The 113,357-nt window shown below is 69.7% G+C and carries 113 protein-coding genes and 2 pseudogenes (1 of these 115 running past the window's edge); 44 read left to right on the plus strand and 71 right to left on the minus strand.

What is annotated here, in order from left to right; translation table 11 throughout:
• Together ACH49X_RS01770 and ACH49X_RS01775 are read left to right on the plus strand one after the other, a co-directional pair.
• Positions 1-263 carry the 3' end of an NAD(P)/FAD-dependent oxidoreductase gene (locus ACH49X_RS01770; protein ID WP_195080152.1) on the plus strand. The gene continues 1,171 nt to the left of window position 1, outside the view, so 263 of the gene's 1,434 nt are visible here — the last part of the coding sequence; its start codon lies beyond the left edge, outside the window; it ends in the stop codon at positions 261-263.
• A 90-nt stretch (positions 264-353) separates the two neighbouring features.
• Positions 354-1,190, plus strand: coding sequence for a hypothetical protein (locus ACH49X_RS01775; protein WP_357207190.1), 837 nt, complete (start codon positions 354-356; stop codon positions 1,188-1,190).
• A gap of 193 nt (positions 1,191-1,383) precedes the next feature.
• Here ACH49X_RS01775 and ACH49X_RS01780 read toward each other — a convergent pair whose 3' ends face one another.
• The 5 genes from ACH49X_RS01780 to ACH49X_RS01800 all read right to left on the minus strand — a co-directional run bounded on the left by ACH49X_RS01780 (position 1,384) and on the right by ACH49X_RS01800 (position 4,903).
• Positions 1,384-2,064, minus strand: coding sequence for an urease accessory protein UreD (locus ACH49X_RS01780; RefSeq protein WP_195080153.1), 681 nt, complete (start codon positions 2,062-2,064; stop codon positions 1,384-1,386).
• 9 nt (positions 2,065-2,073) lie between these two features.
• Complete coding sequence (ureG, locus tag ACH49X_RS01785; RefSeq protein WP_195080154.1) at positions 2,074-2,793, minus strand: urease accessory protein UreG; 720 nt, start codon at positions 2,791-2,793, stop codon at positions 2,074-2,076.
• Between the two features lie 25 nt (positions 2,794-2,818).
• Entirely contained in the window at positions 2,819-3,478 is a 660-nt protein-coding gene (locus tag ACH49X_RS01790; protein ID WP_357207188.1) for an urease accessory UreF family protein, read from the minus strand.
• A 61-nt stretch (positions 3,479-3,539) separates the two neighbouring features.
• Positions 3,540-4,409, minus strand: a complete 870-nt coding sequence (locus ACH49X_RS01795) for an SDR family NAD(P)-dependent oxidoreductase (RefSeq protein ID WP_397068602.1) — start codon at positions 4,407-4,409, stop codon at positions 3,540-3,542.
• A gap of 50 nt (positions 4,410-4,459) precedes the next feature.
• On the minus strand, positions 4,460-4,903 hold the full coding sequence (locus ACH49X_RS01800) for a DUF4440 domain-containing protein (RefSeq protein WP_195080156.1): 444 nt from the start codon (positions 4,901-4,903) through the stop codon (positions 4,460-4,462).
• Positions 4,904-5,070: 167 nt separating this feature from the next.
• Here ACH49X_RS01800 and ACH49X_RS01805 point away from each other — a divergent pair, with 167 nt between their 5' ends.
• Positions 5,071-5,799 carry a hypothetical protein gene (locus ACH49X_RS01805; protein ID WP_195080157.1) on the plus strand — a complete coding sequence of 243 codons (729 nt, stop codon included), beginning with the start codon at positions 5,071-5,073 and terminating at the stop codon, positions 5,797-5,799.
• A 15-nt stretch (positions 5,800-5,814) separates the two neighbouring features.
• Here the strand turns inward: ACH49X_RS01805 and ACH49X_RS01810 are convergent, their stop codons facing one another.
• Positions 5,815-7,287: an MFS transporter gene (locus ACH49X_RS01810; protein ID WP_357207186.1), complete on the minus strand. Its 1,473-nt coding sequence runs from the start codon at positions 7,285-7,287 to the stop codon at positions 5,815-5,817.
• 60 nt (positions 7,288-7,347) lie between these two features.
• Between ACH49X_RS01810 and ACH49X_RS01815 the strand changes: the two genes are divergently transcribed.
• The gene (locus tag ACH49X_RS01815) at positions 7,348-8,022 is read left to right on the plus strand and encodes a TetR family transcriptional regulator (protein WP_357207184.1); all 675 of its coding nucleotides are present in this window, start codon (positions 7,348-7,350) and stop codon (positions 8,020-8,022) included.
• 57 nt (positions 8,023-8,079) lie between these two features.
• On the opposite strand, the gene ACH49X_RS01820 is transcribed toward ACH49X_RS01815, so the two are convergent.
• Positions 8,080-8,757, minus strand: coding sequence for an O-methyltransferase (locus ACH49X_RS01820; RefSeq protein WP_195080160.1), 678 nt, complete (start codon positions 8,755-8,757; stop codon positions 8,080-8,082).
• 114 nt (positions 8,758-8,871) lie between these two features.
• Here ACH49X_RS01820 and ACH49X_RS01825 point away from each other — a divergent pair, with 114 nt between their 5' ends.
• A complete protein-coding gene (locus ACH49X_RS01825; RefSeq protein WP_357207182.1) occupies positions 8,872-9,714 on the plus strand; it encodes an SGNH/GDSL hydrolase family protein in 843 nt (280 codons plus the stop codon).
• Positions 9,715-9,777: 63 nt separating this feature from the next.
• Here ACH49X_RS01825 and ACH49X_RS01830 read toward each other — a convergent pair whose 3' ends face one another.
• Both ACH49X_RS01830 and ACH49X_RS01835 read right to left on the minus strand, forming a co-directional pair.
• Positions 9,778-11,040 carry an SPFH domain-containing protein gene (locus ACH49X_RS01830; protein WP_357105613.1) on the minus strand — a complete coding sequence of 421 codons (1,263 nt, stop codon included), beginning with the start codon at positions 11,038-11,040 and terminating at the stop codon, positions 9,778-9,780.
• Positions 11,040-11,471, minus strand: a complete 432-nt coding sequence (locus ACH49X_RS01835) for an NfeD family protein (protein ID WP_195080163.1) — start codon at positions 11,469-11,471, stop codon at positions 11,040-11,042. Before ACH49X_RS01835 ends, ACH49X_RS01830 begins: the two co-directional genes overlap by 1 nt.
• A gap of 130 nt (positions 11,472-11,601) precedes the next feature.
• On the opposite strand from ACH49X_RS01835, the gene ACH49X_RS01840 reads away from it, so the two are divergent.
• The 3 genes from ACH49X_RS01840 to ACH49X_RS01850 all read left to right on the plus strand — a co-directional run bounded on the left by ACH49X_RS01840 (position 11,602) and on the right by ACH49X_RS01850 (position 14,176).
• Positions 11,602-12,426 carry a DUF3097 domain-containing protein gene (locus ACH49X_RS01840; protein ID WP_357207180.1) on the plus strand — a complete coding sequence of 275 codons (825 nt, stop codon included), beginning with the start codon at positions 11,602-11,604 and terminating at the stop codon, positions 12,424-12,426.
• Positions 12,427-12,581: 155 nt separating this feature from the next.
• Positions 12,582-13,397 carry a hypothetical protein gene (locus ACH49X_RS01845; RefSeq protein ID WP_195080165.1) on the plus strand — a complete coding sequence of 272 codons (816 nt, stop codon included), beginning with the start codon at positions 12,582-12,584 and terminating at the stop codon, positions 13,395-13,397.
• A 23-nt stretch (positions 13,398-13,420) separates the two neighbouring features.
• The gene (locus tag ACH49X_RS01850) at positions 13,421-14,176 is read left to right on the plus strand and encodes a serine protease (protein WP_357207178.1); all 756 of its coding nucleotides are present in this window, start codon (positions 13,421-13,423) and stop codon (positions 14,174-14,176) included.
• A gap of 18 nt (positions 14,177-14,194) precedes the next feature.
• On the opposite strand, the gene ACH49X_RS01855 is transcribed toward ACH49X_RS01850, so the two are convergent.
• The 10 genes from ACH49X_RS01855 to ACH49X_RS01900 all read right to left on the minus strand — a co-directional run bounded on the left by ACH49X_RS01855 (position 14,195) and on the right by ACH49X_RS01900 (position 23,825).
• On the minus strand, positions 14,195-14,614 hold the full coding sequence (locus ACH49X_RS01855; RefSeq protein WP_195080167.1) for a hypothetical protein: 420 nt from the start codon (positions 14,612-14,614) through the stop codon (positions 14,195-14,197).
• A gap of 70 nt (positions 14,615-14,684) precedes the next feature.
• Positions 14,685-15,746, minus strand: coding sequence for a ferrochelatase (locus ACH49X_RS01860; RefSeq protein WP_323123986.1), 1,062 nt, complete (start codon positions 15,744-15,746; stop codon positions 14,685-14,687).
• Positions 15,747-15,766: 20 nt separating this feature from the next.
• Positions 15,767-16,603, minus strand: coding sequence for an NADH-dependent enoyl-ACP reductase InhA (gene inhA, locus ACH49X_RS01865; RefSeq protein ID WP_195080169.1), 837 nt, complete (start codon positions 16,601-16,603; stop codon positions 15,767-15,769).
• An 81-nt stretch (positions 16,604-16,684) separates the two neighbouring features.
• Positions 16,685-17,401: a 3-oxoacyl-ACP reductase FabG1 gene (fabG1, locus tag ACH49X_RS01870; protein WP_195080170.1), complete on the minus strand. Its 717-nt coding sequence runs from the start codon at positions 17,399-17,401 to the stop codon at positions 16,685-16,687.
• 224 nt (positions 17,402-17,625) lie between these two features.
• On the minus strand, positions 17,626-17,985 hold the full coding sequence (locus ACH49X_RS01875) for a peptidase inhibitor family I36 protein (protein ID WP_195080171.1): 360 nt from the start codon (positions 17,983-17,985) through the stop codon (positions 17,626-17,628).
• A 111-nt stretch (positions 17,986-18,096) separates the two neighbouring features.
• Positions 18,097-19,098 (minus strand): VWA domain-containing protein, encoded by a 1,002-nt coding sequence (locus tag ACH49X_RS01880; protein WP_195080172.1) that lies wholly within the window; start codon positions 19,096-19,098, stop codon positions 18,097-18,099.
• Positions 19,095-20,054 carry a DUF58 domain-containing protein gene (locus ACH49X_RS01885; RefSeq protein ID WP_195080173.1) on the minus strand — a complete coding sequence of 320 codons (960 nt, stop codon included), beginning with the start codon at positions 20,052-20,054 and terminating at the stop codon, positions 19,095-19,097. The genes ACH49X_RS01880 and ACH49X_RS01885 overlap by 4 nt, the downstream gene beginning before the upstream one ends.
• 26 nt (positions 20,055-20,080) lie before the next feature.
• The gene (locus ACH49X_RS01890; RefSeq protein WP_357207176.1) at positions 20,081-21,262 is read right to left on the minus strand and encodes a MoxR family ATPase; all 1,182 of its coding nucleotides are present in this window, start codon (positions 21,260-21,262) and stop codon (positions 20,081-20,083) included.
• A 132-nt stretch (positions 21,263-21,394) separates the two neighbouring features.
• Positions 21,395-22,813 (minus strand): NlpC/P60 family protein, encoded by a 1,419-nt coding sequence (locus tag ACH49X_RS01895; RefSeq protein ID WP_397068612.1) that lies wholly within the window; start codon positions 22,811-22,813, stop codon positions 21,395-21,397.
• Between the two features lie 418 nt (positions 22,814-23,231).
• Positions 23,232-23,825, minus strand: a complete 594-nt coding sequence (locus ACH49X_RS01900) for a DUF6676 family protein (protein WP_357207172.1) — start codon at positions 23,823-23,825, stop codon at positions 23,232-23,234.
• A gap of 286 nt (positions 23,826-24,111) precedes the next feature.
• Between ACH49X_RS01900 and ACH49X_RS01905 the strand changes: the two genes are divergently transcribed.
• Together ACH49X_RS01905 and ACH49X_RS01910 are read left to right on the plus strand one after the other, a co-directional pair.
• Positions 24,112-26,931, plus strand: a complete 2,820-nt coding sequence (locus ACH49X_RS01905) for an aconitate hydratase (RefSeq protein WP_195080177.1) — start codon at positions 24,112-24,114, stop codon at positions 26,929-26,931.
• Positions 26,932-27,136: 205 nt separating this feature from the next.
• Positions 27,137-27,703, plus strand: a complete 567-nt coding sequence (locus tag ACH49X_RS01910) for a TetR/AcrR family transcriptional regulator (protein WP_067801764.1) — start codon at positions 27,137-27,139, stop codon at positions 27,701-27,703.
• A 12-nt stretch (positions 27,704-27,715) separates the two neighbouring features.
• Here ACH49X_RS01910 and ACH49X_RS01915 read toward each other — a convergent pair whose 3' ends face one another.
• Together ACH49X_RS01915 and ACH49X_RS01920 are read right to left on the minus strand one after the other, a co-directional pair.
• Positions 27,716-28,510, minus strand: coding sequence for a hypothetical protein (locus ACH49X_RS01915; protein ID WP_195080178.1), 795 nt, complete (start codon positions 28,508-28,510; stop codon positions 27,716-27,718).
• A 159-nt stretch (positions 28,511-28,669) separates the two neighbouring features.
• Positions 28,670-29,176, minus strand: coding sequence for a MarR family winged helix-turn-helix transcriptional regulator (locus tag ACH49X_RS01920; RefSeq protein WP_195080179.1), 507 nt, complete (start codon positions 29,174-29,176; stop codon positions 28,670-28,672).
• 71 nt (positions 29,177-29,247) lie between these two features.
• Here ACH49X_RS01920 and ACH49X_RS01925 point away from each other — a divergent pair, with 71 nt between their 5' ends.
• From ACH49X_RS01925 to ACH49X_RS01935, 3 genes are all read left to right on the plus strand, one after another.
• Positions 29,248-29,751 (plus strand): cupin domain-containing protein, encoded by a 504-nt coding sequence (locus ACH49X_RS01925; protein ID WP_357105590.1) that lies wholly within the window; start codon positions 29,248-29,250, stop codon positions 29,749-29,751.
• Between the two features lie 377 nt (positions 29,752-30,128).
• Entirely contained in the window at positions 30,129-30,584 is a 456-nt protein-coding gene (locus ACH49X_RS01930) for a hypothetical protein (RefSeq protein ID WP_357105587.1), read from the plus strand.
• 44 nt (positions 30,585-30,628) lie between these two features.
• The gene (locus ACH49X_RS01935; protein ID WP_357105584.1) at positions 30,629-31,558 is read left to right on the plus strand and encodes a hypothetical protein; all 930 of its coding nucleotides are present in this window, start codon (positions 30,629-30,631) and stop codon (positions 31,556-31,558) included.
• A gap of 430 nt (positions 31,559-31,988) precedes the next feature.
• On the opposite strand, the gene ACH49X_RS01940 is transcribed toward ACH49X_RS01935, so the two are convergent.
• Positions 31,989-32,219, minus strand: coding sequence for a helix-turn-helix domain-containing protein (locus tag ACH49X_RS01940; RefSeq protein WP_039798685.1), 231 nt, complete (start codon positions 32,217-32,219; stop codon positions 31,989-31,991).
• Between the two features lie 81 nt (positions 32,220-32,300).
• Positions 32,301-33,932, minus strand: coding sequence for an ABC-F family ATP-binding cassette domain-containing protein (locus ACH49X_RS01945; RefSeq protein WP_067801780.1), 1,632 nt, complete (start codon positions 33,930-33,932; stop codon positions 32,301-32,303).
• 167 nt (positions 33,933-34,099) lie between these two features.
• Between ACH49X_RS01945 and ACH49X_RS01950 the strand changes: the two genes are divergently transcribed.
• Positions 34,100-34,864 (plus strand): SDR family oxidoreductase, encoded by a 765-nt coding sequence (locus tag ACH49X_RS01950; RefSeq protein ID WP_357207170.1) that lies wholly within the window; start codon positions 34,100-34,102, stop codon positions 34,862-34,864.
• Between the two features lie 21 nt (positions 34,865-34,885).
• On the opposite strand, the gene ACH49X_RS01955 is transcribed toward ACH49X_RS01950, so the two are convergent.
• Positions 34,886-35,689 (minus strand): hypothetical protein, encoded by an 804-nt coding sequence (locus ACH49X_RS01955; protein ID WP_357207169.1) that lies wholly within the window; start codon positions 35,687-35,689, stop codon positions 34,886-34,888.
• A 106-nt stretch (positions 35,690-35,795) separates the two neighbouring features.
• Positions 35,796-38,006 carry an MMPL family transporter gene (locus tag ACH49X_RS01960; protein ID WP_357207167.1) on the minus strand — a complete coding sequence of 737 codons (2,211 nt, stop codon included), beginning with the start codon at positions 38,004-38,006 and terminating at the stop codon, positions 35,796-35,798.
• Between the two features lie 389 nt (positions 38,007-38,395).
• Between ACH49X_RS01960 and ACH49X_RS01965 the strand changes: the two genes are divergently transcribed.
• Together ACH49X_RS01965 and ACH49X_RS01970 are read left to right on the plus strand one after the other, a co-directional pair.
• Entirely contained in the window at positions 38,396-39,508 is a 1,113-nt protein-coding gene (locus ACH49X_RS01965) for a lycopene cyclase family protein (protein WP_323123983.1), read from the plus strand.
• Positions 39,505-40,473 (plus strand): Ku protein, encoded by a 969-nt coding sequence (locus tag ACH49X_RS01970; protein ID WP_195080186.1) that lies wholly within the window; start codon positions 39,505-39,507, stop codon positions 40,471-40,473. Before ACH49X_RS01965 ends, ACH49X_RS01970 begins: the two co-directional genes overlap by 4 nt.
• Positions 40,474-40,493: 20 nt before the next feature.
• On the opposite strand, the gene ACH49X_RS01975 is transcribed toward ACH49X_RS01970, so the two are convergent.
• Together ACH49X_RS01975 and ACH49X_RS01980 are read right to left on the minus strand one after the other, a co-directional pair.
• Positions 40,494-41,105, minus strand: a complete 612-nt coding sequence (locus tag ACH49X_RS01975; RefSeq protein ID WP_195080311.1) for a hypothetical protein — start codon at positions 41,103-41,105, stop codon at positions 40,494-40,496.
• A 79-nt stretch (positions 41,106-41,184) separates the two neighbouring features.
• Entirely contained in the window at positions 41,185-42,516 is a 1,332-nt protein-coding gene (locus ACH49X_RS01980; protein WP_323123982.1) for an NAD(P)/FAD-dependent oxidoreductase, read from the minus strand.
• A gap of 175 nt (positions 42,517-42,691) precedes the next feature.
• On the opposite strand from ACH49X_RS01980, the gene ACH49X_RS01985 reads away from it, so the two are divergent.
• On the plus strand, positions 42,692-42,877 hold the full coding sequence (locus ACH49X_RS01985) for a DUF2795 domain-containing protein (protein ID WP_195080187.1): 186 nt from the start codon (positions 42,692-42,694) through the stop codon (positions 42,875-42,877).
• A 26-nt stretch (positions 42,878-42,903) separates the two neighbouring features.
• Here ACH49X_RS01985 and ACH49X_RS01990 read toward each other — a convergent pair whose 3' ends face one another.
• Entirely contained in the window at positions 42,904-43,452 is a 549-nt protein-coding gene (locus tag ACH49X_RS01990; RefSeq protein WP_323123981.1) for a DUF6098 family protein, read from the minus strand.
• 291 nt (positions 43,453-43,743) lie between these two features.
• On the opposite strand from ACH49X_RS01990, the gene ACH49X_RS01995 reads away from it, so the two are divergent.
• Positions 43,744-44,328, plus strand: coding sequence for a hemerythrin domain-containing protein (locus ACH49X_RS01995; protein ID WP_195080188.1), 585 nt, complete (start codon positions 43,744-43,746; stop codon positions 44,326-44,328).
• A 103-nt stretch (positions 44,329-44,431) separates the two neighbouring features.
• Here the strand turns inward: ACH49X_RS01995 and ACH49X_RS02000 are convergent, their stop codons facing one another.
• From ACH49X_RS02000 to ACH49X_RS02045, 10 genes are all read right to left on the minus strand, one after another.
• Positions 44,432-44,860, minus strand: a complete 429-nt coding sequence (locus ACH49X_RS02000; RefSeq protein ID WP_195080189.1) for a DUF4189 domain-containing protein — start codon at positions 44,858-44,860, stop codon at positions 44,432-44,434.
• 310 nt (positions 44,861-45,170) lie between these two features.
• On the minus strand, positions 45,171-45,509 hold the full coding sequence (locus ACH49X_RS02005; RefSeq protein ID WP_084486224.1) for a metal-sulfur cluster assembly factor: 339 nt from the start codon (positions 45,507-45,509) through the stop codon (positions 45,171-45,173).
• A gap of 72 nt (positions 45,510-45,581) precedes the next feature.
• Positions 45,582-46,049, minus strand: a complete 468-nt coding sequence (sufU, locus tag ACH49X_RS02010) for a Fe-S cluster assembly sulfur transfer protein SufU (RefSeq protein WP_195080190.1) — start codon at positions 46,047-46,049, stop codon at positions 45,582-45,584.
• Between the two features lie 3 nt (positions 46,050-46,052).
• Positions 46,053-47,306 carry a cysteine desulfurase gene (locus ACH49X_RS02015; RefSeq protein ID WP_195080191.1) on the minus strand — a complete coding sequence of 418 codons (1,254 nt, stop codon included), beginning with the start codon at positions 47,304-47,306 and terminating at the stop codon, positions 46,053-46,055.
• 1 nt (position 47,307) lies between these two features.
• On the minus strand, positions 47,308-48,084 hold the full coding sequence (gene sufC / locus ACH49X_RS02020) for a Fe-S cluster assembly ATPase SufC (protein WP_195080192.1): 777 nt from the start codon (positions 48,082-48,084) through the stop codon (positions 47,308-47,310).
• Positions 48,085-48,121: 37 nt separating this feature from the next.
• Positions 48,122-49,300, minus strand: coding sequence for a Fe-S cluster assembly protein SufD (gene sufD, locus ACH49X_RS02025; protein ID WP_195080193.1), 1,179 nt, complete (start codon positions 49,298-49,300; stop codon positions 48,122-48,124).
• Positions 49,300-50,736 carry a Fe-S cluster assembly protein SufB gene (gene sufB / locus ACH49X_RS02030; protein ID WP_067801810.1) on the minus strand — a complete coding sequence of 479 codons (1,437 nt, stop codon included), beginning with the start codon at positions 50,734-50,736 and terminating at the stop codon, positions 49,300-49,302. The genes sufD and sufB overlap by 1 nt, the downstream gene beginning before the upstream one ends.
• Entirely contained in the window at positions 50,733-51,542 is an 810-nt protein-coding gene (locus tag ACH49X_RS02035) for a metalloregulator ArsR/SmtB family transcription factor (protein WP_195080195.1), read from the minus strand. The genes sufB and ACH49X_RS02035 overlap by 4 nt, the downstream gene beginning before the upstream one ends.
• A gap of 306 nt (positions 51,543-51,848) precedes the next feature.
• Entirely contained in the window at positions 51,849-52,868 is a 1,020-nt protein-coding gene (locus ACH49X_RS02040) for a zinc-binding dehydrogenase (protein WP_195080196.1), read from the minus strand.
• A 27-nt stretch (positions 52,869-52,895) separates the two neighbouring features.
• Positions 52,896-53,585: a TetR/AcrR family transcriptional regulator gene (locus ACH49X_RS02045; protein WP_195080197.1), complete on the minus strand. Its 690-nt coding sequence runs from the start codon at positions 53,583-53,585 to the stop codon at positions 52,896-52,898.
• A 143-nt stretch (positions 53,586-53,728) separates the two neighbouring features.
• Between ACH49X_RS02045 and mptB the strand changes: the two genes are divergently transcribed.
• The 6 genes from mptB (at position 53,729) to ACH49X_RS02075 (ending at position 59,524) form a co-directional block, all read left to right on the plus strand.
• The gene (mptB, locus tag ACH49X_RS02050; RefSeq protein WP_195080198.1) at positions 53,729-55,411 is read left to right on the plus strand and encodes a polyprenol phosphomannose-dependent alpha 1,6 mannosyltransferase MptB; all 1,683 of its coding nucleotides are present in this window, start codon (positions 53,729-53,731) and stop codon (positions 55,409-55,411) included.
• Positions 55,408-56,340 (plus strand): ABC transporter ATP-binding protein, encoded by a 933-nt coding sequence (locus tag ACH49X_RS02055; protein ID WP_195080199.1) that lies wholly within the window; start codon positions 55,408-55,410, stop codon positions 56,338-56,340. Before mptB ends, ACH49X_RS02055 begins: the two co-directional genes overlap by 4 nt.
• Positions 56,337-57,128 carry an ABC transporter permease gene (locus ACH49X_RS02060; protein WP_195080200.1) on the plus strand — a complete coding sequence of 264 codons (792 nt, stop codon included), beginning with the start codon at positions 56,337-56,339 and terminating at the stop codon, positions 57,126-57,128. The genes ACH49X_RS02055 and ACH49X_RS02060 overlap by 4 nt, the downstream gene beginning before the upstream one ends.
• A gap of 66 nt (positions 57,129-57,194) precedes the next feature.
• A complete protein-coding gene (locus tag ACH49X_RS02065) occupies positions 57,195-58,169 on the plus strand; it encodes a heme A synthase (protein ID WP_357207164.1) in 975 nt (324 codons plus the stop codon).
• Between the two features lie 202 nt (positions 58,170-58,371).
• A complete protein-coding gene (locus ACH49X_RS02070) occupies positions 58,372-59,259 on the plus strand; it encodes a universal stress protein (protein ID WP_357207163.1) in 888 nt (295 codons plus the stop codon).
• Positions 59,249-59,524: a hypothetical protein gene (locus ACH49X_RS02075; RefSeq protein WP_357207161.1), complete on the plus strand. Its 276-nt coding sequence runs from the start codon at positions 59,249-59,251 to the stop codon at positions 59,522-59,524. Before ACH49X_RS02070 ends, ACH49X_RS02075 begins: the two co-directional genes overlap by 11 nt.
• A gap of 86 nt (positions 59,525-59,610) precedes the next feature.
• On the opposite strand, the gene ACH49X_RS02080 is transcribed toward ACH49X_RS02075, so the two are convergent.
• The 3 genes from ACH49X_RS02080 to ACH49X_RS02090 form a co-directional block, all read right to left on the minus strand.
• Positions 59,611-61,845 (minus strand): serine/threonine-protein kinase, encoded by a 2,235-nt coding sequence (locus tag ACH49X_RS02080; RefSeq protein WP_357105555.1) that lies wholly within the window; start codon positions 61,843-61,845, stop codon positions 59,611-59,613.
• A gap of 922 nt (positions 61,846-62,767) precedes the next feature.
• Positions 62,768-62,920: a hypothetical protein gene (locus ACH49X_RS02085; protein ID WP_357207159.1), complete on the minus strand. Its 153-nt coding sequence runs from the start codon at positions 62,918-62,920 to the stop codon at positions 62,768-62,770.
• A gap of 67 nt (positions 62,921-62,987) precedes the next feature.
• Positions 62,988-63,446, minus strand: coding sequence for a DNA-directed RNA polymerase subunit beta (locus ACH49X_RS02090; protein ID WP_323123980.1), 459 nt, complete (start codon positions 63,444-63,446; stop codon positions 62,988-62,990).
• Positions 63,447-63,831: 385 nt separating this feature from the next.
• Between ACH49X_RS02090 and ACH49X_RS02095 the strand changes: the two genes are divergently transcribed.
• The 5 genes and pseudogenes from ACH49X_RS02095 (at position 63,832) to ACH49X_RS02115 (ending at position 66,200) form a co-directional block, all read left to right on the plus strand.
• Positions 63,832-63,966 carry a hypothetical protein gene (locus ACH49X_RS02095; RefSeq protein WP_323123979.1) on the plus strand — a complete coding sequence of 45 codons (135 nt, stop codon included), beginning with the start codon at positions 63,832-63,834 and terminating at the stop codon, positions 63,964-63,966.
• 36 nt (positions 63,967-64,002) lie between these two features.
• Positions 64,003-64,224, plus strand: a pseudogene (locus ACH49X_RS02100) (helix-turn-helix domain-containing protein); the annotation flags it as partial.
• 48 nt (positions 64,225-64,272) lie between these two features.
• Positions 64,273-65,235, plus strand: coding sequence for a hypothetical protein (locus tag ACH49X_RS02105; RefSeq protein ID WP_357296702.1), 963 nt, complete (start codon positions 64,273-64,275; stop codon positions 65,233-65,235).
• A gap of 139 nt (positions 65,236-65,374) precedes the next feature.
• A complete protein-coding gene (locus ACH49X_RS02110; protein ID WP_323123978.1) occupies positions 65,375-65,632 on the plus strand; it encodes a hypothetical protein in 258 nt (85 codons plus the stop codon).
• A complete protein-coding gene (locus ACH49X_RS02115) occupies positions 65,571-66,200 on the plus strand; it encodes a flavoprotein (protein ID WP_357207155.1) in 630 nt (209 codons plus the stop codon). Before ACH49X_RS02110 ends, ACH49X_RS02115 begins: the two co-directional genes overlap by 62 nt.
• 305 nt (positions 66,201-66,505) lie before the next feature.
• On the opposite strand, the gene ACH49X_RS02120 is transcribed toward ACH49X_RS02115, so the two are convergent.
• The gene (locus ACH49X_RS02120; RefSeq protein ID WP_195080208.1) at positions 66,506-67,297 is read right to left on the minus strand and encodes a transporter substrate-binding domain-containing protein; all 792 of its coding nucleotides are present in this window, start codon (positions 67,295-67,297) and stop codon (positions 66,506-66,508) included.
• 3 nt (positions 67,298-67,300) lie between these two features.
• The gene (locus ACH49X_RS02125) at positions 67,301-67,651 is read right to left on the minus strand and encodes a hypothetical protein (protein WP_195080209.1); all 351 of its coding nucleotides are present in this window, start codon (positions 67,649-67,651) and stop codon (positions 67,301-67,303) included.
• 61 nt (positions 67,652-67,712) lie between these two features.
• On the opposite strand from ACH49X_RS02125, the gene ACH49X_RS02130 reads away from it, so the two are divergent.
• Positions 67,713-68,678 (plus strand): quinone oxidoreductase, encoded by a 966-nt coding sequence (locus ACH49X_RS02130; RefSeq protein WP_195080210.1) that lies wholly within the window; start codon positions 67,713-67,715, stop codon positions 68,676-68,678.
• Positions 68,679-68,720: 42 nt separating this feature from the next.
• Here the strand turns inward: ACH49X_RS02130 and ACH49X_RS02135 are convergent, their stop codons facing one another.
• Complete coding sequence (locus ACH49X_RS02135) at positions 68,721-69,317, minus strand: TetR/AcrR family transcriptional regulator (protein WP_195080211.1); 597 nt, start codon at positions 69,315-69,317, stop codon at positions 68,721-68,723.
• Between the two features lie 90 nt (positions 69,318-69,407).
• Between ACH49X_RS02135 and ACH49X_RS02140 the strand changes: the two genes are divergently transcribed.
• The gene (locus ACH49X_RS02140; RefSeq protein ID WP_357207153.1) at positions 69,408-70,823 is read left to right on the plus strand and encodes an FAD-dependent monooxygenase; all 1,416 of its coding nucleotides are present in this window, start codon (positions 69,408-69,410) and stop codon (positions 70,821-70,823) included.
• Here ACH49X_RS02140 and ACH49X_RS02145 read toward each other — a convergent pair.
• Positions 70,816-71,805, minus strand: a complete 990-nt coding sequence (locus ACH49X_RS02145; protein ID WP_397068632.1) for a heme o synthase — start codon at positions 71,803-71,805, stop codon at positions 70,816-70,818. The two genes, ACH49X_RS02140 and ACH49X_RS02145, sit on opposite strands and share 8 nt — an antisense overlap.
• A gap of 498 nt (positions 71,806-72,303) precedes the next feature.
• On the opposite strand from ACH49X_RS02145, the gene tkt reads away from it, so the two are divergent.
• From tkt to ACH49X_RS02180, 7 genes are all read left to right on the plus strand, one after another.
• Positions 72,304-74,445: a transketolase gene (gene tkt, locus ACH49X_RS02150; RefSeq protein ID WP_357105541.1), complete on the plus strand. Its 2,142-nt coding sequence runs from the start codon at positions 72,304-72,306 to the stop codon at positions 74,443-74,445.
• Between the two features lie 6 nt (positions 74,446-74,451).
• The gene (tal, locus tag ACH49X_RS02155; RefSeq protein ID WP_357105538.1) at positions 74,452-75,588 is read left to right on the plus strand and encodes a transaldolase; all 1,137 of its coding nucleotides are present in this window, start codon (positions 74,452-74,454) and stop codon (positions 75,586-75,588) included.
• A gap of 3 nt (positions 75,589-75,591) precedes the next feature.
• Positions 75,592-77,166, plus strand: a complete 1,575-nt coding sequence (gene zwf, locus ACH49X_RS02160) for a glucose-6-phosphate dehydrogenase (RefSeq protein ID WP_195080215.1) — start codon at positions 75,592-75,594, stop codon at positions 77,164-77,166.
• Positions 77,163-78,071: a glucose-6-phosphate dehydrogenase assembly protein OpcA gene (gene opcA / locus ACH49X_RS02165; RefSeq protein WP_195080316.1), complete on the plus strand. Its 909-nt coding sequence runs from the start codon at positions 77,163-77,165 to the stop codon at positions 78,069-78,071. The genes zwf and opcA overlap by 4 nt, the downstream gene beginning before the upstream one ends.
• Positions 78,064-78,819 carry a 6-phosphogluconolactonase gene (gene pgl / locus ACH49X_RS02170; RefSeq protein WP_195080216.1) on the plus strand — a complete coding sequence of 252 codons (756 nt, stop codon included), beginning with the start codon at positions 78,064-78,066 and terminating at the stop codon, positions 78,817-78,819. Before opcA ends, pgl begins: the two co-directional genes overlap by 8 nt.
• A 106-nt stretch (positions 78,820-78,925) precedes the next feature.
• Positions 78,926-81,235 (plus strand): transketolase C-terminal domain-containing protein, encoded by a 2,310-nt coding sequence (locus tag ACH49X_RS02175; protein ID WP_357207151.1) that lies wholly within the window; start codon positions 78,926-78,928, stop codon positions 81,233-81,235.
• Positions 81,236-81,286: 51 nt separating this feature from the next.
• Complete coding sequence (locus ACH49X_RS02180) at positions 81,287-81,766, plus strand: hypothetical protein (RefSeq protein WP_195080218.1); 480 nt, start codon at positions 81,287-81,289, stop codon at positions 81,764-81,766.
• 8 nt (positions 81,767-81,774) lie between these two features.
• Here the strand turns inward: ACH49X_RS02180 and ACH49X_RS02185 are convergent, their stop codons facing one another.
• Positions 81,775-82,377 carry a hypothetical protein gene (locus tag ACH49X_RS02185; protein ID WP_195080219.1) on the minus strand — a complete coding sequence of 201 codons (603 nt, stop codon included), beginning with the start codon at positions 82,375-82,377 and terminating at the stop codon, positions 81,775-81,777.
• A 60-nt stretch (positions 82,378-82,437) separates the two neighbouring features.
• Positions 82,438-83,427, minus strand: coding sequence for an alpha/beta hydrolase (locus ACH49X_RS02190; RefSeq protein WP_357207149.1), 990 nt, complete (start codon positions 83,425-83,427; stop codon positions 82,438-82,440).
• Positions 83,428-83,481: 54 nt separating this feature from the next.
• On the opposite strand from ACH49X_RS02190, the gene ACH49X_RS02195 reads away from it, so the two are divergent.
• Positions 83,482-84,342, plus strand: coding sequence for an SDR family NAD(P)-dependent oxidoreductase (locus ACH49X_RS02195; RefSeq protein WP_195080220.1), 861 nt, complete (start codon positions 83,482-83,484; stop codon positions 84,340-84,342).
• Positions 84,343-84,351: 9 nt separating this feature from the next.
• On the opposite strand, the gene secG is transcribed toward ACH49X_RS02195, so the two are convergent.
• The 3 genes from secG to ACH49X_RS02210 are packed head-to-tail and all read right to left on the minus strand — an operon-like array spanning position 84,352 to position 87,194.
• Positions 84,352-84,585 carry a preprotein translocase subunit SecG gene (gene secG, locus ACH49X_RS02200; protein WP_039798855.1) on the minus strand — a complete coding sequence of 78 codons (234 nt, stop codon included), beginning with the start codon at positions 84,583-84,585 and terminating at the stop codon, positions 84,352-84,354.
• Between the two features lie 55 nt (positions 84,586-84,640).
• Positions 84,641-86,239, minus strand: a complete 1,599-nt coding sequence (locus ACH49X_RS02205; RefSeq protein ID WP_195080221.1) for an MFS transporter — start codon at positions 86,237-86,239, stop codon at positions 84,641-84,643.
• A 10-nt stretch (positions 86,240-86,249) separates the two neighbouring features.
• Entirely contained in the window at positions 86,250-87,194 is a 945-nt protein-coding gene (locus ACH49X_RS02210; protein WP_357207147.1) for a DMT family transporter, read from the minus strand.
• Between the two features lie 291 nt (positions 87,195-87,485).
• On the opposite strand from ACH49X_RS02210, the gene ACH49X_RS02215 reads away from it, so the two are divergent.
• Positions 87,486-88,268 (plus strand): META domain-containing protein, encoded by a 783-nt coding sequence (locus ACH49X_RS02215; protein WP_195080223.1) that lies wholly within the window; start codon positions 87,486-87,488, stop codon positions 88,266-88,268.
• Between the two features lie 9 nt (positions 88,269-88,277).
• Here ACH49X_RS02215 and ACH49X_RS02220 read toward each other — a convergent pair whose 3' ends face one another.
• From ACH49X_RS02220 to ACH49X_RS02265, 10 genes are all read right to left on the minus strand, one after another.
• Positions 88,278-88,922, minus strand: coding sequence for a DUF1579 family protein (locus ACH49X_RS02220; RefSeq protein ID WP_357207145.1), 645 nt, complete (start codon positions 88,920-88,922; stop codon positions 88,278-88,280).
• Positions 88,923-89,064: 142 nt separating this feature from the next.
• Positions 89,065-89,850 (minus strand): triose-phosphate isomerase, encoded by a 786-nt coding sequence (tpiA, locus tag ACH49X_RS02225; protein ID WP_195080225.1) that lies wholly within the window; start codon positions 89,848-89,850, stop codon positions 89,065-89,067.
• A gap of 2 nt (positions 89,851-89,852) precedes the next feature.
• Positions 89,853-91,067, minus strand: a complete 1,215-nt coding sequence (locus tag ACH49X_RS02230; RefSeq protein ID WP_195080226.1) for a phosphoglycerate kinase — start codon at positions 91,065-91,067, stop codon at positions 89,853-89,855.
• A gap of 5 nt (positions 91,068-91,072) precedes the next feature.
• Positions 91,073-92,092 carry a type I glyceraldehyde-3-phosphate dehydrogenase gene (gene gap, locus ACH49X_RS02235; RefSeq protein WP_063017743.1) on the minus strand — a complete coding sequence of 340 codons (1,020 nt, stop codon included), beginning with the start codon at positions 92,090-92,092 and terminating at the stop codon, positions 91,073-91,075.
• Positions 92,093-92,292: 200 nt separating this feature from the next.
• Complete coding sequence (gene whiA, locus ACH49X_RS02240; protein ID WP_043693711.1) at positions 92,293-93,276, minus strand: DNA-binding protein WhiA; 984 nt, start codon at positions 93,274-93,276, stop codon at positions 92,293-92,295.
• Positions 93,267-94,313, minus strand: coding sequence for a uridine diphosphate-N-acetylglucosamine-binding protein YvcK (gene yvcK / locus ACH49X_RS02245; RefSeq protein ID WP_067801940.1), 1,047 nt, complete (start codon positions 94,311-94,313; stop codon positions 93,267-93,269). The genes whiA and yvcK overlap by 10 nt, the downstream gene beginning before the upstream one ends.
• Positions 94,310-95,290 carry an RNase adapter RapZ gene (gene rapZ / locus ACH49X_RS02250; RefSeq protein ID WP_195080227.1) on the minus strand — a complete coding sequence of 327 codons (981 nt, stop codon included), beginning with the start codon at positions 95,288-95,290 and terminating at the stop codon, positions 94,310-94,312. Before rapZ ends, yvcK begins: the two co-directional genes overlap by 4 nt.
• A 111-nt stretch (positions 95,291-95,401) precedes the next feature.
• Positions 95,402-97,411, minus strand: a complete 2,010-nt coding sequence (uvrC, locus tag ACH49X_RS02255) for an excinuclease ABC subunit UvrC (RefSeq protein ID WP_195080228.1) — start codon at positions 97,409-97,411, stop codon at positions 95,402-95,404.
• A gap of 57 nt (positions 97,412-97,468) precedes the next feature.
• Positions 97,469-97,843 carry a hypothetical protein gene (locus ACH49X_RS02260; protein WP_195080229.1) on the minus strand — a complete coding sequence of 125 codons (375 nt, stop codon included), beginning with the start codon at positions 97,841-97,843 and terminating at the stop codon, positions 97,469-97,471.
• 186 nt (positions 97,844-98,029) lie between these two features.
• Entirely contained in the window at positions 98,030-98,719 is a 690-nt protein-coding gene (locus ACH49X_RS02265) for an HAD family hydrolase (protein WP_357105511.1), read from the minus strand.
• A 211-nt stretch (positions 98,720-98,930) separates the two neighbouring features.
• On the opposite strand from ACH49X_RS02265, the gene ACH49X_RS02270 reads away from it, so the two are divergent.
• A complete protein-coding gene (locus ACH49X_RS02270) occupies positions 98,931-100,823 on the plus strand; it encodes a gamma-glutamyltransferase family protein (protein ID WP_357207274.1) in 1,893 nt (630 codons plus the stop codon).
• 80 nt (positions 100,824-100,903) lie between these two features.
• On the opposite strand, the gene ACH49X_RS02275 is transcribed toward ACH49X_RS02270, so the two are convergent.
• The 5 genes from ACH49X_RS02275 to ACH49X_RS02295 form a co-directional block, all read right to left on the minus strand.
• The gene (locus ACH49X_RS02275) at positions 100,904-101,443 is read right to left on the minus strand and encodes a GNAT family N-acetyltransferase (RefSeq protein WP_195080232.1); all 540 of its coding nucleotides are present in this window, start codon (positions 101,441-101,443) and stop codon (positions 100,904-100,906) included.
• Positions 101,444-101,495: 52 nt separating this feature from the next.
• Entirely contained in the window at positions 101,496-101,987 is a 492-nt protein-coding gene (locus ACH49X_RS02280) for a PH domain-containing protein (RefSeq protein ID WP_195080233.1), read from the minus strand.
• A gap of 2 nt (positions 101,988-101,989) precedes the next feature.
• A complete protein-coding gene (ribH, locus tag ACH49X_RS02285) occupies positions 101,990-102,469 on the minus strand; it encodes a 6,7-dimethyl-8-ribityllumazine synthase (RefSeq protein ID WP_039798873.1) in 480 nt (159 codons plus the stop codon).
• A gap of 31 nt (positions 102,470-102,500) precedes the next feature.
• Positions 102,501-103,745 (minus strand): bifunctional 3,4-dihydroxy-2-butanone-4-phosphate synthase/GTP cyclohydrolase II, encoded by a 1,245-nt coding sequence (locus ACH49X_RS02290; protein WP_039798874.1) that lies wholly within the window; start codon positions 103,743-103,745, stop codon positions 102,501-102,503.
• 739 nt (positions 103,746-104,484) lie between these two features.
• Complete coding sequence (locus ACH49X_RS02295; RefSeq protein ID WP_195080234.1) at positions 104,485-105,108, minus strand: riboflavin synthase; 624 nt, start codon at positions 105,106-105,108, stop codon at positions 104,485-104,487.
• A gap of 562 nt (positions 105,109-105,670) precedes the next feature.
• On the opposite strand from ACH49X_RS02295, the gene ACH49X_RS02300 reads away from it, so the two are divergent.
• On the plus strand, positions 105,671-106,141 hold the full coding sequence (locus ACH49X_RS02300) for a hypothetical protein (RefSeq protein WP_195080235.1): 471 nt from the start codon (positions 105,671-105,673) through the stop codon (positions 106,139-106,141).
• Between the two features lie 6 nt (positions 106,142-106,147).
• On the opposite strand, the gene rpe is transcribed toward ACH49X_RS02300, so the two are convergent.
• The gene (gene rpe / locus ACH49X_RS02305) at positions 106,148-106,804 is read right to left on the minus strand and encodes a ribulose-phosphate 3-epimerase (protein ID WP_195080318.1); all 657 of its coding nucleotides are present in this window, start codon (positions 106,802-106,804) and stop codon (positions 106,148-106,150) included.
• A gap of 96 nt (positions 106,805-106,900) precedes the next feature.
• On the opposite strand from rpe, the gene ACH49X_RS02310 reads away from it, so the two are divergent.
• Complete coding sequence (locus tag ACH49X_RS02310) at positions 106,901-107,323, plus strand: anti-sigma regulatory factor (protein ID WP_195080236.1); 423 nt, start codon at positions 106,901-106,903, stop codon at positions 107,321-107,323.
• The gene (locus ACH49X_RS02315) at positions 107,323-108,189 is read left to right on the plus strand and encodes an RNA polymerase sigma factor SigF (RefSeq protein WP_195080237.1); all 867 of its coding nucleotides are present in this window, start codon (positions 107,323-107,325) and stop codon (positions 108,187-108,189) included. The genes ACH49X_RS02310 and ACH49X_RS02315 overlap by 1 nt, the downstream gene beginning before the upstream one ends.
• A 188-nt stretch (positions 108,190-108,377) precedes the next feature.
• Here ACH49X_RS02315 and ACH49X_RS02320 read toward each other — a convergent pair whose 3' ends face one another.
• From ACH49X_RS02320 to ACH49X_RS02340, 5 genes and pseudogenes are all read right to left on the minus strand, one after another.
• Entirely contained in the window at positions 108,378-110,021 is a 1,644-nt protein-coding gene (locus tag ACH49X_RS02320; RefSeq protein ID WP_195080238.1) for an RsmB/NOP family class I SAM-dependent RNA methyltransferase, read from the minus strand.
• Positions 110,018-110,941 (minus strand): methionyl-tRNA formyltransferase, encoded by a 924-nt coding sequence (fmt, locus tag ACH49X_RS02325; protein ID WP_195080239.1) that lies wholly within the window; start codon positions 110,939-110,941, stop codon positions 110,018-110,020. The genes ACH49X_RS02320 and fmt overlap by 4 nt, the downstream gene beginning before the upstream one ends.
• Positions 110,941-111,507 (minus strand): peptide deformylase, encoded by a 567-nt coding sequence (gene def / locus ACH49X_RS02330; RefSeq protein ID WP_195080240.1) that lies wholly within the window; start codon positions 111,505-111,507, stop codon positions 110,941-110,943. The genes fmt and def overlap by 1 nt, the downstream gene beginning before the upstream one ends.
• 622 nt (positions 111,508-112,129) lie before the next feature.
• A pseudogene (locus tag ACH49X_RS02335) lies at positions 112,130-112,384 on the minus strand (acetyl-CoA C-acyltransferase); the annotation flags it as partial.
• Positions 112,385-112,403: 19 nt separating this feature from the next.
• Positions 112,404-113,357 (minus strand): LacI family DNA-binding transcriptional regulator, encoded by a 954-nt coding sequence (locus tag ACH49X_RS02340; protein ID WP_323123975.1) that lies wholly within the window; start codon positions 113,355-113,357, stop codon positions 112,404-112,406.

The raw sequence follows: 113,357 nt of genomic DNA on the forward strand, positions 1-113,357 counted from the left end.
TGGCCTGGCTGGCGCTGCACCTGTACTACCTGGTCGGCTACCGCAGCCGGATCGTCACCGTGATCCAGTGGTTCGTCACCTTCCTCGGCCGCAGCCGCGGGCAGATGGCCGCCACCGAGCAGTGGGTGTTCGCCCGATTGGCCCTGGAGGCGATCAGCAACGGCGACGACGAAGACGCCGAACAACTCGCCGCCGCCCTCGGCGCGTCCACCAACAGCAGGGTCGCGGTGGACAAGGCGCACACCGACGCGAAAGCGGGCTGATCGCGCCGTCGTCGCGCGTTCGACCAATCCAGGTCGCCCAGCGGATCCGAATGTGAGGCGTCGACGTCTCCTTCGGATGAAAGGTGATCTATGGGCACAGGCAAGCACCGAGCACCCAGGCCGCACCGGGCGAAACTGGGCTCCCTGGTCGCCGTGGGGACGGTTCCTCTCGTGCTGGCGCTGGTGGGAACCGGGACGGCGAACGCCGAGCCCGATCTACCGGTTCCGGTGACCAGGACGGATTCCGAACCGGCCCAGTGGCCCGCGGCCGAGGCGCCGAACGTGCGCCCGTACGAGGGTCTGCGGATCCCCGACGACGTGCTGAGTTCGTTGCAATGGGCACGTCCACTGCCCGATCACCAGTATCTGGCTCCGCTGGTAGGGCTGCACGCGCCGGTCCCGGTGGCCCCCGTGCCGCCGATCGCGCCGCCTTCCGGCAAATTGCGCTTCGGCGACGTGCAGGTCGACGCGCCGGAGTGGCTCTACCGGGAGCAGGCGATCCAGATCAACGACACCGCCGCGATGGCCGAAGCGAATATGGCGACGTTCTTCGATTCGATCGGGATGGAGCGCACGCGATCCGACCGCGTCGCCGGTCAGACCATGGGCGCCGCCGCGATCGGCGCGGCGGCGGGCTTCGTGTTCGCCAGCCCGTTCGCCCTGTTCGGTGCGGCCGTCGGCGGCGGTCTCGCCTTGGCCATCGGTCTGCCGTTCGCGCCGATCGGCCTGGCCGCAGGCCCGATCGGGGCCGCCTACGGTGCGGCGCTGATGGCCGCCCCGCTGTCCGCCATCGGCGCGGGCATCGGCGCGGGACTCGGAGCGGTGCACGCGCTCAGCGCGCCGCCGCGGGCGCTCAGCGCACCGGAACCGGTCGCCCCGGCCCCGGCCGAGACGGCAACGGAGGCCGCGGACACGGCCGACGGCTGACCGGATGACGTTTCCGCGAGGCGAGCCGAAAGGGTGGGAACCCGACGACGCTGTCGAGCTCCCACCCTTTCTTTCTCCAAGCCTCGGTCGAATTACACCTGAATGGAACGAATCCCACATACGGCACGGGAGCGGTCCCGACAGGCCGCCCCGGATGCGAGCGCACCACGGCGGCACTTCCGATCGCCGTTGATCAGCCCTTCACCTCGGCGCGTTCCACGCCCGACACCCGCAGCACCGATCCGGTGCGGGTGAACAAACTGCCGCCCGCTGCCAGCGGCAACCGGCTCTCCCGCAAATCGGCAGTCGCCGCCGTGCATTCGTCCGGGTAGACGAGCTCGCTCTCCAAAGCACGCGGCGCGGACAGCGCGTCATCGGCCGGCGTGCCCGCGCCCAGCGCCAGCCGGTGGCGCAGTAGGGGCATGTCGTCGACGTCGGCGATCAGATCTCCTCGCCACTGCCCGCCGTCCTCGCCCGTGCGTCCGAGCTGAACGCGCTCACGCATCCGCAGCCGGGCTCCGGCATCCAGGCGGATTGTGGTGACCGTCTGGTGCCGAGCGCCGCCCGCGACGATCATCGGCTCGGGATCGAAATCCAGCACTCCCCCGCTGCCGACCTCCAGCTGCCAGCGCCCGGACGACAGCGGCGTCGCCCGGCCGGGTAGCGCCAGCGTGGCCGCGACCGAGCGCACCACCAGTTCGGCGCCCGCCGCGACCACGATCACGATGTCGAGTTCGTCGCCGCCCAGCGGCGTGGCGGCAGTGCCGATGAGGTGGACCGTGCGCGGGCCGGTGCGGCGGGCCGACAACCCGCCGCTCGCGTGGATCTCCGGAAGAACCCCTGGACGAGCGACGATGCGTAACTCGGTGCGCACCGGCGGAACTCAGTGCGCGGCGGCGGATTCGCCGGCGCCCGCCCGGTCCTGCTCGGCGACCTCGCGCAATCGCTCGCGCACCCAGGCCAGCACGGGCGTCGCCGCGGGGTCCTCGGTGAGCGAGACGAGCACCGTCGGCCGGTTCGCACGCACCCGCGCCGCGTCGCGCTCCATCACGCCCAGGTCCGCGCCGACCAGCGCAGCCAGATCCGTCTTGTTGACCACCAGCAGATCCGAGAACGTCACGCCGGGACCGCCTTTGCGCGGCACCTTGTCGCCGCCCGCCACGTCCACCACGAAGATCTGCACGTCGATCAGGCCCGAGGAGAAGGTCGCGGTCAGATTGTCGCCGCCGGATTCCACCAGGATCAGATCCAGCGGCGGATTGGCGGCGACCAGATCATCGATGGCGTCGAGGTTGGCGGTGATGTCGTCCCGGATGGCGGTGTGCGGACACCCGCCGGTCTGCACGGCGGCGATCCGCTCGTCCGGCAGGACCGCGTGCCTGCGCAGGAAGTCGGCGTCCTCTGTGGTGTAGATGTCGTTGGTCAGCACCGCCAGCGACAGCTCGTCGCGCAACTGCCTGCACAGCGCCGCCACCAGCGCGGTCTTGCCCGAACCGACCGGGCCGCCGATGCCGATGCGCAGGGCCTCCCCGGGCGTGCGGGCCCGTTTCGGCCGGTCGTGACCGTGGTCGTGCGGCTCACCGTCGATCAGATGCGGGGGCATGGCGCGGTCTCCTTCTTCCGGGGCGTCAGCTCGCGAACAGGGGCATGTCCCGCTGCCGGTGGCGCTCGGCGAGCACGTCCTGCAGCGGGTCGGACATCGCGGCCAGGCCGGTCACGGCCTCGGCGGCGACGCGGTCGCACAGGCCGGCCAGCCGGACCGTGCACGCGGCGATCGCGGCGGGATCGAGGGCCAGCAGACGCTGGGCCGCGGTGGCGGCGCCGGTGAGGGTCGTGTAGACCACCACACCGGCGATCTCCCCGGGCTGCACCGCGGCGGCCGGGCCGACCATTCCGAAGACCGTGGACAGATGCGGTGTCGTGCCGAGCGGCGACCAATCGTGTCCCGGCCACAGCTGTTTCGCCAGGCGCGCCAGACCGCGCCCCTGGGCGCGGGATGCCGCCCGCGCCGCTGGCGCGGGCGTGCGCGCATCGGCTTCCGCCTCCGCCCGCGCCGGCTCCAGTTCCCCCGCGCACACCGCCGCCGCGAGCGACGCGGCCACCAGCGCCGAGGTCAGGACGCGGCGGCGCAGATACAGCTCCACCGTCGCGACGTCGCGGACCAGGCCGGAGGCGACGGCTTCTTCCACCCCGCCGGAGTGCACGTGCCCGCCGATCGGCAGCCGCGAGTCGGCGAGCGCGAGCACCGTCGTGAGACCGGCCGGACCGATCGGAGCGGATTCGCGCATCCGTCGATCCTATGTCCCGGTGTGTCGTGCGGAAGTCGTGGTCGTTTCCCGGATGTTCCGGTCAGCGGCGGAAGGCGCGTTCCATGAAACGCTGGGCGCGGCCGCGGGTCAGGTCGGTCCACGCCTGCACGGGGGCCGACCACCACGGTGCGATTTCGCGCGGCTTCGCGGTCACCGCGTGGCAGACCAGGTCGGCTGCCTCGGCCACGGTCAGGCCGGGGACCCGGCTGAAGTCGGTTGGCGCGCTCATCCTGGTGTGCACGAGCGGCAGGTAGATCGAGGTGGCGGTGACACCGTCGCCGGACACCTCGGCCGCGACACTGCGCAACCAGACGTCGAAGGCGGATTTGGACGCTCCGTAGGCGGCCCAGCGCGGCGCGGGCGGCATGCGCACGCCCCACGTGGATACGTTGACGAGGTGGCCTCGTCCGCGGGCGCGCATGGCGGGCAGCAGCGTGAGCAGCAAGCGCACCGGACCGAGGTAGTTGACATCGATGGTGCGGGTGAAATCGTGGAAGCGGTCGTAGGACTCGTCGATCGGGCGGCGGATCGACTTGCCCGCGTTGTTGATCACCACGTCGAGGTGGCCGTGCTCGTCGAGTAGGCGGTGGCCGAGCCGTTCGACCGCGTCCATGTCCGTGAGATCGGTCGGGTAGCTGTGCGCGACGCCGCCCGCGGCGGTGATCTCCGCGGCCAGCCGCTCGAGTTCGCCGCCGGAGCGGGCGACGAGCGCGACGGTCGCGCCCGCACCGGCCAGCTTGCGCGCACTGGCCTTGCCTATGCCGTGCGATGCCCCGGTGACCAGCACGTTCTTTCCGTCGACCGCGGCGCGCAGCGCCTGTTCGCGCGGACGCGACGTGGGATACAGCAGCCGTGTCGCCACCCGTTCGGCGATCGGCCTGCCGTTGTTCGAAGCCGGGGCGTGGTCCACGACTTCGACTGTAGGCGTCGATCACCGTGCCCACCGGCGAGTTCGCCGCATCAGTGCGCGCCGGAGCGGTCCCGCACGAGTTGCGGCAGGTCCTGGCGGGTGAGGTAGGCGGAGATACTCAGCTCGCCGTCGGCGCGCCGGACCAGGAAATCGCTGTAGAGGTCGAGGGCGGGCGCGTCGCCGATGCTCATCGTCCAGTGCGCCGAACTGAGCCAGCAGTGCCCGCCGAGTGCGATGGTGGACTGGGCGGCCAGCGTCGCGCGCGCAGCGGCGAGCCCGCGGGCACGGGCGCGAGCGCCCGCGATGAATTCCGCGCGGGTGACGCACCGGCTCGTCGTGGGCGTGACCACCAGGATCTGCGGATCGAAATAGCCTGGCAGGGCATCGAAGTCGGAGGCGGCAACACTGTCGTCGTAGCGGCGGAGGAAAGTCTGGACCGCTTCGATGCCGGGTGCTGAAGCGCCATCGGCGAGGGGGATGTCATGCGAAAACATGACATTTAATATTATCACGAACGCCGTTCGATTCGTGGGAGGCGCGCCGACGCGCCACTCGAGCATTTCTACTCACGCGCCCGGCGGCGTTCGCGTGGTCGAATGTAGCCGGCGCACAGACTTTCTCACCGCGGCTTCGCCCGGTGCATTCGACGAGGGGGAACGAGGTGTCGACGCCGGACGCACAGGTCTCGATCGCACAGTGGATCGCGCGCGGGATCGCGATCGTGGTGCTGGTTCCGATCCGTCTGCTGTGGGAGGGCATTGCCTTCCTCGGTCGCGCGATCGGAGCGGCGCTCGTCTTCGTCGCACGCTACCTGCTGGTTCCGGCAGCCGAGCTGATCTGGCACTGGGTGCTGCGGCCCGCGTGGATAGTCGCGAAGGATTTCCTGTGGGGCTGGGTGGTGCAGCATCTGCTGTGGGGCTCGGTGCTCACACCGATGCTGTCGCTGCTGCTGGAATACCTGCTGCGACCGCTGCGGCGCGCGGTAGAAATTTTTCTGTGGCGCACAGTGATTCGTCCCGTGGGGGCGTGGTTGCTGCGCTGGGTCGTGTATCCGATCGCATATGCCGTCGCGTGGGTATGCCACCGCACCCTCGAGTGGCTCATCGTCTGGCCGCTGTCGCAGTTGTGGCGTTGGGTGCTGCGCCCGCTCTGGAACGCGGTGCGCGCGACCGCGCGCTACGGGTGGCGCGTGGCGACCCTCGTCGTCGGTGTGCTCGTCGTGCTGCCGTGCCGGGCGCTGTACCGCTACGTGTTGCGCCCGGTGTTCGGCGCTTCGGCCGTCGTCTGGCTCGCCTTGGTGGTGCGTCCGGTCCGCTGGGTGCACGGCGCGGTCGTCCGGCCGATGAACCGCTGGGCAGCCGAGATAGTGACCTCCGTCTTCGGCCACTGATCCCGGCCGCGCGGCTCAACTCGGACGCGGAGCGGCGAAGCGCGCGATCAGCGCCATCGCCGTGAGCACGGTCGCGCCGACGGCCACCGCGACGTGCATGCCGTCGACGAAGGATTCGCGCGCCGCCTCGACCAGCGCCGCGTTCGCGCCCGCGTGCTGAATGGTCTCGCCGAGCGTCGCCGCGTAGTCACCCCCGGACCGGAAGATCAGCGCCGCGAGCGAACCGAGCAGCGCCAGGCCGAGCGCATTGCCGAGTTCGAAGCTGGTCTCCGAGATGCCCACCGCCGACCCGGCCCGCTCCGGCGGCACCGACGACACCGAGACCTCGGACACCAGCGTGAAGGCGAGGCCGTATCCGATGCCTGCGATCGTGGAACCGGCCAGGTACCAGCCGAGTCCGTCGTGCGCGCCCACACCGAGCAGCATCAGGTTGCCCGCGGCGGAGGCGAGCAGCGCGAACACGAACGTCGCGCGGGCGCCGAAACGATGTCCGACTCGGGCGCCGCCCATCGAGCAGACGAAAACCGCGATCGCCATCGGAATGCCGAGCAGCGCCGCCGCCAGCGGCGTGCGCCCGGTCACCGACTGCAGATAGATGCTGGTGAGATAGCTGAGACCGGCCAGCGACATCATGCCGGCGAGACTGGCGCCGATGGCCACCGAGAACTGCGGCCTGGCGAACAGCCGCAGATCGAGCAGAGGGTCGCGCAGCTGTCGCTGCCTGCGCACGAACACGGTCAGGATCACCGCGCCCACCAGCGCGACGACGACCGCTTGCGCATCGATGCCCTCGGTGGCGGCGTGTTTGATCCCGTACACCACCGGCAGGATGCCGCCGATCGACAACGCGACACTCGGCAGATCCAGCGGTTCCCGCACCCCCGCTCGGTGTTCCGGCAACACGAACGGGCCGAAGGCGAGCAGCACCAGCAGCACCGGAAGATTGATGAGAAACACCGAGCCCCACCAGAAGTGGTGCAGCAGCGCGCCGCCGATGATCGGCCCGACGGCCGAGCCGCCCGCGAAGAACGCCGTCCAGATGCCGATCGCGGCGGCCCGCTCCCGCGCGTCCGGGAACAGGCTGGAGATCAGCGCCAGGCTGGACGGCAGCAAGGTCGCACCGCCGATGCCCATCAGCGCCCGCGCCGCGATCAGCACGCCGGCGGTGGGGGCGAACGCGGCGATCACCGACGCGATGCCGAAAACCGCCGCGCCGGTGAGCAAGATGTTGCGCCGACCGATCCGGTCGCCGAGATTGCCCATGGTGATCAGCAGGCCCGCGATCAGGAAGCCGTAGATATCCAGGATCCACAGTTGCTGATCGGCGGAGGGGTCCAGATCGAGGGTCAGCGTCGGCAGCGCGAGGAACAGCACCGAGATGTCCATGGACACCAGCAGCACCGGCAACAGCAGAACCGCGAGCCCCAGCCAAGCGCGTCGCGAGCCCGTCGTGGCCGGTTCGGTCCTGGCCGGCCGCACGTGTGTCATCACCGAACTTCCTCTCCATGGCGCGTACGTCGTACGCATGAGCCCGGGTACAGTGTACGCATGCTGCACCGCGCCGCCATTGTCGACACCGCGATCGAGCTCGCCGACGCCGAGGGCTTGGACGCGCTGTCCATGCGGCGCATCGCCGATCGGCTCGGCGTGGGAGCCATGTCGCTGTATCGCCACGTCGCGAACAAAGACGAATTGCTCGCGCTGATGACCGACGAAGTGGCCCGGCGCAATCCGTATCCGCCCCCCGAGGGGCAGGGGTGGAGCTGGCGCGACCGGGTCCGCATCGCCGCCGAAATCGACTGGGCCCTGTATCGGCAACATCCGTGGGTGCTGCTCACCTTCGCCACACCGCGTTACAGCTTCGGGCCGCAGAGCCTGGCGTGCCTGGCCTGGCTGGTGGAGGGGTTCCTGGAACTCGGCGTGTCCACCCGCGAGGCGACCGGCATGTCCTTCGCCGTGTGGAACTACATCTCCGGCGCGACACTGCCCGAGATCAGCGCCGAGCTGATGGCGCGCAAAGGCATGGACCCGGCGGGCGAGAACGGGTTGCGGACGCTGCTCGACGGCACGTCCCAGGGACCGGTCCCTTCCGCGCTGGCCGATCTCGCCGGCAGCGGCGTGCGGAACCTGACCCAGGAGGAACTGCTCTACGACGGCCTGGACGCGCTCTGCGACGGTTTCGAGGCCAGGGCGGCGCGGCGCGAGCGGTTGACCTCGACCTGACTTGATGTTGGAACCGGCGCTACGAAACCGGGGTGCTGGAGCCCTGGCCGAGCCGGTTCACCCGACGCTGTCGCCGTTCACGACGGCGTAGGCGAAGCCGTCCCAGCCTTTGGCGCCGACGGTCTGCACCACGGTGGCGTCCAGGCTGGGCTCGGCTTGGAGCAACTCGACGAGTTCGCGACTGGCCTGCGCGTTCGGGTCGTCGGACCGCTCGTCGGCGATCGCGCCGCCGCGCACGACGTTGTCGACAATGATCACCGAGCCCGGCCGGGTCAGCCGCAGCGCCCACAGCACGTAGTTGGAGTTGTTCACCTTGTCCGCGTCGATGAAGACCAAGTCGAACGGCTCCGGATCCTCTTCGGCGAGCACGGGCAGGCTGTCCAGCGCGGCGCCGACCCGGATCTCCACTCGGTCGCCGACGCCCGCCCGGTCCAGATTCGCCCGCGCCACCTCGGCGTGCCGGTCGGCGAACTCGAGCGTGATCACCCGCCCCTCCGGTCCCACCGCGCGGGCGAGCCAGATGGTGCTGTATCCGCCGAGCGTGCCGATCTCCAGCACCCGTCGCGCGCCCACCGTCCTGGCCAGCAGATGGAGGAACTTTCCCTGGGGCGGTGACACGTCGATCGCGGGCAGGCCCGCGTCCTTGTTCGCCGCCAGCGCCGCGTCGGAGTCGGGATCCGCCACGAGGGTCTGCACTAAGTAGCGGTCCACTTCGGCCCATCCAGGTGTCGTCATATCTGGCAGTCTGCCACCCGATTCCGCCCGCGGACGTGCCTGCCCGAGTAGCGTTCGGCACAGAGAGACGTACATGTTTCGCAGCGCGCCGACGACTGGACGGACGGAAACGACATGACGAATCTTGCGCGGGCCGTCACGGTCATCGCCTGTCTGATCGCCATGGGCGCCACCGCCCCCGCCGGGGCCGAGCCCACCGGCGGGGCCGAATACGTCGCCCTGGGCGATTCCGGGGCGGCCACCACGGGCGTGCGGAACTTCGACATCTCGGCACCGTTCCGATGCCTGCGCTCCACCGCGAACACACCGCAGCTGATCGCCCTGGACCTCGGCTTGCCGATCGACGACCGCACCTGCAACTCCGCCCGTATCGCGGACCTCGCCGCCCCGCAGCAACCGGGCATCCCACCCCAGTTCGACGCCCTCGGCCCCGCCACCAGATTGGTCACGGTGCACATCGGCGCCAATGACGCGCTGATGGCCGAGCACATCGTCGCCTGCCATGTCTACGGCCTCACCGGCGTGGGCGGGTGCGCCGGTCCGGACTGGGCCGCCGACATCGATGCGATCGCGGAGTCCTACGCCACCGCACTGCGACAGATCTCGGCCCGCGCGCCGCGGGCGCTGATCGTCGTCGACGGCTGGCCGCGCTACGTGCGCGACGGCGGCTGTCCGGCGCTGGTCGGTCTTCGCCCGTCCGACGCCGCGCCCATCCAAGCCGCCTTCGACCATCTCAACGCCGTGGTCTCCCGCGTCGCCACCGCGCACGGCGCGATCTATGTGGACACCAGCGTCGCGTCGGAGGGCCGCGACGCGTGCGCGCCCGTCGGCGTCCGCTGGATGGAGCCCGTCCTCGCCACCGAGACGCTTCTGCCCTACCACCTCAACCCGCAGGGCATGCGGGGCATCGCCGACGTGGTCGTCCCGGCGATTCGCGCCGCCGGACTGCCAGGCTGAACGATCCGGCCGCATCGACGCGACCGCCCCGGACGCGAATGGAGGCCGGGGCGGCGCGCGACACTATTTCGAGAAGTTCTCCGGCGGCTGCCACGGACGGCCGTGCGGGTCGTCCTGACGCTGGGCCGGAGGTTGCTGCGGCGGCTGCTGGGCCGGGAAAGCCTCCTGCGGAGGGATGACCGGCTGGTGCGGCGAAGGCTCGAACCCCTGCGGGGGCGGTGTCGGGGTCAGCCCCTCCACCGGCGTCCGCGCCGTCGCCTCGGCAGCCCGCACGGCGCGCTCGATGGTCGGGTCGGGCGCCGTGTCGAACCAGTCCGCGACATCCGAATCGTCCTCCGGCTTGGCTTCCGCGCCGTCGGAGGCCGGCGGCTCGTACCGGAACACGCCGTCCTCGCCTTGCGTGCCGAAGCTCTTCGCGAACCCCTCCAGCGCCTTGCCGAAGTCGCTGGGCACCAGCCACACCTTGTTGGCGTCGCCGCGCGCGACCATTGGCAACGTCTGCATGTACTGGTAGGCAAGCAATTCCGGTGTCGGCTTGCCGGATTTGATGGCGGCGAAGACCTTTTCGATCGCCTTGGCCTGGCCTTGGGCCTGCAGGTACGCGGCGGCGCGCTCACCCTGCGCCCGCAGGATGCGGCTCTGCCGTTCGCCTTCGGCGGCCAGGATCGCCGACTGCTTGGCGCCCTCGGCGGACAGGATCTGCGCCTGCTTGGAACCCTCGGCCGTCTTGATCGCCGATTCGCGCTGGCCCTCCGCGGTGAGGATCATGGCGCGCTTCTCGCGGTCGGCCTTCATCTGCTTCTCCATCGACTCCTGGATCGACGGAGGCGGATCGATGCTCTTCAGCTCGACCCGCGCCACGCGCAGCCCCCAGCGCCCGGTCGCCTCGTCCAGCACACCGCGCAGCTGGCCGTTGATCGCGTCGCGGGAGGTGAGCGTCTGCTCGAGCGTCATGCCGCCCACGACGTTGCGCAGTGTGGTGACGGTCAGTTGCTCGACGGCGGCGATGTAGTTGCTGATCTCGTACACCGCCGCCTGCGGGCTGGTCACCTGGAAATAGACCACCGTGTCGATGTGCAGGGTGAGGTTGTCCTCGGTGATCACCGGCTGCGGCGGGAACGACACCACCCGCTCCCGCAGATCCACCTTGGCGCGGACGCGATCGGCGAACGGCACGAGGAACGTGAGCTGGCCGGAGACCGTCCGCGAATACCGGCCCAACCGCTCGATCACCGCGGCCTCGGCCTGCGGCACCAGCGCGATCGACTTGAAGACCACCACCACGACCAGCAAGATGAGGACGGCGGCAACGATCAGTACAGCCATCAAGGCCCCTTCCAGACGACGGCGGTCGCGCCGTCGATCTTCATGACGTATACGGTCGTACCCGGTTCATAGACTTCGGTCGTGTCCATCGGCCGCGCGGTCCACACCTCGCCGTTCAGCTTCACCTGACCGGAATGCGCCGCGACCTGCTCGAGCACCAGCGCGGTCTTGCCGGGCAAGGCGTCCACGTTCGTCGGCGTCGGCGGTGGAGTTCCGAAGCGACGCCGGATGATCGGGCGCACGCCGAGCAGCATTACCGCCGAGATCACCGCGAAGACGACGGCGTCGGCGACGACGGAGGTGCCCGCCGCCGCGCTGACACCGGCGGTGCCCAGCGCGGCGACACCGAGCATCAGCAAGGTGAAGTCGCCGGTGAGCATCTCCGCCGCCGCGAGCAGAATGCCCGCGACCAGCCAAAAAATTGCGGCCACACGACCACTGTAGTGCGCGGATCATGATCTCGGGCGCGACCTTCGCGAGTACTGCCGAGGAATTCCGCGCGCGGACGCGCGGTGCCCCTGGTGCGCCGAAAGCCACAGCGGCGGTGCTAGCTTCAGGCAGGTGAGCGGGCGCGACAGGTACGGCGACATCTTCTCCGGACATCTTCGATCGAAGAAGCGGGCGGTGCCCGTGGTCACCGCGGAACGAGACCTGGTCGTCGAGGACGCCGCCACCGGATTCTGCGGCGCGGTGGTCGGATTCGATCGCAGCTACGACGGCGAGTTCGTGAAACTGGAGGACGCCCGCGGCACGGTGCGCCTGTTCGCGCTGCGCGAGGCCGCGTTCCTCATCGACGGCGAGCCGGTGACGCTGGTACGGCCGCGGGCCGCCCCACCGAAGACGCCGAACCGCTCCGCCTCCGGCTCCACCCGGGTCGACGGCCTGCACGCCCGGGTCGCCCGCGGCAGCCGGATCTGGGTGGAGGGCGTGCACGACGCCGCGCTGGTGGAGCGGGTGTGGGGTCACGACCTCCGGGTCGAGGGAGTGGTCGTCGAGCAGTTGGAAGGGCTGGACAACCTGGCCGCTCGGCTCGCGGACTTCCGACCCGGCCCGGGCAGGCGGGTCGGCGTGCTGGTCGACCACCTGGTGACCGGATCGAAGGAGACCCAGCTGACCACAGGGCTCGGGCCGCACGTGCTGGTCACCGGGCACCCGTTCGTCGACATCTGGCAAGCGGTGCGCCCGGCCACCCTCGGCATCGCCCGGTGGCCGCAGGTGCCCCGCGACGAGGACTGGAAGACCGGCGTCTGCTCGCGCCTGCGCTGGGGTTCCCCGCAGGACGGCTGGCGGAAGGTGTACGAGGCGGTGTCCTCCTTCCGCGATCTGGAGGCGCCGCTCATCGGCGCGGTGGAGCGGCTCATCGATTTCGTCACCGAACCGGACTAACCGCCGATCGCGGGCGTCGCGCCTGCGGTGCCGGAGAGTATCCGCCCGGGCACGTTCCTCGCGGGCGGCGTGGCCCCCGCGGTTTCCGCGCTGCTCACCGATGCCGTCGCGGATGGATGCCCACCGGTAGCGCCCACCCTTTATGCTCGATGATTATGTGCTCTCCAAGTGCGACGCTGACGGTGTGGGCGAGCTCCTGGCTGGCCGGCTGCAGTGCGCCCGACGACGTTTTGGCCGCCTTGCACGCCTGGGCGCCCAAGCACACCATCGCGGCGGGTGATCCGATCACCGGCGGTCGCACCGACCTACCCTGGTCCGCCCACGGCTACCAGCCGGGGAGCGGAGTCATGGCGCTGCTCAAAGTGATTCGCGAGACGATGGCCCAGCCCGGCGCCCAATTGCGGTTGGTGCTGCCCGTCCCCGGCGACGTCAGGGGCATCCCCGCGGGCACGGCGTTCGCCGCCGACGCGATCGAGGCGGGCGAGGGCATGCTGATCGGCGTCCCCGGCGCCGAGGGCACCGGTCTCATCCCGCACTGGGCCGAGGACGACACGCTGCAGTGGACCGTCTACAGCGCGCCCGTCCCCGCGGCGCCCGGCTCCGACATGTCCCTCGGCGAAGCCGAATACGCGATGCGCGAAGCGGTCCGCGACGCCGCCGACGCGCTGATGAAACTGCACACCACGGCGCTCGGCGCGGCCGACTCCGATCCCCGCGAGCTCATCGAAGCCGAACTGGCCGACTACTCCCGGCACGACTATCCCGAGTCGATTCCGTTGCGCGCCAGGCGCATTCTCGACACGGCCGATCATGTCGCCGCCATCCTCACGGTCGCGCAGCGTGAGCCCGCCTCCGCGCCGACCTCCGCCAGCGCGATCGGCGCGCAGGAATCGCTGCTGCGGCCGCTGTGGGACGCGATCCGCGCCGCGCGCCTGGTCGCCGTGCACGCCTCCGCGCGCGGAAGTCGCTGATCTCATGTCTCGGGCGGTCTGACATGCGCTTCCCCCGTCGTCGCCGCGCGGCCGCCCTCACCGCACTGACGGTTCTGCTCGGTCTCACCTTGCCCGCCCCCGCCTCCGCGATCGTCGGCGGCGCCGAGGCGACGACAGCGGAGTACCCGTGGCTGGCGGCCATCGGCACGCCGCTGTTCCTCACCCGCGCTTCCGGGCAGTTCTGCGGCGGCGCGCTCATCGCGCCGGACCGGGTCGTCACGACGGCGCACTGCGTGGCCCTGGCACAGACGCTGGCACAGACGCTCACCGTCACCTTCGGCCGCGACGACCTGCGCGGAAACGACGGGAAAACCGTGCGCGTCAGGGACATTCGCATTCATCCCGGCTTCCGGGCCACCGTTCTGGACATGACGACCGCCTATCACGACGACGTCGCGATCCTCACCCTGGACGAGCCGCAGCCCGGCCCGGCCATCACCGTCGCGGCGCCCGCTTCGGGCACCGCGACCATCCTGGGCTGGGGCGCGACCTCCGAGACCGACGAGGTTAACACTCGATTGCGCGCGGCGAACCTCCCCCTGGCCACCGACGGCGAGTGCGTCACCGCCTATGGTCCCGCCTTCGATCCGTCCACCATGCTCTGCGCAGGCACCCCCACCGCGGACACCGCTCAGTACGACAGCGGCGGACCGCTGCTCGTCGACGGGCATCTCGCCGGACTCACGTCCTGGGGAGTGGGCGCGGCACGCCCCGGCTTCCCCACGGTCTACACCCGCCTGAGCAGTCCGGATTTCTGAGATCCCCGTGCACGCGTCTCACCGCTGCGGCGGGTACGGCGGCTGCTGCGGCGGGTACTGGTGCTGCGGCGGGTACTGCTGATACTGCTGTTGACCCTGCGGTGGATACGGCTGCTGGTACTGGGGCGCCGGATACTGCGGCTGTTGTCCTTGGTAATTCTGCTGCGGAAGATACTGCTGAGGGTACTGCTGTTGCGGATACTGCTGCTGGGGCTGATTCGACTTGTTCCGCTTGCTCAGCCAGATCACGAGCCCGATCACCAGGGCGACGACCCCGATGCACAGCAGCAGACCGCCGATCGAGAAGCCGCCGCTGCCACTGCTACGGCCACGGCGCCTGGCCTCGGTGGCGTCGAGCGCCACGGTCCATACGGTCGCATCGGACCAGGCGTGCGGGTCGAGCACGGCGGCGTTGGTCAGCACGTCGGCATAGGTCATCGAGAGTTACCCCCCAGAGAATCGGATTCGGCGATCGGTCGCAGGCGATGCTATCCGCGACCGCTCGTCCTCAATTCCCAGTAGTGGGACGACGCGTGATCGCACAGCAGCCGACGGCACACGGCGCGCCGTCGCGCGTACAGCCGTAGCCGGGGACCGCACCGAGCCGCCGTGGTTCGGCTCCGCGCAGTTGCTCGGAGATCAACTCGACGACCAGCTTCGCGAAGCGGGGGTCACTCCCCGGCGTCGCGACCCGCGCGAAACCCATACCGAGCTCGGCGGCTTTCTGCGCGGCCTCGTTGTCCAGATCCCAGATCACTTCCAAATGATCGGAGACGAAACCCACCGGACACACGACCACGGCCTCGACCCCCTTGGCCGCGAGATCGTCCAGGTGATCGACGATGTCCGGCTCCAGCCACGGCACCTGCGGCGGACCCGAACGTGACTGCCAGACGAGGTCGTAATCGGTGAAACCGGTTGCGACGGCGCACAATCGGGCCGCGTCGGCGACCTGACGGCTGTAGAGGCGGCCGCCGTCGGCGGGCGGGCCCGCGGCCGCATCGGCCGACACCGGAATGGAATGCGCGGTGAACACCAGTCGCGCCGAGGCGCGCTGCCCGGCGGGGAGCCGATCGCGCGCCGAGCGGATGGCATCGGCGAACGTCTCGATCAGCAGAGGGTGATCGAAGTACTGGCGCAGCTTCAGCAGCTGCGGCGCGCCCGCGCCGAACGCGGCACGCGCCCTGGCGATGTCCTCGTGGTACTGCAGGCAGCCGGAGTAGCCGCCCCACGCCGAAGTCGGGAAGACCAGCGCTGAGCCGACACCGTCGGCGGCCATCCGCGCGACGGTGTCCTCCACCATGGGATGCCAGTTCCGGTTGCCGAAGTACACCGGCAACTCCAGGCCCGCGGCGGCCAGTTCGGCCTCCACCGCCGTGATGATGTCGCGATTGAGCGCGTTGATCGGCGAGACACCGCCGAAGTGCAGATAGTGCTCGGCGACCGCTTCGAGGCGTTCGCGCGGCACTCCCCTGCCCCGGGTGACGTTCTCCAGGAACGGCATGACGTCTTCGGGACGCTCCGGACCGCCGAAGGACAGCAGCAGCAGCGCGTCGGCGGTTCGAACCACGGTGTCTCCCATCCGATCGCTCAGTTGATCGCCATGTTCTCCGGGAACCAGGTGTTGTGGCTGGCTCCGCCGTCGACGTAGATGATGGAGCCGGTGGTGCCGGGCAGCCAGTCCGACAGCAGCGTCACGATCGACTTCGCCACCACCGTGGGGTCGTCGACGTCCCAGCCGATCGGCGACGCGCCGTCCCAGTAGACGTTGAGCTGGTTGAGCTTGGCGGCGTCGTCGGTCGCGGTGCCCGCGATCGCCTTGGCGGCCAGCGTCTTGATCGGGCCCGCGGCGATGAGGTTGGACCGGATCTTCTTCGCCGCGCCCACCTCGCGCGCGACGTACCGGTTCACCGACTCCAGCGCCGCCTTGGCCACGCCCATCCAGTTGTAGAACGGCATCGCGGTGCGCGGATCGAAGTCCATGCCGACGATCGAGCCGCCCTCGTTCATCACCGGCAGCACCGCGCGCGACAGCGACGCGTAGCTCCACGCCGAGATCTCGAACGCCTTGGCGGCGTCCGGGCCGGGACCGTCCAGGAACGGCCGAGCCTCGGGACCCATGAGGGTGCGCGGGGCGAACGCGATCGAGTGCAGCACTCCGTCGATCCCCTGCGGAGCCAGTTCGCGCAGCTTGTCGGCCAAGCCGGCGAGATCCTCTTCACTGGTCACGTCGAGCCCGATGGCCGGCGGGACCTCCTGGGGCAGGCGCTTGGCGATCCGGTCGATCAGTCGCAGCCGCTCCGGAATGCCGGTGATGATCACCTTCGCACCCTGCTCCTGCGCGACGGCCGCGGCGTGGAACGCGATCGACGAATCGGTGATGATGCCCGTGACCAGGATGGTCTTGCCTTCGAGCAGTCCGCCCATGAGTTCTCGGTTCTCCTGAAATTCGATTGTGAGGTTGGCTGCGGGCGGCCTGGAACCGGCCGCGCTACGCGTTCGGTGTGATCAGTGGCCCATGCCCATGCCGCCGTCGACCGGGATGACGGCGCCGGAGACGTAGGCGGAATCCTCGGAGGCCAGGAAGCTGACCACGGCCGCGATGTCCTCGGGCTGGCCGAGCCGCTGCAACGGGATGAACTTCTTGGCCATGTCGCGCATGTCCTCGGGCAGGTCCGCGGTCATGTCGGTCTCGATGAAACCCGGGGCGACCACATTCGCGGTGATCGAACGCGAACCCAGCTCGCGCGTGATCGAGCGGGCCAGACCGATCACGCCGGCCTTGGACGAGGCGTAGTTGATCTGGCCGGCCTGGCCGCTCATGCCGACCACCGAGCCGAGGAAGATCATCCGGCCCCAGCGCGCGCGCAGCATGGCGCGGTTGGCCCGCTTGGCGCACCGGAACGCACCGGTCAGATTGGCGTCGAGCACCCTGGTGAACTGCTCTTCGGTCATCCGCATGAGCAGGGTGTCGTCGGTGATGCCCGCGTTGGCCACGAGCACCTCCACCGCACCCTGGTGCGCCTCCACCTCGGCGAAGGCGGCGTCCACCGACTCGCTGTCGGTCACATCGCATTTCACACCGAACAGGCCGTCCGGCACCCCCGACCCACGATGCGTGACGGCCACCTTGTGACCGTCGGCAAGCAGACGCTGCGCGACCGCGAGTCCGATGCCGCGGTTTCCGCCGGTCACCAGGACCGACCGGGATGTGATGTTCGACATGGGGTTCAACCTACCTGGTCGAATCGGCAGGCCACGATCGGGCCGTCACGTTCGTCCGAGCGCCATCAGAGCCCGGCTTCGTTCGTGAAACGCCACAACGCCGGCGCCCGATCGGGGCCCGTTCACGCGGACCGGCCGGTGGTCCAGGAGACCACCGGCCGGTCGGCATTCGATCGATGCGCCGCCTTTCACTCACCTTCGGCGAGCGACGCGAGAGGCACTGCTCAGCAGCTGGGGCACCAAGTCACGGACAGCGCGTCGAACCCCAGATCCGCCACCTGCTTACCCGGCCCCACATAGCGGTACGGTTGTCCGCCGCCACAGTTGGAACCGGAGCTGAACAGCAACTCGACGTTCGTGTTGTTGATCACCGATCTGGTGCTCGGATCTCCCGCGGGTCCGCAGTAGTTCCGGAAGTTCTTCGTGTTGAGCGTGACCACCTTCGCCGTGCCGGAAAATCCCGCGCCGGAGTACTGACACAGACTGCCGGACGGACAGCCCGCCGCCGACGCCTCCGGCAGCGGAGCCGCGACCAAGGCCAGCGCGGCGAACGCGATAGCGGTGACGATTGCAGAAATTCGCATGATTCCGCCCCAAGGAGGGCGGCACTCCCTTACCGCCCGTCCTGGGCACGCTAACACACTTCCACGGCGACGGCTCGCGGTATTCGCCTGCGCGCCTTGGCGTTCGCAGCGCTAAGGCAAACGCTGGCGATACACCAAGCCGATCACCACTCCCGCCGCCACGACCACCAGTCCGAGCAGCAACCACGGGCGGCTGGCGTCGCCTCTGGTCAGCTCGTACCCGATCTGTTGCTCCAAGGTGTCGTAGACCTTGGTCAACTCCTGCAGTGACGACGCGGTGTAGAACTCCCCGCTGGACAGCCGCGCTATCTCGCGCATGGCGTCGTCGTCCACCTCGACGCGCACCTGATCCTTGCTGCCGTCCTCCCGGGGGATCTCGACGACGCCCCAGCGGGTGCCGAAGGAGATGGTCGAGATCGGGACGTTCTTGCTCTTGGCCAGCCGGGCGGCGACGTACTCGTGCCGGGGGTTGTCGACGTCCTTGAAATCCGGAACGGTCTGCTTTCCGTCGGACATCAGCACGATCCTGGCGGGCGGCGGCTCCTGGGCTCCGCCGAGCACCGTGGCGAGCGTCTCGATCGCCTGCAGCGCGGTGAGAATGCCCTCCCCGGTGGCCGTGCGCTCGGCCAGCCGCACATTGTCGATCGCGGCCTTGACCGATTCGTGGTTCGTCGTGGGCGAGACCATCACCGAGGCGGTGCCGGCGAAGGTGACGAAGCCGATGTTCACGCCCTCGGGCAGTCCGTCGACGAACTCCTTGCCCGCTTTCTTGGCGACCTGGATGCGGCTCGGGGCCACGTCGGTCGCCTCCATCGACAGCGACACGTCCATCACCAGCATGACGGTCGCGCGGTTGCGCGGGACCTTCTTGACCGCGGTCGGCCCGGCGGCGGCGACGGTGAGGAACGCCAGGCCGACCAGCAGCAGCGCGACGGCCACGTGCCGGAACGGGCCCGGCCGCGACGGAGCGACCTTCTCCAGCAGCTCCATGTTGGTGAACTGCAGCATGTGCTTGCGCCGGTTGCGCTGCACCAGGACGTAGCCGAGCGCGATCAACGCGATGACGACGAGGAATCCGAGCCAGATCTGCGCGGTGAAATGCGAAATACTCACTGACGTGGCACCCGCCCGGTCGGGGCGCCCAGACTGTGGCGCCGGGTGGACACGAACCGGACCACGTCGGCGATCCAGTCCCGATCGGTTCGCAGGGTGAGCACCGGAGCGCCACAGCTGCGCAGGGCCTGTTCGACCTGCTCACGGTGGCGCTGCGCGGCAGCCGCGAAATCGGCGCGCAGGGTGGGGGTCACGCTGAACTCGCGGGTGCGCCCGGTCTCCGGGTCGTGCAGCACGACGTCGCCGATGTCGGGCAACGCCAGGTCGCGAGGGTCGAGCACCTCGACCGCGAGCAGATCGTGCCTGGCCGAGATCGCGCGCAACGAACGCTGCCAATCGATGTCACCCAGGAAATCGCTGATGATCACCGCCAGTCCGCGCTTGCGCTGCGGGCGGCGCAACGATTCGATGCCGCCGCGCAGGTCGCCGCGCACACCGTCGCGGGCATGCGGGGTGGTCGCGATGCTGCGCAGCAGCGACTGCGCGTGGACGCGCCCGCCGCGCGCCGGGATGCGGGTCAACCGTTCGCCGGTGGCGACGACCGCCCCGATCCGGTTGCCGCCGCCACTGGTCAGATGGGTGATGGCGGCCGCGGCGGCGATGGCGAGGTCACGCTTCTGGCAGGCTGCGGTGCCGAAGTCCAGGCTGGCCGACAGATCGACCACCATCCAGGTCTCCAGCTCGCGGTCGGCGATCATCTGCCGCACGTGCGGATGGGTGGTGCGGGCGGTGACCGACCAATCCATCTGGCGCACGTCGTCACCCGGCTGGTAGGCGCGCGCCTCACCCGGCTCGGAGCCGGGGCCGGGGATGAGCCCGAGGTGATCGCCGTGCAGCACGCCGTCGAGCCTGCGGCGCACGGTGAGTTCGAGGGTCTTGAGCGCGACCGTGAGCCTGGGGTCGGTCAACTCCCCCGCGTGGAAGGACGGCGGTGCGTGGGACGGCGACGTCGGCACTGGCGCGACCCGATCCGATGCCGAGGTCACTTCGGCGGAACGGTGCCCGCGGGCTGCGACTGCTGCCCGTTGGGCGGCTGGGGCACGGCCTGCTGCGGCGACGGCGGCTGGGGCGCCTGCTGCGGGCCGCCCTGCGGCGGCGCGGCGGGCACGCCGGGCGCGACCGCCTGCGGGGCGACCTGCGGCAGGCCGACGGTCTGCAGGACGCGCTTGATGACGTCTTCCGGGCTGATCTCGTCGGCGAGCGCGTCATAGGACAGCACCAGGCGATGGCGCAGCACGTCCGGGATCACCTCGACGACGTCCTGCGGCACCACGTAGTCGCGGCCGCGGATCAGCGCGACCGCGCGGGCGGCGGCGATGATGCCGAGGCTGGCGCGCGGCGAGGCGCCGTAGGAGATCCAGCTGGCCACGTCCTGCATGCCGAAATCGGCCGGCTTGCGGGTCGCCGCGATCACGCGGACCACGTAGTCGACCAGGGCGTGGTGCACGAAGGTGTTGGCCGCGACCTTCTGCAGGCGGATCAGATCCTCCGGCTGCAGGATCCGGCTCGCCTCCGGCGGCGTGACGCCCATCCGGTAGATGATCTCGCGCTCTTCCTCCACGGAGGGGTAGTCGACGACGACCTTGAACAGGAAGCGGTCGCGCTGCGCCTCCGGCAGCGGGTACACGCCCTCGCTCTCGATCGGGTTCTGCGTCGCCATGACCAGGAACGGATCCGGCATCGGGTAGGTCTTGCCGCCGATCGACACGTGCCGCTCGGCCATCACCTCGAGCAACGCCGACTGCACCTTGGCCGGCGCGCGGTTGATCTCGTCGGCGAGCACGAAGTTGGCGACGACCGGGCCGAGCTCGGTGTCGAACTCCTCGCGGCCCTGCCGGTAGATACGGGTACCGATGAGGTCGGTCGGCACCAGGTCGGGCGTGAACTGCACGCGGGCGAACGAGCCGCCGACCACCTTGGCGAAGGTCTCCACGGCAAGGGTCTTGGCGATGCCGGGCACACCTTCGAGCAGGACGTGTCCACGTGCGAGCACGCCCACGAGCAGTCGCTCGACCAGGCGATCCTGGCCCACGATCACCCGCTTGACCTCGTAGATCGCCTTCTCCAGGGTCTGGACGTCACGCTCGAGGGTGCTGGGCGTGGAGACCGGCGCATCCTTCGCCGAGTTCGCTCCGCTCACACCGTCCGTCGAAGTCACCAACATCCCCGCTTTCGCCTTGGTCCTGTGCGTGCTGCCACAACTATTCCAGGTAATCACCGCCTGTGCCGCAACCGGACCCGACAGAATGGGAATTCCGCGGTGCCACGGCCGGGCCGAGCACCCGGAATGTCCGGATCAAGAGACGATGCGCACCGCGAACGGCATGATGCCGCCCTCGCGGACGGGGGACACCTTCACCACGTCGCCGGACTCCGGCGCCTCCACCATCTTCCCGTCGCCGAGATACAGCGCCACGTGCTGACTGCCGTTCGGCCCCCAGAACAGCATGTCGCCGCGCTCGCGATCGCCGACCGGCACGCGGGTGCCCGCGTTGTACTGGTAGCCGCTGTAGTGCGGCAGCGATACCCCGATGCCGGCGAACGCGTAGACCATCAGCCCGGAGCAGTCGAAGCCGACTTTGTCGAAGTCCCCGTAACTGTCGGCGACGCCGCCGTCCCGGATGCCTCGCGTCGGCCCGTCCTCGTCGCCGCCACCCCAGGCGTAGGTGACGCCGAGCTGGGACATGGCGCGATCGACCACGATCTCGATCGCCGACGAACCGCCGACATCGGGTGATTTCGGTCGAGGCGCGCTCCGCCGCGGCGGCGGGGAATCGTCCAGTTGGGTGTGCGGGCGCTTGCCCGCGCCGAGTTCGGCCGCGCGATCCTGGGCTGCCCGGTCGGCGGCCGCGCGGGCGGCGGCTGCCGCGGCGGCGGCCCGGACCGCGGCCTCCTCGGCTCTGCGCAACGCGTCCCAGGCGAGGAAGGCCTCGCGCTGATCCTGCAGGCCCGCCACGTTCCGCCGCGCCTGATCCAGGCGGCCCTGCGCGTCCTGGCGCTGCCGCAGCAGGTCGTCGCGCTGGGCGGTCTGCCGGTCGAGTTCGGCCTTGGCGGCGGCGACCGCGTGCTCGGCGTCGGCCTTGCGCGCGGCGGCGACCGCGGCGGCCGCGTCGGCGTCCGACTTCGCCCGCCGCGCGGTGGAGTTCTTGTTGCCTTGGTCGATCTGCGCGCGCCGCAGGCTGTCCAGCACCTGCTGGCGGTTCTTCGACACCAGCGCGAGGAGCTGGGCCCGGTCCAGGGCGACCGCGGGGGTGGCCGCGGCGAGGTAGGTGACCATCGAGTCCGAGCCAGGGTTGGTATAGACCTGCGTGGCGAACTGATCGAAGTTGTGCCGCGCCTGGCCCACCTTCGCCGCGGCGTCGGCCAAGGCGATCTGGGTGTCCACCACCACGGCCGCGGCCGCGTCGGCGGCGTCGCGCGCGTCCTGCAGGTCGACCAGAGCCTTGTTCACGTCCTCCCGGCGCTGCGCGACGGCGTCGTCGAGTTCCCCCAGCTGGTGATCGACCGCGGCGACCTGGTTGATCAGGGAGCCGACCTCGGCGACCCCGGCGTCGACCTGCGCTCCGGCCTGCGCGATCTGGCCGTCGCTGGGATTTGGCGGAGGAGGCGGGACAGCCACTACCGGCCCAGCCGTGACCGCTACAGCCACCGAGATCAGCAAACCAACAGCGACCGATAGTCGGCGCCGAGCAATCAGCCCGCCGTCGTTGCGCATCACACCTCCAAGGGACCGGATACCGGCAATCCTCAAGGCATCAGGCGAACCACGCCGCACTTTGGTCGACAGATGGCCTCTGAAGACACATATTCCCCATCAGGGACGAATCGAACCGTATGACACTTACGTCACTCTCGCCCCCATTTCCTTCATTGCCCGAAATTTGCCAAACTTTGAACTATCTTTCGTAGGCAAAACCAGACCAACCGCTCGGAAAAGTAGCGCTGCGGATGCTGACGCCCCGCTCAACCCCCATATATGACCTCGGGGGTCTTCGCATCCAGCGAAGGCCACAGACCGCTCGGACAGTCGCGTCAGGAAATCCGCCCGGCGATGAACGACACGCCGTTCCGGCGCGCGAGACCTCGAAAACCGACCGGGCCGAGCCCCCGGGCACAGTCGGCGCCGCGTGGCGCTAGTGGGCGCGAGCCTCCGGCGAGCGTTGTTCGGCGGCTCCCCGATCGCTCGCCACCCGCTCCGGCTCCGCGTCGTTCGTCTCCCGCCGCGCCTTGACCCAGTACAGTCCGGCGATGACCGCCACCGTCCCGGCCAGCAGCACGCAGGTGATCGCGGTCCAGGACATCGACTCCGGGGTCTCCAAGCGACTGGCGAAGATGCTCGCGGCTTCCCCGCTCTTGCCCTGCGTGCCCTTGGCGGCGTCCTCGGCCCACTCCAGCCGCACGCGGCTGATCGTGTCGCTGTAGGTGCCCACCCAGTCGTCGCTGAGGACGACCACGGTGCCGTGCTGCGTCTTGCCTACTTCGGTGGCCAGGTCCCGTAGGCTCGAGTCGTGTCCTGGATTGCCGGGGACGACCACGATGCTCAGCGGGACTCCGTGCGATCGCGCCTCCGCGGCGATGGCGGCCAGTTCGGTCTTGTCCTTACCCGTCAGCGTCGCTACGTGATCGTCGGCCAGATCGGCGGTGAGCTTGCGCACGGTGTCGGTGGTGACATTGGGCGGCAATTCGGCGGCCATAGGGGTGAAAACCGAGTTGAGCGGGGCGGTCATCTTCCATCCGGTCTGTCGAGCCGCATCGGCAACCGAAGCGACGGGCATCCAACACTGCAGGGCGAGCAAGATCCCCCTTGCTGGCTCGAATGCACAGTACGCGACGGAGTGTCGCATCCCGCGCGCACGGCACGCCGAACCGCCCCCAGGTGTTTCACAGGACAAGCGTACTGTTAAGGTCGTAGCCGCGAGGAACCGGCGCTCGAGCGGCGCCGGAGCACCTCCGAAGACTCGGCCGCCGGCACAGCCCCGCCGGTGGCCGCCCTCACAGACGAGTGGAGCTGACGTGACGACAAGTATCGATACTTTCGGCGCCAAGGGCACCCTCGAGGTGGGAAGCAACTCCTACGAGATCTTCCGCCTCTCCGCCGTGCCCGGCACCGAGAAACTCCCCTACGCACTGAAGGTCCTCGCGGAGAACCTCCTCCGCACCGAGGACGGCGCCAACATCACCGCCGATCACATCCGCGCCATCGCGAACTGGGATCCGACGGCGCAGCCGAACACCGAGATCCAGTTCACGCCCGCCCGCGTCATCATGCAGGACTTCACCGGCGTGCCGTGCATCGTCGACCTCGCCACCATGCGCGAGGCCGTGGCCACCCTCGGCGGCGACCCGGACAAGGTGAACCCGCTCGCGCCCGCCGAGATGGTCATCGACCACTCCGTCATCATCGACGTCTTCGGCCGCGCCGACGCTTTCGAGCGCAACGTCGACATCGAATACCAGCGCAACGGTGAGCGCTACCAGTTCCTGCGCTGGGGCCAGACCGCGTTCGACGACTTCAAGGTCGTTCCGCCGAGCACCGGCATCGTGCACCAGGTCAACATCGAGCACCTGGCCCGCGTCGTCATGGTCCGCAACGGCCAGGCCTACCCCGACACCTGCGTCGGCACCGACTCGCACACCACCATGGTCAACGGCCTCGGCGTCCTCGGCTGGGGCGTCGGCGGCATCGAGGCCGAGGCGGCCATGCTCGGCCAGCCCGTCTCGATGCTGATCCCGCGCGTCGTCGGCTTCAAGCTGACCGGTGAGATCCAGCCGGGCGTGACCGCCACCGACGTGGTGCTCACCGTCACCGACATGCTGCGCAAGCACGGCGTGGTCGGCAAGTTCGTCGAGTTCTACGGCAAGGGCGTCGCCGAGGTGCCGCTGGCCAACCGCGCCACCCTGGGCAACATGAGCCCCGAATTCGGCTCCACCGCGGCGATCTTCCCGATCGACGACGTGACCGTCGACTACCTGCGCCTGACCGGCCGCTCCGACGAGCAGGTCGCGCTGGTCGAGGCGTACGCCAAGGAGCAGGGCCTCTGGCACGATCCCGACACCGAGCCCGCCTACTCCGAGTACCTCGAGCTGGATCTGAGCACCGTGGTGCCGTCCATCGCGGGCCCGAAGCGCCCGCAGGACCGCATTCTGCTGTCGGAGTCGAAGATCGCCTTCCGCAAGGACATCCACAACTACACCAACGACGCGGAGAGCGGCCCCGCCGCCGACACCCCGCACAGCAAGCTGGACGAGGCCGTCGAGGAGTCCTTCCCGGCCAGCGACCCGGCTGTGCTGTCCTTCGCCGACGACGGCGCCGAGTCGGTTGCGTCGGCCGCCAACGGCGCCGAGGGCCGTCCGTCCAAGCCGGTGCGGGTGCGCAGCGAGGAGTACGGCGACTTCGTGCTCGACCACGGCGCCGTCGTGGTCGCCTCGATCACCTCCTGCACCAACACCTCCAACCCGTCGGTCATGCTCGGCGCCGCCCTGCTGGCCCGTAACGCGGTGGAGAAGGGCCTGACCCGCAAGCCGTGGGTGAAGACCTCCATGGCGCCGGGCTCGCAGGTCGTCAACGGCTACTACGAGAAGGCCGGCCTGTGGCCGTACCTGGACAAGCTGGGCTTCAACCTGGTCGCGTTCGGTTGCGCCACCTGCATCGGCAACACCGGCCCGCTGCCGGAGGAGATCTCCAAGGCGGTCAACGACAACGATCTCACCGTCACCGCGGTGCTGTCGGGCAACCGTAACTTCGAAGGCCGCATCTCCCCCGACGTGAAGATGAACTACCTGGCCTCCCCGCCGCTGGTCATCGCGTACGCGCTCGCGGGAACCATGGACTTCGACTTCGAGAACGACCCGCTGGGCAAGGACACGGAGGGCAACGACGTCTTCCTGAAGGACATCTGGCCCTCGCCGCAGGAGATCCAGGACACCATCGACCGGGTCATCAGCCGCGACATGTTCCTCGAGGACTACAAGGACGTGTTCCGGGGCGACGAGCGCTGGCGCAGCCTGCCCACCCCGGAGGGCAAGACCTTCGAGTGGGACGCCGAGTCGACCTACGTGCGCAAGCCCCCGTACTTCGACGGCATGCCGCAGACGCCGGAGCCGGTCACCGACATCAAGGGCGCCAGGGTGCTGGCGCTGCTGGGCGACTCGGTCACCACCGACCACATCTCCCCGGCGGGCAACATCAAGCCGGGCACCCCGGCCGCGCAGTACCTGGAGGCCAACGGCGTCGAGCGCAAGGACTACAACTCCTACGGCTCGCGGCGCGGCAACCACGAGGTGATGATCCGCGGCACCTTCGCCAACATCCGGCTGCGCAACCAGTTGCTCGACGACGTCTCGGGCGGTTACACCCGCGACTTCACCCAGCCCGGTGGTCCGCAGGCGTTCATCTACGACGCCTCGCAGAACTACCAGGCCGCGGGCATCCCGCTGGTCGTGCTCGGCGGCAAGGAGTACGGTTCTGGCTCCTCGCGCGACTGGGCCGCCAAGGGCACCAGCCTGCTGGGCGTGAAGGCGGTCATCACCGAGTCGTTCGAGCGCATCCACCGCTCCAACCTCATCGGCATGGGCGTCATCCCGCTGCAGTTCCCGGCGGGCGAGTCGGCCGCGTCGCTGAAGCTGGACGGCACCGAGACCTTCGACATCGAGGGCATCACCCAGCTGAACGAGGGTGTCACCCCCAAGACCCTGAAGGTCACCGCCACCAAGGAGAACGGTGACAAGATCACCTTCGACGCGGTGGTTCGCATCGACACCCCCGGTGAGGCCGACTACTACCGCAACGGCGGCATCCTGCAGTACGTGCTGCGCAATATGATCCGGGCCTGATTGCTCCGCCTTCGGCGGCGCGTGTTCGTAGGACTCGCTCCCGGAGGAGTCGCGATCGCGCGGGCGGCGACGGCTCCATGAGCGCCAGTGCTCCGGATCCGTTGTCGCCGTCGCTCGGATCACGCTCGCCTCGCTCGTACTGTGAGAACCCCCGCATCGGTGGACCGCCGATGCGGGGGTCCGTGTTTCCCCGCTGGAGGATTCCGTGCCCAAGGTCAGTGACGATCACCTCGCCGCCCGACGCAGCCAGATCCTCGACGGAGCGCGCCGCTGCTTCGCCGAGTACGGCTACGACGGCGCCACCGTGCGTCGGCTCGAGGAGGAGATCGGGCTGTCCAGGGGCGCCATCTTCCACCACTTCCGCGACAAGGACGCGCTGTTCTTCGCCCTCGCCCAGGAGGACGCCGAACGCATGGCCGATGTCGCGGCCAATCAGGGCATCGTGCAGGTGATGCGCGACATGCTCGCCCACCCCGAGCAGTTCAACTGGCTCGGAACGCGTTTGGAGATCGCGCGGCGGCTGCGCACCGATCCCGAGTTCCGGGCCGGATGGACCCAGCGTTCGGCCGAACTCACCGCCGCGACCCTGGCCCGCCTGGAACGCCGCAAGGCCGCGGGCGCGCTGCGCGACGACGTGCCGACCGACGTGCTGCTCGGCTACCTCGACCTCGTGCTCGACGGTTTGATCGCCCGCATCGCCTCCGGCCACACCAACGAGAACCTGTCCGCTGTCCTGGATCTGGTCGAAGCCTCCGTCCGCCGCAAGCAGTGACGGCGGCTCCGGCTAGTACGTCGCGTTGAGGTACTCCGCGGCGTGGGTGGTCCACAGGACGTTCGTGCCCGGCATGTTTCGTCCGGAATAGAGCACGTGCTGGCCGTCGGGCCACGGCGTCAGATAGCCGACGACACCGCGCACGGCGGTCGTGTAGCGCCCGAGGTTCGCGATCGGGTCGCGCAGCAGGATTTCGAGCAGTTCGGCGAAGATCAGCGGCGCGACATCGCCGATCCGGGCGCCTTCCACGAAGGAGAACGGCGAGATGCCCACGTCGATGATGCGCAACGGCGAATCCGCCGGGGACGCGGTGATGATGTCGCCCGGGTTGGCGTACTCACGGACGTCGACCGAGGCCGGCCACGCTCCGCGCTGCCCGTGCAGGCCGAACGTATTCGCCGGGCAGAGGTTCGCGACCGACTGCCCGGCTCGGCGCAGCGGATTGGCGATGTTCACCACGAAGGCGATCTCCAGCGGCGAGCCGTCGGTGTTCTGGTACTTTCCCGACCGCACGCCCTCCAGGATCCGGCTGGCGCAGATGCCGCCGAGCGAATAGCTCAGCAGGCCGCAGACATTCGGCGAGTCCTGGATCGCCCGCACGCCTGCGGCGATGCCGAGCCGCACCGACGTCTCCAGCGAAGAACCCCAGACCTCCGGCACGGGGCCGACGGAAGCGGGCCAATCCGGTTCGAAGCAGCTGAACTTGCCGGTGTCGAGTAGTTTGGCGACCTCGTGCAGCATGCCCGCGGGCGTTCCGTCGGAGTTGCGCGGCTCCCCGGTGCCGCGGAGAGTGATGATGTCGATCATCGTGGCCTCCTTGCCCACCGCACCGACCCCTTCGGCACGGAATCTCAAGGTAGAGCAGGGACGCCGTCTCGGCACGAGTATCGGGCTACCTCATCGCGGCACGAGTTCTCGCATGTAGAGCGCGATTCGACGAGCCGAAGGGTGCGTGAGCTACCGCGGCTACGCGTCCGGCTCCATGCTGCTGAGCAGGATGCGCGCGAGCCGGTCCAGTTCCTGTCGTTCCCCCGCGGTGAGCACCGACAGCATCCGCGTCTCGTTGGCGGTGTGCTCGGTGACCACGGTGTCGACCAGTTCCCGCCCCGCGTCGGTGAGCCCGACGCGCACCGCCCTGCGGTCCTGCGGGTCCGCGACGCGCCGCACCAGTCCCGCCGACTCGAGCCGGTCCAGCCGTCCGGTCATGCCCGCCCGCGACAGCATCAGCGTGTCGGCGAGCACCGACGGATTCAGCTCGAACGGCGCGCCCGAACGGCGTAGCGCGGCAAGCACGTCGAACTCGCCGCGCTGCAGGCCGTGCTTGCCGAACACCGCCTCGATCTCCCGCTGAGCCACCAGCAACAGCCTGCCCAGACGTCCGGCCACGGCCATCGCCTCCAGATCGAGGTCGGGTCGTTCCCGCTTCCACTGCGCCACGATCGCGTCCACGGCGTCCGTTTTCCGCTCGGTCATGGACAGGATCTTATTCGCCAGGATATAGTTCGGTGGCGAATTATCAATCACCGAATCAATTGGAGGCTCCGATGACCATTCCCGCCCCGCGCAAGGACGCCGCGATCCGTCAGCCACAGGACGCGGAGACCCTGCGCACCACGTCGGTCACCATGCGCCTGCTGATCGACGCCGAGGAGGCGGGCGGCGGGCTGAGCACGCTGGAGGTGGCGATGGATCGCGGAGCGGACGGCGCGGCGCCGCACTATCACACGCTTTCCGACGAGCTGTTCTATGTCGCGGAAGGCGAACTGGAACTGCTCGCCGGTGACCGCATCGTCACCGTCGGCGCGGGCGGTTCGATCGTGGTCCCGAAATTCATGCCGCACGCCTTCGGCGCCGCACCGGACAGCACCGCGCGAATCCTCATCGCGCTCACGCCCGGTGTGCAGCGCTTCGAGTACTTCCGGCTGCTGGAACGAATCGCCGCGGGCGAATCCCCGATGACCGATCTGGCCGCCGCGCAGGACGAGTTCGACAATCACTTCGTGGACGCCCCCGCTTGGTGGGCGCAGCGCAACGCGCACCGGAACTGAACTCGGCGCGCGATTCCCGCTCGCCCGCAGCCGATTTCGAGCGAGTCGGGCCCAACATAAGGCGGCGCTGACACGACGCGCGCCCATGCGGTGGCCACGCGCCGGGTGCGCCGATGGGGACGAAAGCACAGATGCACAGCCGCCAATACCGGGCTATGAGCAGCGTCGGCGCATCACCGGAGATCAGCTGTGCGGTTGCTCTGTAAGTATTTCCACGCTACCGGAAAACTTTCGGAACTCGGCCGGTATAGATCGGAATTCCGTTTGCCACGGGCCGCGAAATATCGCGATCCGAGCCGATCGCAGCACATATCGCGATATGATCGCTCACACGCTTGGGGGTCGTGGCAAATCGTGAGCAGATCGGAGAAACGGCTATGACCGACGCAATCCACCTTCCTGGGACGACGCCGAAGGCCGACCGCGTTCCTCCGCTCCAGGGCCTGCTGGTCGCGGAATCGGACCGGCAGATCAGCGTGCGCGTCGCCGAGGGAACGTGGACCTTCAGTCGGTCCGATGTGCTGCGGGTGGTCGATTCCGCCGCGCCGCACGCCGATCAGGACGGGCGTCCGGTGCTGGTGGACATTCGGGCGGGCGCCACCGCCGATTTCACTCGCAGGCTGCGGATCGACCTGGTCGATCGGCCGATGACCATCCCGGAGTCGCCGTCGAAGGCCCTCGGCGACGAGCAGTTGCGTCAGCTCACCGAAACCTGGGCCGACCGCCTGCAACTCGTCGACTGCCCGAGTGCGGGCGGGGCGACGTTCACCTACTGCCAGACCAAGTCGATGAACGGCAGCGACGACGGCATCAACTGCGACAGCCTCGACTGAGCGGCAGGCGGATGACCGCACGCCTGCGCGGTTCGGTCCTGATCGTGTCCGAATCCGATGATCTACACGCCACCGCGATGGCGGCGACGCTGCGAGAACATCACGGGCTCGCTCCGATCCACCTCGACCTTCGCGATTTCCCCCGGGAGTCCGGCAGCTTCCGGCTGGACCGCCTCGGCACCACACGCTCGCTGTCGCACCTGATCGGCCTCGACGACGTGCGGTCGGTGTGGTGGCGGCGCCCGCACCACGCGCAGGTGCCCGCGGGGGTCCGCGCCTCGGACAATGATTTTCGCCAGGCCGAGTGCGACGGATTCATCCAGGGGCTGCTGTGGTCCATCCCCGCCTTCTGGGTCAACGACCCGGGCGCCGACCGCACCGCGGCACGCAAGATCGTCCAGCTGGAGACGGCGCTGCGGGCCGGGTTCGCGGTGCCGGAGACGTTGATCACCAACGATCCCGAGGAGGCGCGCAGCTTCGTCGAATCCAGGCCGGGCCCGGTGGTTTACAAGCGCACCGGCACCAGCAGGGCGGAATTCGCCGAGACCAGGATCATCGGCAGGGACGATTTCGGCAGGCTTGCCGCGATCCGTTCGGCGCCGACCACCTTCCAGGACTACGTCGACGCCACCTGCGATCTGCGCGTGGTCTGGGTGGACGGGGTCGAATGGACCGTGCGCATCGACTCGCAGGCCGGCGTCGGCAAGGTCGACTCCCGCCTGGACACGTCGGTCGACTTCACACGCGATCACCTGCCCGCGTCGGTGAGCAAGTCACTGGCCACGCTGATGGGCGCGCTCGGATTGTCCTTCGGCGTGCTCGACATTCGGCTCGGGCGCGACGGCGAGTACTACTTCCTCGAGGTCAACCCGCAGGGCCAGTTCGCCTACTTGGAGATCAAGACCGGGCTGCCGATCTTCCGCAGCCTGGCCAACCTGCTGGTGGACGGCGACGGCACGGTCGAGGGCTACTGAGCCCGGCCTCAGGGCGGCGGCGCGACCGAGGACCGGAACGCCGCGCCGCGGCGCACAGTGGCGGACTGCGCATCCGACCGCACCGGGACAGCAGCCGCCGAACCTCCGTCGACGGACGGGATTCACCGCCTGCGAAGACCCATGAGTTCGCCGAGAGCATTCCATCGGTCCGCGACCTCGGCGGGCAACTGCGCGCCGATCCGTCCGGCCCGACAGCACCCGGTTCGGCGCGACGACCAGCGGCGACGAGGTGCCCGGATTGCGTTGCGGCGTGGCTCGATCGGCCGGTGGACGTGCGCCCGGCAACCCGGGCATCGACGCCGCCGTGCGGCTCGGCGAGGTAGGTGTCCGGTGCACGGCCGTCGACGTCGATCCGGTCGAGCGCTCGCCCGGGCGGCCGCGTAGCCGCCCGGCGTCACACCGTTACGCGCTATTGGCTCTTGCGGCGATTGGCTCCGCCCCGGCTGCGGAGCTGCACGTGTGACTCCACCAGCACGTTGTGGATGAAGCCGTAGGAGCGGCCGGTGGACCGCGCCAGTGACCGGATGCTCGCACCCGCCTCGTATTGCTTCTTCAGCTGGGTTTGTAGGCGGTCGCGTGACTTCCCGGTGACGCGTGTGCCCTTACCCAATGTGGCCTTGCTTTGTGGCCTGTCGCTCATGGCTTCCTCCGAGTCGCCGAGCAGCGTCTTTCCAGGCTAAGCACTCAGCAGGCCGTGATCAACGGGTACCTGTGATGAATCTCACGCGAGCTGAATAAGTTCCAGGTATTCGGCCGACCAATGGTCTTCCGTCCCGTCCGGGAGCAAGATCACGCGTTCCGGAGACAACGCCTCCGCTGCGCCCGGATCGTGCGTCACCAGCACCACCGCGCCCGCATAGGTGCGCAGGGCGTCGAGCACCTGTTCCCGCGACACCGGGTCCAGATTGTTCGTCGGCTCGTCCAGCAGCAACACGTTCGCCGCCGAGGAGACCAGTCCGGCCAGCGCGAGCCGGGTCTTCTCACCGCCCGACAGCGTGCCCGCGGGCTGGTCGAGCTGCGGACCGGAGAACATGAACGCGCCAAGCAGGCCGCGCAGATCCTGCTCACCCGCGTCCGGCGCGGCGTGGCGGATGTTCTCCCACACGGTGGCGTTGTCGTCGAGGGTGTCGTGCTCCTGGGCGAAGTAGCCGATCTTCAGACCGTGCCCGGGCACCAGACCGCCCGCCGTCGGCTGCTCGACTCCGGCCAGCAGACGCAGCAGCGTCGTCTTGCCCGCGCCGTTGAGCCCGAGCACCACCACCCGGCTACCGCGGTCGATCGCGAGGTCGACGCCGGTGAAGATCTCCAGCGAGCCGTAGACCTTGGTCAGGTTCTCCGCCATCAGCGGCGTCTTGCCGCAGGCCGCCGGCTCGGGGAACTTGATCCGGGCGACCTTGTCGGCGACGCGCACGTCGTCGAGTTCGGCCAGCAGGCGATCGGCGCGCTTGGCCATGTTCTGTGCCGCAGTGGCTTTCGTGGCCTTGGCGCCGAGCTTGGCCGCTTGGGCGCGCAGCGCGCTCGCCTTCTTCTCGGCGTTCGCGCGTTCCCTGCGCCTGCGCTGCTCGTCGGTGGCGCGCGCGTCCAGGTACTTCTTCCAGCCCATGTTGTAGACGTCGGCCTCGCCGCGCACCGCGTCCAGGAACCACACCTTGTTCACCACGTCGGCGAGCAGATCCACGTCGTGGCTGATGACGATCAGACCGCCGTCGTGGTTCTGCAGGAAACCACGCAGCCAGGTGATGGAGTCGGCGTCGAGGTGGTTGGTCGGCTCGTCCAGCAGCAGGATGGTGTCGGAGCGCCCGCCGCTGCCGTCGGAAGCGGCGAACAGGATGCGCGCCAACTCGATTCGGCGCCGCTGACCACCGGAGAGCGTGCGCAACGGCTGGCCGAGCACCCGGTCGGGCAGGCCGAGGCTGTGGCAGATGCGCGCGGCCTCGCTCTCGGCGACGTAACCGCCCAGCGCCGAGAAACGTTCTTCGAGGCGGCCGTACTTGCGCACCGCCTTCTCCCGCTCCTTGTCGTCGGCGACCTCGGCCATCAGCGCCTGCTGCTTCTCCATCTCCCGGATCAGCGTGTCCAGGCCGCGCGCGGACAGCACCCGGTCGCGAGCCAGCACGTCCAGGTTGCCCTCGCGCGGATCCTGCGGCAGATAGCCGATGTCGCTGGAGCGCAGGATCTTGCCCGCGTACGGCTCGCCCTCGCCGGCGAGGATGCGCAACGTGGTGGTCTTCCCCGCGCCGTTGCGCCCGACCAACCCGATCCGGTCGCCCGCCTGCACCCGCAGCGCCGGTCCGGGAGCGGACAGCAGGGTGCGGACTCCGGCCCGGACCTCCAGGTCGGTCGCGGTGATCACAAACTTCTCCTCGGGGGATCGTGGTGCTGGACGCGTGCTCGATTGTGCGAGCCGACGCGCACGAGAACCACCGATTTTACCCGGGACGGCGACCGCGCCCGCATACCAGCACCCGCATGTGACGGCGGTAACGGCCGACGCGATCGCCTGCGCTACCGTGCGATGCCATGAGTACCGATCTATTGGGCAAGAGCGCTCTGGTCACGGGGGCCAGCCGTGGCATCGGCAAGGCGGTCGCGGCGGAGTTGCTCGGCCGCGGCGCGAACGTGCTGATCACCGCGCGGAAGAAGGATCCGCTGGAGGAAGCCGCCGCGGAGCTGCGCGAGCTGGGCCAGCAGGGGCAGGTCGTCGCCTTGGCGGGCAACTCGGGCGTCGCCGAGGATCGGGCCGCCGCGGTCGAGCGCGCGGTCGCGGAGTTCGGTTCGCTGGACGTCCTGATCAACAACACCGGCATCAACCCGGTCTTCGGCTCACTGATGGACGCCGACCTCGACGCCGTGCGCAAGATCTTCGACGTGAACGTGGTCGCGGCCCTCGGCTACATCCAGGAGGCGTACAAGGCGTGGATGCGCGACCACGGCGGCGCCGTGGTCAACGTGGCCAGCGTCGCGGGCATCCGCTCGACCGGCGTGATCGCCGCCTACGGCGCGTCCAAGTCCGCGCTGATCCATCTCACCGGCGAGCTCGCCTGGCAGCTCGGTCCGAAGATCCGGGTGAACGCGGTGGCGCCCGGCGTGATCAAGACGAAGTTCGCCGACGCGCTGTACTCGGCCGACGAGGAGCGCGCGGCGAGCGTGTACCCGATGAAGCGGCTGGGCAGCCCGGAGGACGTGGCGCGCCTGATCGGATTCCTGGTCTCCGACGAGGCGGCGTGGATCACCGGCGAGACGGTCCGGGTGGACGGCGGGCTGCTGTCCACGGGCGGGATCTGACCGCACACGAGGTCGCCTGCGCTAGCGGAACGCCAGCGCGCCGAGCGTGTCGGCGTGCCGGTAGCGCAGGTATTTCTCGACGGTGGCGGCATCGACCGCGGCGGTGGCCGTTGCCAGCGTCACCACCACGAATTCCTTCTCGGTGCCGTCCTTCCACTTGCCGTTGGCGTAACCCTTGATGTAGCTACCGGGGCGCAGCCTCAGGTCCGCGTCGGTGAACCGGTCCTTCGCCGCGGCGGCCCGGCCCTTGTCGGCCATGCCCAGCACGAACTGGGTGAGCATGAGCGCGCCGCCCTCGGCTCGATACACCAGCTCCGCCGCGTAGACGCAGCCGAGATCGGTGAGCTTGCCCGCCGCCTCGACGGGATGGCAGTCGGCGTGGTCGCGGCCGTCGACCCACTCGGCGTGCAGTTCCACGCGGTCGAACCGGAAGTCCCAGTCCTTGGCGTATTCGGTGTAACTCAACCTGCCCGGCGCAGGGCGCGCACCACGCGAGGAAGGGCTCGCGGGTCGCGTGCTGGTGACGCCGCCGGCGCGCGTGGTCGCTTCGGCGGACGTGACCGCCGCTTGCGCGTGCCCCTGCTCGCGGGGCGACAGCGCCACGCCGACACCGACCGCGACCAGCACCGCGACGACGGCGACCACCAGTGCGACGATCAGGCCCGTGGGGGACCTGGGCGGCGGCGGCAGCGGCGGCGCCTCCCACGCCTGCATCGGATACGCGCTCGGCGGGGACATGGTTCCCCAATCCGGCGCGTACCGCGCTTCCTCCGGTTTTCCGTGCGCCGGGCCACCGCCGAAGCCGGAGCCGGACGGATAGGTCATCGCGGTCGCCCTCCCACCTCTCCCAGCAGCCGTCCCACCCCGTGTGGGCCTCCCCGAAGCCGCCCGAGCGACCCTACCCGATCGAGCCTTCTCGGGCGCCGCGAGATCAGAGCCGGACCGGCTGACGCCAGTCCTCGCGCCCGGCGACCGCCGTGGCGGCAGGAGCCTCTTCGATCCCGAACCGCTCGTGCAGCCTGCGCAGCGGTCCGGGCGCGTACCAGTTCCAGTGGCCGAGCAACTCCATCGCCGCGGGCAGCAGGAAACCGCGCACCAGGGTCGCGTCCACCAGCACGGCGAGTGGAAGCCCGATGCCGAACGCCTTCATGAAGGTGATGTCCGAGGCGAGGAAGCCGAGGAAGACCAGCGAGATCAGCACGGCGGCTGCGGTGACGATCCGGCCGATCCGCTCCAGCCCGGAAGTCACGGCCAGCGCGTTCGACTTGGTGCGCCGGTACTCCTCGCGGATGCGGGCCAGCAGGAACACCTGGTAGTCCATGGCGAGCCCGAACGCGACGCCGAACAGCATGACCGGGACGGTCGGCGGGAGGTCACCGGTGACCGTGAAGCCGAGCAGCCCGGACAGGTGCCCGTCCTGGAAGATCCACACCAGCGCGCCGAAGGTCGCGGTGAGGCTCAGGAAGCTGAGCACGACGGCCAGCAGCGGCAGCACGACGCTCCCGGTGAGCAGGAACAGGACCACCACCATGATCAGCACGACGAACGCCAGCGCGTAGGGCAGCGCCGAGACGACCGAGCCGATCGCGTCCGCGTTGGCCGCCGCCACGCCGCCGACCAGCACCGGTGAGGCGGCGGGCGTCGCACGCACGTCGTCGGCGATCCGGTCGAGCACCGTGGGGTCGGTGGTGTCGGGGACCACCGTCAGGTAGGCGGCGTTCGCGGCGCGGAAACGGTCGTTCGCCGCGGTGGGCGGGGCGAGCAGACCGCCGTGGCTGTAGCTGCCGGTGGCGGTGTCGACCCGGCGGACGTCATCGATCTCCGACAGTTCCCTGGCGTAGGCGTCCAATCCGGCCGCGCTGTAGGCGCTTTCGGGCAGCACCGCGAACAGCCCGTTCTGTTCGGTGGCGGCGAAGTCACGCTGGATGGTCTCGGTGACCTGGCGGTTGTTCATCGACTCCGGCAGCGACCGCTCGTCGGGGAAGCCGAGTTTCACACCGAGGAACGGCGCGCCCAGCACGAGCAGCAGGGCGGTCACCGCCAGGCCGATCGGCACCGGCCGCATCATCACGAACCGCGCCAGACGGTGCCAGGCGCCCTCACCGGGCGCGGGACGGGCCGCGCGCAGGAACCACCACAACTGACCGTTGTCGATCTTGGTGCCGAGCAGGAACAGGATCGCGGGCAGCACGGTCAGCGACACCGTCGCGGCGATCACCGCGACGGCCAGACCGGCGTATCCCATCGACCGCACGGCCAGCAGCGGGAAGAACAGCAGGCCCGACAGCGCGACGGCGACGGTGACGGCGGAGAACAGGACGGTCCGGCCCGCCGAGCGCATGGTCGCGGTGACCGCGGCGGCGGGCTGCCGACCGGCGACCAGTTCGTCACGGTAGCGGCTGATGATGAGCAGGCTGTAGTCGATCGCCAGGCCGAGGCCGAGCAGGGTGGCTACGTTGGTCGCGGTGGCCGCCAGATCGGTGACGCTCGCGATCAGCCACAGCGCGCCCATGGTGATCATCACCGTGATCATGGCGACCACCAGCGGCAGGCTGGCCGCGACCAGACCGCCGAACACCAGCAACAGCGCGATCAGCGTGATCGGGAACGCGATGGACTCGCCGAGCACGACGTCTTTCTCGCTCTGCTGCACGGTTTCGTGCAGCAGCATCGCGTAGCCGCCGACCCGCACCTCCAGCGGGCCGTGGGACCCGCCGAACCGGTCGGCGAGATCGCCGACCCGCTTGTCGACCTCCGCCTCCTCGCCGAGGATGCTGGCCACGATCAGGCCCTTGGTGCCGTCGGTGCTGCGCAGCGCGGGCGATTTGTCGGTCCAGTACGACGTCACGCCCGCGACGCCGGATTCCGACTTCAGCTCGGCGACCAGATTCGTCGCCGCGGTGGCCGCGGCGTCGTCGTCCACCGACCGGCGAGTCTGCACCAGCAGCACGAAATTCGGGGTGGCCTGGCCGAAGGTGTCGCGCAGCACCGCGGTCGCCCGGCTCGATTCGCTGTCGGGGTCGATGTACCCGCCGCCCTGCACTTTGTCGAACAGCGTCGCGCTCAGTGTGCCCATCGCCAGCGCGAGGACCGCGAACACGGCCAGGATCCACCGGCTGCGCCGCCTGGTCAGTTCGAACACTGCGTCTACCCCTAACTCGTTCCGGTCGTGCCGCTTTCGCGCTCGGGCTCCAGCGGTCGCCGGTCGGCAACCTGCCCGGCGCGCCATCCGCGGCGCGCCGGTGCGCCGACACCCGACACCCGACACCGGAGCCGGATGCGTGCGCCAGCGCCCCGGCATCCTAGCAACGCGGGACAAACTCCGGTGAGCCCGAACACATTCCGTCGGCGCGCCGAGTGCGGACGCCCGCCTGCGCGCGACTCCACTTCCGGCTGGGGAACCCGGCGACCCGGCCGGTCCTGCGGGCAGGATCGGATTCGATGCCGTGGCTGCGCGACGGTCCAGCGAACAGATGAGAGGCTCGAACCCATGCATCGCAACGCGCTCCCACGGCTCCGGGCGAACGCGGCGTGAAGCCGGACCTGGTCGTCTGCGGTCTCGGCCCGGCCGGACGCGCGCTCGCCCACCGCGCCGTGCTGCGCGGGCTCACGGTCATCGCGGTCGATCCCGCGCCGGAGCGCCGGTGGACGGCCACCTACGCGATGTGGGCCGACGAACTGCCGGGTTGGCTGCCGCCTCAGGTCGTCGGGGCGACGGTTTCCCGGCCGATGGCCTGGGGAACGCGCGCGCACCGATTGGATCGCCCGTACGTCGTGCTGGACACCGCACGATTGCAGACCTCGCTGCACCTGGGCGATGCGAACGTGGTCTCCGATCGCGCGATCCAGGTCGGCCCCGGCCACGTGACGTTGGCATCCGGCACGAAGATCACCGGTGGCCGGGTGATCGACGCGCGCGGGCTCACCCGCTCACCCGCCCGTGCCGAGCAGACCGCCTACGGCGTCATCGTGGACGTGCGGCGCTGCGCCGGGCTCGACCCGCTGTTCATGGACTGGCGTCCGGACAACGGCGCCGCCCCCGGCGACCCGCCCTCGTTCCTCTACGCCGTTCCGCTGGACGGCGAGCGGATGCTGCTCGAGGAGACCTGCCTGGCGGGCCGCCCAGCGTTGACGGGTGCGCACCTGCGCACCCGCTTGCGAGCGCGGCTGCACGCCAGGAACGTCCCGCTCGCCGGTGACGAGCCCGTGGAGCACGTTCGCTTTCCGGTGCAGGGCGGCCGTCCTGGGCCGCGCAGGTTCGGGGCGGCGGGCGGGTTCCTGCATCCGGCGACCGGGTACAGCGTCGGCGCCGCGCTGGCTGCCGCCGACGCCGTGGCCGCGGGCCAGGACGTGTGGCCCGCCACGGCACGCATCGTCCATCGGTTGCGCGGCGCCGGGCTGCGCGCGCTGCTGGCGTTGCCGCCGGGCGATCTCCCGCTGTTCTTCGACACGTTCTTCGCGCTGCCCCCGGACGCGCAACGCGCGTATCTGTCGGGACGCACCGACCTCGCGGGCACGGTGACGGCGATGAGCGCGCTGTTCGCGGCGCTGCCCGGACCGCTGCGCCGCCGTGTCGCGGCCGCGACACTCGGTGTCGCGGTTCCCTCGCGAGGTCGGCGGGCTTCGGCCATGATGGGAGGATGAGATCGATCTGGAAGGGCTCGATCGCATTCGGGCTGGTGAACGTTCCGGTGAAGGTGTACACCGCCACCGAGGACCACGACATCCGGTTCCATCAGGTGCACGCCAAGGATGGAGGCCGGATCAAATACGACCGCGTCTGCACCGTGTGCGGCGAATCGGTCCAGTTCACCGAGATCGACAAGGCCTACGAGTCGCCGGACGGCGACAAAGTGGTGCTCAGCGACGAGGACTTCGCGAAACTTCCCGTAGCGGAGAAACACGAGATCCCGGTGCTCCAGTTCGTGCCGTCGGAGCAGATCGACCCGATCCTGTTCGAGAAGAGCTACTACCTGGAGCCGGACTCCAGCACGCCCAAGGCCTACGTCCTGCTGGCCAGGACGCTGGAGAAGATCGAACGCACCGCCCTGGTGTACTTCACGCTGCGGCAGAAGACCAGGCTGGCCGCACTGCGGGTGCGCGAGGGCATTCTGGTGGTCCAGACGCTGCTGTGGCCGGACGAGGTCCGCTCGGTGGAGTTCGAATCCCTCGACGGTGTCGCCGAGCCACGGCCGCAGGAGATCAAGATGGCCGAGACGCTCGTCGAGGCCATGTCCGACGACTTCGATCCGGAACAGTTCACCGACGAGTACCAGATCGAACTCAAACGCGTGCTCGACGAGGCGATCGCCAGCGGCACCGGCAAAGTGCCCGAACAGCCGGAACTCGCGCCCAGCGGGATGGATGCCGAGGTGGTCGATCTGGTCGCCGCACTGCAGCGCAGCCTGGAGGCCAGTGGCCGCCGGACCGCGGGCGGCGACGGGGGCGAGCCGAAGAAGACCGCGAAGAAGGCCGCGGCCAAGAGCGCTGCGAGCAAGAGCGCAGCCGCCAAGAGCAGCGTGTCGAAGACCGGTGCGGCCAAGAGCGCGGCGAAGAAGACGCCCGCGAAGAAGGCGGCCAAGAAGGCGCCGGCTCGCAAGGGCGCCTGATCGCGCTCGATGCGCCGGAATCAGTCCCGCGCCGCGCGCCGCCTGCCCTCTTCGAAGAACTCCAGCAGGGCTGCGACGGTGTGCACCGCGGTGCGGGGCCGCAGCGCGCCGAACGGCGCGTTCCAGAAGTCGCCGCCGCGCGGAGTCCACGGCCCGATGTAGGCGTAGGGCCCGGGATGGGCGTCGTCCCCGGGCGAAACGCCGTAGTTCACCTCGTCGACGGTGCTCGCCAGATCGAAATGCTCCGGCCACAGCACGGGCGTCGTACCGGGCGCCAGACAGCGCAACGCCTTGTCCCCCAGGGCGAACCAGTCCTCGATCAACCCGGCCGCCGAGGGATCCACTTCGATCACCGCATCCGGATCCACTCCGATGGTGCCGGAGTAGACGTCCTTCGGCGCCACCGGTTCGAAGCCCGCGGCCTCGGCGACCTCCCGATAGGTCCCCGCCAGCCGGGTCTTCCCTTCCGGCCAGACCAGTTCGTCCCCGGCAACCGACACCGGCCACCGCACGCCACCGAAACCTCCCGGCACGACTCCCAGCCGGATGGTGCCGAACTCCCGGTACTGCGGCCCGGCGATCAACAATTCGGCGGCCGCGTGCAATCCGACTCGCGAGCGCCGATACGTCATCTCGTCCACCCACGCATCATCTCCGCTGCCGATGCTCCTGCGCACAGGTTCGGCGGCAGAGCTGCCGCGGGTGCTCGGGTCAGCCCGACCGGGCGGGGATGCCCTCACTGGAGCCGAAGCTCGCTTCCTCGCCGCTGACGAGTCCCAGCAGCGCGAGCGGCCGTGGCGTCACCGCGATGGTCAGGTAGGAGACCGTGATCGCCCAGCGGTTCACCGCTCTCGGCACGGCGAAGGTGTGGTAGGCGCGCGTCACCGCCTTGGCGGGCAGGCCGGACAGGCGGATGCCCAGGGGATTGGCGACCGCGAAGCGTGGCCCGAGGTCGACGACCAGCCCCATGTCGCGGTGCTTGTAGTCGGCGGCCGCGCCGATGCCGAGACTCGCCGCGACGTTCCTGGCGAGCGTCTTGCCCTGCCGCATGGCGTGCTGCGCCGTGGGCGGGGTGATCCGGCCCGGCTTGGTGAGGTCGGGCACCGCGGCCGCGTCGCCGCCCGCGAAGACGTCCGGATGGCCGGGCACGGTCAGTTTCGCGTCGACGACCAGGCGGCCCTTCTCCAGCGGCAGGCCGAGCGTGCCGAGCACCGGTGCGCCGGTCACACCCGTGACCCACGCGACGGTGTGGGTCGGCACCACGGTGCCGTCGGTGAGCACGACCGAATTCTCGTCGAGCTTCGTCAGCGAGGTCTCCAGCCGGATCTCGATGCCGCGTTTGCGCAGCACCTTCAGCACCTTGTCGCTGAGCCGCTCCCCCACTTCCGGCATCACCCGTGGCGCCATGTCGAGCAGGAGGAAACGCACTTCCGCGGGATCGAATCCGCGCCGCGCGGCGTAGGCGTCGGCGAGGGCGCGCAGCTGCGCGACGAGTTCGGTCCCCGCGTAGGAGGCCCCCACGACCACCACCGTGCGCCGCGCCCGGCGTACCTCCGGGTCCGGCTCGTCGTCGGCGAGTTCGAGCTGCCGGAGCAGTTGCTCGCGCAGGTACAGCGCCTCGGCGACGGTCTTGAGCCCGCGAGCGTGCTCGGCCAGGCCGGGTATGTCGAACAACCGGGTGACCGACCCGGGGGTGAGCACCAGCCGATCCCAGGACAACTCCCGCGGCGGGTAATGCTCACCGGAAACCGTGATCGTCTTGTTCCGCAGATCGACCGACCGAGCGTTCGCGACCACCAACCGCACCCGCGGCAGCGAATCGGCCAGCGAAATGGCGACGAATCGTGGGTCGATCAGGCCACCGGCCACATCCGGCAGCAGCGGCGTATAGAGCATGTAGTCGTTGGGCGTCACGAGCACGATTTCCACGTCCCGGTCCGCCTTGGCCACGATGCGGCAGAGCTTCTGGGCGCAGGTGAATCCCGCGAACCCGCTACCGACGATCACGACCCTTTCCGGGCGCGCGGTGTTCCCCTCCGGCACGGATACCTCCTCGGTGTCGACTCCCGGACGCGATTCCCGCCCTCGCACATCCGAAACCGCACCCTGGCCGCCGGAGTCTGCGCGCCGCGACCGGCCCGTGGTTTGGCATGCCGAGGGAGTGGTAGTGCGTCGGTGTCCGCTGCTCGAATCGACGATTTCGCGAAAGGAGCACAGCATGGGCCAGGTGAACCCCATTCAGGTGCAGAAGTACCTGTCCGGCATCGACTATCCGTGCGACCGCGACGGCATTGTCACCAAAGCCCGGGACAACGGCGCCGACAAGGACATCCTCAACGCGCTCGAGGCGATCCCCGACCGGACCTACGACGGTCCCAACGCGGTCAGCCAAGCCGTCTCCTGAACGGCCGCGACCACGGGCCGGACCGCTCAGGCCGTATCGGACCCGTGGTCGCTTCCGGTGGAATCGCGGCCGACATGGAAGCGCCGGTGATACCACTGGGCTGCTTCGGCGAGGACGCCGGAGGTCAGACGAGCCAGCGGCCGGATGTCGGTCAGCAGAGGTTCGTGATCGGGTCCGAATCCGGCGACCCGGCCGGTCAGCAGCCAGGCGTAGCGGTCGTGTTCCGCCCCCAGATCCGCGTATTGGTGGATGCGGCGGGCGATCCAGTCCACCGCGGCGCGCGTCCACCATTCCTCGGGTTCTATCGTGCTGACCGACAGGCCCGGCATCTCGTGATCGGCCTCGTAGTCGCGGCTGCCTCCGGCCTGTCGATCGTGTTCGGGGCCGCGCGAGTAACGCAGGTACACGGTCTCCTCGGTGCGCTCGATGAACTCGGTGACCTCCGACAGCCGCCGCAGGATCGGCAGTTCGTCCGCACCGAGTCGCCGCCCGTGCGCCGCCGTGCCGGCATGGCGCGCGTCGGGCGATCGTCGCCGTTCGTTCGCGTCCACGGTCTCGGATTTCGCGCCACTCATGCGGTCCGGATGCCCCGCTCCCACGCGCTGTAACAGTGGATCGGCCGGGATCTCGCGCCGGACCTGGCCACGTCCCGCCCTGGGGTAGCCACGGGGATGCTCCGCGCGGTTCGCGCGGTCGCGTTTTCCCAGCGTTCGAACGATCGCGTGGCGGGTGTATGAACCCGGCGCGACCGGGTAGGCGACTGGTGTACGAAGTTCGTCCCTGTACTCGGCGAGGGCCGAAGCCGCTGGTCGGCACGCTGTCGGCGGCGGTCGCCACCCAGCCCGGCACTCAGAAGGAGGAACGCTGTGGACGCATTGACATTTCTGCGCACCGACCACGAAGGCGTACTCGGCATGCTCGAGTCCCTCGAACGTGGCCGCGGCGGCGGCGAGGCGGAGGTCCGCGCGCGCGGTGATCTGGTGACCACGCTGGTGATCGCGGAATCGCAGCACGAGGCGATCGAGGAGCAGTTCTTCTGGCCCGAGGTCCGCCGCACGATACCGGACGGCGACCAGCTCGCCGATCGGGCGATCGACCAGGAGGACGGGGCCAAGAAGTTGCTCCAGCAGTTGAAGAACTCCCAGGCGGGCAGCCCCGAGTTCGAGCGAGCGCTGACGGAGTTCATCCCGGCGGCGCGCGCCCACATCGAGTTCGAGCAGTCCGAGGTCTGGCCCGCGTTCCGGGAGGCGATACCGGCGGAGACGTCGAACGAACTGGGGCGCAAGATGGCCGCGGCCAAGGCCATGGCGCCGACCAGGCCGCATCCCGGCACGCCGTCGACCCCCGGCTACCTGAAGAGCGTGGGCATGGTCGCCGCGGTCGTGGACAAGATCCGCGACATGCTCACCGGCAGGCGCTCGCACTATCCGCCGACCGCGCCACCGGCCTGACCGTCCCGGACCACCGGGCGGGCTGGCGACGCAACCGCTCATTTCCGGAATCGGGCTTCCAGTTCGGCGAGCCGGCTGGCCCGAAAGGTGCTGCGCCGCTGAGCTATCCGGCGCCCGACGTGCAGGCCGTCAGCCGGACCTGCCCCGGCCGGGGGATGGCGCTGCCGAGATCGGGGAACGGCGGAGCGCTGGGGCCGAGGGTATCGATGGCCCGGCGTTCGGCTTCGGCACGGGTGGCGCCCCACGCCGATCCGTGCCTGCCGTCGGCGCCGCGCGCGACGGACCCGCAGGCGTTCCAGAACTGCACGACCGTCCGGCAGTCGGGGGCGCCGCAGTGGGCGCGCGCCGCGGAGTCGGCGGCGGCGGCGCTCGTGTAGTCCACCGCCGAGGTGACAACGCCCGTGCTGGACGAAAGCGCCAGCGCGCCATAGTAGGTCGCCGCCCCCGCCTCACCCGCGGGAGCGCCGACGATCGCGCAGGTGGCGGCGGAGACCGCCGCAAGCCCGAGTGCGGCCTTGTGCGGCACCGACATCTGATGATCCTCCCCGTTCCGACCGATTCGAAGCTCAGATCATGGTCCGGCCCGTGCCGCTTTGTCGAAGTGCGGACTTCCCACTATCGGCGGGTGCGCCACATCGAATCCGGCGCGACGGTTCGCTTCCGAGCATCCGTCCTCGGCGAGCGCGGAGCATCGGCCGTGCGCCAGGGCTGGACCAGAGCGGTGCAGAAGCGTCACCGACTGTCGCCCCGACCGCACTGCCGGGAATGCCCGCGGCGGATACGACTCAGCCGCCGGGCACCTTGTTCCAGGCGCTACCGGCGGCTGCTCTCCGTTTCGGCTATTACACCGTGAAGCCGAGGGCGCGCAGCTGCTCGCGGCCGTCCTCGGTGATCTTGTCCGGACCCCACGGCGGCATCCACACCCAGTTGATCTTCAGGTCCTCCACCAGGCCGCTGCGCACCAGCGCGTTGCGGGACTGGTCCTCGATGACGTCGGTCAGCGGGCAGGCCGCCGAGGTCAGCGTCATGTCGAGGACCGCGATGTTGTCCTCCTCGACGCGCAACCCGTAGACCAAGCCGAGATCGACGACGTTGATGCCGAGTTCCGGGTCGACGACGTCACGCATCGCCTCTTCGATGTCCTCGAGCAGCTTGATGTCCTCGGCGGACAGCTCGGGCACGTCGGCGGCCGGTTCGGCCTGCTCGGTGGTCGGTGTGTCGGTCATGACGCCTTCCCGTTTCCCTCGGACGGTTCAGTTCTCTTCCGCGGCGGGCGCGGGCTGCTCGGGGCCGATCCGCAGGACCGCGTCCTTGAACGCCATCCACCCGAGCAGCGCGCACTTCACTCGCGCTGGGTACTTCGAGACTCCCGCCAAGGCGACGCCGTCGCCGATCACGTCCTCGTCGCCCTCGATGGTGCCGCGGCTGGAGATCATCTCGCTGTAGGAGTCCACCACCTTCAGCGCCTGCTGCACCGGGAGCCCGATCACCTGGTCGGTGAGGATGGAGGTGGCGGCCTGGCTGATCGAGCAGCCCTGCCCGTCGTAGGAGACGTCGGTGACGTCACCGTTGCCGTCGAGCTGCACGCGCAGGGTCACCTCGTCGCCGCAGGTCGGGTTGACGTGGTGCACCTCGGCCCCGAACGGCTCGCGCAGGCCCCGATTGTGCGGATGCTTGTAGTGGTCCAGGATCACTTCCTGGTACATCTGCTCCATGCGCATGACTTATGCAACTCCGAAGAAGCTCTGAGCCTTCCGCACCGCGGCGACCAGCGCGTCCACCTCGGCGAGAGTGTTGTAGACCGCGAACGACGCCCGCGCGGTGGCGGCGACGCCGAAACGCCGGTGCAGCGGCCACGCGCAGTGGTGGCCCACCCGGATGGCGACGCCCTCGTCGTCCAGGATCTGCCCGACGTCGTGGGCGTGGATGCCGTCCACCACGAACGCCACCGCGCCGCCGCGATCGATGTTCTCGGTGGGCCCGATGATGCGCACGCCGTCGATCCCGGCCAGCCCTTCCAGCGCCGCGCCGACCAGCGTGTGCTCGTGCGCCGCGACCGCGTCCATGCCGATCTCTTCCAGATACCGCACGGCCGCGCCCAATCCGATCACCTGCGAGGTCATCGGCACACCGGCCTCGAAGCGCTGCGGCGGCGGGGCGTAGGTGCTGTGGTCCATGAAGACCGTCTCGATCATCGACCCGCCGGTGATGAACGGCGGCAGCTCCTCCAGCAGCGAGCGGCGGCCGAAAAGCACGCCGACGCCGGAGGGACCGAGCATCTTGTGCCCGGAGAACGCGGCGAAATCGACGCCGAGCGCACGGAAGTCGACCGGCATGTGCGGCACCGACTGGCAGGCGTCGAGCACGACCAGCGCGCCCACCGCCTTCGCCCGGCGGACCAGTTCCTCGACCGGGGCCACGGCGCCGGTGACGTTGGACTGGTGGGTGAACGCGACCACCTTGGTGGCGGGCGACAGTTCCAGCGAGTCCAGGTCGATCCGGCCGTCGTCGGTCACGCCGTACCACTTCAGCGTGGCGCCGGTGCGGCGCGCCAGCTCCTGCCATGGCACCAGATTCGCGTGGTGTTCCAGCTCGGTGATGACGATCTCGTCGCCGGGGCCCACGTGGTGCGGGAACCGGTCGTCGGCGAACGCGTAGGTCACCAGGTTCAGCGACTCGGTGGCGTTCTTGGTGAACACGATCTCGCCCGCGTCCACCCCGACGAACCGCGCGATGTCGGCCCGCGCGCCCTCGTAGGCGTCGGTCGCCTCTTCGGCAAGCTGGTGCGCGCCGCGGTGCACCGCGGAGTTGCTGGTGATCAGGAAGTCGCGTTCGGCTTCGAGCACCTCGATCGGCCGCTGCGCGGTCGCGCCGGAGTCCAGGTACACCAACGGTTTCCCGTCCCGGACCGTGCGGTTCAGGATCGGGAAGTCGGCCCGGATGCGGGCGACGTCGAGGGTGCGGACCGTAGCGGTCATATCAGGCTCCAGCGGTAGCGGACTGGGTGAAACGAACGTAGCCGTTGGCGTCGAGTTCCTCGGCCAGCTCGGGGCCGCCCTCGGCGACGATCCGTCCACCGACGAAGACGTGCACGAACTCCGGCTGGATGTAGCGCAGGATGCGGGTGTAGTGCGTGATCAGCAGGACGCCGCCGTTCTCACGCTCCTTGTAGCGGTTGACGCCCTCGGAGACGATGCGCAGCGCGTCCACGTCCAGACCGGAGTCGGTCTCGTCGAGGATGGCGATCTTCGGCTTGAGCAGGCCCAGCTGGAGGATCTCGTGGCGCTTCTTCTCACCGCCGGAGAAGCCCTCGTTCACGCTGCGCTCGGCGAAGGCGGCGTCGATCTCCAGCTCGCTCATCGACTCCTTCACCTCCTTGACCCAGTGCCGCAGCTTGGGGGCCTCGCCGCGCACGGCGGTGGCGGCGGTGCGCAGGAAGTTCGACATCGAGACGCCGGGAACCTCGACCGGGTACTGCATGGCGAGGAACAGACCCGCACGGGCGCGCTCGTCCACCGACATCGCCAGCACGTCCTCGCCGTCGAGCGTGATCGAGCCGGAGGTCACCGTGTACTTGGGGTGACCGGCGATCGCGTAGGACAGCGTCGACTTGCCGGAGCCGTTCGGGCCCATGATGGCGTGCGTCTCACCGGATCGCACCGTGAGGTTCACGCCCTTGAGGATCTTGATGGGCTCGGCGGTCTCATCGGGGTTGGCGACCTCGACGTGCAGGTCCTTGATTTCCAGGGTGGTCATCGAATTCGGATTCCTTTGCCAGGTATGGGGTCGTTGATCAGGCGCCGATGGCGGCGAGTTCGGCCTCGATGGCCGCCTCCAGCCGCTCCCGGACCTCGGGCACCGCGATCTTCTGGATGATCTCGTGGAAGAAACCGCGCACCACCAGGCGGCGGGCGGCGTCCTCGGGGATGCCGCGGGCGCGCAGGTAGAACAGTTGCTCGTCGTCGAAGCGGCCGGTCGCGGAGGCGTGTCCGGCGCCGACGATCTCGCCGGTCTCGATCTCCAGGTTCGGCACCGAGTCCGCCCGCGCGCCGTCGGTGAGCACCAGGTTGCGGTTGACCTCGAAGGTGTCGGTGCCCTCGGCGGCGGCGCGGATGAGCACGTCGCCGACCCACACGGTGCGGGCGTCGCCCTTGGGCGAGTGCGGGTCGCCTTGCAGCGCGCCCTTGTACAGCACGTTCGACTTGCAGTTCGGCACCGCGTGGTCGACCAGCAGGCGCTGCTCGAAATGCTGTCCCGCGTCGGCGAAGTAGAGGCCGAGCAGTTCGGCGTCGCCGCCGGGGCCGTCGTAGCGGACGTTGCCGGTGAGGCGCACCAGGTCGCCGCCCAGGGTGACCGAAGTGTGCCGCAGGGTGGCGTCGCGGCCGAGCTTGGCGTGGTGCGCGGTGGCGTGCACCGCGTCGTCGGCCCAGTCCTGCACGGCGACGACGGTGAGCTTGGCCGAATCGCCGAGCACGAATTCCACGTTCTCGGCGTAGGTTCCGCTGCCGCGCTGGTCGATGACCACGGTGGCCTTGGCGAAGGCTTCCAGGCGGATCTGCAGGTGGCCGTAGGCGGTCCTGCCCTCGCCGGGGCCGGTGATCGTGACGGTCACCGGCTCGGCGACCTCGACCTCCTTGCCCACCGAAACGACGGTGGCCTGCTCAAAGCCGGAGTACGCCTGCGCGGCGACGCGATCGGACGGCACGCCGCCCTGGCCGAGCCGCGCGTCGGAGCGGTCGACGGTCTCGACCGTGACGCCCTCGGACGCGTCGACCTCGACGGTCGCGCTGCCGTCGCGCACAGCGGTGCCGTCCTGCAGCCCGCGCAGGCGGCGCAGCGGGGTGAACCGCCACGCCTCGTCCTTGGCTGAGGGCACCTCGAAGGCGTTCACGTCGAACGACGTGAAGACCTCACCCTTGTTGATCGCGGGGGTACGAGCCTCGGCGGCTTCGGCGATGTTCTCCACGGCCATCAGCCGACGGCTCCTTCCATCTGCAGTTCGATCAGGCGGTTGAGTTCGAGCGCGTATTCCATCGGCAGTTCCTTGGCGATCGGCTCGACGAAGCCGCGCACCACCATGGCCATCGCCTCGTCCTCGGTGAGGCCGCGGCTCATCAGGTAGAACAGCTGGTCTTCGGAGACCTTCGACACGGTCGCCTCGTGCCCCATGGTCACGTCGTCCTCGCGGATGTCCACGTAGGGGTAGGTGTCGGAGCGGCTGATCGTGTCGACCAGCAGCGCGTCGCACTTCACCGTCGACTTCGAGCCGTGCGCGCCCTTGTTCACCTGCACCAGGCCGCGGTAGGAGGCCCGGCCGCCGCCGCGCGCCACCGACTTCGACACGATGGTCGAGGAGGTGTGCGGCGCGAGGTGCAGCATCTTGGCGCCGGTGTCCTGGTGCTGGCCCTCGCCGGCGAACGCCACCGACAGCACTTCACCCTTGGCGTACTCGCCGGTCATCCAGACCGCCGGGTACTTCATGGTGACCTTGGAACCGATGTTGCCGTCGATCCACTCCATGGTCGCGCCCGCCTCGGCCTTGGCCCGCTTGGTGACCAGGTTGTAGACGTTGTTCGACCAGTTCTGGATGGTGGTGTAGCGGCAGCGGCCGCCCTTCTTCACGATGATCTCCACCACCGCGGAGTGCAGCGAGTCCGACTTGTAGATCGGCGCGGTGCAGCCCTCGACGTAGTGCACGTAGGCGCCCTCGTCGACGATGATCAGGGTCCGCTCGAACTGGCCCATGTTCTCGGTGTTGATCCGGAAGTAGGCCTGCAGCGGGATGTCGACGTGCACGCCCGGCGGCACGTAGATGAACGACCCGCCCGACCACACGGCGGTGTTCAGCGCGGAGAACTTGTTGTCGCCCGCGGGGATCACCGAGCCGAAGTACTGCTGGAAGATCTCCGGGTGCTCCTTGAGGCCGGTGTCGGTGTCGAGGAAGATCACGCCCTGGGCCTCCAGGTCCTCGCGGATCTGGTGGTAGACGACCTCGGACTCGTACTGCGCGGCGACACCGGCGACCAGCCGCTGCTTCTCCGCCTCGGGGATGCCCAGCTTGTCGTAGGTGTTCTTGATGTCCTCGGGCAGCTCGTCCCAGGACGCGGCCTGCTTCTCGGTCGAGCGCACGAAGTACTTGATGTTGTCGAAGTCGATGCCGTCGAGGTTGGAGCCCCAGATCGGCATGGGCTTGCGATCGAAGATGCGCAGGGCCTTCAGCCGCTGTTCGAGCATCCATTCCGGCTCGTTCTTCTTCGCCGAGATGTCGCGGACAACCGCCTCGGACAGACCTCGTTGCGCGCTGGCGCCGGCCACATCCGAATCGGCCCAGCCGTAACCGTATTTGCCCAGTGAGGCGATGGCCTCTTCCTGGGTGAGCGGTTGCACCTGGTCGGTGGTCGTCGTCATTCGGCACTCCTTCCGGAGTCGTTCGTTCGTACCGCTGCGGGCTGTGCAGCGGTTGGTGCTGAAGTTCCGGTCCGTTCGGCGGGCAGGACCAGCAGCGGCACGTGCGTAGTGCACGCGCAGTCGCCGTTGGCGATCGTGGCCAGCCGCTGCACGTGGGTGCCGAGCAGCTCCCGGAACGCCTCGAGCTCCGCCGCGCACAGCTGCGGGAACTCCTCGGCGACGTGCGCCACGGGGCAGTGGTGCTGGCAGATCTGCACGCCCGCGCCCACCTTGCGGGTGGTGGCGGCGAACCCGGCGTCGGTGAACGCCTCGGCGATCTCCTCGGCCTTGGCCGCGGTCTGTTCCGTGGTGTGCTCACCGACCGGTTCGATCCCGGCCACGATAGTGCGTGCTCGTTTGCGGGCGAACTCGGTGATGGCTTGTTCGCCGCCGATCTCCCCGAGCTGCCGTATGGCGGCTCCGGCCAGATCGTCGTAGGCGTGGCCGAGTTTGCCGCGTCCGGCCGCGGTGAGCTGGTATTGCTTGGCCGGGCGGCCCCGGCCCTTCTGCTGCCATGGCGCCGATCGGCTGGCGCGCGCCTGACCGGAGTCGATCAGGGCGTCCAAGTGCCTGCGCACGCCCGCCGGGGCCAGGCCGAGCCGGTTCCCGATGGCGGTGGCGGTGATCGGTCCTTCCTCCAGCAGCAGCTGGACGATGGCCGCTCGGGTGTGCCCTTCGCCGCCGACCGTCGCGGGCGCAGCAACCGACCCGGCGTCGGCCTTGCGACCGGCTCCTTCGTCGTTCCTCCGCAAACCCACGGTTTTCACAACATCAGTGTGGCGGAATTCGTTCCCGAAATCTAATAAGGGTGCCCTGAGTCAACGGCTCGGCCGACCTGCGCCGATACCGGCACAGCGCAACCACGCCCACCGGCGTTCCGGACAGCTGTCCACCCGGCAGGACCCGGGTCGCGGCCCGGGTTTCCCGGCTGACCTGCGCAGAGGAACGCCGATCGGAGCTGGTCGAGCCGAGTCCTGGGCAGCCGGAAGGGGTGGGCAAGGTGCACACGGTCCGCTCACCGCGACCGGTCTCGGGCGCCGCGAATACCCGCAGTGCGATTCGTCACAGGCGTTTCAGCGCACGGCGACCAGTTTCATCGGCGTCTCCAGCAGCGCGTCCACCGCCTCGTCCCACGCTGCCGTCACCGTCGTGACCAGGGACGGATCGAAACGACCCGCCGCGACCAGATCGAGCACCTCGGGAATGACCGGGCGCACGTGCGCGCGGCCGGTGTGGAAGGTGCAGCAGCGGGTGTACATGTCCAGGATCGGCAGGGCGACGTCCTGCGATTGCACGCTGACGCTCGTGCACCAGCCGTCGTACGCCGCCGCATCGATCGCCGCGCGCAGCGCCTTCGCCCCGCCCGCCGCCTCCACCACTATCGGGAACCGTCCGACCCGCGCGTCACGCGGGCCTTCGGTCGCCTCCGCGCCGAGCGAGCGGGCGATCTCCAGCCGCTGGACCGAGTCGTCGAGATAGACCACGCGGGCCGAGCCGAGGGCGGCCGCGAGCCCGGCGGCGTACAGGCCGATCGACGGCGCGGCGGGGCCGCCGATCACCAGCACTTCGGCGGCCGGATCGGCGGCCAGCTGCGGGCCCACCGAGCGGTAGGCGTCGGGGATGTTGTCGCTGGCGCTGGCCACCGCGACCGGGTCGACACCGGACGGCAGGCGCACCAGCATGGCGTCGGCATGCGGCACCAGCGCGAGGTCGGCCCACAACCCGCCCCAGTCCAGCCCGCCCATGGCGCCGAGACCGAAACTCGACAACCGCGGATGGCTCGTGCAGTTCCCGGTCCGCCCGCGCAGGCAGGCCCGGCACGCGCCGCACGAGATCTGGAACGGCACCACGACCAAGTCGCCCACCGCGACCTCGCGTACCTCCGGCCCCACCTCGACCACTTCAGCGACGCCCTCGTGCCCGAACGGATACGGCCCCGGCAGCGGGAACGCGCCGCGCAGGACGGCCGGATCGATGTCGCAGGTGGCCAGCGCGACCGGCCGCACGAGCGCCTGGCCGGGCCCGCTCAGGACGGGGTCGGGGTGTTCTTCCCAGCGCATCGCACCGGGGCCGGTCAGCATCAGACGCTTCATCGTCCGAGTGTCGCTAGAACGTTCTTTCTAGTCAACGGTTTCCGCCGCATCGTGTTGCTGCGCTGGGATTTCCGGAAATTTTCCGGATGAGGGCGCCGCCCCGGCCTGGGTGTCGACGGCACCGTCCCGCGCCGCGACAGCGCCGATCCCCGCCGCCGCGAAGGTCGTCCGGATCAGCCGCTCCATGGACTTCGCCACCGTGCGCAAGGGTGCGTCCGATTGGCGGATCCGGGCCAGGATGGTGGCGCCCTCGTAGGCGGCGACCACCGTGGCGGCCAGTTCGGCCGCGTCTTCCCCGCCGAGGCCGAGTTCGGCGAGCAGACCGGCGAACGCCTGCTCCATCGTGTCGAAGGCGCGCACGCACGCCGAGCGCACCGCCGCCACATCGCTGCCGCCGTCCAGCGCAGGCGTGCCGACCGGACATCCGTCGGTCCACTGCGAGTCCGCGAGCTTGCCTGCCATGAATTCGAACAGCGTGGCCAAGGTGGCGAACACGTCGGTCGGCGCCTGCCGGATCATCCGGCCGGTCAGCACGCCGGTCCCGGTGATCGCCGCGACCGCGATCTCCTCCTTGCCGCCGGGAAAATGGTGGTAGATCGAGCCGTACGGCAGTTCGGCCGCCTCGCTCAAAGCCTTCAGACCGAACCCGTGATACCCGTGCCGCGCCAGCAGCCCGGAGGCGGCCACCTCGATCCGCCGCCTGGACTCCGAAACCATGCGTCGATTGTGCCGCCTGAGCCGGGCGGGTCCGGGCGAAACGACCGGGTCCGTTCGCAGTGCGGGATGCGCCGCGCGAGAGTCCCTGGCACCCAGACCCGCCGTCACCGTCGTCGGCGCGCAGTGCAACTAGGCTTCGTTGCGTGGCGGTACTGGACGGCGCGCGGCGCAGGACACTGGCGTTCGGGCGCCGGGCACTCGGACTCGACGTGCCCGCGGCCGATCACACGATCGCGGTGCTGCACCGCGACGAGTCGGAAGTCCCCGGTCTCGATCGCAAAGAGCTGGCGCAGCTCGACCGGATCCGCCTGATGGGCGCGACCGGCACGGTGCTGATGGCGATCAGCGCGCTGGGCATCGGCGCGCAGCCGGTGCACCAGAACCCCACGTCCGGCGTGCGCGTGCTCGGCATCTTCGCTCGTGCCCACACCGGCTCGCTGGCCATGTGCATGACCGGCACCGTCGTGGTCGTCCTGGCCTGGCTGCTGCTGGGCCGGTTCGCGGTGGGCGGCATCGGCGGCTCCCCCGTCCACCGGCTGACCCGCTCGCAGCTCGATCGCACGCTGCTGCTGTGGCTGATCCCGCTCAGCGTCGCTCCCCCGCTGTTCAGCAACGACGTCTATTCCTATCTGGCGCAGAGCGAGATCGCCGCGCGCGGCATCGACCCCTACGAGGAAGGCCCGGTCGCCGGGCTCGGGATCGACAACGTTCTCACCAACAACGTCCCGACCATCTGGCGCGACACTCCCGCGCCTTACGGTCCGCTGTTCCTCTGGATCGGCCGTGGCATCGCCGAGCTCACCGGCGACAACATCATCGCGGGCGTGTGGGTGCACCGCATCCTCGCGCTCGGCGGCGTGGCATTGATCGTCTGGGCGCTGCCCCGGCTGTCGGTGCGCTGCGGCGTCGCGCCGGTGAGCGCGCTGTGGCTCGGCGCGGCCAACCCGCTGGTGCTGTTCCACCTGGTCGGCGGCGTGCACAACGACGCGCTCATGCTCGGCCTGATGCTCGCGGGCCTGGAGTTCTGCCTGCGGGCCATCGAGGACACCCACCCGTTCGACGGCCGCGCCTACGCGTGGCTGATCGGCGGCGCGATCATCATCACGCTGTCGTCGTCGATCAAGTTCACCTCGATCATCGCGCTCGGTTTCGTCGGCATGGCGCTGGCCCGCAGGTGGGGGGCGTCGCTGCGCACGGTCGCCGTCGCCGCCGCCATGCTCGGCGCGATAGCCATCGGCACAACGCTTTTCATCAGCTCGGTGAGCGGCCTCGGCTTCGGCTGGATCTACACGCTCAACACCGCGAGCGTGGTGCGCAGCTGGATGTCGCTGCCGACGGTGCTGGGCATCATCACCGGATTCGGCGGCGTGCTGCTCGGGCTCGGCGATCACACCACCGCGCTGCTGAGCATCACCCGCCCGATCGCCGCGCTGGTCGCGGCCTTCTTCACGGTGCGCATGCTGGTCGCCACCGGCACCGGGCGGCTGCATCCGGTGGGCGCGCTCGGCGTGGCGCTGGGCGCGATCGTGCTGCTGTTCCCGGTGGTGCAGCCGTGGTATCTGCTGTGGGCGATCGTGCCGATGGCGGCGTGGGCGACGCGGCCGGTGTTCCGCGTTCCGGCGGTGGCGTTCTCGGCGATCGTGAGCGTGATCCTGATGCCGCGCGGCGCCGATCTGGAAGTGTTCCAGATCGTGGGCGCCGCGATCGCCACCGTGATCGTCGGAGTGCTGTTCATCGTGATCACGCGCAATTCTCTGCCGTGGCGCGGACAGACGGGGGTGTCGGCTCCGTCACAGGTGCCCACCTCCTACGGTGTGAGATCGTGAACGCACCCTCCGGACCCGCCGTCAGCGTGGACGGCGTCGTCAAGCGTTACGGCGACACCACGGCCGTGGACGGCCTGACCTTCGAGGTGGAACCGGCGCGGGTGCTCGCGCTGCTCGGCCCCAACGGCGCGGGCAAGACCACGACGGTGGAGATGTGCGAGGGATTCGCCGCGCCGGACGCGGGCACGGTGCGCGTGCTCGGCCTCGATCCCATCGCCGATTCCGAACGGCTGCGGCCCCGCATCGGCGTCATGCTGCAAGGCGGGGGCGCGTATCCCGGTGCGCGTGCGGGCGAGATGCTCGACCTGGTGGCCGCGTACTCGGCGGAACCGCTCGACCCCGACTGGCTGCTGCGCACCCTCGGCCTCCAGGACAACCGCCGCACCCCCTACCGCCGCCTCTCCGGCGGCCAGCAGCAGCGACTCGCCCTGGCCTGCGCGCTGGTGGGCAAGCCGGAGATCGTGTTCCTCGACGAGCCCACCGCGGGGCTGGACGCCCAGGCCCGGTTGATCGTGTGGGAGCTGATCGACGCGCTGCGCCGCGACGGGGTGACCGTGGTGCTGACCACGCACATGATGGACGAGGCCGAACAACTCGCCGACCAGCTGGTGATCATCGACCACGGCCGTATCGTCGCCTCCGGCACCCCGGCGGAGGTCACCGCGCACGGCGCGGCCGGGCAGCTGCGCTTCTGCGCGCCGCCGAAACTGAACCTGGAACTGCTGGCCAACGCCCTGCCCGAAGGGTTCGCGCCCCGGGAGACCACCCCGGGCACCTATCTGGTGGAAGGCGAGATCAATCCGCAAGTGCTCGCGACCGTCACCGCGTGGTGCGCGCGCATGAACGTGCTGGCCACCGACATCCGGATCGACCAGCGCCGCCTCGAGGACGTCTTCCTCGACCTGACCGGACGGGACCTGCGCGGATGAGCGAGCACGACCGGACCGCCAACCGCTTCGCGCCGGGCACCTTCGCCCCCGCCCCGCGCCCGAGCGGCCGCGCCGCGATGCTGCTCGCGCAGACCAGGCTCGAGCTGATCCTGTTGCTGCGCAACGGCGAACAACTCCTGCTGACCATGTTCATCCCGATCACCCTGCTGGTCGGCCTGAGCCTGCTGCCGTTCGGCGACCTCGGCACGCACCGGGTGGACAAGATCGTGCCCGCGGTGATGATGGTGGCGGTCATGTCCACCGCGTTCACCGGTCAGGCCATCGCGGTCGGCTTCGACCGGCGCTACGGCGCGCTCAAGCGCCTCGGCGCGACGGCGCTGCCGCGCTGGGGCGTCATCGCGGGCAAGAGCGCGGCCGTGCTCATCGTGGTCGTGCTGCAAGCGGTGCTGCTCGGTCTCATCGGCTTCGCGCTGGGCTGGCGGCCCGAACCCCTCGGCCTGCTGCTGGGCGCGGCGGTGATCGCGCTCGGCACCGCGACGTTCGCGGCCATGGGCCTGCTGCTGGGCGGCACACTCAAAGCCGAAGTGGTGCTCGCGCTGGCGAACATCCTGTGGTTCGTCATGCTCGGCGTCGCCAGCATCGTGTTCGCCTCCGAGGACCTGCCCACGGCGGTGAGCGTGCCGGCCCGCCTGGTGCCGTCGGGGGCGCTGGCGGAAGCGCTGGAAAGCGCGATGCACACCAGCGTCGACTGGTTCGGGATCATCGTGCTCGCGGTCTGGGGCGCGGTGGCGGGCGTCGCGGCCACTCGCCTCTTCCGCTTCCACTGAGCCGCAACGACGAAATGTAGTAGACCGGGTGCGGCGGCCGGATCGGGCCCGGCTACCATTTTCGACGTGCTGTATCGCGCGTTCTTGCGACTCGTCGACAAGCTGCCGCTGCCCTCGTCGCGAGTGCAGCGCCTGATCGCGCTCGCGGTCATCCTCTCCCAGGCGGGCATCTCGGTGACCGGCGCCGTCGTGCGGGTCACCGCGTCCGGTCTCGGCTGCCCCACCTGGCCGCAGTGCTTCCCCGGCAGCTTCACGCCGGTCGCGGTGTCGGAGGTCCCGGCGATCCATCAGGCGGTGGAGTTCTCCAACCGGCTGCTCACGTTCGTGGTCACGCTGTGTGCGGCCGCGATCGTGCTGGCCGTGACTCGCGCGCGCCGCCGCCGCGAGGTGCTGGTGTACGCGTGGCTGATGCCGGGCGGCACCGTCGTGCAGGCGATCATCGGCGGCATCACGGTGCGCACCGGGCTGCTGTGGTGGACCGTCTCGACGCACCTGCTGGCGTCCATGGTGATGGTGTGGCTCGCGGTGGTGCTGTACGCGAAGATCGGCGAACCCGACGACGGTATCGACACCGTGCAGGCTCCCGCGCCGCTGCGCTGGCTCACCGCGCTGGCCGGTGTCGCGCTCGCCGCCGTCCTGATCGCGGGCACGTTGGTGACCGCCGCAGGACCGCACGCGGGCGACAAGAGCATCGAACGCCCCGTGGAGCGGTTGCAGGTCGAGATCGTCACCTTGGTGCATCTGCACTCCCAGCTGCTGGTCGGCTACCTCGCACTGCTGATCGGCCTGGCCTTCGGCCTGTTCGCGGTCGGCATCGCACCCGCCGTGCGCACCCGCTTGTTCGTGCTGCTCGGCCTGGTGTGCGCGCAAGGGCTGGTCGGCGTCGTGCAGTACTTCACCGACGTGCCCGCGACGCTGGTCGTCGTGCATGTCGGCGGTGCCGCGGCGTGCACCGCCGCCACCGCCGCGCTGTGGGCATCGCTGCGCACCCGGGAACGAGTGGCCGCGCCGAAGCCCGACCCGGCGACCCGAGCCGCCTGACCCGCACCGGCCCGGCACAGGCGGCCGGGCCATCGGCGCGACGGTCCTGCGGGCGATCGCCCGGTTCGCTCGGTGGCTCCGGCTTCCACCGCCCGGTGAAGGTCTTAGGTCCCCATCATCGGGGGCCACCGACCCCGGTGCCGCCGCTGGTGTCGCTGCGAAGGTGAGAGCCGACCCTGTCGCAGCGGCCATCGGAGATGAAATGAGCACACCAGCCGACCGTCGGTCGATCATCGTCGGAATCGACGGCAGCCCGACCGCTGTGGGCGCAGCGCGCTGGGCCGGAGCCATCGCGAGCCGGCAGCACGCCGCAGTGGTGTTGCTGAGTGTCGTTCCGGCGCCGGATTACCAGCTGACGTCCTACTCCCGGGCCGAGGCCGATCTGCTGCTACCCGAACTCCGAGCGGTGGCGAAGCAGAAGGTCGAGCAGGCGAGCGCGGCCGTGCGCGCCGAGCAGCCGGAGCTGGAGATCCGCCAGGTCGTGGAGGACGGCAAGCCCGCACGCGAGCTGATCGCGCACAGCGGGGACGCGCGCATGGTCGTCGTCGCGGCCAAATCCCGAGACCGGCTCTCCACGCTGCTGCTCGGCTCCACCGCGCTCACGGTCGCGAAGAAGGCGGCCTGCCCGGTGACCGTGTGGCGCGGGAGGCTCGACCAGCCGCGGCCGGACACGCGACCGGTGCTCGTCGGCGTGGACGGCAGCCCGGGTGGGTCCGCCGCCGTCGGCGAGGCGTTCGAACTGGCGTCCGCGCTGGGCGTCGAAGTGACCGCCTTGCACGCGTGGAACGACCCGGACCTGCTGCAATGGACCCCGGTGCCCGACACGTGGAGCGCGCTGGCCCAGCAAGAGGAGCAGCTGCTGTCCGAGCGGCTGGCCGGATGGTGCGAGAAGTACCCGGACGTCACCGTCACCAAAGTGGTCGAAAAAGCCACGCCCGCCCAGGCACTGCTCGAGCATGCCGAAAAGGCGCAGCTGGTGGTCACCGGCAGTCGTGGGCAGAACCGCCTGACCGGACTCCTGCTCGGCTCGACGAGCCAGAACCTGCTGCATCATGCGGCGAGCCCGGTGGTGATCTGCCGTGGACAGTAGGACAGCGGACGCCGGCGACGGGCCATTGCTCCGCACGCCGCTGGTCGAAGGCCACGACGTGCGCCTCGCGCCCCTCGGACCGGTCGCGGAGGTCCTGGGCTTGACGATGGTGGTAGCCGTGCTCGCCGCCTTGTCGAGGATTCCCGCGTGGACGTCGGATTACGGCGTCATGGTGATCGCCGCCGTCATCCTCTATCTCGCGGTCGCGACCGGGCTGGTGCGCTGGGGCGGCGAGCACCGGCGCGATCGGCGCCGCGACACCTGAATCTCGCCACTGAGCCCGCTCGCGGGATCGGTCGCTCGTCGGGCGCCCCGGCGCATGCCTCTCTTGGTCGCGGGACGGGGCGCAGATCAGCGCACGCTCTCCGGAGCCCTCCCGACCACCCGCTGAAGCGCCCGCAAGTCCGCGTCGAGCGTCCGGAACAGCCAGTACACGGCGACGAACGCGAGTCCGCCGACCGCGCACAAGCCCAGCACCGAATCGCGCACCAGCGGAAGTTCCTCGGGTTCCAGCAGGCTGAAACCGGCCAGCACGCCGACCAGCGGCACCGACGCCGTGACCGCGAGATAAACCGTGGTTCTGCGGCGCAACGTGCGGATGACGCCGGAGTCGTGCGCCGTCGTGCGGCTGTAGCGCAGATAGACCGGATAGACACACCGCACGATGTAGAACGTCGACAGGAAGAACGTGTAGGCGACGGAGATCACCGCCGCCATCAGAACGGTCGTCGCCGCGTGGACCACCAGCCGCGCCGGGAGGTCGGTGAGCCACAGGCACAGGAACACTCCGGTCACCGTGGCCGTGATCCCGGTCTGGAAGGTGTTCAACGCACACATGTCTCCCCAGAACAGGGTTCGCGACCGCACCCGCGCGAGCAGTGCGTCGTCGTAGCGTCTGCCCGCGCGTAAGCCGCGCGGAACCGCCAGTAGATCACGCGACATCAACGCGTAGATGACGATGGACAGCGGCCCCGCGACCAGCACGAAGACGAACACGCCCATGTTGAGCTGCCAGTTCGTGTGATCGGGCAGGCGCTCTCTGATCAGTTCCTGCACGTGCACCGCCATATAGATCGTCGCCAGGCCGACGCCGACCAGCGAGGACAACCACAGGACGGGAGTGGGCCTGCGCGCGAGCCGGGCGCGCCAGCTGCCGGGGGCCGGATAGACGAGATCGCGGGCGCGCTGCTCCAGGCACAGGTCCAGTTGCTGCGCCAGTTCGGAGCCGGACGAGTAGCGGTCCGCGCGGTCGGGCGACAGGCACTTCAGCAGCACGCGGCGCAACGCCATCGGGCAATCCGGCGGCAGCTGCGACAGGAACGCCGGATCGACGGGTTTGCGCCGCAGTTCGATCATGCGCGCCAGCGACGTCTGCGAATCGCCCGCCGAGGTCTCGTCCGCGAAGGGACGTCGTCCGGTGAGCAACTCCCACAGCATGACGGCCAGCGCGAAGATGTCGCTTCGCGTGTCCAGGTCCGCGGCGGTCACGGGCAGGTCGGGATGGCAGGCTTCGAGCTGCTCGGGCGACATGTACGCCAGCGATCCGCCGAAGTACGCCAGGGGGCTGGTGCCCCGGACGCGTTTGCTGAAGCTGACGTTGAAGTCGGCCAGCTTCGGAATCCCCTCCGCGCTCAGCAGCACGTTCGCGGGTTTGATGTCGCGATGCAGCACCCCTCGCTCGGACGCGTGCTGCAGCGCGTCCGCGAGCCTGCGCCCCAGCCACACCACCGTCTCCGGCCAGGTCAGGCCCGCGATCCGGAGCCGGACCGCCGATTCCGTCGGCCGCACCTCGCCTTTGTCGGCGAGCACCTGGTCGATGGCGTCGAGCAGCAGTTGCCCGCCGCGCCGCTCCTGCGGCGCTGTGCGCGACAAACGCAGCACGTCGAGCAGTGTTCCGCCGGGCAGGTACTGCATGTAGAGCAGCTTCAGCTCGCCGTCGGCGATGAGTCGCTGGTCGAAGATGCGCACGATGTATTCGTGGTCGAGCTGGGCGAGCGTCTGCGGCTCGTTGCCGTGGTTGTGCGAGATCTTGACCGCCACCAGCCGCTGCATCGACTGCTGCCGCGCGAGGTACACCTGAGCGAAGGCGCCGACCCCGATGCGCATCAGAAGGTCGAAATCGTCGACTCGATCGCCGACGTCGATGGCCTCCAGCGCGACCTGGGCGCTGGGACGAGCGATCATCGTGCTGCGGTAGTCGCTGGTGATCCGGTCGAGATCCGGATCGGCCGCCGTCGCGGTGGCGGTACCGTCCGAATCGGCGGCGTCGCCGTGGCCGCCACGGCGTATGGCATGGAATTCCTCGTAGACCAGATCGGCCGGGAACGGAGCGCTGCGCAGCTCGGGGAATTCCGCGCGGTAGTCGATCAGCCGTTTGGGGAAGTGGTAGCGAAGCCAGCGGAACTCGAGGTCCACCTTGATCAATTCGATCAGCATCGTGTGCCGATCGGCCGGTTCGCGGGGCAGATAGGAGGACAGATCGGGCGGGAATCCCGACGCCCAAGCCTCGGAGAATCGCGCCACGGCGGCGGCGAGCGCCGCACGGGTCCGTTCCGCCGAATCGGCGAGATCGATCGGTTCGCGCATCGGTAGCTCGGAGTCAGCCGTTGCGGGTCAGCCGGCGGCTACACACGATGCGTCCTTGCCTCGCAGGTGTTCCACATCAGCTCCTTGACGTCGAATTACCCTGCTCAAGGGTATCGCTCCGCGCGCGGGTGTCGCGGCATCAGCGCAAACGCCTCCCGATGGATTGCTCAGCGGACGCTCGCGCCCGGCGTCCCGCGCTCGACTCGGGTTCGGTCGCCGTCCGCTCGTCCGAACTGCCGGGAATGGCAGCGCCGAGGCCGTGCTCGAGACCACTGGTATCCCGCTCATCCGGCTGGAACGGGCAGCGAAAACTCCCATGAGTAGAACGCGCGCCGCACCACCTAGTACACCGCCCGCACGTCGCACGGCACCGGGTATGCCCGGCAAACCTCGACTTCGGAGGGGCGGCGGGGCCAGCGCTCGACATGGAGACCACGATCCGTCTGCGAGTACACCCGGGCGGTCGACGGAAGACCGGCCGACAGTGCGGACGCCGGGCAGCGCCGAGAACACCGGAAGCACCGCGCCCGTCGGCCCAGTGAGCGTATCGCTGAGAAACAGCGCGACAGGGATGGCGAGACCACCCAGAAGCTCGGACAGGGCGACAGATCGGACGCCAGGCAGCGCCCCGAGAACGCCGGAAGCACCGCGAGCACGCCCGCCGCCCCCGTTGGCCCAGTGAACGTAGCGCTGAGAAACAGCCCAACCGGGACCGCCCATAAGCAGGGTGACGCGACGAGTTGGGCCAGGACGGGAACCGGACGCGGACCGCCGGACCTGCGTCAGCGCCTTCCCATCCTGGCCCAGCCGAGCGGCACGACGATGCGGCCGGGTTCCGGTTGCACGGGCAGCGCGACTTCCCGTCAAGCCCGTCTCGGCGCTCGGAGACGCGGCCGCGTCCACTCCCCGGCTGACCCACTGCTCACGGGTCGAGGAACAACCGCTCGTTCGGCAGGCGGGGCAGGCCCGTCGGATCGTCCGGGAGCACCGTGGCCGCGTCCGCATAGTGGCGGGAGCGCCACTCCTGGACGAAAAGTGCGGCAGCGCTCGCACAGGCCGCGAAGTTCAGGCGCACGTCGTGGAATTGGACCGAGACATGGACATCGGGCTCTTCCGGCGCGGCGACCGCTGCTGCGGCCCGGTCACCACCGGCGTCCCGCGCGTACCCGGATCGCCGCGACGACGACCGAACCCGACGGCCGGAACGTATCGCGCGGCGGTTCGACCCACACGCGGAAGCACGGCGACCGGTCGGCGGGCGACGGCAGGGCGATCTGCGCACCGCGGCGCGCGACCGACACGTCCAGCCGGAACAGCTCGGCGAACAAGGCGACTTCGTCGGGCAGGTCCGGCCGTACCAGATAGGTCCAGCGCTTCGAGCGAGGATGCGAGATGATCGGCCCGAGCGCGGACCGCCGGAGCTGCAACAGCGCCTTCACCTCCTGGCCGAGCCGAGCGGGCATGGTGATCGCGCCGACTCGGCCCGCGGGCACGATGATGCGGCCGAGTTCCGGTTGCACGGCCGCCGGGAGCCCGCACTGCCGGTAGAAACGGCACCGGCTGGCCGGGGTGTCGGCCGCCGGATCGCACAGGTCGCTCACCGCGTGCCCTCCCGCCCCGCCGCGCCGGGATCACCGACGCGGCGCGAGGCCGTCGCGCGCCGATCGTGTCCGCGCAGCGATCGCGACGGCATCACGTCGAGGCGCGGTCGGTTGCTATCGGCGACTCGCGGACGACGACGGCGAAGGCGATGCGCATGGCGCTGGACGACTCGCGCCCGGAAACCGTTGCGAGACAGTTGATCCGGTAGGGATAGCGTGGAGCCGGGCGCGGACGCCGACACCGCGCGAATCGCACCGAGCTCATTTCGATCACCGATCGCCACCGTCGCGATCGCGTCACCGTGCCGCTTCACGAACGTGTCGTTCCACGCGAAATCGACTGCCACTCCCCGCATCACGTTTGCCTTCCCCTGCTCATCGCGTTGTGAGCACCCGCGCCTGGAGCGCGACCGTTGTCGCGCGCACCGACGTGCCCGTCCCGAAGGCGAGTGCTCGCGACAGCTTGGCGGGCTGCCGGACCGGCGTTGTCCCGGTGCGGGACACCTGGCGGCGCGTCTAGCATGGGGTTTCGATCAGCATCCGGCGAGGAGAGCCGATGAGCGAGGGTCAGGGGAACGACGAGGGCCGGTACATCGGCCGACAGGTGCGTGCCATTCGCGCGCGCCGTGGGATCTCGCAGCAAGTGCTGGCCGATCGAGTCGGCGTAAGCCGGGGCGCGATCGCCAAATACGAGAACGGTGAGCGCCCCATCGATTCGCGGCGGACCCTGCACGCCCTCGCCCAAGCGCTCGGCGTCGCGGTCGGTGATCTGACCGGCGATCAGGACGACCGGTTCGACCCGTCGTCGGCCGGGTTCCACGCCGCGGTGCCCGCCATCGAAACCGCGCTCTGGACCCGGGGGGATACCACTCCGACTGCACCACCCCGCAGCCTCACCGAACTCGCGGCGACAGCACGTCATGCTGCGCATCTGCGACGCGCGTGCGACTACGCGGCACTCGGTCCGCTGTTGCCTGCTCTACTCACCGACTGCTATCGACACGCTCGTGATGCGACCGGAGCCGATCGCGATACTGCGTGGGACGTGCTCGCCGCGGCGTCGTACACGACAGCCGCGTCCTTGAAGGCCAGAGGGTACTCGGCGTTGGCTTGGACAGCAGCACAAGAGATCGAGCACGCAACCGCGAACATCGGTGGCACTTCGGGTTCGGCTACGGCAGCCTTCACTCGAAGCCAGATCCTGCTGTCCCGCCCCGGCTCATTGACTGCCGCGCTCGACGGCGCGACGAACGCTGCCGAGCGCCTCGGCCCGGAGGTGCGAAGCCGTGGCGAGATCGAAACCTATGGCATGCTGCACTTGCAGGCCGCGCTCGTTACCGCAGCGCTCGGCGGCGACCCTGAGGACCACCTGAACGAAGCGAGCCAGCAAGTCACCCGGCTCGACGAGGTTCCCCCGGAAACCGCGACTCTCCGAAATCCGACGTTCGATGCCGCGAACGTGATCCTCTGGCGCATGTCAGCGGCAATGGAGAAACGCGAACCAGGCCAAGTCCTCGAACTCGCCCCCACCCTCGACCCGCAGACCATCCTCGCCGAAGGCCGCCGAGCCCAGTACTTCGTCGAGATCGGCCGCGCCCACGCCCTGCGCCGCGACTACCGCAACTCCCTGCACGCCCTCCTGCGCGCCGAACACATCGCACCCCAGCAAGTGCGCGGCATGACCCACGTCCGCGAACTCGTCGGCCACATGATGCGCACGGCCCACCGCAACCTCACCACCGGCGACCTCGGCCGCCTCGCCAAACGCATCGGCGCGGTCCCCTCCTGACACACCTGCGACTCCGGGCAACATATCCGTTGCGCCACAGTAGATTGCAAGACTTGCGCATCCGGCTTCGGCGGACCGGCGGCGGGCGACGAGGGACAGCGGAACTGCGTGACGCTGGAAGCCGAAGAACGGCACCGGCGTGATCGAACCGGACGACGACGCCGCCAACACCCTCGTCCGGTTCCACTTGTCGAATGCTCGCGGCGATCTGAACATCACCAAGATTGCCGAGGGCCTGCCGGTCGATGTCGAGATCGAATCGGCTCCTCGAGGGAAATTCGCCTGCCGCGCCGTATCGGTCCATCGAAGAGATCGGCCGAGTACCGAGAACGCCGGTGGCGGTGCTCGACGGGACTCGACCGGGCTCGAGCCGCCCTCCGGCGGCGTGGCACCATGAAAACGTGGACGCCAACGGAAATCCCGTGCTGTACGCCCTCGTCACCGGTTCGCCCCCCGCACGCGATGTCGGCAAGTTGATCGCCCTGGCACAGGCCGACGGCTGGGAGGTGTGTGTGATCGCCTCGCCGTCGGGAACCGGGTTCATCGACGTCGACGCGCTCCGAGCGCAGACCGGTTATCCCGTGCGCAGCCAGTACAAGGAACCCGGCACGCCGGATGTGCTGCCACCCGCCGACGGCATCATCGTCGCACCGCTCACCGGCAATTCGATCGCGAAATGGGCTGCGGGGATCTCGGATACGCTTCTGCTCGGTCTGCTGGTCGAAGGGCTCGGCAAGGGCCTGCCGATCGTCGGTGTGCCGTACTCGAACCGCGCGCAGATCAGCTTTCCGGCGATCCAGGAGGGGATACGCAAACTGTCCGAGTGGGGCGTCACCATCGTGATCGGCGAGGGCGAGCCGCACGAGCGGGGCACCGGGGAGGCGCGCCTGCCCCTCTTCCCGTGGCAGGCGGCCTGGAAAGCGCTTCTCGAGCATCCACGCCGGGACGGGACCGCTCCGAGCTGACCACCGGTTTCGGCGTCGCTCGCCACCGTCCGCCCGTTTCGCCGCCCAGCATCGCGCATGGCCTGGATGGCCGGCCCGAGCTACTTACCATCGCAGCCACCCTCCCCGCATGCCGCCCCTCGCGCACTGCCGAGCGACAACCACGCCTGACCGTCGGCATTGTCCACCCCGCCCGGACGCGCACCAGCCCGCTCCGTTGCCTGCACTCGGGCGCGCTTCCCCGACGGCGTGGCGGCTCGCTCGGAACACCTCGGCCGGCTCCAGCTCGGAGGGCAGCGTCGCCTCGGGATAGTCAGCGCACGAACTCAGCCCACGGGGGCGTTCGGCCCGATCCACTGGTCGAACAGCCGATCCACGGCCCCCGTCGCGAGCTGAGTGGTCAAGTACGCGTCCAGCAAGGCCGCCAGGACAGGATCGTCCTTGCGCACCAACAGCACTTTCCCGAACGAGTCGAACGGCGCTTCGGGATGCAGCACTTGCAGATCCGGATGCTGACGGACGCGGTAGCGGCCCTCGACCGAATCGGTGACGAACACGTCGGCGCGGCCCTGCTCGATCTCGCCGAAAATCGTCAGATTGTCCGGCCACAAGGTGAGTTGCGCGTCGGGGAAGTGCTTGCGCGCGAAATCCTCGTTCGTCCCACCGCGATTGGCGATCACGCGAACGCCGGGACGGTTGATCTCCGCGACGGTCGAGTACGCCGCGCCGTTCGCGCGATGGGTGATCGGGGCCTTGCCGTCGGTGCCGTAGGTGATCGAGAAGTCCGCGAACGCGCGCCGCGACGGCAGGTCGGAGATGCCCCCGACCGCGAGGTCGCAGTCCCGTTCGGCGAAGTCGGTTTTCAGCGTCGCCCAGGTGACGGGCACGAACTCGATCGGACGGCCGAGCAGCGCGGCGAAACCGCGCGCGAGATCGACGTCCACCCCGCGGTGCTCCCCCGCGTCGTCCCTGAGCGAGTACGGCGGGTAATCGCCGGGCGTGCAGGCGCGCAACGCGTTCGGGGCCTGCGCGGCCGCCGGAATCGCCACGGCGGCAAGCACCGTCCACCCGGCGATCAGCACCGCGCCGATCCGGCCGGGCAGCGTCAGGCTACGCAACGATCACTTCTCGTTGCGCGCCTTGGGGAAACGGGCCTGCTTGGCGACCCAGCCCGCCATCTTGGCCCAGTGGCCCTTGCGCGGGGTGACGATCGAGGTGAGCTCACGATCCCATTCGTCGGCCTCGGTGAGACCGTCGATCGTGGCGACCAGCTCCTTGGCCGTCTCCAGGTCCGGGACCACCCGGTCACCGAGCACACCGTCGGCGCCGACCAGGGTGACACGCACACCCGCGCGACCGATCGGCTGGAGCACGGCCGTGGCGGAACGTCCGTGATCGGCGACGAACCCCTTGACGGACTCGACGAGGGCGCCCGACAGCTTCTGCGGCGCCGTGGCGGTTTCAGCACTCATGGCACGCAGTTTACCGACCGGTAGGCAGCGCGCCCGCCGCTCGGGTGTAGAACTGGATCTCATGCACGCCATTCAGGTTTCCGAACACGGTGGTCCCGAGGTCCTGAAGTACGTGGAGGTGCCCGATCCGCGGATCGCGCCGGATCAGCTCCTGGTCGACACGCAGGCGATCGGCATCAACTTCATCGATACCTACATCCGCACCGGGCGCTATCCGCAGGCGGTCCCCTACATCCCCGGCTCGGAAGGCACCGGCGTCGTCACCGAGGTCGGCTCGCAGGTCACCGAGTTCGCGGTCGGCGACCGGGTGGCCTGGGCCGCAGCGCCGGGCAGCTACGCCCCGAAGGTGGCGGTGCCCGCCGCCGTCGCCATCCGGGTGCCGGACGGCGTCGATCCTCCCGTCGCCGCGTCGGCCCTCTTGCAGGGCATGACCGCGCACTATCTGATCGAGTCCATCTACCGGCCCGAGCGCGGGGAGGCGGTGCTCGTGCACGCGGGCGCGGGCGGTGTCGGGCTGATCCTGACCCAACTGCTCACCGCCCGCGGCGTCCGGGTGATCACGACGGTGTCCTCCGACGAGAAGGAGACGCTGTCGCGCGCGGCGGGAGCCGACGAGGTGCTGCGCTACGGCGACGGACTCGCCGACCAGGTGCGCGAACTCACCGACGGCGTCGGCGTGGCGGCGGTCTACGACGGCGTCGGCGCGGCGACCTTCGAGTCCAGCCTCGCCGCGCTGCGCGTGCGCGGCATGCTCGCCCTCTTCGGGGGCGCGAGCGGTCCGGTGCCGCCGTTCGACCTGCAACGCCTCAGCGCCGGCGGGTCGTTGTTCGTCACCCGCCCGACGCTGGCGCACTACACCAGGGACCGCGCCGAGCTCACCTGGCGCGCGGGCGACGTGCTCGACGCCATCGCCAAGGGCACGCTCAACATCCGAATCGGCGCGACCTATCCGCTCGCCGACGCCGAGCGGGCCCACCGCGACCTGGAAGGCCGCAAGACCACGGGTTCCATCGTCCTGCTGCCGTGAGCCGACGGCGGCGGGCGATCCGGCGGATCGTCCACCGCCGGATCAGTAGTCGCGTCCGGTGAGACCGCGATAGACGAAACGGGTCAGGCCCTCGACGGCCTGCTCGTCGGTCAGTTCGACGTTCCCTTCCTCCACCGCCGCCAGCAGGCTCTGCGTGAGCAGGAACATCATCGCCAGGCTGGCATCCGGGGTGCTCGGCAGCCGCAGTCCCCGGTCGGCGAATCCCTCCACGTGGTCGGCGATGTCCGCGCGCTGCCGGCTGCCGAATCGCGCGACCATCCGCGCGAATTCCTCGTTGACCAGCGCCGCCTGGTTCACCGCTCGCAGCACGGGCGCGTGCTCTCGCGCGAAGGTCCAGTACCCGGCGATGTGATAGCGCACCGCGTCGGGGTCGCTGAAATCCGGGTTGTGACCGGGACCTTCCGCGCGCTCGTCCCCCGCCGCCGCCAAATCGTTCAGCAGCGCCTGCAGCAGTTCTTCCTTGCTCGCGAAGTGGTTGTAGAACGACCCGGCCGCCCGTCCTGCGGCGCTCGTGATGTCGGTGATCTTGGTGTTCAGGTAGCCGCGCTCGGCGAACAACCGCAACGCCGCGGCCTTCAACGCCTGCTCGGTTTCGGCCGACTTCTCTCTGCGACTCATCGACACCCACCTCACCTCCTTGACAACGCAACGTACCAAGCATGACACTGAATCGGCATTCACTGAATTTTGATTCATCAGGAGTACGCCATGACACAGCTCGTCCTCGTCGTGGGCGCCGGACCCACCGGCCTCACCCTCGCCCTCGATCTCGCGCGCCGGGACATCCCCGTCCGGATCGTGGACAAGGCGGCCACGTTCTTCGCCGGCTCCCGGGGCGACGGCATCCAGCCGCGCACCCTCGAAGTGTTCGACGACCTGGGGGTGCTGGACGCGGTGCTGGCGGCCGGAATGCCGACGCCGGTGATGCGCGTGCATCTGGGCGGCGAGTTCGTCACCGAACGCCGGATGAGCGAGCCCGTCGAGCCGACGCCCGCCGTCCCCTACCCGAACCTGTGGGTGCTCGGCCAGTCCCGCACCGAGGCCGTCCTGCGCGAGCGGCTGGCCGAGTTCGGCGTGCGGGTGGAACTCGCGACCGCGCTCACCGGCTTCACGCAGGACGACCACGGCGTCACCGCGACGCTGGAACGCGACGGCAGGCGGGAGACCGTGCGCGCCGCCTATCTGATCGGCGCGGACGGCGGCAAGAGCACCGTCCGCAGGACACTCGGCATCGCGTTCGAGGGCAGCACCGACGAATCGCTGCGCATGCTGCTCGGCGACGTGCGCGCCGACGCGCTCGACCACGAGTTCGGCTACTGGTTCGCCGACGCGGACGAGCCCATGCGGGGCATCGCGTTGTCGCCGCTGCCCGGTGGACGTCAGTTCCAGTTCGCCGCCCCCTTGACCGGCGAGGCCGAACCGAGCCTCGAACTGCTGCAGGAGTACGTGGACCGCTACTGCGGGCGCGACGACGTCACCCTCACCGACCTGACCTGGGTGACCGTGTGGCGTCCGAACATCCGCCTGGCGCGGCGTTTCCGCGACGGCCGGGTGTTCCTGGCCGGCGACGCCGCGCACGCGCATCCGCCCACCGGCGGCCAGGGCATGAACACCGGCATCCAGGACGCCTACAACCTCGGCTGGAAGCTGGCCGCCGCGCTCGCCGGCGACGACACGCTGCTGGACAGCTACGAGGCCGAGCGCAGGACCGTGGCCGCCGGGGTGCTCGGGCTCAGCTCCGAACTGCTGGACAAACTGGTCGAGGGCGAGCAGGACGCGATGGAACGGGGACCGGAGACCCAGCAGTTGAACATCAGCTACCGCGACCCGGCCGAGCGCGCCGCGCTGGCAGTCGGCGATCGCGCGCCGGACGCACCGGTGAAGGACGAGGCCGGGCGGCCCGTCCGCTTGTTCGACCTGTTCCGGGGGCCGCACGCCACGGTGCTGTCCTTCGGGGCGCAAGCGGAGGCAGGGCCGCACGCGTACGCGGTGGTGCGCCCTGGGCAGCAGGTGGCGGGACCGCACGTGGTGGACGTCGACGGGCACGCCCACGCGGCCTACGCCGCGACCGAGGGCACCCGGGTGCTCGTGCGGCCGGACGGCTACCTCGGCGCGCTCAGCTGAAGAAGCTGCCGACGGTGTCCCAGCCGAGCACCGAGTCCACGGCGAGGCCGCAGAACACCACGGCCAGGTAGTTGTTCGACTGGAGGAACAGCCGTAGCGGCTTCACCGACTCGCCGCGCCGCACGCCCGCGTACAGCTGGTGGGCCATGAGCAGGAACCACGCTCCGGCCACCAGCGCAACAGCCGCGTAGATCACGCCGGTGGCGGGGACCAAGGCGAGCGTGGTGAGCACGGTCAGCCAGGTGTAGACGACGATCTGCTTGGTGACGGTCCGCTCGGTGGCGACCACCGGCAGCATCGGCACGCCCGCCGCGCGGTAGTCCTCCTTGTAGCGCATCGCCAGCGCCCAGGTGTGCGGCGGGGTCCAGAAGAAGATGACGCCGAACAGCGCGATCGCGGGCCAGCCGATGCCGCCGGTCACCGCCGACCAGCCCACCAGCGCCGGCATGCAGCCCGCCGCGCCGCCCCACACCACGTTCTGCGAGGTGCGGCGCTTGAGGCCGAGCGTGTAGACGAAGACGTAGAACAGGATCGTTGCGACGACGAGCACGCCGCTGAGCAGGTTCGCCTGCCACCACAGCCAGGCGAACGAGCCGACGCCGAGCGCTACGCCGAACACGAAGGCGTTGCGGGTGGGCACCGCCTCCCTGGCCAGCGGCCGCTTGGCGGTGCGCTTCATGACCTTGTCAATATCGGCGTCGGCGACGCAGTTGAGCGTGTTCGCGCTCGCCGCGCCCATCCAGCCGCCGAACAGGGTCGCCAGGATCAGCCGGATGTCGATGGTGCCGCGGTCGGCCAGCAGCATGGTCGGGATCGTGGCGACGAGCAGCAGCTCGATGACCCTGGGCTTGGTGAGCGCGATATAGGCCAGCACCCGCCGCATCAGCCGGGACGGTAGGCCGGGACCAGTGAACCGGTCGGCCAGCGCCGTCGCGGAGGAGCCGTGCGCACCATCGCCACCCGGCTGTTGCCCAATCCGCACTGTCTCTCCTCGCACGCTGTGCATCGCATCCGGCATCGACCAGCAGTGCACTCCTCCCGATGGTTACGGGTGTGCCCGCGCCGGACTTCCGTCCGCCCCGGCGCCCCCTCCGACCGGTGCGGCGCGACTACTACTACAAAGGATGGTAGACCCCCGCCGCGCTCCCCCCTCCCGTCGCCCCCGCACTACACCGCCGCAACACGACGCCCCCACGCACCACTCCGACCTTCCCCGCCTCCCCGGTCCAGGGCGCTCCGGAACTCACGAGTGGCACATGCTGGAGGCAATCACGAGTACGCCTCTCCGTCATGTGCCGCGCACGCGCGAACATGCAGCGAAACCCGGCCCGGGAAACCAACACAGGGTTAATGGTGTGCCGGTCAGTGGGCACATCTAGGGTAGGTGGGTATACCCGGTCAGCACGCCGTAGCTGCCGCGCGAACTTCGCCGCTAGAAACCCACCGCCGTCGACGAACCAATGTCAGGAGAACCTCGGTCGTGTCGATCACAGACGACATCCGCGCCCTCACTCAGCCGAACCACCCGGACGACTGGACGGATCTGGACACCAAGGCTGTCGACACCATCCGGGTTCTGGCCGCCGAGGCGGTGCAGAACGCCGGAAACGGCCATCCCGGCACCGCGATGAGCCTGGCGCCGCTGGCGTACACGCTCTACCAGCGCACCATGCGCATCGATCCGAGCGATCCGAGCTGGGTCGGCCGCGACCGGTTCGTGCTGTCGGCCGGTCACTCCAGCCTGACGCAGTACATCCAGCTGTACCTGGCGGGTTACGGCCTGGAACTGGACGACCTGAAGAACCTGCGCAAGTGGGGCTCGCTCACCCCTGGCCACCCCGAGTTCCGGCACACCGACGGCGTCGAGATCACCACCGGCCCGCTCGGCCAGGGCCTGGCCTCGTCGGTCGGCATGGCGATGGCGGCGCGTCGCGAGCGCGGCTTGTTCGATCCCGCCGCCGCGCCGGGCACCAGCCCGTTCGACCACTTCATCTACGTCATCGCCTCCGACGGCGACCTCGAGGAGGGCGTCACCTCCGAGGCGTCGTCCCTCGCCGGCACTCAGCAGCTGGGCAATCTCGTCGTGATCTACGACGACAACAAGATCTCCATCGAGGACGACACCACCATCGCGTTCACCGAGGACGTCGCCAAGCGCTACGAGGCATACGGCTGGCACGTGCAGGTGGTCGAGGGCGGTGAAGACGTCGTCGCCATCGAGGCCGCGCTGGAAGCGGCCAAGGCCGAGACCGGCAAGCCCTCGATCATCGTGCTGCGCACCATCATCGGCTACCCCGCCCCCAGCAAGATGAACACCGGCACCGCCCACGGCGCCGCCCTGGGCGCGGACGAGGTCGCCGCCACCAAGAAGATCCTCGGCTTCGACCCGGACAAGAGCTTCGACGTGGACCCGGCCGTCATCGAGCACACCCGCAAAGCCATCGAGCGCGGCCGCGCGGCGCACGAGCAGTGGCAGCAGTCCTTCGACGCGTGGGCCGCGGCCAACCCGGAGAACAAGGCGCTGTTCGACCGCCTGTTCGCGCGGCGGCTGCCGGAGAACTGGACCGCGAATCTGCCCAGCTACGAACCGGACCCGAAGGGCATGGCCACGCGCAAGGCGTCCGGCAAGGTGCTCGCCGCGCTGGCGCCGGTGCTGCCGGAGCTGTGGGGCGGTTCGGCCGACCTGGCCGAGTCCAACAACACCACCATGCCCGACCAGCGCAGCTTCGGGCCGGAGTCGATCTCCACCGGCATGTGGAAGGCCGATCCGTACGGCCGCACCCTGCACTTCGGCGTCCGCGAGCACGCCATGGGCGCGATCCTCAACGGCATCGCGCTGCACGGCCCGACCCGTCCGTACGGCGGCACCTTCCTGGTGTTCAGCGACTACATGCGCCCCTCGGTGCGCTTGGCCGCGCTGATGCGGGTGCCCGCGATCTACGTCTGGACCCACGACTCCATCGGTCTGGGCGAGGACGGCCCCACCCACCAGCCGATCGAGCAGCTGGCCGCGCTGCGCGCCATCCCGGGCCTGAACGTGGTCCGCCCCGGCGACGCCAACGAGACCACCTACGCCTGGCGCACCATCCTCGAGCGCGACAGCAGCGAGCACAGCTCGCACTTCTCGGTGTCCGAGCCGCCGCACCAGGACGGCCCGTCCGCCTTGGCGCTGACCCGCCAGGATCTGCCGATTCTCGAGGGCACCAGCTACGAGGGCGTGTCCAAGGGCGGTTACATCCTGGCCGAGGCGTCCACGGGCACACCGCAAGTGATCCTGATCGCCACCGGATCGGAGCTGCAGCTCGCGGTCGCCGCCCGCACTACGCTGGAGGAGCAGGGCATCGCCACCCGCGTGGTGTCGATGCCGTGCGTGGAGTGGTTCGACGCGCAGGACAAGGCTTACCGGGACGAAGTGCTTCCGCCCGCGATCGCCGCGCGCGTCGTCGTCGAAGCCGGTATCGCGATGCCGTGGCACCGGTTCGCCGGTGACGCGGGCGAGATCGTGTCGATCGAGCACTTCGGCGCCTCCGCCGACTACAAGACCCTGTTCCGCGAATTCGGCTTCACTCCGGAAGCCGTCGTTGCCGCCGCGCAGCGCACGCTCGAGAACGTGAAGGGATAAGCGCTCATGGCTCAGAACGAGAATCTCGCCGCCCTCTCGGCGGCGGGAGTGTCCGTATGGCTCGACGATCTGTCCAGGGACCGGATCAGCTCCGGCAACCTGCTCGAACTGATCGAGACCAGGTCCGTCGTGGGGGTGACCACCAACCCCACGATCTTCCAGGGTGCGCTCAGCCAGGGGCACGCCTACGACGGCCAGCTGAAAGACCTTGCCGCGCAGGGCGCCGACGCCGACGCCGCGATCCGCACCATCACCACCGATGACGTCCGCGCGGCCTGCGACGTGTTCGCTCCGGTCTTCGAGGCGACCGGCGGCGTGGACGGCCGGGTGTCCATCGAGGTCGACCCGCGCCTGGCGTTCGACGCCGACAAGACCGTCGCGCAGGCGGTCGAACTGTGGAAGATCGTCGACCGGCCCAACCTGTTCATCAAGATCCCGGCCACCGAGGAGGGCCTGCCCGCGATCACGGCCGTGATCGCCGAGGGCATCAGCGTGAACGTCACGCTGATCTTCTCGGTGCAGCGCTACCGCGCGGTGATGGGCGCCTACCTGGAAGGCGTGAAGAAGGCCAAGGTCGCCGGGCACGACCCGGCCAAGATCCATTCCGTCGCCTCGTTCTTCGTCTCCCGCGTCGACACCGAGATCGACAAGCGGCTCGAGGCGATCGGCACCGAGGAGGCGCTCACGCTGCGCGGCAAGGCGGGCATCGCCAACGCCCGTCTGGCCTACGCCGAGTACCAGGACGTGTTCGACGGCGGCAAGCACACCTCCACGTACCAGACCCTGGCCGCGTCGGGCGCGAATCGGCAGCGGCCGTTGTGGGCGTCGACCGGCGTGAAGAACCCGGAGTACCCGGACACGATGTACGTCACCGAGCTGGTCGCCGGGAACACGGTGAACACGCTGCCGGAGAAGACGCTGCAGGCCGTCGCCGATCACGGCGTGATCAGTGGCGACACGGTCAGCGGCAAGGCGGAGGAGGCCAAGGAGGTCTTCGATCGGCTCGCCGCGGTGGGTGTCGACCTCGACGACGTGTTCGCGGTGCTCGAGCGCGAGGGCGTGGACAAGTTCGAGAAGTCCTGGGAGGAGCTGCTTTCGGCCACCGCCGACGAGCTGAAGTCGGCGTCGACCGGGAACGGCTGATCGATGGCCGGGACAGCGGCCGAGGATCGGCCCGACGCGGCCGAATGGCACAACCCGCTGCGGGACAAACGGGACAAACGGCTTCCGCGCATCGCAGGACCGTGCAGCATGGTCATCTTCGGCGTCACGGGTGACCTGTCTCGGAAGAAGCTGATGCCGGCCATCTACGACCTGGCGAACCGGGGGCTGCTGCCCCCGGCCTTCGGCTTGGTCGGCTTCGCGCGCCGCGACTACGCGGACGAGGACTTCGCCCAAGTGGTGCTGGAGGCGGTCAAGGCGCACGCGCGGACCCCCTTTCGCCAGGAGGTCTGGGATCAGCTTCTGGAGGGCATCCGGTTCGTCCAGGGCACCTTCGACGACGACGCGGCCTTCGACCGGCTCACCGACACCCTGACCACGCTGGACAAGGAACGCGGCACCGGCGGCAATCACGCGTTCTATCTGTCGATTCCGCCGAACATGTTCCCGCTCGTGCTCGACAAGCTCTGCGCTCACGGTCTGGCCCAGACCACCGGGCCCGACGCCGCGCGCAAGCCCTGGCGGCGGGTGGTGATCGAGAAGCCGTTCGGGCACGACCTGAAGAGCGCGCAGGAACTCAACGCGCTGGTCAACGGGGTGTTTCCGGAAGAGCGGGTGTTCCGCATCGACCACTACCTCGGCAAGGAGACGGTGCAGAACATCCTCGCGCTGCGCTTCGCCAACCAGCAGTACGAGCCGATCTGGAACGCCAACTTCGTCGACCACGTGCAGATCACCATGGCCGAGGACATCGGCCTCGGCGGACGCGCTGGCTACTACGACGGCATCGGGGCCGCGCGGGACGTGATCCAGAACCACCTGCTGCAACTGCTTGCCCTCACCGCCATGGAGGAGCCGATCAGCTTCGAGCCCAAGCAATTGCAGACCGAGAAGATCAAGGTGCTCTCCGCGACCAGGCTCATCGAACCGCTGGACGAGACCACCGCGCGCGGCCAGTACACCGAGGGCTGGCAGGGCAGCGAGCACGTGGTCGGCCTGTTGGAGGAAGAAGGCTTCGACCCGAACTCCAAGACCGAGACCTATGCCGCGATCCGGCTGGAGATCGACACCCGCCGCTGGGCCGGTGTGCCGTTCTTCCTGCGCACCGGCAAACGGCTCGGCCGCAGGGTCACCGAGATCGCGGTGATCTTCAAGCGGGCCCCGCACCTGCCGTTCGACCAGACCATGACCGAGGAACTCGGCCAGAACGCGCTGGTCATCCGGGTGCAGCCGGACGAGGGCATCACGACGCGGTTCGGCTCCAAGGTGCCGGGCTCCAGCATGGAGGTACGCGACGTCAATATGGACTTCAGCTACGGCGAGGCGTTCACCGAGTCCTCGCCGGAGGCCTACGAACGCCTGATCCTCGACGTGCTGCTCGGGGTGCCGTCGCTGTTCCCGGTGAACGCGGAGGTCGAATTGTCCTGGCGCATCCTGGATCCGGTGCTCGACCACTGGGCCGCGGCGGGAAGGCCGGAGCCGTACGAGGCGGGCACCTGGGGCCCGTCGTCCGCGGACGAGATGATCGCCCGTACCGGGCGGGAATGGCGGCGCCCGTGATCGTCGACATGCCCGACACCAAGACCGGCGAGGTCACCAAGCGCATCGTGAAGTTGCGCGAGAGCAACGGCGTGATCACCATGGGCCGCGTGCTCACGCTGGTGGTGTGCACGCTCGACAGCTCCGAGGCCGAGCACGCGATCGAGGCGGCGAACGAGGCCAGCCGCGAGCACCCCTGCCGCGTGGTGGTGCTCGCGCGCGGCGACCGGGAGGCGCCCACCAGGCTGGACGCGCAGATCCGCGTGGGCGGCGACGCGGGCGCGGCCGAGGTCATCGTGCTGCGGCTGCAAGGCGAACTGGTCAGCCACGAAAGCAGCGTCGTCACGCCGTTCCTGCTGCCGGACACTCCGGTGGTCGCCTGGTGGCCGCGCGGAGCGCCGGAGTTCCCGTCCAAGGATTCGGTGGGGCGCCTGGCGGGCCGCCGCATCACCGACGCCACCTTCGCGGCCGATCCTCAGGCGACGATCAAGAGACGACTGCAGTCCTATGCCAGCGGCGACACCGATCTGGCGTGGAGCCGGATCACCTACTGGCGTGCCCTGCTGGCGGCGGCCATGGACGAGCCGCCGTTCGAACCGGTGGACTCGGTGACGGTGTCCGGGCTGCGCGACGAGCCTGCCCTGGACATGCTGGCCGGCTGGCTGGCCGCCCGGCTGGACTGCCCCGTGCGCAGGCGAACCGGCCCGCTGCGGGTGGAGCTGCATCGGCCCACCGTCTCCATCGCGATCGAACGACCGCAGACCGGCCGCACCGCCACGCTGACCCGCACCGGCGAACCGGTGCAGCGCATCGCGCTGGCGCGCAGGGAGACTCGCGACTGCCTCGCCGAGGATCTGCGCAGGCTGGACGCGGACGAGATCTACGCCGAGGCGCTGGCCGGAATCGAAAGGGTGATCTATGAGTGAGCACACCGATTCGCCGTTCCCCAGCGACACCGTCGAGGTGCATCTCGACACCGAGTCGCTGGTGGCCGCCGCAGCGGCCCGGTTCGTCTCGGTGGTCGTCGCCGCACAGGCCGAGCGCGGTTCGGCGTCGGTGGTGCTGACCGGCGGCGGCACCGGCATCGCCCTGCTCGAGCAGGTGCGCAAGGCGCCGGGCGACATCGACTGGTCCCGGGTCGAGGTGTTCTGGGGCGACGAGCGTTTCGTGCCCGCGAACGATCCCGAGCGCAACGACCTGCAAGCCAGGCAGGCGCTGCTCGACCACGTGCCGTTGGATCCGGCGCGCGTGCACCCGGTGGCCGTGTCCGACGGCGAGTACCCCGATCCGGTGGAAGCCGCCGCCGAGTACTCCGCGACGGTGCACGCCCACCTCGCCGAACACGGCGCGTTCGACCTGCACCTGCTCGGCATGGGCGGCGAGGGGCACGTGAATTCGCTGTTCCCGGATACCGACGCGGTGCGGGAAGCGCACGAACTCGTCGTCGCCGTCACGAATTCGCCGAAGCCGCCGCCGGTGCGGGTGACGTTGACCCTGCCCGCGGTGCGCCGCAGCAGGCACGTCGTGCTGGTGGTCGGCGGCGCGGCGAAGGCCGAGGCAGTGGCCGCGGCCATCGGCGGCGCGGACCCGGTGGAGGTGCCTGCGGCAGGTGCGACGGGCATCGACTCCACCACGTGGCTGCTCGATCAGGAGGCCGCGTCCGCCCTGCGCTGAGTTACTGTCCGTCATCTCGTAAATCCGCCTGTCCTCACCCTCGGTTTTCGTAAGAACACCGTCAGATATCCCGGACGAACGGCGGAGTTTACGAGATGATCGGTCGGTGACCGATCAGGCAGTCGAGCTGGACGAGCGGTTCCGGGCCTCCGTCGCCGCACTCGCGCCGCGCCCCGGCCGCGCGGCGCATCAGCCGATCGCACCCGGCGGCGCGATCACCGGCGCGGCATGCCTCGAGTTGTTCGAAGCGCAGGCGACGAGCAGGCATCTCGATTTCGCGGCACGCCGCCTCGGCGGCGCCCGGCAGGGCTACTACAGCATCGGATCGTCCGGCCACGAGGGCAACGCCGCTCTCGCGGCCGCACTGCGGGTCACCGATCCCGCCCTGCTGCACTACCGATCGGGGGCGTTCTTCGTGCACCGGGCCCGGCGCGTGCCAGGGCTCGATCCCATCCGCGACGTCCTGCTCGGGGTGGTGGCCGCGGCGGCGGACCCGATTTCCGGTGGGCGGCACAAGGTGTTCGGCAGCGCCGACGCCAACGTCATCCCGCAGACCTCGACCATCGCCTCCCACCTCCCGCGCGCCGTCGGGCTGGCGTTCGCGATCGATCGCGCGGCCCGGCTCGATGTCCCGTGTCCCTGGCCCGCCGACGCGGTGGTGGTGTGCAGTTTCGGCGACGCGTCGGCCAATCACTCCACCGCGGCCGGCGCGATCAACGCCGCGATCCACACGGCCCGCCAAGGGATCGCCATGCCGATCCTGTTCGTCTGCGAGGACAACGGCATCGGGATCAGCGTTCCCACCCCACCGGAGTGGATTCGGCAGGCCTACGGCAGCCGCCCCGGCCTGGCGTGGTTCGCCGCGGACGGTTGCGCCGCCGTCGACGCGCTGACCACCGCCGACACCGCGGCGCGGTGGGTGCGGGACCGGCGCGCGCCCGCGTTCCTGCACCTGCGGACCGTGCGCCTGCTCGGCCACGCGGGATCCGACGTCGAAACCGCCTACCGCCGTCCCGCCGAGATCGCCGCCGACCTCGCCCGCGATCCGGTCCTGGCCACCGCGCGACTGCTGATCGAGTCCGGCGTGGCCACACCGGCCGACGTGTTGGACCGGTATGCCGCCATCGGCCGCCGCGTCGCCACGGCCGCCGAACGCGTCTCGGCCGAACCGAAACTCGCCTCGGCGGCGGCCGTGATCGCCCCGATCGCGCGCGCCCGCCCTGCGCTGGTGCGCGCCGACGCGCTCCGAACCGGCCCGCTGCCGCACAACGATCGCGAACACCCCCCGGACGCGAACGCCGGCCCCGGTGCGCCACGCCGGAACGGCGCTGAGCGCACCGAGCAGATGACCATCGCGCAGGCGATCAACGACACCCTCGCGAGCATGCTGGCACGCGATCGCGACGTGCTCGTCTTCGGGGAGGATGTCGGCCGCAAGGGCGGTGTGTACGGCGTGACCAAAGGTCTGCAGAAGACGTTCGGCGCGCGCCGGGTGTTCGACACCCTGCTGGACGAGCAGAGCGTCCTCGGCACCGCGTTGGGCTCGGCGCTGGCCGGGTTCGTGCCGATTCCGGAGATCCAGTACCTCGCCTACCTGCACAACGCCGCCGACCAGATCCGCGGCGAGGCGGCCACGCTGTCGTTCTTCTCCGACGGCCGCTACCGCAATCCCATGGTGGTGCGGATCGCCGGATACGCCTACCAGAAAGGCTTCGGCGGCCATTTCCACAACGACAACTCGGTGGCCGCGCTGCGTGATATCCCCGGCGTCGTGCTGGCCTCCCCCGCCCGCGCCGACGACGCCGCGGCGATGCTGCGCACGTGCGTGTCGGCGGCCCGCGTGGACGGCAGAGTGTGCCTGTATCTCGAGCCGATCGCGCTGTATCACACGCGTGACCTGCACCGTCCCGGCGACGACGAGTGGCTGGCGCGCCCGTCCGCCGCCGGGTACGCCGAGATCGGCCGGGCCCGCGTCTACGGTGACGGCGCCGATCTGACCCTGGTCGGCTTCGCCAACGGTGTGCCGATGAGCCTGCGCGCAGCGCGGCGTCTGGCTCGGCACGGTATTCACGCACGGGTACTCGACCTGCGCTGGCTCGCTCCGCTGCCGGTGGACGATCTGCTGCGCCACGCGCGCGCGACCGGGCGGGTCCTCGTCGCGGACGAGACCCGCCGCAGCGGAGGCGTGGCCGAGGCCGTGTGCGCCGCGCTGATCGATGCCGGTTTCACCGGCCGTTCGGCGCGCGTGACCAGCGAGGACAGTTTCGTGCCTCTGGGTCCGGCCGCCGCGACGGTGCTCCTCGACGAGGATCGGATCGAAGCCGCGGCCCTGCGTCTGCTGGGCGAGGCGACCACCGCGCGAACGCGGCGCGCCGAAGCCCGGCATTCCGCGAAACTCGATTCGGCCGGGGAATAGTGGAAATAAATACAGTGAGAACACGGTGACCAGCAGCGGAAAGGACTCGCGATGACCACGATGTCCATGCTCGGCGAGGTACGGCCGGAGCACGAGCACACGGCCGACGGCGACCTGGTGCTTCTGCACTATCTGCGGTCGTTCCACAAGCCCGTGCTGGAGGTGTGGTCGGCGGCCACCGAGCGCGGCCAGCTCGCCCGCTGGCTCGGCGCGGTCTCCGGCGGCAACGGCAACCTGACCATCGACCTGTTCGACGGTCCCGTGTCGGGCCCGGTCGCGGTGCGCGTCGACCACTGCCAGGCGCCGCACGAATTGGTCGTGCACATCGACGGCTGCCTGCTCGAAGTCCGGATGACCCAGGTCGGCGTGGTCACCACCGTGGAACTGACCCGCCGCCACGTCTGCCCCGCCGACGCGGGCGCCATCGGCCCGCGCTGGCAGTACCTGCTCGACCGTCTCACCGCCTACCTCGACTACCAACCGCTGCCGCGCTGGTCGGACTATCCGAAGCTGGCCGAGGAATACCGCTAGGCCCGCGGTCAGTAGAAGAACCCGGCGACACCCCAGCCGGGACGCGCCTGCGCCTCCCGGATCCACGCGACGCAGGACTCGATGGCGGCGAGCACCTCGTGGTCGACCTCCTCGCGTTGCGGTGGCGTGGTCGACTCCCATTGCACCAGCGCTTCCGCGCACTGCTCGGGCGTCCACTCGCCGTAGCCGGGCAATTCGTCGGGCTGCGGCAGCGAAGGCGGCAGCGAGTGGTACATGAACGATCGGACGCCGACCGCTTTGATGCCGAGCGTGGCCAGACCGTCGTCGACGTGGTCGAGCCAGCGGCCGCGGAACGCCGAGAAGTAGCGATTGTCCACGAAGCGGCCGTAGAACTGGCAGATCGTCTGGAAGGCGTAGCCGTACTGGAAACCGTAGGCGGGGTCGAACGGGCCGCCGTCGATGACGGCGCGCACCGCCTCGTAGCGGGTGGGCGCGCCGGCCGCGATCTCCTCGGCGAACCAGTCGTCGTCATGGGTGAGCTGGGCTTTGAACCGGCCGCCGATCATCCGCCGGAGCTTGTCGTCCCGGGACCCGATGGCGCCCTTGATCCGGTCCAGCTCGACGACGTAGATGCTCAGGCCATAACTCATTCACCGAACAATAGCGGTGCCCACCGACACCGAACGCGGCTGAGCCCGTGGAGGATTCGCTCAGGCCGAAAGCACGGCCGGATGCTCGGCCAGATGGGCCAGATGAGCGGTGAGCAACGCGTTCACCTGCTCGGTCCGCTCCAACTGGACGAGATGGCCGGCGTCGGCGATCTGGGTCACCGCGCGCAGGTCTGCGACGTGCGCGCGCATGGTGGCCAGCGGATCGCGGCCGCTGAAACCTTCCATGTCGGGATCCCGGTCGCCGTACAGGAAGTAGGCGGGCACAGTGACTTTCGCGTCCGCGTAGTCGGCGGTGAGTTCCCAGTTGCGGTCGAGGTTGCGGTACCAGTTCAATCCGCCGGTGAACCCGGTGCGCTCGAAATCCGCTGTCAGCGTGTCCAGTTCGTCCGCGCCGAGCCATCGCCACGGCAGCGCGGGGGCCTGCGGCAGCACGTCGAGGTAGCCGGTGCCCTCGGCGGGGAAACGCCAGGTGTCGAGGTAGTGGTAGTCGGCGCTGAGCGCGTGGTACACGCGGGCGAGGAACTCTCCCGGCCGCGCGCCCAGTTCCGCGTCCGCCACGCCGGGGGTCTGAAAGTAATGCAGGTGCAGGAAATGCCGAGCCGCCGCCTTGGCCCACAGCTGCGACGGCATGCGCGGCGGACGCGGCGCGAACGGATTGTTCAGGACGACGACCCCGCGCACCCGTTCCGGCGCGCGCAAAGCCAGATCCCACACCAGGGCCGCGCCGAAGTCCAAGCCGACGAACACCGCTCGCTCCGCGCCGATGTCGTCGAGCAGGGCGAGCAGATCACCGCAGACCGCGCGATTGGTGTACGCCTCCGGGTCGGCCGGGACATCGGTGCGTCCGTAACCGCGCAGGTCCGGCGCGATGGCGCGGTACCCGGCCGCCGCCACCGCGGGCAGCTGACGGTGCCAGATGTACCAGGTGTGCGGGAAGCCGTGGCAGAAGACCACCGGTTGCCCGGTTCCCTGCTCGGCGACGTGCATCCGGACCCCGCCGGTCGTCACGAACCGATGCGTCAGCTCCACACGGACCTCCAAAAGCTAGAACACGTTATCGTTTCACGGTAGTGTTCCGGTTTCGTGAGCGGAATACCCGAAAGGCTCGAAGGCAAGGTCGCGGTGGTCACCGGCGCCAGCCGCGGCATCGGCAAGGGCATCGCGCTGGAGCTGGGCGCGGCGGGTGCCACGGTGCTCGTCACCGGCCGCTCGGCGGCACAGGGACGACTCCCAGGCACCGTACACGCCACGGCCGCGGAAATCGATGCCGCGGGCGGAACCGGCATCCCGTTCGTGTGCGATCACCGCGACGACGACGCGGTGGAGCGGCTGTTCGAGCTGATCCGCACCGAACACGGCAGACTCGACGTGCTGGTCAACAACGTCTACAACTCCCCCGCCGCGGCCCGCTGGCTGGGCAAGCCGTTCTGGGAGGTCCCGCCGGCAGCCTGGGACGAGTCGTTCGACGTGGGCGTGCGATCCCATTACGTGGCAAGCTACTTCGCCGCGCCGCTGCTGATCGAGTCCGGCGGGCTGATCGTCAACATCTCGTCGCCGGGCGCGCGCCGGTACATGCACAACGCGGTGTACGGCGTCGCGAAATCCGCCGTGGACCGGCTCACCGCCGACATGGCGCAGAATCTCGCCGGCACCGAGGTCACCGTGGTCTCGCTCTGGCCTGGCATCGTGAATACCGAACTGCTGCAACTGGTTCCGGCCGACGCCGAGGGCAGGCGGCTGGTCACGCTGCCCGGCGAGGGCACCTTCGACCTCGGCGACGCGCAGACGCCGCGATTCACCGGCCGCGCCGTCGTCGCGCTCGCCACCGACGCGGGCCGACGCTCCCGCACCGGACTTCCCTGGCCGGTGGCCGACCTCGCCGAGTACTACGGGTTCACCGACATCGACGGGCGCGTCCATCGCCTCGACCAGCGGGCGCGGTGACCGCGGGAATCAGGCGAACTTGATCTCCAGGCCGATGCCGAGGATGGCGATCAGCCAGATGACGCCGGTGAAGATGGTGACGCGGTCGAGGTTCTTCTCCACGACGGTGGACCCGGACAGGCTGGACTGCACGCCGCCGCCGAACAGGCTGGACAGACCTCCACCCTTGGCGCGGTGCAGCAGCACCAGCAGCACCAGCAGCACACTGGTGATGATCAGGAGGATATCCAGGAACATCCGCATGCCGGACAGTGTATGCGGTCGGTGCGACGGCACCGAATCAGGCACTCGGCCGACCCTAGCGCCGGTCGACGGCGACCAGATGGGTTACCTGCTCCCCTTCGGCGGCGCTGAACTTCGCGACGGCCTCTTCGCGCAGCTGGTCCTGGGCGGTGAGCCGAACCTGGTGCTGGTGCATGTGCTCGGCCCAGGAGCGCACGACGAACGCCTCGACATAGCGATCGATCACCCCGACGTCGCGATACAGGCGCCATTCCATCGCCCCGGTGCGCTGCCTGGATCGCCCGACGAAGGCCATGGCGGCGAGGAATTCCTCGACGCACCCCTCCGGGACGTCGTAGTTGCGCAGGATCAGCACCGGACCGTCGTCGGGATCGGGTTCGACCACCAGCTGGGGTTCCGGCCAGAACGCCGACGGGGTGAGATCGAGCAGTTCGGGATCGTTGCGGATGGGCAGCCACACCGTGCTCACCGCGCAGAACGCCAGCAGCGCCGCGGCCCACAGCAGCGCGGGCACCGTACCGATCGCGTCGGCGACCAGACCCCAGACCAGTGAGCCGATCGCCTGCCCGCCCATGAAGACCAGCAGGTACACCGACAGTCCCCGGGCACGCACCCAGGACGGCAGCAGCAACTGCATGGTCGAGTTCATGGTGGACATCGCCAGCAGCCAGGCCAGCCCCGCGAACACCAGCAGCACGAGCACCACCGGCACGACGCGCAGCAGCGCGCTGCCCGCCGTCGCCAGTCCGAACAGGATCGCGGCGACGGTCAACCGCTGCGTGGGGGTCAGCCACGCGCGCAACCGCGACAACCCCGCCGCGCCGAGCACCGCGCCGATGCCGAGCGCGCCCAGCATCAGACCGTACCCGGACGAGGACAACGCGAGCTGATCCCGCGCGACCACCGGCAGCAGCGCCCACACCGCGCTGGCGGGCGCGATGAACAGGATCGAGCGCAACAGCACCCGGCGAATGGCGGGCGCAGCCCGGATGAACCGCGTGCCCGCCTGCAAAGCCGCCAGCGGGCGCTCGGTGGGCAGCCGCCGATCGGTCGCGGGGCGGCGCCACACCGTCAGCACCGCGACGATGCCGACGAACGACACCGCGTTCAGCGCGAACACCAGCGTCGGCCCCGACAGCGACACCAGCACCCCGGCCAGCGCGGGACCCACCGCCCTTCCGATGTTGATGTTCATGCTGCCCAGCGCCGACGCCGCCGGGATCTGCTCGCGCGGGACCAGTTCCGGCTGGATGGCCTGCCAGGCGGGCGCGGTCAGCGCTTGGCCGCAGCCGAGCAGGAACAACAAGGTGAGCAGCACCGCGGGCGTGGTGTGCCCGGTGGCGGTCGAGACCGCAAGGATCATGGCCAGCACCGCCATCGTGGACTGCGCGCCGAGCAGCAGCCTGCGCCGATCCAGCAGGTCGGCGAGCACGCCGGACGGGATGGACAGCAGCATCACCGGCAGCGTGATCGCGGTCTGCACGAACGACACCAGCGCCGCCGCGTTGGGCTGATCGACCATGATCCATTGCGCGCCGACGGTTTGCATCCACGTGCCGAGGTTCGACACCAATTGCGCCACCCACAGCGCCCGGTAGACCGGAGAACGCAGCGGCGCCCAGGTGGAAATCGGCGTCGTCGCGGCAGTGGTCACCCGCCGGAGTTTAGTCGCGGGACGAACACCGGCTCGACGCCGTGTCCTGCGCGGGCGCCGCCGGTCGCGACTGCCTCGTCGCGAGCAGCACCGCCAGGATGAGCAGGGCGGCGCCGGCCAGCCCCGGCGCGGTGAGGCGCTCGCCCAGGACCACCGCCGCCAGCACCGCTCCCGTGAGCGGCTCGAGCAGGGCGAGCACCGCGGCGAGCCCGGGACCGGCCGCGGCGAGCCCACGGAAGTACAGGGTGTAGGCCACGGCGGTCGGCGCCAGCCCCAGCAGCAGCGCCAACGCGACGCCGTGCGGCGTCGGGTCGAACGCGACACCGCTCGCCGCCGCGAGCGGAGCCAGCAGCACAGCGCCTCCGGTGAACCCCAGGCCCGTGATGGTCATCGCGTCGAGGCCGGGGACGGGCGTGGCGTTGATCACGGTGACCGTCGCGAACGCCGCCGCTGCCGTCGAGGCGAGCACCGCGCCCGCCAGCAACCCGCCTGCCCCCGGGTGGCCGGCCGGGACGCCGACCAGCAGAGCCAGGCCGCAGAGGGCGATGCCGATGGTTACCGCCCGTAGCCTGTCCACCGCACGTCTTCCGGTGCAATGCTCCAGCGCGGCGACGATCACCGGCGACATGCCGATCGTGATCAACGTGGCGAGGCTCACCGACGAGGTCGTCACGGCGGCGAAATAGGCCGCCTGGAACACCGCCGCGAGCACGGCCACCGCGCCGATCCGCCGCCACGCCAGCGGGTCGCGCGGCCACGGCCGCCGCGTACTCATCAGCAGCGCCACCAGCAGCAACCCGCCGACGGCGAGCCGGCAGGTCGCCACCGCGACCGGTGACAACCCGGTGGCCCGGTGCAACAGCGTGCCGAGCAGACCTCCGGTACCCCAGAGGATTCCGGCGCCGACGAGGTGGACCAGCCCCGAACGGCCGGTCGAGAACACAGATGAGGACATCGAGATTCGCGCTCCTGCGACGAGAGGGGTAGGGGGTCGCGGAAGCGAGGTGCGCAGTGATGCCGAAAAGGGCGCGCTCACCGCTGGGTGGCGCGCTGGATACCTACACCTCGCTCAGGAGGCGGGCGGCGGGGTGATGGGGAAGCACCGGTGCACGGCACAGATATTAGTACGAGGCGCGGCGAGTCATCCCATGCATTCCGGTTTCCGCCCAGGTGCGGTTGCCTCCCGCGAAGCCGCCGCGATCGCCGAAATCCTGGTGGGACGGCACGACATCGGTAGCATCGCCGCATGGTGGCACACTCGGCGCGACTGGGACCCGTCGTCCTGCTCGCCCTCTGCGCGATCACCGGGTGCTCGGGCGGCGAACCGAAGCGGGGCGCCGACGAATCGACTCCGGCGGACCGCACCTTCATCTCGACCGATGTCCAGGGCACGCCGATTCCCGGCGGCGGACCGCTGACGCTGGGCTTCACCGACAGCCGCGTCGCCGCGGACGCGGGCTGCAACAAATTCACGGGCGCGGTTTCCTTCGATGAGCACGTCCTGCACGTCTCCGGTCTGGCCACCACCCTCATGGCCTGCGAGGACGAGCGGCGCGGCGCCGACGAATGGCTCAGCGGGCTGTTGAATTCCGAGCCGAGCTGGCGGCTCGACGACGCGCGGCTGATGCTGCACAGCCCCGACCGCACCGTGACCTTGCTCGACAAGAAGGTCGCCCGGCCGGACAAACCGGTCAAGGGCACGCCGTGGCTGATCGGCGCGCTCATCACCGACAACAGCCAGATCCGCTCACGGGCCCTCGACGAGGCGCAGCCCACGCTCGTCATCGCCGAGGACGGCGGTGTCTCCGGCAACGCCGGATGCAACCGCATGACCGGCAGCGCCGAGGTGTCCGGTACCGGGATCACTTTCCGGATCGCCACCACGAAGATGATGTGCTCGCCGGAGGTGATGGAAGTCGAACAGGCCGTGCTGAAAGCCCTCGACGGCAAGACCACCGCCGCCGTGGACGCCGACACGCTGACCTTGCGCAACGACAACGGCGCAGGCCTGGTCCTGCACGCGCAGTGAGCGCGCCCGCTACTTCCTCCGTGTGAGCACCACGCGATCGGCGACCCGCTCCGCCTCACCGGGCGGCGCGAAGTAGATCTCCATGACCACCCGATCGGCCGCTTCCGGGCGGATCACCGTGCGCATCGGAATGGTCTTGCCCACGAACTGCGGGCCGAGCACACCGGGATCGGTGAATTCACCGGCCATGACGATATCGGGATCGCCGCCGCTGTTCTTGGCACCCTTGTAACTCATCGTCATCGGCGTGACGCTGTCCACGGTCGTCCACTCGTAGCGGTTGTCCGTCGGTGCGAATCCGAGCAGACCGAGCCGGTAGTACGGTCTGTCCGCGAAGGTGCCCTCCGCTTGCTCCCGCAGGAAGTTGCCGCCGGTCTCGGCGATCCATTCCCACCGCGAGACGATCTCGCTCCTGATCGGATTCTCCGCCGTGCCACCCGCGATGTAGGTCGATTTCTCGCCCTTCCACTCCCCCACGAGCTGGTTCAGCCTGCGGTGCCCGGCGTCCTGCTGCTGCGGCGGCTGCGCCGCCGCGGTGGCGGACGCCGTGTCGTGGTGAGCGTGCTCGTCATGCGTGGTGTCTCCGGAACAACCGGCGAGGGTGGCCAGCGCGACGAACGCGACCGGAAGTGCGGCGTACAGCTTGCGTGGCATCACGGAAATCCTTGTCCGACCGGCGATTCGAGCCGCGTCATCATCGCACGACCGGACCGCTCCGGCGGTTCACCGCTGGGAAACGCGCGACAGCCCGGCACCGCGGGAGCAGCGATACCGGGCTGTCGAGTAGTGCCCGGGGTCAGGGCAGCGGGCCGCCCGCGGCGATGGCGGACAGAGTGGCGAACTCGTCACCCTTGAGCGAAGCGCCGCCGACCAGTGCGCCATCGATATCGGTCTGCGCGACCAGTTCTCCGACGTTCTTGGCGTTCACCGACCCGCCGTAGAGCACGCGGACACCCGCCGCGACCTCCGGCGAGGCGAGCTTCTCCAGTTCCCCGCGAATCGCGCCGCAGACCTCCTGCGCGTCGGCGGGGGTGGCGACCTTGCCGGTGCCGATCGCCCACACCGGCTCGTAGGCGATGACGATCTTCGAGATCTCCTCCGCCGTCAGGCCCTTCAGCGAACCGCGCAGTTGCTCGAGGTTGTACTCGACGTGCGTGCCCGCCTCGCGGATGTTCAAGCCTTCGCCGATGCACACGATCGGGGTGATCCCGTGCTTGAGCGCCTGCTTGGCCTTGGCCAGCACGGTCGCGTCGTCCTCGTTGTGGTACTGCCGCCGCTCGGAGTGCCCGACCACGGCGAAGGTGCAGCCCAGCTTGGCGAGCATGCTCGCGCTGATCTCGCCGGTGTAGGCGCCCGACTCGTGCACCGAGACGTCCTGGCCGCCGTAGGTGAGCAGCAGCTTGTCGCCTTCGACCAGCGTTTGCACGCTGCGGATGTCGACGAACGGCGGGATCACCGCCACGTCCACCTTGTCGAAGTACTTCTCCGGCAGCGCGAATGCGATCTTCTGCACCAGAGCGATGGCCTCGAGATGATTGAGGTTCATCTTCCAGTTGCCCGCGATGAGCGGTTTGCGTGCCATGCTCAGTCCTCCAACACCGCGATGCCGGGCAGTTCCTTGCCCTCCAGGTACTCCAGCGACGCGCCGCCGCCGGTGGAGATGTGCGAGAAGCCGTCCTCCGGCAGGCCGAGCGCACGCACGGCCGCAGCCGAGTCGCCGCCGCCGACCACGGTGAACGCGCCCTTGCCGGTGGCCGTCACGATCGCCTCGGCCACCCCGCGGGTGCCGGCGGCGAACTTCTCGAACTCGAACACGCCCATCGGCCCGTTCCAGAACACGGTCCGCGCCTCGGTCAGCAGCACCGAGAAGCGGTCCACCGAATCCGGGCCGATGTCCAGGCCCAGCCAGCCGTCCGGGATCTCGTGCGCCGGAACCACTTTCGACTCCGCGTCGGCGGCGAACTTGTCGGCCACCACGATGTCGCGCGGCAGATGGATGACGTCGGCGTACTGCTCGAGCAGCCGCTTGCAGGTGTCGACCATCTCCTCCTGCAACAGCGAGGCGCCCACCGAAAGGCCCTGTGCGGCAAGGAAGGTGAAGCACATGCCGCCGCCGATCACCAGCGTGTCGACCTTCGGCGCGAGCGCCTCGATGACCGCGAGCTTGTCGGAGACCTTGGAACCGCCGAGCACGACCGCGTACGGCCGGTCCGGATTCTCGGTGAGCTTGGCCAGCACGTCCACCTCGGCCGCGACCAGCGTGCCCGCGTAGTGCGGCAGCGCCTGCGCGACGTCGTACACCGACGCCTGCTTGCGGTGCACCACGCCGAACCCGTCGGAGACGAACGCGCCGTCGTCGCCGACCAGCTCGACCAGCGCCGCGGCCAGCTTGGCCCGGTCGGCGTCGTCCTTGCTGGTCTCGCGCGGGTCGAAGCGGATGTTCTCCAGCAGCAGCACGTCGCCGTCGGTGAGGCCCTCCGACCGCGCCAGCGCGTCCTGGCCCACCACGTCACCGGCGAGCTGCACGTTGCGGCCCAGCTCCTCGGCGAGCCTGGCGGCCACCGGCGCCAGCGACAGCTTCGGGTCGGGTCCGCCCTTCGGCCTGCCGAGGTGCGCGGTGACGACGACCTTGGCGCCCGCCTCGGCGAGCGCCTTGATGGTCGGCGCGGAGGCGATGATGCGGCCGGGATCGGTGATCTGTCCCTGGTCGTCGAGGGGCACGTTCAGGTCGGAGCGCACCAGCACGCCCCGGCCCTCGACCCCCTCGCCGAGCAGGTCCGCGAGTGTCTTGACAGCCATGCGCGTCAGAGCGACTTGCCGACGAGGCCGATGAGATCGGCGAGACGGTTGGAGTAGCCCCACTCGTTGTCGTACCAGGAGACGACCTTGACCTGGTCGTCGATCACCTTGGTCAGCGGCGCGTCGTAGATCGACGAGGCCGGGTCGGTGACGATGTCGCTGGAGACGATCGGGTCGGTGTTGTACTTCAGGATGCCCTTCAGCGGACCCTCGGCGGCGGCCTTGTAGGCGGCGTTGATCTCCTCGATCGAGGCCGACTTGCGCAGGGTGGCGGTCAGGTCGGTGACCGAGCCCGTCGGGACCGGAACGCGCAGCGCGTAGCCGTCGAGCTTGCCCTGCAGCTCGGGCAGCACCAGGCCGATGGCCTTGGCGGCGCCGGTGCCGGTGGGCACGATGTTCAGCGCGGCGGCGCGGGCGCGGCGCAGGTCGCTGTGCGGGCCGTCCTGCAGGTTCTGGTCCTGGGTGTAGGCGTGGATGGTGGTCATCAGGCCGCGCTCGATGCCGAACTCGTCGTTGAGCACCTTGGCCAGCGGGCCGAGGCAGTTGGTGGTGCACGAGGCGTTGGAGATGATGTTCTGGCTGCCGTCGTACTTGTCGTCGTTGACACCCATGACGATGGTGATGTCCTCGCCCTTGGCCGGCGCGGAGATGATCACCTTCTTGGCGCCCGCCGCCAGGTGGCCCTTGGCCTTGGTGGCGTCGGTGAAGATGCCGGTGGACTCGACGACCACGTCGACGCCCAGGTCGCCCCAGGGCAGCGCGGCGGGGCCCTCCTTGATGGCCAGCGCCTTGATCCGCTGGTCGCCCACCACGATGGTGTCGTCGCCGTCGAGGGAGACGTCCTGGGGCAGCCTGCCCAGGATCGAGTCGTACTTGAGCAGGGTCGCGAGGGTCGCGTTGTCGGTGAGGTCGTTGACCGCGACGATCTCGATGTCGGTGGTGCCGAGCGCCTTCTGCGCCTCCACCGCCCGGAAGAAGTTACGTCCGATACGACCGAAGCCGTTGATGCCTACCCGGACAGTCACGTTATCGCTCCTCAACTTTCCAGCGGATCATTCCGATGTCCACTCACACTAACGTCCTGCCGTGACCTCGCCGACACGCACCTGGCTTTCACACGGCCCGCGATGCCTGGTCAGACGCCCGACCAGCACGAGCGGCAGAGGGGCGGAAACACGCGATCCCCGCGACCGGGGGCGGCGCGGGGATCGCGGAAAACGCGTGCTCAGGCTTCGTCGAGCAGTTCGGCCGTGACGGCCGATTCGGTGTCGGGCACGCCCAGCTCCTTGGCGCGCCGGTCGGCCATCGACAGCAGCCGCCGGATACGGCCGGCGACAGCGTCTTTCGTCATCGGCGGGTCGGCGAGCTGGCCCAGTTCTTCCAGCGACGCCTGCCGGTGCTGCACCCGCAGCCGGCCCGCCGCGGCGAGATGATCGGGCACGTCGTCGCTGAGGATCTCCAGCGCGCGTTCCACCCGCGCCGCCGCCGCGACCGCCGCCCGCGCCGAGCGGCGCAGATTGGCGTCGTCGAAGTTGGCCAGCCGATTCGCGGTCGCGCGCACCTCGCGGCGCAGCCTGCGTTCCTCCCACACCATCCTGGTGCCGTGCGCGCCCATCCTGGTCAGCAGCGCGCCGATCGCCTCACCGTCGCGCACCACCACGCGATCGGTGCCGCGTACCTCCCGTGCCTTGGCCGTGATGCCGAGCCGCCGGGCCGCGCCGACCAGCGCCAGCGCCGCCTCTGGACCGGGGCAGCTGACCTCGAGCGCCGAGGAACGTCCGGGTTCGGTGAGCGAGCCGTGGGCGAGAAACGCACCGCGCCAAGCGGCTTCGGCGTCGGCGATGCTGCCGCCGACCACCTGCGCGGGCAGACCGCGCACCGGGCGGCCGCGGACGTCGAGCAGACCGGTCTGCCGGGCCAGCGCCTCGCCCTCCTTGGAGACGCGCACCACGTACCGGGAGGTCTTGCGCAGTCCGCCCGCGCCGAGCACGTGCACGTCGGAGCCGTAGCCGTAGAGCTCGAAGATCTCCCGGCGCAGCCTGCGCGCGATGGACCCCATGTCCACCTCGGCCTCGACGATCACCCGGCCGCCGACGATGTGCAGGCCGCCCGCGAAACGCAGCAGAGCGGACAGTTCCGCCTTGCGGGAACTCACCTGCGACACCGTGAGCCTGCTCAGCTCGTCTTTCACATCGGCTGTCATCGCCACGGGACGCGCTCCTTTCCACCCAACCCGGAACGCACATCCTGACCCATGTGCCGTCCCTCGACTCGAAGCCCTGCCATTTGCGGCCGAGGTTGCCGGATCAGTTGATCCAGTGCGGCGGCAAGTTTTCCGGGGTGATGCCGGTCCGTTCCCGCTTCGGCGACATCGGAGAAGGTTACTCGCGCCCGCAACTGCTCGGCAGCCCTGGCCACATGTTCCCGCTCGCGGCCCTCCGGCACGCAGCCGGAGTCGACCAGCACCTCATCGACGACGAATTCCGGTGCGTGCTGGGACAATACATGCAAATGCCGTTCGGCGGAGAACCCCGCGGTCTCCCCCGGCTCCGCGGCGAGATTGAGCACGAGGACTTTCCGCGCCCTGGTGTACACCAGGGCCTCCCGTAGCTCCGGGACGAGGACGTGCGGAATCACGCTGGTGAACCACGATCCCGGACCGAGCACCACGACATCGGCGTGTTCGATCGCCGAGGTCGCCTCCGGGCTGGCCGGTGGATCGGACGGAATCAGCCGCACCCGCCGCACCTTACCCGGCGTCGTGGCGATGGCAACTTGGCCGCGAATGCAGCGACTGACCCGAGGATCGGCCTCGAGCCCGGACACATCCGCCTCGATGTCCAGCGCGATCGGCGACATGGGCAGCACCCGGCCGGTGATGCGCAACATGCGGGCGACTTCGTCGAGCGCGGCCACCGGGTCGCCGAGCACCTCGGTGAGCCCGGCCAGGATCAGATTGCCCACGGAGTGCCCGGCCAGCGCGCCGGTGCCGCCGAAGCGATGCTGCACGGTCCGCGTCCAGACGCCGTCGGCGTCCTCGGCCAGCGCGGCCAGGGCCATCCGCAGATCACCCGGCGGCAGCACCCCCAGCTCGGCGCGCAGCCGCCCCGATGAGCCCCCGTCGTCGGCGACGGTGACCACCGCGCAGATCTTCCTGGTCAGCCGCCGCACCGCGGTCAGCGTCGCGTACAGCCCGTGTCCGCCACCCAGCGCGACGATGCTGGGATTGGATTCCCAACCGGTCATTCTCGCCCCAGATCTCGATGCACGACCCGGACCACGTCGGCGGACTCCTCCGCCGCGCCGGTGACCTCGCTCATCAACTCGCCCAGTGCCTCGGCAATCGCGACGCTCCGGTGCTTGCCTCCGGTGCAGCCCACTGCGACCGTCATGTATCGCTTCCCCTCTTGGCGGTAACCGTTCGTGGTCAGCTCGACCAGGTGGTGGCAGGTGCGCAGGTAATCCTCCGCACCGGGACGCGACAGCACGTACTCGCTGACCACCGTCTCCTGACCGGTATGTTCCCGCAACTCCGGTATCCAATGCGGATTGGGTAGAAAACGGACATCTAACACCATGTCCGCGTCCAGCGGAACCCCGTACTTGAAGCCGAACGACTGCACGGTGAGCTGCAACGCGGTGGGCGCGCCGCCGCCGTAGGCCTCTTCCATCTTGCGGTGCAGCTGATGGATGGACAGCTCGGTGGTGTCGATCACCAGATCGGCGGCGGCCTTCACGGCCGAAAGGCGCACTCGCTCGGCGGCGATGCCCGCCGACAGCGTGCCGTCCTTGCTCTCGCTCTGCAGCGGATGCCTGCGCCGCGCGAAACCGAAACGGCGGATCAGCACGTCGTCGGAGGCCTCGAGGAAAAGGACTCTGGTGCGCACGCCGAGAGCCCGCAGTTGCTCGGTGACCACCGACAGGTCGCCGGTGAAGAACCGGCTGCGCACGTCCATGACCAATGCGAGACGGCGGATCGGCGGCTTCGCCGAAGCGCCCAGTTCCACCATCCGCCCGAACAGCTCGGGAGGCAGGTTGTCGGCCACGTACCAGCCGAGATCTTCGAGCACGCGGGCGGCGGTGCCTCGGCCCGCGCCCGAGAGCCCGGTCACGATCACGACCTCGACCTGTGGGTTCGCCCCGCCGACGGCGCTGGACGAGGCCGCTCGTCCCGCGCTCGTCGGCGGGCTGCCCGCACTGCTGTTCGATTCGACGCGTGTCATGTCCTACCGGATCCGTCTCTGGGGTGCCTTCCGATCATCGCGCACCGGCTTCGGTATCGGCCGCAGACACAACGTACGCGAAACCGAAACTTCCGGTGCACTGTCGACTGACTATTCGGACTCGAGCGCCGCAAGGACCGCTTTCGCGGTCGCCAACCCGATGCCGGGCACCTCGGTGATCTCCTCGACCGTGGCCTGCTTGAGCTTGGCCACCGACCCGAAATGGGTGACCAGCGCGGTCCGGCGCGCCGTGCCGAGCCCGGGGACCGAGTCCAGCGCCGAGGCGGTCATCCGGCGGGAGCGTTTGCTGCGATGGAACGTGATGGCGAAGCGGTGCGCCTCGTCCCGGACCCGTTGCAGCAGATACAGCGCCTCGCTGGTGCGCGGCAGGATCACCGGATCGCTCTCGCCGGGCACCCAGACCTCCTCCAGGCGTTTGGCCAGTCCGATCACCGCGACATCGGTGATGCCCAGCTCGTCGAGCACCTCGGCGGCCGCCGCGACCTGGGGCGCGCCGCCGTCGACGACGAACAGGTTGGGCGGGTAGGAGAACTTGCGCGGACGCCCGGTGCGGGGATCGATGCCGGGGCGGGAGGTGAGGTCGAGCGCGTCCTCGTCGCCTCCGGTCGCGGCGAGATCCTCGTGCTCCATCAGGTCGCGCTCGCGGCGCAGCTTGAGGAAGCGGCGGCGGGTCACCTCGGCGATGCTGCCGACGTCGTCGGAGCGGCCTTCGCCCGCCGCTTCCCGGATCGTGTAGTGGCGGTACTCGGACTTGCGGGCCAGACCGTCCTCGAAGACCACCAGCGAGGCGACCACATCGGTCCCCTGCACGTGGCTCACGTCGACGCACTCGATGCGCAGCGGCGCGGTGTCCAGCTCCAAGGCGTCCTGGATCTCCTGCAGCGCTTGCGATCTCGAGGTCAGATCGCCCGCGCGCTTGAGCTTGTGCTGGGCCAGCGCCTCCATCGCGTTGCGCTGCACGGTCTCGGCCAGCGCCTTCTTGTCCCCGCGCTGGGGCACGCGCAGCTTCACCGCCGAACCACGCAGGTCCGACAGCCACTGCTGGACCTGCTCGACATCGGCGGGCAGCTCGGGCACGAGCACCTCGCGGGGCACCACGGCGGCGGGCTGCTCGTCGGCGGCCTGCTCGGCCACCGCGACCTGCTCGCCGTAGAACTGGGTGAGGAACTGCTCGACCAGCGCGGCGAGCTCCCCGCCCGCCTCCGGGACGTCGACCGCGTCACCCGACTTGTCGACCACCCAGCCGCGCTGGCCGCGCACCCGGCCGTCGCGCACATGGAAGACCTGCACCGCCACTTCCAGTTCGTCGGCGGCGAAGGCGATGACGTCGGCGTCGGTGCCCGTGCCGAGCACCACCGCCTGCTTCTCCAGCGCGCGGCGCAGCGCTTGGACGTCGTCACGCAGCCGGGCGGCGAGTTCGAAGTCCAGGTCTTCGGCGGCATCGTGCATCCGGCGCTCCAGCTCACGGACCAAGCGATCGGTGCGGCCCGCGAGGAAATCGCAGAAGTCCTCGACGATCGCGCGATGCTCCTCGGCGCTCACCCGCCCGACGCACGGGGCCGAGCACTTGTCGATGTAGCCGAGCAGGCACGGACGCCCGATCTGGCTATGCCGCCGGAAGACTCCGTTGGAGCAGGTGCGCGCGGGAAACACCCGCAGCAGCAGATCCAGCGTCTCGCGGATGGCCCACGCGTGCGCGAAGGGGCCGAAATAGCGGACGCCTTTGCGCCGTGCGCCGCGGTAGACGAACAGCCGCGGGTATTCCTCGTTCAGGGTGACCGCGAGCACCGGATAGGACTTGTCGTCGCGGTAGCGGACGTTGAAGCGGGGGTCGAACTCCTTGATCCAGTTGTATTCCAGCTGCAACGCCTCCACCTCGGTGGAGACGACCGTCCACTCCACGCTGGCGGCCGTGGTGACCATCTGCCTCGTGCGTGGATGCAGCCCGGCGACGTCGGCGAAATACGAATTGAGCCTGCTGCGCAGGCTCTTGGCCTTGCCGACGTAGATGACCTGCCGATGGGCGTCGCGGAATTTGTAGACGCCTGGTTCGACGGGGATCGTGCCCGGCGCGGGCCGGTACGTCGCTGGATCTGCCACCCATCCAGGGTATAGACCGGGACCGACAGCCCGGCCGACGGCGGCTCCCGGCGGAGTTCAGCGCACGGGGACGCCGAACCACGCCTTGGCTTCCTGGCGGCACAGCAGGTGCACGACGGCCGCCGATGTGGCCAGCGAGTACCCCGCGGCGACGAGGCCGACGACGGGCGGGACGGTCGCGAGGTCCCTGACCGCCCAGCACCCGACCACCGCCTGCAGCAGTGCCAGCGCGAGCGTCAGCCTGCGCACGGCGGGCGCGCCCTCGGCGAATCCGAGCACGAGCAGGCCCAGCGCCCACGCGACGCAGAACTGGGTGGATGCCGTCGCGGCCGCGTCGCCGCCGCGAGTCAGATTCATCAGCACGGGATACGCGAGTCCGAATCCCGCCATCCCGGCGACGGCTTCCCGCACGTCCCTAACCGCGTCTGGCATGGCCGTTTCCACGCCGACGGAGGGCTCCTCACCGGAGAACGCCAAGCTCACAGCCGTACCCCCGTTGGTAGGCGAACCGTCCGGCGCACCTGCGAACACGCCGGAATCGCACCGTAACACGGTGACGTCCGGCACAACTCGGACTTCGGCGAATGAACCCGATCGATCCCGCCGGGGCCGAGCGGGTTACGCCACCAGACCGTGCCGGCGCAGCGCGGTCAGCAGCGCGTCCGGGCGCTCGGCGGTGGGCAGGGCCTCGACCAGAGCGAATCGGCTGCCCAGCGCCTCGGCCCCGCCGTCGGCCTCGGCGCTGTCGCCGATCATCAAAGCGGCTTCCGCGGGCACACCCAGTTCCCCCAGCGCGGAACGGAAGATCTCCGGAGCGGGTTTCATGGCGCCGACCTCGTAGGAGAGAGTGAACGCGCCGACCAGCCGATCCCAGCCGCGCGCCGCGAACGAGGGCCGGATGTCGAACGGGATGTTGCTCACCACCGCGACCGGAATCCCCTGTGCGGCAAGCAGATCGAGAACGGCAGCGCTGTCGGGGTAGGGCGTCCACTCCAGCGGGTCCAGCAGCCGGGCGTACAGTCGTTCGGCGTCCTCGTCGGTGGGCACTCCCGACGCGCGCAGCACCTTCATCATCACCTTGCGATGCAGCGCCGGGTCCAGGTCGCGGTGGTCCCAGGCGTACTGCGTCTCCTCGTCGAACTCGACGACCTGGTGGACCGGCGCGGTCATCCGCCGCATGATCTCGGCCTTCTCGTCCACGTCGAACGCCTGCCCGTCCGGGCGGGTCAGCTCCGCGTACCAGGACTCGTCGGCCTCCAAGCGGAACAGGGTCCCGGAGAAGTCGAACAGCACCGCCTCGATCGCCACTCGGCCAGCCTACCGGCAGCGCGCGCGGCACCGGCGGGTCCGCACACCCCTTCCCGGTCCTCCCCGATTCGACACACGCTGCGGCCAGGGCGATTTCGCCGGTGGGAAGGAAACCGGCGCGGCCGTCGGTAGCGGGCGTTAGAGTCCCGGCATGGGGCGCAAGCGAGGAACTCGGGTCGCCGCGGCGGCGGCGTTCGCACTAACCGTCGGCATGGCCACCGCCTGTTCGTCCGGCGAAGACCAGGCGGGCGGCGTCTGCGAGACGGTGCCGAACGGCACGCCGGTGACGGCTTCCGCGGCCGGGCCCGCGGGCAGCGGCACCAAAGATCTCAGCACCAACCCGGAAATAGCGTCCGGCTATCGTTCGAACATGACGCCGGTGCGCACGCACACTTTCGCGGTGTCCACGGCGAACCCGGTGTCGACCAAGGCCGCATGCGAGGTCCTGCGCGACGGCGGCACCGCGGCCGACGCGCTGGTAGCGGCCCAGACGGTGCTGGGTCTGGTCGAGCCGCAGGCGTCCGGGATCGGCGGCGGCGCGTTCCTGGTCTACTACGACGCGAACACCAAGACCGTGGACGCCTACGACGGCCGGGAGACGGCCCCTGCCGCCGCCACCGAGAACTATCTGCGCTGGATCAGCGACACCGATCGCACCGAACCCAAGCCGAGCACCCGGGCCAGCGGCCGCTCCATCGGCGTGCCCGGCGTGCTGCGGATGCTCGAACTGGCGCATCGCGATCACGGCAAGACCGCGTGGCGCGAGCTGTTCGACCCGGCCATCGGACTGGCCGATCAGGGTTTCCGGATCAGCCCCCGCCTCGCGGGGCAGATCGCGGAGTCGGCCAAGGACCTCGCCGCGGACGAAGACGCAAAGGCCTATTTCCTCAACCCCGACGGCAGCCCGAAGACCGCCGACACCGTACTGGCCAACCCGGCGATGGCGAAGACGCTCGGCGCCGTCGCCACCGAGGGCGCGCAGGCCTTCTACACCGGCGCCATCGCCCAGGACATCGTCGCGGCCGCGGGGCGGTCCTCCGGCGGGCGCACTCCCGGCCTGATCACCACCCAGGATCTGGCCGGTTACCAGGCGAAGAAGCGCACCGCCCTGTGCACCGGCTACCGCGAGCACGAACTCTGCGGCATGCCGAACCCCTCCTCGGGCGGCATCACCGTCGCCGCGACCTTGGGCATCCTGGAGAACTTCGACCTGGCCGCCCTGCGGCCCGACGGCATCGACCGCAACGGCGGCAAACCCGATGCCCAGGCGGTGCATCTGATCTCGGAGGCCGAGCGCCTCGCCTACGCCGATCGCAACAAGTACGTGGCCGATCCGGATTTCGTGCCGCTGCCGGGCAATTCGGCGCAAACCCTGCTCAATCGCGACTATCTGCGGCAGCGCGCCGGGCTGATCGATCCGAACCGCAGCATGGGCACCGCGCAGCCGGGTGACTTCGGCCCCGTGCCGCTCGGCGTCGGACCGCAACCGCCCGAGCACGGCACCAGCCACATCTCGGTGGTCGACAAGTACGGCAACGCCGCGGCGATGACCACCACCGTGGAGTCGGCGTTCGGTTCGTTCCACCTGGTCGACGGCTTCGTGCTGAACAATCAGCTCACCGACTTCAACGCCGATCCGCTGGGGGCCGACGGCGTGCCGGTGGCCAACCGGGTGCAGCCGGGCAAGCGCCCGCGCAGCTCCATGAGCCCGACGCTGATCTTCGGGAAGGCGCCCGACGGCTCGCGCGGCGCGCTCACGCATGTCGCGGGCTCGCCCGGCGGTTCGGTGATCATCCAGTTCGTGGTGAAGACGCTGGTCAACATGTTCGACTGGGGTCTGGATCCGCAACAGGCGGTCTCCGCGGTCGCCTTCGGCGCCGGCAACACTCCGTCCACCGGCATCGGCGGCGAACACCCCGCGATCGACGCCACCGACAACGGCGACCACGACCCCCTGGTGCTGCGGCTGCGTCAGCTCGGCCATCAGGTCTCGGTGGCGCCACAGACCAGCGGCCTCAGCGCCCTGAAACGCGACGGCGCCGACGGTTGGATCGGCGGCGCGGATCCACGGCGAGAGGGCGCGGTCCTCGGCGATACCCGGTGATCGAACGGGCGGGCGCGGTCCGGTGAGCGCCCGCCCTGTCCCGGCGGTGGCACGTCGGGCAATCGCCGAGCCCACCGGGACTATCTCCTCCGGACCATCGGATACACGACCGGACCCCGGCCGATCGGCAGCTCGCCTTGCGGCTCGAACCCGAATCGCGCGTAGAACGGCACCGTGCCGCGGGTGTTCGAGATCAGGAAGCAGTCCTGCTCGGCCGCCGCCAATCGCCGTTCGAGCAGCGCTGTCGCCAGTCCCCGGCCCTGCGCACCGGGCATCGTCCCGATGGCGGCCAGGTACAGATGCGGCGTCCGCGGCCGTGCGTGCTCCATTCGCCGCCCCGCGGCCAGCGCCCGAGCCGTGCCCGGCCCCAGTGCCCGCAGCAAGGTCAACGGCTTCGCCGTCGGTGACACCACGTGCGCCGGTTCCCACAACGCCACACACGCGAGGGTGCCCTCCGCATCGTGCGCGAGATCGACCAGGCCGTTCCTTCGGCGCGACGCGATACGCGATTCCCAGAACAGCGGCAACGCTTTTCGCCGCCGCGGCTTCCTCGGCCAGAAGTAGGTCATCAGTGGATCGTCGGCGAAAGCCGCCGCGAGAACGGACGCACCTGGCTCCATGACCGCGAGGCTAGACGACCACGCGGACCCGCGCGAACCGGGCAGCGCCCGCTCACTTCCTCCCGGAATACTTCGCGCCGAGTTCGCGCAGCCGAGCCATCGCCCGCGCCGCGTGCTCCTTGTCGTTCGAGCGGATCGCCAGCAGCGGGACGTAGTCGTCGTCGACCAACTCCAAGCGCGCCCAGGACTTCCGATCAGGGAAGGAAACGCCTCGGATGTAGTCCCAAGGGAACTCGTTGTCGCCCAGGATGTTTCGCACCGACACGCCCCGCGGACCGACGCGCAAGCGCGGCCTGGTCAGCAACAGCACCGCCGCGGCGCCGAGCACGCCGATCCCGATCATCGCGATCTGATCGGCCACCCGGAAGTTCACGCCGGTGGACCCGCTGCGCAGCCAGATACCGCCCACCGTGAACGCGGCCGCCACCAGCACCGCCGCGATCCACGCCGTCCGCACCGCGCGCCGGGGCCGCACCTCGAAGTCCCACTCGGACGCGTCGTCGGCCGCGACCGCGTTCCTCCGGAAGATACGGACGACCGGCATCGCTACGCGGACTGTCGCAGGGCGCGCAGCGTCAGCGCGGCGTCCAGCGCCGCGGCGGCCGCCTGCTCGCCCTTGTTCTCATGGGAGTCCGGCAGCCCGGCCCGGTCCAGCGCCTGCCGCTCGTTGTTGGTGGTGAGCACCCCGTTCGCGACCGGCGTGCCCTCATCCAGCGAAACCCGGGTGAGCCCCGCGGTCACCGCGTCGCAGACGTACTCGAAATGCGGCGTGTCACCCCGGATCACCACACCGAGGGCCACCACCGCGTCGTGCGACTTGGCCAGCTCCTGGGCCACCACCGGCAGCTCCATCGCGCCCGCGCAGCGCACCACCGTGATCTGCTGGACGCCCGCGTCCTTGGCCACCCGCTCGGCGTTCGCCAGCAAGGTGTCGCAGATCTGGGTGTGCCAGCGCGAGGCGACGATGCCCAAGGAGAGGTCCTTGGCATCCGCCAGCGCGAAAGTCGGTACCCCGGTACCGCTCATCGATGTCCGCCTTTCGGAGTCGGTTCGCAGTTCAGTGCGCGGTCTCGCCGAGGTCGAGCTCGTCGAGTCCGATCAGGTCATGGCCCATGCGGTCGCGCTTGGTGCGCAGGTAGCGCAGGTTCTCCGCGTTCGCGCGCAGCGGCATCGGCACACGCTCGGTGATCCGCAGGCCGTAGCCGTCCAGGCCGACCCGCTTGGCCGGGTTGTTGGTGAGCAACCGCATCGACCGGATGCCCAGGTCCACCAGGATCTGCGCGCCGGTGCCGTAATCGCGGGCATCGGCGGGCAGGCCGAGCTCCAGATTCGCGTCCACCGTGTCGTGGCCGGAGTCCTGCAGCTGGTAGGCCTGCAACTTGTGCATCAGGCCGATCCCGCGGCCTTCGTGACCGCGCATGTACAGCACCACGCCGCGCCCCTCGGCCGCGACCATCTCCAGCGCGGCATCCAGCTGCGGACCGCAGTCGCAGCGCAACGACCCGAACACGTCACCGGTCAGGCACTCCGAGTGCACGCGGACCAGGATGTCGTCACCGTCGCTGATGTCGCCGCGCACCAGCGCGACGTGCTCGACCTCGTCGTAGATGCTCTGATAGCCGACGGCCATGAACTCGCCGTGCGCGGTGGGGATGCGCGCCTCGGCCACCCGCACCACATGCTTCTCGTGCCTGCGCCGCCACGCGATCATGTCCGCGATCGAGATCAGCGCGAGCTCGTGCTCGTCGGCGAAGACGCGCAACTCCTCGGTGCGGGCCATGTGGCCCTCGTCCTTCTGGCTGACGATCTCGCAGATCACGCCCGCCGGGCGCAAACCAGCCATACGCGCCAGATCCACGGCGGCCTCGGTGTGACCGGGCCTGCGCAGCACGCCACCGTCCTTGGCGCGCAACGGCACCACGTGACCGGGCCGGGTGAAGTCGTCGGCCTTCGCGTCGGCGTCGGCCAGCAGCCGCATCGTCGTGGCGCGGTCGGCGCCGGAGATGCCGGTCGTGACGCCCTCGCGCGCGTCCACCGAGACGGTGTAGGCGGTGCCGTGCTTGTCCTGGTTCATCGCGTACATCGGCGGCAGGCCGAGCCGATCGCAGTCGTCGCCGGTGAGCGGCACACAGATGTAACCGGAGGTGTAGCGGATCATGAAGGCGACCAGTTCCGGGGTGGCCTTCTCCGCCGCGAAGATGAGGTCGCCCTCGTTCTCGCGGTCCTCGTCGTCGACGACGACGACCGCCTTACCGGCGGCGATGTCGGCGACTGCGCGCTCGATGCTGTCGAACCTGGTCACGTCTGCTGTGCTCCATCTCGAAATAGGTGCCTCACCACAGTACTGGGTTGAATTTGCAGCGCCTGCGGCGCTGCGTGTTCGCGGCTGTGTTGGTCTTGCCAGCGCCTGCGGCGCTGGGTGTTCGCGGCCCTCTTGTGGCTCGCGTCCGAGCGGCCGCCGCTGGCGACTTCGTCGCGGACGCGGCGGCCACTCGGACGCGAGCCGGGCCGCGAACGGCGGATGCTCGGTCTCGCTGCGCTCGAAAGACGGGGTGAGGTTCATCTGGTTGCGCAAGGTCAGCAGCAGCGCATCCGCATGTCGGCCACTTCCTGACGGGCTGTCGGTCGGCGACCCCGCGCCCGCTATGCCGCGCATGCCGGCATCTCGGGCACGCCCCGGTCGACGGGCGACACGGGTTTCGTCTCGCTTCGCCCGAAAGACGGAGTGCGGATCCAGGCGCGCGAGATCGGGGCCGCCGCACCCGAGTGAAGTGCCCGCGGGGCTGGCACGGCCCGCGGTTGCGCAGTGCTACCGAACTGACGGCGCTGAGCAATGATCACCGGCCCCCCGCGTTCGCCGCAGGGCGACGCGGCGCGGCGGAGTGATCGCCTATGCTGAGCGGCGCGACGGGGGAGGCGGGTTGCCCGCTGCGGCCCGCGCATGCCTATCGCACAACATAGGCCTACCCCGCGCGGAGGTCCGGTGAACGCCGACGCACACCCCTCGTCCCGCGTGGGCGGGAACAAGCGGGCGGCCACGGTCAGCCGCGCTGCTGGAGGCGTTCGACGTACTTGGCGATGACGTCGACTTCCAGGTTGACGGTGGTGCCGACCGTGGCGAAGCCGAGGTTGGTCAGCGAGAGGGTGGTGGGGATGAGGGAGACCTCGAACCAGTCCCTGCTGCCGGTCTCGGCCGGCTCGTCGGAGACGCCGAGGCCGGAGACGGTGAGCGAGATGCCGTCCACCGTGATCGAACCCTTCTCCACGACGTAGCGGGCGATGTTCTCGGGCAGCGAGATCCGTACCACGTCCCAGTTGTCCGACGGCGTACGCGAGAGCACGGTGCCGGTGCCGTCGACGTGACCTTGGACCAGGTGGCCGCCGAGCCTGCTGTTCAGTGCGGCGGCGCGCTCGAGATTCACCTTGGCGCCGACGTCCAGCTTGCCGATGCTGGAGCGGTTGAGGGTCTCCGCCATGACATCGACGGTGAAGGAGTCGCCGCCGACCACCTCGACGACGGTCAGGCACACGCCGTTCACGGCGATCGAATCACCATGCCCGGCATCGGAGGTCACCAACTCGCCCTTGATCGTCAGCCGCGCGGCGTCGGTCAGCTGCTCGCTGGCGACGATCTCGCCGAGTTCCTCGACGATGCCTGTGAACATGTGCTGTGACTCCTGTCGCGTCGTTGTCTTCCGGTTGCGCAAACAGCGCGAGACCCGGCCGCTATTCCCGCGCCTCCCCAGCCTAGTGACGCGGCGTGGCCGTAGACAGCCGCGTTCCGGGCTCGGCGAGGGACGCACCCTACGCGGGAACCGACCGCGGGGCGGGCCGAGACAGGCGGAACCGGCCGGTCCCATCGAAAATGGAACAAAAGCTGTCCACACGCGCCGCGATCGACGGGCTCGCCGGGTATCGATTTCCCTTGGAAGCCATTAGGCATACCACGTGAATTGATTAACCCCTCGGGGTGTGATTGCCGATTCGTACCCGATACCCGAACGAAACACGGTTATAACGCAGAATCCGCGCTCGGACGGCGCAGGAAGCGATATCGTTACGCGGCCGACTTCTCGCGTTCAACTTTCCCGGCAACGCAGTCCGATGAGACGTTCTACCAGGGAACATGCCGGACGAACGGGGAAGCCTGCCACACGATGTTCACTCCTCGAGAAAACCGGAGAACACAGTGGAAGAAAGCAGGTCGAGCACAGCCGGGGGCGCGGTGTGACCACATTTCTCGATTCGACGCCGGAAATTCGCTGCTCACGGTATCGGCGCGAATTCCAGCTGCCCGCATCGATGGATCCCGGTTCGCACCGCATTCTCCTGCAGATCGGCGTCGACTACGGCGCGGTCACCATGCCCGCCGAACTCGGCGAGCAAGTGCTGCGGCAACTCCTCCAGGACGGAATCGCCGGGCCCGTCGTCGACCATCCGCGTGCCAAGCACTGGACCTTTCTCACCGGCCCCGCCGGACGCGACGACGTCAGCCCGGCGGTCTCGGCCGAATTGTTCCGCCTCTACGCTGCCGTGGCCTGCACGGGCAGCCAGGTGGTGCTGCCCTCACCGGACGACGAGCGCACCGGGTATCGGGTGTGGATCCGGTCACCGGAGGCCGGGGCCCGCCGCCCGCCGATCAACGCGGTGATCGAGACGATCCGCGCGGTCGCCGCGCGCCGGACGCGGACCGGCTAGCTCCGTTCAGCGAGCCCACGCCGAGGCCGCCTGATCGCGCAGCTTCTGCACGGTGGCCCCAGGGTCCGCGGTGCTGTAGACCGCGGACCCGGCGACGAAGCAGTCCACACCCGCTTCCGCGGCCGCCTCGATGGTGTCGGCGTTGATGCCGCCGTCGATCTCGACCAGCAGCCGCAGCTCACCGGCATCGACGAGGTTCCGCACGATGCGCGCCTTCTGCAGCACCTCGGGGATGAAGGACTGACCGCCGAAGCCGGGTTCGACGCTCATCACCAGCAGCGTGTCGAATTCGCGCAGGATCTCCAGGTACGGCTCGATCGGCGTGCCCGGCTTCACCGAGAGCCCCGCCTTGGCGCCCGCGGCACGGATGTCGCGAGCCACCGCGATCGGATCGTCGGTCGCCTCCGCGTGGAAGGTCACGTTGTGCGCGCCCGCCTCGGCGTACGGCGGCGCCCAGCGGCCCGGATTCTCGATCATCAGGTGGCAGTCCAAGGGGATCTCGGTGGCCTTCAGCAGGCTCTCCACCACCGGGAGGCCGAGCGTGAGATTCGGCACGAAGTGCGCGTCCATCACGTCCACGTGCAGCCAGTCGGCGCCTGCGACGGCCTGCGCTTCGTCCGCGAGATGCGCGAAGTCCGCGGACAGGATGGAGGGAGCGATCATCGGAGCGGCCGGACGCGGGTGAATCGGGTTGGACACAACGCCGGAGTCTAACGGTACCCAGGGTTGTCCAGCGCGGGAGTGGGTAGCCTGCATAGGGTGATCAATATTTCGGCGGAACAGGGGCTCTACAGCACCCCGGTGGAGATTCGGGTGGCGGCGTCGGTGACACAACTGCCCATCGTGCGTGGGCTCGCCGAAACTCTCGTCCTACTCAGCGATTTCACGCTGGACGAGGTGGCCGACATCCGGCTCGCCGTCGACGAGGTCTGCTCGACCCTGATCGCGGTCGCGGCCCCGGATACCAGCCTGAACTGCCGTTTCACCGTCGGCGACACCGAGTTGCTGGTCCGGGTCGACGGGCTGGCGGAGAAGCCGGGCCTGCCCGACCAGCGCAGCTTCGGCTGGCATGTGCTACGCACCCTCACCGACGCGGTGGAGGCAACCCAGGATTCGTTCGACCCGACGGTCTCCGGATATCCGACGACGGTCGAGTTCCGTCGGGTCCGGGGGAAGGCGTAGTGGCGGACGAAGACACCGTGTACGACTCCCAGCGCGACGACGACGCCGACACGCTGACCACCGAGGACGACGCCCTGGATGCCACGGAGACCCTGGAAGCCGCGGGCACGGTTCCCGGGTACGACGACGTCGGATTGCTCTTCGAGCAGCTCGCGACCAGTGAGGCGGGCACAGCGCGGCACAGCGCGCTGCGCGCGGAACTGATCAGCCGCTGCATTCCGCTCGCCGACCACATCGCCCGCAAGTTCAGCGGGCGCGGGGAACCCTTCGACGACCTCACCCAGGTCGCGCGGGTCGGGTTGGTGCACGCGGTGGATCGTTTCGACGTCGGGCGCGGCTCCAACTTCCTGTCTTTCGCGGTGCCGACCATCATGGGCGAGGTCCGGCGCTATTTCCGCGACAACACCTGGGCGATGCGGGTGCCGCGGCGGGTCAAGGAGACGCACCTACGCATCGGCGCGGCGATCGACAGTCTCTCCCAGACGCTCGGCCGCTCGCCGACGGCGAAGGAGATCGCCGCGGAGCTGGACGTCGACCCCGACGAGGTGACCCAGGCGGTCATCGCGGGCAACGCCTACCAGCCGAGTTCGATCGACGCGGCCACGCTCGGCCGCGACACCGACGCCTCGCTCCTGGATACCCTCGGCGAGGAGGAGTCCCAGTTCGATCGGGTCGAGGAATACGTCGCGATCCGTCCGCTGCTGGCGGGGTTGCCGGAGCGGGAGCGGCGCATCCTCACCATGCGGTTCTTCGAATCGATGACCCAGACCCAGATCGCCCAGCAGATGGGGATCTCCCAGATGCACGTCTCGCGCATCCTCGCCAAAACCCTTGCCCGCTTGCGGGAGCAATCCAGCCGGGAATAACCGCTTCGAGCGGGCGGCGCGTTCGCGCACCTTCGCCGGAGCGGTGAGCCACCACGCGTCCACGTGGACCGGCCACTTCCGGTAGGGCGCTCGGCATCGCGACCACTTCCTGCCAGGTCATCGTCATGCGTCCGAGTGTGCGTCGAAGGCAGGCGCACGACTCGGACGCAAGGAACATCGCGAACCGCTCAGCGCGGTTTACGCAACGCGGCGAGGAACATGGCGTCGGTACCGTGCCGGTGCGGCCACAGCTGTGCCCCCGGTCCGTCCCCGATGTCGGTGACGCCGGGCAGCAGTTCCCGGGTGTCGAGTTGCTCGGCGCCGAGGCGGCGCACGGCGTCGGCGACGACGGACACCGTCTCGGGCAGGTGCGGCGAGCACGTCGAATACAGCACCACTCCGCCCGGGCGCACCAGTTCCCATGCGGCGGCGAGCAATTCGCGCTGCAGCACCACGAGTTCGCGGACGTCCGCCGGAGTGCGCCGCCAACGCGCCTCGGGTCTGCGGCGCAGCGCCCCGAGGCCCGTGCACGGGGCGTCGACGAGGATGCGGTCGTAGCCGGGGGTCAGCCCGCTGGCGCGGCCGTCGGCGACATGGACGTCCACCGGCAGGTCGTGCACGGCCTTGCGCACCAGTTCCGCGCGGTGGGCGGCCGGCTCGACGGCGTCCACCCGGAACCCGTCGATCGCGGCGATCGCGCCGAGCAGCGCGGCCTTGCCGCCCGGTCCGGCGCACAGATCGAGCCAGCGACCGGTGTCCGGGCCGTCGAGCGCGGCGTTGAGCAGCGCCAGCGCCACCAACTGGCTGCCTTCGTCCTGCACCGCCGCCATGCCCTCACGGACCGGCTCCAGCTTGCCCGGATCGCCGCCCTCCAAGTAGACCGCGTACGGCGACCAGCGGCCTTCCTCACCGCCGGTCACCAGCGCGAGTTCCTCCGCGGTGATGTCGCCGGGGCGGGCCACCAAGTGCACCAGCGGGCGGGCGTCGTCGGCGGCGAGCACATCGCGCAGTTCCGTCGCTCGCTCGCCGAGCGCGTCGGCGAAGGCTTGCGCGATCCAGACCGGATGGGCGTATTCGAACGCCAACCGGCCGACGGGATCGGCGGGCGCGAGCGCGTCGACCCACTGCTCGGGGGTCTTCTCCCCCGCGCGCCGGAGCACGGCATTGACGAAACCCGCCTTGCCCGCGCCGAATTCGGCGCGCGTCAGCGCGACGGAGGTGTCCACGGCGGCGTGCGCGCCGATGCGAGTGCGCAACAACTGGTAGACGCCCAGCCGCAGCACGTCCAGCAGAGGTCCGTCGATCTCCTCGATCGGCCGGCCCGCGCCTTCGGCGATCACCGCGTCCAGCAGTCCCAGCGACCGGCACGCGCCGTAGGCGAGTTCGGTGGCCAGTGCGGCGTCTCGACCCGACAATCCCCGTTCGCGCAGCAGGGCGGGCAGAACGAGGTTGGCGTAGGCGTCGCGCTCCCGGACCGCCCGCAGCACATCCCTGGCGACCGTTCGCGGCGGATCGGCGGATTCGCCACGGTGCGGTCGTCCGGCGGCCTTGGCCCCTTGGCGCGGCCCGGTTCGACCGCCGGTGGAACGGTCCGATCGACCCGCCGCGGGGCGTCGGCCGGTGGAACCGCGCCGTTCGTCACGATCGCGGCCGCCCGGCTCGGCGCGTCCGCCGCCGGAACGCCTGCCTGCCGCCTGTGACCGGCCCGCACCGTCGCGATCCTGCTGCTTGCCGCCCTGCGCACGCGCCCGGCCCGCCTCGCCGGAACTATGGCGTTCGTCGTGCCGCCGGTCGCGCGCGTTGCCGTCGCCGGACCGATCGCCGCGGGTCATTCGACCACCGCGCCGGGCTGCAGGCGGGCGCCGCGCGCCCAGTCGAGCGCGGCCATCACCCGCTTACCCTGCGGCTGAACCTGATCGAGCCGCACCGCGGTGGTCGCGGTGCCGACGAACACACCGGACTTGCGGACCTCGATCACCCGCTCCGGCAACTCCTCTTCGACCAACTCGACCGGCCCCAGCTTCAGCCGCGTGCCGCCGACCTCGGTCCACGCCCCGGGCGCGGGGGTGACCGCGCGGATGCGCCTGCTGATGGCCAGCGCGGGCTGATCCCAGCGCACATGCCCGGCTTCGACACCGACCTTGGGCGCGTACGAGACGCCGTCGGTGGACTGCGGAATCGCCTGCAAGGTGCCGTCCTCCACCCCGTCGAGGGTCGCTTCCAGCAGCCGGGAGCCGCTGTCGGCCAACCGCTGCAGGAGGCTGCCCGCCGTGTCGGTGACGGCGATCTTCTCGGTCACCATGCCGAAGACCGGACCGGTGTCCAGCCCGGCCTCGATCCGGAAGGTGGAGGCGCCGGTGATCTCGTCACCGGCATCGATGGCCGCCTGCACCGGCGCCGCGCCGCGCCAGGCGGGCAACAGCGAGAAATGCAGGTTGATCCAACCGAAGCGCGGGATGTCGAGCACCTGCTGGGGAAGCAGCGCGCCGTAGGCGACGACGGGACAGCAGTCCGGCGCCAATTCGGCCAGCCGCGTGACGAATTCCGGCTCCGAGGGCCGCCGCGGGGTGAGGACCGGGATGCCGTGTTCGTCGGCCAACCGGCCGACCGGCGACCTGGTCACCTTCCGGCCGCGCCCCGCGACCGCGTCCGGCCGCGTCACCACGGCAATCACCTCGTGCCGAGCCGATTCCAGCAGCCGCCGCAGCGACGGAACCGCCGGTTCCGGGGTTCCCGCGAAAACGACGCGCATCAGCGGCCCGCTCCGAACGGGTTGGGCCGGCCCGCGCCGCTCATGGAGCGGGACGGACGCACCGTCACTCCCGCCCCGAACCAATCCGATTCGCGGATCACCCGCATCGCCTCCTTGCGCTGGGCCGGGTCGAGACGGTCGATGAACAGCACCCCGTCGAGATGATCGGTCTCGTGTTGCACGCACCGCGCCAGCAACCCTTCGGCCTCGAAGGCGACCGGCGCCCCGTCGACGTCCACACCGGAGGCCCGCACCCGCAGAGCGCGCCGCGTGTCGTAGCGCACACCGGGAATCGACAGGCAGCCCTCCGGCCCGACCTGCTCCTCGTCGCCGAGGACCTCCCACTGCGGGTTGACCAGGTGCCCCGCCGCCTCACCCGTGTCGTAGACGAAAACGCGCAGCCCGACCCCGATCTGCGGCGCGGCCATCCCGACACCGCCGTCGTCGTGCATCGTCTCGGTCAGATCGGTCACCAGCTGCCGCAGATCACGGTCGAACGCGGTGACCTCCGCGGCGCGGGCACGCAGAATGGGGTCGCCGAACAGGCGAACGGGCTGGATGGTCACGACTGACTCCCGGAAGCGGACGAATACGGTCGCCCCATTCTAGTGAGACGACCGGAAATCCCCGATTCGCCAGCCGGAAGCTGATACAACTCCTATGCGGTCCGGGCGGGGTGTCGATCCCTCCGCCCGGCCGCCCGGAAAAGCCCTGGTCAGCGGCATCACAATGAAATCGAGCGCGGGTTGCCGATGACGCGTCACCCGGGCGGCCCGCCGCGACGTGAGGATTGGAAAGCCACCGCGGCGGGCGGACGAAGGCCCCCACTGCCCGGGAGCCGCTCGTCCACCGATACTATTTCGTGCTAGTCGCGTGCACGTCCTCACGCGAACTTCCAAAAGGAGTCGGCGACCTGCCGCGGCGACAGCGGGACATCGCTTCGCCTTTCGTTGTCCCCGAGCGCTGCCCAGTGGTAGAACGCGCGACTCGTGGAAGATCCGTCGTCGCCGGAACCGACTTCCAGGACCGTGTGTGGGATTCGATTTCCGAACTTGCCTTGCCATCGGCCCTTCCAAGGACCGGCTCATGCAACGCTGGCCAGGCCGCCGCCAGCCGGACCGGCCGCTTCCGCTCAGTGGGACAGTCATTGCCGGGAGTCCGTCGCTCGCGGCCACGACAATCGATCGACACGCACATGGTCTCCAGACCGAACTGCTTGTCGTGGGTCTGCAGGTTGTCGATCAGCGTGGTGGTGATGCGGGCGCCGGTCATGCCGAACGGGTGGCCCAGGGCGATCGCGCCGCCGGAAACGTTCAGCTTGTCCTCATCGATCTTCAGCTCCCGCGCCGAGCCGAGTACCTGCACCGCGAACGCTTCGTTGATCTCGACCAGGTCGATGTCGTCGATGGTCTTGCCCGCCAGCGCCAGCGCCGCTTGCGAAGCCGATGCGATACCTCGTAACTCAGGTCGACTCGCGGCGTACGACGTCGAAGTCAGGGGTGACCGGGCTCGGAGGCTTCTCGAGGTGGCCCACCCCGTAGAGCGCGAGGTCGGCTACATACCGAGCGAGTGCCCCTATCCCCATCCGCACCGTCGACAGCGCTGGAACGAACGCCCGCCCGAAGTCGGAATCGTCGTGACCGATCACAGCCAGCGGCGCCGGCACCCCGATTTCGGCGCGCAACGCGGCACCGACGACCAGAGCCGCGGTTAGATCGTTGTAGGCGACCACCCCGGTGACGCCGGCATCCCGCCAGTGCCGTACCGCCTCGGCCGCGGTTCCGTCATCGAGCCCCGCCGAGCGCACATCCAAAGACTCCAGCCCCAAGGCTGACGCTGTCCGCTGCGCCATATCTCGACGAAGGGCTGCCAGGTCGGCCAGTCGGGGGTCGTCCGGCATCGCGTAGGCGAGCCTGCGGTGACCGCGCGAATGCAAATGCCGTACTTGTTGTTCGGCGCCTGGCGCTACGAGGGGCGAATCGGAGACCGACTGCGTGAGAACGATCTTCGCTCCACTGGCCTTCGCCGACAGGGTGTCGGCATCGCTGAGGTCGTCCAGGCCGAGGATGACTTCAGGCCGCAGCGTCTCCCAAAGCGGCTTCGCCCGGTCATCGATGCGACGCGTATAGGTGACCAAGGTATAACCCGCCTGATCGAGGCGGAAGGACACGTCATCGAGGAATTCCGCCCAGCCGGCCTCCATCGGCCATGCCGGAAGCAGCATCATCACCAGGCGGGTACTGCCGCGGCGCAGAGCCTGCGCGGCAGGATTGGGACGGTATCCGAGCCGCTCGGCCTCCGCGAGCACTCGTTGCCTTGTCTTGTCCGGAATCGTCTGACCAGGCGTGTTGTTCAGCACGAATCCGACGGTGGCACGCGAAAGGCCGAGAGATCTGGCCACGTCGGCAGCCGTCAC

This window comes from Nocardia sp. NPDC019323 (genome assembly GCF_044389845.1).
In the GTDB taxonomy this organism is placed as follows: domain Bacteria; phylum Actinomycetota; class Actinomycetes; order Mycobacteriales; family Mycobacteriaceae; genus Nocardia; species Nocardia implantans.

Coding starts and splice junctions, on each gene's coding strand:
- ACH49X_RS01955 (WP_357207169.1), bottom strand. CDS start 35,689: ATGACCTATCCGTCCGGCTCCGGCTTCGGCGGTGGCCCGGCGCACGGA.
- ACH49X_RS01775 (WP_357207190.1), top strand. CDS start 354: ATGGGCACAGGCAAGCACCGAGCACCCAGGCCGCACCGGGCGAAACTG.
- ACH49X_RS02220 (WP_357207145.1), bottom strand. CDS start 88,922: ATGCCACGCAAGCTGTACGCCGCACTTCCGGTCGCGTTCGTCGCGCTG.
- ACH49X_RS01940 (WP_039798685.1), bottom strand. CDS start 32,219: ATGAGCGACAGGCCACAAAGCAAGGCCACATTGGGTAAGGGCACACGC.
- ACH49X_RS02130 (WP_195080210.1), top strand. CDS start 67,713: ATGCACGCCATTCAGGTTTCCGAACACGGTGGTCCCGAGGTCCTGAAG.
- fmt (WP_195080239.1), bottom strand. CDS start 110,941: ATGCGCGTCGTTTTCGCGGGAACCCCGGAACCGGCGGTTCCGTCGCTG.
- ACH49X_RS01855 (WP_195080167.1), bottom strand. CDS start 14,614: ATGACCTATGCCGACGTGCTGACCAACGCCGCCGTGCTCGACCCGCAC.
- ACH49X_RS02000 (WP_195080189.1), bottom strand. CDS start 44,860: ATGTCGGTGCCGCACAAGGCCGCACTCGGGCTTGCGGCGGTCTCCGCC.
- ACH49X_RS01930 (WP_357105587.1), top strand. CDS start 30,129: ATGACCGACGCAATCCACCTTCCTGGGACGACGCCGAAGGCCGACCGC.
- ACH49X_RS02135 (WP_195080211.1), bottom strand. CDS start 69,317: ATGAGTCGCAGAGAGAAGTCGGCCGAAACCGAGCAGGCGTTGAAGGCC.
- ACH49X_RS02015 (WP_195080191.1), bottom strand. CDS start 47,306: ATGACCGCTACGGTCCGCACCCTCGACGTCGCCCGCATCCGGGCCGAC.
- sufD (WP_195080193.1), bottom strand. CDS start 49,300: ATGGCCGTGGAGAACATCGCCGAAGCCGCCGAGGCTCGTACCCCCGCG.
- inhA (WP_195080169.1), bottom strand. CDS start 16,603: ATGGGCGGACTGCTCGAAGGCAAGACCATCCTGGTCACGGGCATCATC.
- ACH49X_RS02080 (WP_357105555.1), bottom strand. CDS start 61,845: ATGCGCGAACCGATCGATCTCGCCGATTCGGCGGAACGGACCCGTGCG.
- ACH49X_RS02275 (WP_195080232.1), bottom strand. CDS start 101,443: ATGGAGCCAGGTGCGTCCGTTCTCGCGGCGGCTTTCGCCGACGATCCA.
- ACH49X_RS02125 (WP_195080209.1), bottom strand. CDS start 67,651: ATGAGTGCTGAAACCGCCACGGCGCCGCAGAAGCTGTCGGGCGCCCTC.
- ACH49X_RS02180 (WP_195080218.1), top strand. CDS start 81,287: ATGACCACGATGTCCATGCTCGGCGAGGTACGGCCGGAGCACGAGCAC.
- ACH49X_RS02320 (WP_195080238.1), bottom strand. CDS start 110,021: ATGACCCGCGGCGATCGGTCCGGCGACGGCAACGCGCGCGACCGGCGG.
- ACH49X_RS01900 (WP_357207172.1), bottom strand. CDS start 23,825: ATGACCGCCCCGCTCAACTCGGTTTTCACCCCTATGGCCGCCGAATTG.
- ACH49X_RS01985 (WP_195080187.1), top strand. CDS start 42,692: ATGGGCCAGGTGAACCCCATTCAGGTGCAGAAGTACCTGTCCGGCATC.
- ACH49X_RS01790 (WP_357207188.1), bottom strand. CDS start 3,478: ATGCGCGAATCCGCTCCGATCGGTCCGGCCGGTCTCACGACGGTGCTC.
- ACH49X_RS01815 (WP_357207184.1), top strand. CDS start 7,348: ATGCTGCACCGCGCCGCCATTGTCGACACCGCGATCGAGCTCGCCGAC.
- ACH49X_RS01850 (WP_357207178.1), top strand. CDS start 13,421: ATGCGCTTCCCCCGTCGTCGCCGCGCGGCCGCCCTCACCGCACTGACG.
- ACH49X_RS02210 (WP_357207147.1), bottom strand. CDS start 87,194: ATGTCCTCATCTGTGTTCTCGACCGGCCGTTCGGGGCTGGTCCACCTC.
- ACH49X_RS01925 (WP_357105590.1), top strand. CDS start 29,248: ATGACCATTCCCGCCCCGCGCAAGGACGCCGCGATCCGTCAGCCACAG.
- ACH49X_RS02045 (WP_195080197.1), bottom strand. CDS start 53,585: ATGGTTTCGGAGTCCAGGCGGCGGATCGAGGTGGCCGCCTCCGGGCTG.
- ACH49X_RS02185 (WP_195080219.1), bottom strand. CDS start 82,377: ATGAGTTATGGCCTGAGCATCTACGTCGTCGAGCTGGACCGGATCAAG.
- ACH49X_RS01825 (WP_357207182.1), top strand. CDS start 8,872: ATGACGAATCTTGCGCGGGCCGTCACGGTCATCGCCTGTCTGATCGCC.
- ACH49X_RS01845 (WP_195080165.1), top strand. CDS start 12,582: ATGTGCTCTCCAAGTGCGACGCTGACGGTGTGGGCGAGCTCCTGGCTG.
- ACH49X_RS02040 (WP_195080196.1), bottom strand. CDS start 52,868: ATGAAGCGTCTGATGCTGACCGGCCCCGGTGCGATGCGCTGGGAAGAA.
- ACH49X_RS01820 (WP_195080160.1), bottom strand. CDS start 8,757: ATGACGACACCTGGATGGGCCGAAGTGGACCGCTACTTAGTGCAGACC.
- ACH49X_RS02280 (WP_195080233.1), bottom strand. CDS start 101,987: ATGCCGGTCGTCCGTATCTTCCGGAGGAACGCGGTCGCGGCCGACGAC.
- ACH49X_RS01915 (WP_195080178.1), bottom strand. CDS start 28,510: ATGATCGACATCATCACTCTCCGCGGCACCGGGGAGCCGCGCAACTCC.
- ACH49X_RS02060 (WP_195080200.1), top strand. CDS start 56,337: ATGAGCGAGCACGACCGGACCGCCAACCGCTTCGCGCCGGGCACCTTC.
- zwf (WP_195080215.1), top strand. CDS start 75,592: ATGGCCGGGACAGCGGCCGAGGATCGGCCCGACGCGGCCGAATGGCAC.
- rpe (WP_195080318.1), bottom strand. CDS start 106,804: ATGATCGCTCCCTCCATCCTGTCCGCGGACTTCGCGCATCTCGCGGAC.
- ACH49X_RS01830 (WP_357105613.1), bottom strand. CDS start 11,040: ATGGCTGTACTGATCGTTGCCGCCGTCCTCATCTTGCTGGTCGTGGTG.
- ACH49X_RS01800 (WP_195080156.1), bottom strand. CDS start 4,903: ATGTTTTCGCATGACATCCCCCTCGCCGATGGCGCTTCAGCACCCGGC.
- ureG (WP_195080154.1), bottom strand. CDS start 2,793: ATGCCCCCGCATCTGATCGACGGTGAGCCGCACGACCACGGTCACGAC.
- ACH49X_RS02140 (WP_357207153.1), top strand. CDS start 69,408: ATGACACAGCTCGTCCTCGTCGTGGGCGCCGGACCCACCGGCCTCACC.
- fabG1 (WP_195080170.1), bottom strand. CDS start 17,401: ATGTCGAACATCACATCCCGGTCGGTCCTGGTGACCGGCGGAAACCGC.
- tpiA (WP_195080225.1), bottom strand. CDS start 89,850: ATGGCACGCAAACCGCTCATCGCGGGCAACTGGAAGATGAACCTCAAT.
- ACH49X_RS01990 (WP_323123981.1), bottom strand. CDS start 43,452: ATGAGTGGCGCGAAATCCGAGACCGTGGACGCGAACGAACGGCGACGA.
- ACH49X_RS01875 (WP_195080171.1), bottom strand. CDS start 17,985: ATGCGAATTTCTGCAATCGTCACCGCTATCGCGTTCGCCGCGCTGGCC.
- pgl (WP_195080216.1), top strand. CDS start 78,064: ATGAGTGAGCACACCGATTCGCCGTTCCCCAGCGACACCGTCGAGGTG.
- ACH49X_RS01950 (WP_357207170.1), top strand. CDS start 34,100: ATGAGTACCGATCTATTGGGCAAGAGCGCTCTGGTCACGGGGGCCAGC.
- ACH49X_RS01970 (WP_195080186.1), top strand. CDS start 39,505: ATGAGATCGATCTGGAAGGGCTCGATCGCATTCGGGCTGGTGAACGTT.
- ACH49X_RS02070 (WP_357207163.1), top strand. CDS start 58,372: ATGAGCACACCAGCCGACCGTCGGTCGATCATCGTCGGAATCGACGGC.
- ACH49X_RS02295 (WP_195080234.1), bottom strand. CDS start 105,108: ATGTTCACAGGCATCGTCGAGGAACTCGGCGAGATCGTCGCCAGCGAG.
- sufB (WP_067801810.1), bottom strand. CDS start 50,736: ATGACGACGACCACCGACCAGGTGCAACCGCTCACCCAGGAAGAGGCC.
- secG (WP_039798855.1), bottom strand. CDS start 84,585: ATGCGGATGTTCCTGGATATCCTCCTGATCATCACCAGTGTGCTGCTG.
- ACH49X_RS01810 (WP_357207186.1), bottom strand. CDS start 7,287: ATGACACACGTGCGGCCGGCCAGGACCGAACCGGCCACGACGGGCTCG.
- ACH49X_RS01920 (WP_195080179.1), bottom strand. CDS start 29,176: ATGACCGAGCGGAAAACGGACGCCGTGGACGCGATCGTGGCGCAGTGG.
- sufC (WP_195080192.1), bottom strand. CDS start 48,084: ATGACCACCCTGGAAATCAAGGACCTGCACGTCGAGGTCGCCAACCCC.
- sufU (WP_195080190.1), bottom strand. CDS start 46,049: ATGCGCATGGAGCAGATGTACCAGGAAGTGATCCTGGACCACTACAAG.
- ribH (WP_039798873.1), bottom strand. CDS start 102,469: ATGAGCGGTACCGGGGTACCGACTTTCGCGCTGGCGGATGCCAAGGAC.
- ACH49X_RS02230 (WP_195080226.1), bottom strand. CDS start 91,067: ATGGCTGTCAAGACACTCGCGGACCTGCTCGGCGAGGGGGTCGAGGGC.
- ACH49X_RS02215 (WP_195080223.1), top strand. CDS start 87,486: ATGGTGGCACACTCGGCGCGACTGGGACCCGTCGTCCTGCTCGCCCTC.
- ACH49X_RS01890 (WP_357207176.1), bottom strand. CDS start 21,262: ATGTTGGTGACTTCGACGGACGGTGTGAGCGGAGCGAACTCGGCGAAG.
- ACH49X_RS01895 (WP_397068612.1), bottom strand. CDS start 22,813: ATGCGCAACGACGGCGGGCTGATTGCTCGGCGCCGACTATCGGTCGCT.
- ACH49X_RS02260 (WP_195080229.1), bottom strand. CDS start 97,843: ATGCCAGACGCGGTTAGGGACGTGCGGGAAGCCGTCGCCGGGATGGCG.
- ACH49X_RS01975 (WP_195080311.1), bottom strand. CDS start 41,105: ATGACGTATCGGCGCTCGCGAGTCGGATTGCACGCGGCCGCCGAATTG.
- ACH49X_RS02270 (WP_357207274.1), top strand. CDS start 98,931: ATGGCCACCGCCTGTTCGTCCGGCGAAGACCAGGCGGGCGGCGTCTGC.
- rapZ (WP_195080227.1), bottom strand. CDS start 95,290: ATGACACGCGTCGAATCGAACAGCAGTGCGGGCAGCCCGCCGACGAGC.
- tal (WP_357105538.1), top strand. CDS start 74,452: ATGGCTCAGAACGAGAATCTCGCCGCCCTCTCGGCGGCGGGAGTGTCC.
- yvcK (WP_067801940.1), bottom strand. CDS start 94,313: ATGACCGGTTGGGAATCCAATCCCAGCATCGTCGCGCTGGGTGGCGGA.